Annotated in this window: 96 protein-coding genes (2 of these 96 only partly in view); 54 read left to right on the top strand and 42 right to left on the bottom strand. The window is 63.7% G+C overall.

The features are described from left to right. Positions 1-1,527, top strand: the 3' portion of a protein-coding gene (gene purL, locus PCO31110_RS07135; protein ID WP_150690013.1) for a phosphoribosylformylglycinamidine synthase. It extends 2,505 nt beyond the left edge of the window; only the last 1,527 of its 4,032 coding nucleotides appear in the window; its start codon lies off the left edge, out of view; it ends in the stop codon at positions 1,525-1,527. Positions 1,528-1,637: 110 nt separating this feature from the next. Here purL and PCO31110_RS07130 read toward each other — a convergent pair whose 3' ends face one another. The 6 genes from PCO31110_RS07130 to PCO31110_RS07105 all read right to left on the bottom strand — a co-directional run bounded on the left by PCO31110_RS07130 (position 1,638) and on the right by PCO31110_RS07105 (position 6,141). Continuing rightward, positions 1,638-2,432: a peptidylprolyl isomerase gene (locus tag PCO31110_RS07130; RefSeq protein ID WP_010808082.1), complete on the bottom strand. Its 795-nt coding sequence runs from the start codon at positions 2,430-2,432 to the stop codon at positions 1,638-1,640. 62 nt (positions 2,433-2,494) lie between these two features. Continuing rightward, positions 2,495-2,758 carry a BolA family protein gene (locus PCO31110_RS07125; protein ID WP_010808081.1) on the bottom strand — a complete coding sequence of 88 codons (264 nt, stop codon included), beginning with the start codon at positions 2,756-2,758 and terminating at the stop codon, positions 2,495-2,497. Positions 2,759-2,780: 22 nt separating this feature from the next. After that, positions 2,781-3,314 carry a septation protein A gene (locus tag PCO31110_RS07120; RefSeq protein ID WP_010808080.1) on the bottom strand — a complete coding sequence of 178 codons (534 nt, stop codon included), beginning with the start codon at positions 3,312-3,314 and terminating at the stop codon, positions 2,781-2,783. Between the two features lie 165 nt (positions 3,315-3,479). Next, positions 3,480-3,899, bottom strand: a complete 420-nt coding sequence (locus PCO31110_RS07115; RefSeq protein WP_010808079.1) for a YgiW/YdeI family stress tolerance OB fold protein — start codon at positions 3,897-3,899, stop codon at positions 3,480-3,482. A gap of 158 nt (positions 3,900-4,057) precedes the next feature. Further along, positions 4,058-4,480 carry a peptide-methionine (R)-S-oxide reductase MsrB gene (gene msrB, locus PCO31110_RS07110; RefSeq protein WP_010808078.1) on the bottom strand — a complete coding sequence of 141 codons (423 nt, stop codon included), beginning with the start codon at positions 4,478-4,480 and terminating at the stop codon, positions 4,058-4,060. Positions 4,481-4,617: 137 nt separating this feature from the next. Beyond that, positions 4,618-6,141 (bottom strand): protein adenylyltransferase SelO, encoded by a 1,524-nt coding sequence (locus PCO31110_RS07105; RefSeq protein ID WP_150690012.1) that lies wholly within the window; start codon positions 6,139-6,141, stop codon positions 4,618-4,620. A 285-nt stretch (positions 6,142-6,426) separates the two neighbouring features. Between PCO31110_RS07105 and PCO31110_RS07100 the strand changes: the two genes are divergently transcribed. The 9 genes from PCO31110_RS07100 (at position 6,427) to PCO31110_RS07060 (ending at position 16,621) form a co-directional block, all read left to right on the top strand. Further along, entirely contained in the window at positions 6,427-8,055 is a 1,629-nt protein-coding gene (locus tag PCO31110_RS07100) for a 3-(methylthio)propionyl-CoA ligase (RefSeq protein ID WP_010808076.1), read from the top strand. Positions 8,056-8,275: 220 nt separating this feature from the next. Beyond that, positions 8,276-9,259, top strand: coding sequence for a branched-chain amino acid ABC transporter permease (locus PCO31110_RS07095; RefSeq protein WP_150690011.1), 984 nt, complete (start codon positions 8,276-8,278; stop codon positions 9,257-9,259). Continuing rightward, entirely contained in the window at positions 9,259-10,542 is a 1,284-nt protein-coding gene (locus PCO31110_RS07090) for a branched-chain amino acid ABC transporter permease (protein ID WP_150690010.1), read from the top strand. Before PCO31110_RS07095 ends, PCO31110_RS07090 begins: the two co-directional genes overlap by 1 nt. Then, a complete protein-coding gene (locus PCO31110_RS07085; protein WP_010808073.1) occupies positions 10,535-11,353 on the top strand; it encodes an ABC transporter ATP-binding protein in 819 nt (272 codons plus the stop codon). The genes PCO31110_RS07090 and PCO31110_RS07085 overlap by 8 nt, the downstream gene beginning before the upstream one ends. Continuing rightward, a complete protein-coding gene (locus tag PCO31110_RS07080) occupies positions 11,346-12,068 on the top strand; it encodes an ABC transporter ATP-binding protein (RefSeq protein ID WP_150690009.1) in 723 nt (240 codons plus the stop codon). Before PCO31110_RS07085 ends, PCO31110_RS07080 begins: the two co-directional genes overlap by 8 nt. Before the next feature lie 90 nt (positions 12,069-12,158). After that, a complete protein-coding gene (locus tag PCO31110_RS07075) occupies positions 12,159-14,255 on the top strand; it encodes a 3-hydroxyacyl-CoA dehydrogenase NAD-binding domain-containing protein (RefSeq protein WP_010808071.1) in 2,097 nt (698 codons plus the stop codon). 90 nt (positions 14,256-14,345) lie between these two features. Beyond that, positions 14,346-14,951, top strand: a complete 606-nt coding sequence (pncA, locus tag PCO31110_RS07070; protein WP_010808070.1) for a bifunctional nicotinamidase/pyrazinamidase — start codon at positions 14,346-14,348, stop codon at positions 14,949-14,951. A gap of 112 nt (positions 14,952-15,063) precedes the next feature. After that, positions 15,064-15,504, top strand: a complete 441-nt coding sequence (locus PCO31110_RS07065) for a PaaI family thioesterase (RefSeq protein WP_150585512.1) — start codon at positions 15,064-15,066, stop codon at positions 15,502-15,504. Positions 15,505-15,625: 121 nt separating this feature from the next. Further along, positions 15,626-16,621, top strand: a complete 996-nt coding sequence (locus tag PCO31110_RS07060) for an NADP-dependent oxidoreductase (protein WP_150690008.1) — start codon at positions 15,626-15,628, stop codon at positions 16,619-16,621. A gap of 83 nt (positions 16,622-16,704) precedes the next feature. Here the strand turns inward: PCO31110_RS07060 and PCO31110_RS07055 are convergent. The 4 genes from PCO31110_RS07055 to ygfZ all read right to left on the bottom strand — a co-directional run bounded on the left by PCO31110_RS07055 (position 16,705) and on the right by ygfZ (position 19,829). After that, a protein-coding gene (locus tag PCO31110_RS07055; RefSeq protein ID WP_150690007.1) for an IS5 family transposase occupies positions 16,705-17,507 on the bottom strand; the annotation gives its coding sequence in 2 pieces (ribosomal slippage) (positions 16,705-17,180 and positions 17,180-17,507; 804 coding nt in all). Positions 17,508-17,561: 54 nt separating this feature from the next. Further along, positions 17,562-18,395: an NRDE family protein gene (locus tag PCO31110_RS07050; protein WP_150690006.1), complete on the bottom strand. Its 834-nt coding sequence runs from the start codon at positions 18,393-18,395 to the stop codon at positions 17,562-17,564. Next, positions 18,386-18,691 carry a DUF4936 family protein gene (locus PCO31110_RS07045; protein WP_010808048.1) on the bottom strand — a complete coding sequence of 102 codons (306 nt, stop codon included), beginning with the start codon at positions 18,689-18,691 and terminating at the stop codon, positions 18,386-18,388. The genes PCO31110_RS07050 and PCO31110_RS07045 overlap by 10 nt, the downstream gene beginning before the upstream one ends. Positions 18,692-18,713: 22 nt before the next feature. Beyond that, complete coding sequence (gene ygfZ / locus PCO31110_RS07040) at positions 18,714-19,829, bottom strand: CAF17-like 4Fe-4S cluster assembly/insertion protein YgfZ (RefSeq protein WP_150690005.1); 1,116 nt, start codon at positions 19,827-19,829, stop codon at positions 18,714-18,716. A 187-nt stretch (positions 19,830-20,016) separates the two neighbouring features. Here ygfZ and mltG point away from each other — a divergent pair, with 187 nt between their 5' ends. The 5 genes from mltG (at position 20,017) to PCO31110_RS07015 (ending at position 24,426) form a co-directional block, all read left to right on the top strand. After that, a complete protein-coding gene (gene mltG / locus PCO31110_RS07035; RefSeq protein WP_150690004.1) occupies positions 20,017-21,012 on the top strand; it encodes an endolytic transglycosylase MltG in 996 nt (331 codons plus the stop codon). Beyond that, a complete protein-coding gene (gene tmk / locus PCO31110_RS07030; RefSeq protein WP_010808045.1) occupies positions 21,009-21,671 on the top strand; it encodes a dTMP kinase in 663 nt (220 codons plus the stop codon). Before mltG ends, tmk begins: the two co-directional genes overlap by 4 nt. A 161-nt stretch (positions 21,672-21,832) precedes the next feature. After that, positions 21,833-22,873, top strand: a complete 1,041-nt coding sequence (gene holB / locus PCO31110_RS07025; RefSeq protein ID WP_150690003.1) for a DNA polymerase III subunit delta' — start codon at positions 21,833-21,835, stop codon at positions 22,871-22,873. A 28-nt stretch (positions 22,874-22,901) separates the two neighbouring features. Then, the gene (locus tag PCO31110_RS07020; protein WP_150690002.1) at positions 22,902-23,684 is read left to right on the top strand and encodes a TatD family hydrolase; all 783 of its coding nucleotides are present in this window, start codon (positions 22,902-22,904) and stop codon (positions 23,682-23,684) included. Positions 23,685-23,751: 67 nt separating this feature from the next. Next, positions 23,752-24,426: an ankyrin repeat domain-containing protein gene (locus PCO31110_RS07015; RefSeq protein WP_010808042.1), complete on the top strand. Its 675-nt coding sequence runs from the start codon at positions 23,752-23,754 to the stop codon at positions 24,424-24,426. A gap of 33 nt (positions 24,427-24,459) precedes the next feature. Here the strand turns inward: PCO31110_RS07015 and PCO31110_RS07010 are convergent, their stop codons facing one another. The 3 genes from PCO31110_RS07010 to otsB are packed head-to-tail and all read right to left on the bottom strand — an operon-like array spanning position 24,460 to position 27,490. Further along, positions 24,460-25,269, bottom strand: a complete 810-nt coding sequence (locus tag PCO31110_RS07010) for a crotonase/enoyl-CoA hydratase family protein (RefSeq protein ID WP_150690001.1) — start codon at positions 25,267-25,269, stop codon at positions 24,460-24,462. Positions 25,270-25,304: 35 nt separating this feature from the next. Beyond that, positions 25,305-26,726: an alpha,alpha-trehalose-phosphate synthase (UDP-forming) gene (gene otsA / locus PCO31110_RS07005; protein ID WP_010808040.1), complete on the bottom strand. Its 1,422-nt coding sequence runs from the start codon at positions 26,724-26,726 to the stop codon at positions 25,305-25,307. Next, the gene (gene otsB / locus PCO31110_RS07000; RefSeq protein ID WP_246189797.1) at positions 26,723-27,490 is read right to left on the bottom strand and encodes a trehalose-phosphatase; all 768 of its coding nucleotides are present in this window, start codon (positions 27,488-27,490) and stop codon (positions 26,723-26,725) included. The genes otsA and otsB overlap by 4 nt, the downstream gene beginning before the upstream one ends. 411 nt (positions 27,491-27,901) lie before the next feature. On the opposite strand from otsB, the gene PCO31110_RS06995 reads away from it, so the two are divergent. Then, positions 27,902-30,490, top strand: a complete 2,589-nt coding sequence (locus tag PCO31110_RS06995; protein WP_150689999.1) for a PepSY domain-containing protein — start codon at positions 27,902-27,904, stop codon at positions 30,488-30,490. A 99-nt stretch (positions 30,491-30,589) separates the two neighbouring features. After that, positions 30,590-30,874: an acylphosphatase gene (locus tag PCO31110_RS06990; protein ID WP_010808037.1), complete on the top strand. Its 285-nt coding sequence runs from the start codon at positions 30,590-30,592 to the stop codon at positions 30,872-30,874. Positions 30,875-31,026: 152 nt separating this feature from the next. Here the strand turns inward: PCO31110_RS06990 and PCO31110_RS06985 are convergent, their stop codons facing one another. Then, positions 31,027-32,670 (bottom strand): methyl-accepting chemotaxis protein, encoded by a 1,644-nt coding sequence (locus PCO31110_RS06985; protein WP_150689998.1) that lies wholly within the window; start codon positions 32,668-32,670, stop codon positions 31,027-31,029. A 385-nt stretch (positions 32,671-33,055) separates the two neighbouring features. Here PCO31110_RS06985 and PCO31110_RS06980 point away from each other — a divergent pair, with 385 nt between their 5' ends. Beyond that, positions 33,056-34,582: an ATP-binding protein gene (locus PCO31110_RS06980; protein WP_150689997.1), complete on the top strand. Its 1,527-nt coding sequence runs from the start codon at positions 33,056-33,058 to the stop codon at positions 34,580-34,582. Here the strand turns inward: PCO31110_RS06980 and trhA are convergent. The 3 genes from trhA to PCO31110_RS06965 all read right to left on the bottom strand — a co-directional run bounded on the left by trhA (position 34,573) and on the right by PCO31110_RS06965 (position 36,474). After that, positions 34,573-35,217, bottom strand: a complete 645-nt coding sequence (trhA, locus tag PCO31110_RS06975; RefSeq protein ID WP_036662451.1) for a PAQR family membrane homeostasis protein TrhA — start codon at positions 35,215-35,217, stop codon at positions 34,573-34,575. The two genes, PCO31110_RS06980 and trhA, sit on opposite strands and share 10 nt — an antisense overlap. A 28-nt stretch (positions 35,218-35,245) precedes the next feature. Next, a complete protein-coding gene (locus PCO31110_RS06970; protein ID WP_150689996.1) occupies positions 35,246-35,803 on the bottom strand; it encodes a peroxiredoxin in 558 nt (185 codons plus the stop codon). Positions 35,804-35,961: 158 nt separating this feature from the next. Continuing rightward, complete coding sequence (locus tag PCO31110_RS06965; RefSeq protein ID WP_010808032.1) at positions 35,962-36,474, bottom strand: Lrp/AsnC family transcriptional regulator; 513 nt, start codon at positions 36,472-36,474, stop codon at positions 35,962-35,964. Positions 36,475-36,646: 172 nt separating this feature from the next. Between PCO31110_RS06965 and ilvB the strand changes: the two genes are divergently transcribed. The 6 genes from ilvB (at position 36,647) to astA (ending at position 43,748) form a co-directional block, all read left to right on the top strand. Next, the gene (gene ilvB / locus PCO31110_RS06960) at positions 36,647-38,467 is read left to right on the top strand and encodes a biosynthetic-type acetolactate synthase large subunit (RefSeq protein WP_150689995.1); all 1,821 of its coding nucleotides are present in this window, start codon (positions 36,647-36,649) and stop codon (positions 38,465-38,467) included. Positions 38,468-38,662: 195 nt separating this feature from the next. After that, positions 38,663-39,442 (top strand): basic amino acid ABC transporter substrate-binding protein, encoded by a 780-nt coding sequence (locus PCO31110_RS06955; RefSeq protein ID WP_217427268.1) that lies wholly within the window; start codon positions 38,663-38,665, stop codon positions 39,440-39,442. 150 nt (positions 39,443-39,592) lie between these two features. Continuing rightward, positions 39,593-40,345, top strand: a complete 753-nt coding sequence (locus PCO31110_RS06950) for an amino acid ABC transporter permease (protein ID WP_010808029.1) — start codon at positions 39,593-39,595, stop codon at positions 40,343-40,345. Then, complete coding sequence (locus PCO31110_RS06945; RefSeq protein WP_010808028.1) at positions 40,329-41,051, top strand: amino acid ABC transporter ATP-binding protein; 723 nt, start codon at positions 40,329-40,331, stop codon at positions 41,049-41,051. Before PCO31110_RS06950 ends, PCO31110_RS06945 begins: the two co-directional genes overlap by 17 nt. Positions 41,052-41,252: 201 nt before the next feature. Then, complete coding sequence (locus PCO31110_RS06940; RefSeq protein WP_150689994.1) at positions 41,253-42,494, top strand: aspartate aminotransferase family protein; 1,242 nt, start codon at positions 41,253-41,255, stop codon at positions 42,492-42,494. Between the two features lie 189 nt (positions 42,495-42,683). After that, positions 42,684-43,748: an arginine N-succinyltransferase gene (gene astA / locus PCO31110_RS06935; protein ID WP_174979479.1), complete on the top strand. Its 1,065-nt coding sequence runs from the start codon at positions 42,684-42,686 to the stop codon at positions 43,746-43,748. 35 nt (positions 43,749-43,783) lie between these two features. On the opposite strand, the gene PCO31110_RS06930 is transcribed toward astA, so the two are convergent. From PCO31110_RS06930 to PCO31110_RS06915, 4 genes are read right to left on the bottom strand one after another with little or no spacing between them, the layout of a single operon-like run. Continuing rightward, positions 43,784-44,761 carry a Csu type fimbrial protein gene (locus PCO31110_RS06930; RefSeq protein WP_150689992.1) on the bottom strand — a complete coding sequence of 326 codons (978 nt, stop codon included), beginning with the start codon at positions 44,759-44,761 and terminating at the stop codon, positions 43,784-43,786. Next, complete coding sequence (locus PCO31110_RS06925; protein ID WP_174979392.1) at positions 44,758-47,361, bottom strand: fimbria/pilus outer membrane usher protein; 2,604 nt, start codon at positions 47,359-47,361, stop codon at positions 44,758-44,760. The genes PCO31110_RS06930 and PCO31110_RS06925 overlap by 4 nt, the downstream gene beginning before the upstream one ends. Next, positions 47,348-48,106, bottom strand: coding sequence for a fimbrial biogenesis chaperone (locus PCO31110_RS06920; protein ID WP_150689990.1), 759 nt, complete (start codon positions 48,104-48,106; stop codon positions 47,348-47,350). The genes PCO31110_RS06925 and PCO31110_RS06920 overlap by 14 nt, the downstream gene beginning before the upstream one ends. A 15-nt stretch (positions 48,107-48,121) precedes the next feature. Then, the gene (locus tag PCO31110_RS06915) at positions 48,122-48,649 is read right to left on the bottom strand and encodes a Csu type fimbrial protein (protein ID WP_150689989.1); all 528 of its coding nucleotides are present in this window, start codon (positions 48,647-48,649) and stop codon (positions 48,122-48,124) included. A gap of 544 nt (positions 48,650-49,193) precedes the next feature. Between PCO31110_RS06915 and PCO31110_RS06910 the strand changes: the two genes are divergently transcribed. The 9 genes from PCO31110_RS06910 to PCO31110_RS06870 all read left to right on the top strand — a co-directional run bounded on the left by PCO31110_RS06910 (position 49,194) and on the right by PCO31110_RS06870 (position 62,202). Continuing rightward, on the top strand, positions 49,194-49,766 hold the full coding sequence (locus PCO31110_RS06910) for an HdeD family acid-resistance protein (protein ID WP_150689988.1): 573 nt from the start codon (positions 49,194-49,196) through the stop codon (positions 49,764-49,766). 117 nt (positions 49,767-49,883) lie between these two features. Beyond that, positions 49,884-50,369, top strand: coding sequence for a DNA starvation/stationary phase protection protein Dps (dps, locus tag PCO31110_RS06905; RefSeq protein ID WP_010808020.1), 486 nt, complete (start codon positions 49,884-49,886; stop codon positions 50,367-50,369). A gap of 140 nt (positions 50,370-50,509) precedes the next feature. Next, a complete protein-coding gene (locus PCO31110_RS06900) occupies positions 50,510-53,215 on the top strand; it encodes a bifunctional acetate--CoA ligase family protein/GNAT family N-acetyltransferase (protein ID WP_150689987.1) in 2,706 nt (901 codons plus the stop codon). 75 nt (positions 53,216-53,290) lie between these two features. Then, entirely contained in the window at positions 53,291-54,268 is a 978-nt protein-coding gene (gene corA / locus PCO31110_RS06895; protein WP_010808018.1) for a magnesium/cobalt transporter CorA, read from the top strand. Between the two features lie 250 nt (positions 54,269-54,518). Then, the gene (locus PCO31110_RS06890; RefSeq protein ID WP_150689986.1) at positions 54,519-55,826 is read left to right on the top strand and encodes a CaiB/BaiF CoA transferase family protein; all 1,308 of its coding nucleotides are present in this window, start codon (positions 54,519-54,521) and stop codon (positions 55,824-55,826) included. A 240-nt stretch (positions 55,827-56,066) separates the two neighbouring features. Continuing rightward, positions 56,067-56,912 (top strand): sulfite exporter TauE/SafE family protein, encoded by an 846-nt coding sequence (locus tag PCO31110_RS06885; protein ID WP_010808016.1) that lies wholly within the window; start codon positions 56,067-56,069, stop codon positions 56,910-56,912. A 533-nt stretch (positions 56,913-57,445) separates the two neighbouring features. Beyond that, the gene (locus PCO31110_RS06880; protein ID WP_150689985.1) at positions 57,446-57,895 is read left to right on the top strand and encodes a hypothetical protein; all 450 of its coding nucleotides are present in this window, start codon (positions 57,446-57,448) and stop codon (positions 57,893-57,895) included. Positions 57,896-58,117: 222 nt separating this feature from the next. Then, positions 58,118-58,792, top strand: coding sequence for a response regulator (locus tag PCO31110_RS06875; RefSeq protein ID WP_010808014.1), 675 nt, complete (start codon positions 58,118-58,120; stop codon positions 58,790-58,792). Positions 58,793-58,836: 44 nt separating this feature from the next. Beyond that, positions 58,837-62,202 carry an ATP-binding protein gene (locus tag PCO31110_RS06870; RefSeq protein ID WP_036662447.1) on the top strand — a complete coding sequence of 1,122 codons (3,366 nt, stop codon included), beginning with the start codon at positions 58,837-58,839 and terminating at the stop codon, positions 62,200-62,202. A gap of 25 nt (positions 62,203-62,227) precedes the next feature. Here the strand turns inward: PCO31110_RS06870 and PCO31110_RS06865 are convergent, their stop codons facing one another. Beyond that, positions 62,228-63,133 (bottom strand): LysR family transcriptional regulator, encoded by a 906-nt coding sequence (locus tag PCO31110_RS06865; protein WP_010808012.1) that lies wholly within the window; start codon positions 63,131-63,133, stop codon positions 62,228-62,230. A gap of 113 nt (positions 63,134-63,246) precedes the next feature. Between PCO31110_RS06865 and hmgA the strand changes: the two genes are divergently transcribed. Together hmgA and fahA are read left to right on the top strand one after the other, a co-directional pair. Further along, positions 63,247-64,566, top strand: a complete 1,320-nt coding sequence (hmgA, locus tag PCO31110_RS06860; protein WP_150689984.1) for a homogentisate 1,2-dioxygenase — start codon at positions 63,247-63,249, stop codon at positions 64,564-64,566. Between the two features lie 101 nt (positions 64,567-64,667). Next, positions 64,668-65,942, top strand: coding sequence for a fumarylacetoacetase (fahA, locus tag PCO31110_RS06855; protein ID WP_010808010.1), 1,275 nt, complete (start codon positions 64,668-64,670; stop codon positions 65,940-65,942). Positions 65,943-65,987: 45 nt separating this feature from the next. Here fahA and PCO31110_RS06850 read toward each other — a convergent pair whose 3' ends face one another. From PCO31110_RS06850 to astE, 4 genes are all read right to left on the bottom strand, one after another. Beyond that, complete coding sequence (locus tag PCO31110_RS06850; RefSeq protein ID WP_150689983.1) at positions 65,988-66,284, bottom strand: hypothetical protein; 297 nt, start codon at positions 66,282-66,284, stop codon at positions 65,988-65,990. A 127-nt stretch (positions 66,285-66,411) separates the two neighbouring features. Beyond that, positions 66,412-67,581 carry an AI-2E family transporter YdiK gene (gene ydiK, locus PCO31110_RS06845; protein WP_246189764.1) on the bottom strand — a complete coding sequence of 390 codons (1,170 nt, stop codon included), beginning with the start codon at positions 67,579-67,581 and terminating at the stop codon, positions 66,412-66,414. A gap of 137 nt (positions 67,582-67,718) precedes the next feature. Then, positions 67,719-69,545, bottom strand: a complete 1,827-nt coding sequence (locus PCO31110_RS06840) for a hypothetical protein (RefSeq protein ID WP_150689982.1) — start codon at positions 69,543-69,545, stop codon at positions 67,719-67,721. 313 nt (positions 69,546-69,858) lie between these two features. Next, on the bottom strand, positions 69,859-70,911 hold the full coding sequence (gene astE / locus PCO31110_RS06835; RefSeq protein ID WP_010808007.1) for a succinylglutamate desuccinylase: 1,053 nt from the start codon (positions 70,909-70,911) through the stop codon (positions 69,859-69,861). 209 nt (positions 70,912-71,120) lie between these two features. On the opposite strand from astE, the gene astD reads away from it, so the two are divergent. From astD to PCO31110_RS06805, 6 genes are all read left to right on the top strand, one after another. Further along, entirely contained in the window at positions 71,121-72,602 is a 1,482-nt protein-coding gene (astD, locus tag PCO31110_RS06830; protein WP_150689981.1) for a succinylglutamate-semialdehyde dehydrogenase, read from the top strand. 45 nt (positions 72,603-72,647) lie between these two features. Beyond that, on the top strand, positions 72,648-74,009 hold the full coding sequence (astB, locus tag PCO31110_RS06825; protein WP_150689980.1) for an N-succinylarginine dihydrolase: 1,362 nt from the start codon (positions 72,648-72,650) through the stop codon (positions 74,007-74,009). Between the two features lie 78 nt (positions 74,010-74,087). Then, a complete protein-coding gene (locus tag PCO31110_RS06820; RefSeq protein WP_010808004.1) occupies positions 74,088-74,657 on the top strand; it encodes an NADPH-dependent FMN reductase in 570 nt (189 codons plus the stop codon). Positions 74,658-74,856: 199 nt separating this feature from the next. Beyond that, positions 74,857-75,159, top strand: a complete 303-nt coding sequence (locus tag PCO31110_RS06815) for a DUF1488 family protein (protein ID WP_051126231.1) — start codon at positions 74,857-74,859, stop codon at positions 75,157-75,159. 176 nt (positions 75,160-75,335) lie between these two features. Further along, positions 75,336-75,545 carry a DUF2964 family protein gene (locus tag PCO31110_RS06810; protein ID WP_010808002.1) on the top strand — a complete coding sequence of 70 codons (210 nt, stop codon included), beginning with the start codon at positions 75,336-75,338 and terminating at the stop codon, positions 75,543-75,545. A gap of 163 nt (positions 75,546-75,708) precedes the next feature. Continuing rightward, a complete protein-coding gene (locus PCO31110_RS06805) occupies positions 75,709-75,900 on the top strand; it encodes a DUF2964 family protein (RefSeq protein ID WP_150585457.1) in 192 nt (63 codons plus the stop codon). Positions 75,901-75,941: 41 nt separating this feature from the next. Here PCO31110_RS06805 and PCO31110_RS06800 read toward each other — a convergent pair whose 3' ends face one another. Further along, the gene (locus PCO31110_RS06800) at positions 75,942-76,691 is read right to left on the bottom strand and encodes a class I SAM-dependent methyltransferase (RefSeq protein WP_150689979.1); all 750 of its coding nucleotides are present in this window, start codon (positions 76,689-76,691) and stop codon (positions 75,942-75,944) included. A 294-nt stretch (positions 76,692-76,985) separates the two neighbouring features. Between PCO31110_RS06800 and PCO31110_RS06795 the strand changes: the two genes are divergently transcribed. Beyond that, positions 76,986-78,275, top strand: a complete 1,290-nt coding sequence (locus tag PCO31110_RS06795; protein WP_281350613.1) for a TIGR03862 family flavoprotein — start codon at positions 76,986-76,988, stop codon at positions 78,273-78,275. Positions 78,276-78,347: 72 nt separating this feature from the next. Here the strand turns inward: PCO31110_RS06795 and PCO31110_RS06790 are convergent, their stop codons facing one another. From PCO31110_RS06790 to PCO31110_RS06775, 4 genes are all read right to left on the bottom strand, one after another. Further along, on the bottom strand, positions 78,348-79,511 hold the full coding sequence (locus PCO31110_RS06790; protein WP_150689978.1) for a methyltransferase: 1,164 nt from the start codon (positions 79,509-79,511) through the stop codon (positions 78,348-78,350). A gap of 239 nt (positions 79,512-79,750) precedes the next feature. Further along, entirely contained in the window at positions 79,751-81,676 is a 1,926-nt protein-coding gene (locus PCO31110_RS06785) for an FUSC family protein (protein ID WP_010807997.1), read from the bottom strand. 22 nt (positions 81,677-81,698) lie between these two features. Further along, entirely contained in the window at positions 81,699-82,349 is a 651-nt protein-coding gene (locus tag PCO31110_RS06780; RefSeq protein WP_010807996.1) for an HAD-IB family hydrolase, read from the bottom strand. 6 nt (positions 82,350-82,355) lie between these two features. Then, positions 82,356-82,622 carry a hypothetical protein gene (locus PCO31110_RS06775; RefSeq protein ID WP_010807995.1) on the bottom strand — a complete coding sequence of 89 codons (267 nt, stop codon included), beginning with the start codon at positions 82,620-82,622 and terminating at the stop codon, positions 82,356-82,358. Positions 82,623-82,917: 295 nt separating this feature from the next. On the opposite strand from PCO31110_RS06775, the gene bcsB reads away from it, so the two are divergent. From bcsB to PCO31110_RS06735, 8 genes are all read left to right on the top strand, one after another. After that, the gene (gene bcsB, locus PCO31110_RS06770) at positions 82,918-85,278 is read left to right on the top strand and encodes a cellulose biosynthesis cyclic di-GMP-binding regulatory protein BcsB (RefSeq protein ID WP_150689977.1); all 2,361 of its coding nucleotides are present in this window, start codon (positions 82,918-82,920) and stop codon (positions 85,276-85,278) included. Next, the gene (gene bcsZ / locus PCO31110_RS06765) at positions 85,279-86,502 is read left to right on the top strand and encodes a cellulose synthase complex periplasmic endoglucanase BcsZ (protein WP_174979389.1); all 1,224 of its coding nucleotides are present in this window, start codon (positions 85,279-85,281) and stop codon (positions 86,500-86,502) included. Next, positions 86,487-90,344, top strand: coding sequence for a cellulose synthase subunit BcsC-related outer membrane protein (locus PCO31110_RS06760; RefSeq protein WP_168162891.1), 3,858 nt, complete (start codon positions 86,487-86,489; stop codon positions 90,342-90,344). The genes bcsZ and PCO31110_RS06760 overlap by 16 nt, the downstream gene beginning before the upstream one ends. Positions 90,345-90,421: 77 nt before the next feature. Continuing rightward, the gene (locus PCO31110_RS06755) at positions 90,422-91,195 is read left to right on the top strand and encodes a cellulose synthase operon protein YhjQ/BcsQ (protein WP_150689976.1); all 774 of its coding nucleotides are present in this window, start codon (positions 90,422-90,424) and stop codon (positions 91,193-91,195) included. Beyond that, complete coding sequence (bcsA, locus tag PCO31110_RS06750) at positions 91,192-93,849, top strand: UDP-forming cellulose synthase catalytic subunit (RefSeq protein ID WP_150689975.1); 2,658 nt, start codon at positions 91,192-91,194, stop codon at positions 93,847-93,849. The genes PCO31110_RS06755 and bcsA overlap by 4 nt, the downstream gene beginning before the upstream one ends. Before the next feature lie 94 nt (positions 93,850-93,943). After that, positions 93,944-95,587 carry a cellulose biosynthesis protein BcsG gene (gene bcsG / locus PCO31110_RS06745; RefSeq protein WP_150689974.1) on the top strand — a complete coding sequence of 548 codons (1,644 nt, stop codon included), beginning with the start codon at positions 93,944-93,946 and terminating at the stop codon, positions 95,585-95,587. A 118-nt stretch (positions 95,588-95,705) separates the two neighbouring features. Then, a complete protein-coding gene (locus tag PCO31110_RS06740) occupies positions 95,706-96,704 on the top strand; it encodes an aldo/keto reductase (protein ID WP_150689973.1) in 999 nt (332 codons plus the stop codon). Between the two features lie 47 nt (positions 96,705-96,751). After that, a complete protein-coding gene (locus tag PCO31110_RS06735) occupies positions 96,752-97,687 on the top strand; it encodes a universal stress protein (protein ID WP_010807987.1) in 936 nt (311 codons plus the stop codon). A 71-nt stretch (positions 97,688-97,758) separates the two neighbouring features. Here the strand turns inward: PCO31110_RS06735 and PCO31110_RS06730 are convergent, their stop codons facing one another. The 7 genes from PCO31110_RS06730 to PCO31110_RS06700 form a co-directional block, all read right to left on the bottom strand. Then, the gene (locus tag PCO31110_RS06730; protein WP_010807986.1) at positions 97,759-99,018 is read right to left on the bottom strand and encodes an NAD(P)/FAD-dependent oxidoreductase; all 1,260 of its coding nucleotides are present in this window, start codon (positions 99,016-99,018) and stop codon (positions 97,759-97,761) included. A gap of 92 nt (positions 99,019-99,110) precedes the next feature. Then, positions 99,111-99,938 (bottom strand): ABC transporter permease, encoded by an 828-nt coding sequence (locus PCO31110_RS06725; protein ID WP_150689972.1) that lies wholly within the window; start codon positions 99,936-99,938, stop codon positions 99,111-99,113. A gap of 26 nt (positions 99,939-99,964) precedes the next feature. Next, positions 99,965-101,215, bottom strand: a complete 1,251-nt coding sequence (locus PCO31110_RS06720; RefSeq protein WP_150689971.1) for an ABC transporter permease — start codon at positions 101,213-101,215, stop codon at positions 99,965-99,967. 25 nt (positions 101,216-101,240) lie between these two features. Then, positions 101,241-102,287 (bottom strand): ABC transporter substrate-binding protein, encoded by a 1,047-nt coding sequence (locus PCO31110_RS06715; RefSeq protein ID WP_150689970.1) that lies wholly within the window; start codon positions 102,285-102,287, stop codon positions 101,241-101,243. Position 102,288: 1 nt separating this feature from the next. Continuing rightward, positions 102,289-103,473: an ABC transporter ATP-binding protein gene (locus PCO31110_RS06710; RefSeq protein WP_010807982.1), complete on the bottom strand. Its 1,185-nt coding sequence runs from the start codon at positions 103,471-103,473 to the stop codon at positions 102,289-102,291. Positions 103,474-103,498: 25 nt separating this feature from the next. Continuing rightward, the gene (locus tag PCO31110_RS06705) at positions 103,499-104,647 is read right to left on the bottom strand and encodes an aromatic ring-hydroxylating oxygenase subunit alpha (protein WP_010807981.1); all 1,149 of its coding nucleotides are present in this window, start codon (positions 104,645-104,647) and stop codon (positions 103,499-103,501) included. Between the two features lie 171 nt (positions 104,648-104,818). Beyond that, positions 104,819-105,748 carry a LysR family transcriptional regulator gene (locus PCO31110_RS06700; protein WP_010807980.1) on the bottom strand — a complete coding sequence of 310 codons (930 nt, stop codon included), beginning with the start codon at positions 105,746-105,748 and terminating at the stop codon, positions 104,819-104,821. Positions 105,749-105,937: 189 nt separating this feature from the next. Here PCO31110_RS06700 and PCO31110_RS06695 point away from each other — a divergent pair, with 189 nt between their 5' ends. Genes PCO31110_RS06695 through argE form a run of 4 tightly spaced genes read left to right on the top strand, consistent with a single transcriptional unit; the run spans position 105,938 to position 109,495 of the window. After that, positions 105,938-107,218 (top strand): flavin-containing monooxygenase, encoded by a 1,281-nt coding sequence (locus PCO31110_RS06695; protein WP_010807979.1) that lies wholly within the window; start codon positions 105,938-105,940, stop codon positions 107,216-107,218. Continuing rightward, the gene (locus tag PCO31110_RS06690; RefSeq protein WP_010807978.1) at positions 107,215-107,652 is read left to right on the top strand and encodes a RidA family protein; all 438 of its coding nucleotides are present in this window, start codon (positions 107,215-107,217) and stop codon (positions 107,650-107,652) included. The genes PCO31110_RS06695 and PCO31110_RS06690 overlap by 4 nt, the downstream gene beginning before the upstream one ends. A 9-nt stretch (positions 107,653-107,661) precedes the next feature. Next, complete coding sequence (locus PCO31110_RS06685) at positions 107,662-108,339, top strand: DUF1028 domain-containing protein (RefSeq protein WP_010807977.1); 678 nt, start codon at positions 107,662-107,664, stop codon at positions 108,337-108,339. Next, positions 108,332-109,495, top strand: coding sequence for an acetylornithine deacetylase (gene argE, locus PCO31110_RS06680; RefSeq protein ID WP_010807976.1), 1,164 nt, complete (start codon positions 108,332-108,334; stop codon positions 109,493-109,495). The genes PCO31110_RS06685 and argE overlap by 8 nt, the downstream gene beginning before the upstream one ends. 30 nt (positions 109,496-109,525) lie before the next feature. On the opposite strand, the gene PCO31110_RS06675 is transcribed toward argE, so the two are convergent. The 4 genes in view from PCO31110_RS06675 to PCO31110_RS06660 are tightly spaced (each overlapping or abutting the next) and all read right to left on the bottom strand, a layout consistent with a single transcriptional unit that may run on beyond the window. Continuing rightward, positions 109,526-110,176: a TetR/AcrR family transcriptional regulator gene (locus PCO31110_RS06675; protein WP_010807975.1), complete on the bottom strand. Its 651-nt coding sequence runs from the start codon at positions 110,174-110,176 to the stop codon at positions 109,526-109,528. Then, entirely contained in the window at positions 110,173-111,726 is a 1,554-nt protein-coding gene (locus PCO31110_RS06670; protein WP_150689969.1) for an efflux transporter outer membrane subunit, read from the bottom strand. The genes PCO31110_RS06675 and PCO31110_RS06670 overlap by 4 nt, the downstream gene beginning before the upstream one ends. Continuing rightward, positions 111,723-114,914, bottom strand: coding sequence for an efflux RND transporter permease subunit (locus tag PCO31110_RS06665; protein WP_246189763.1), 3,192 nt, complete (start codon positions 114,912-114,914; stop codon positions 111,723-111,725). Before PCO31110_RS06665 ends, PCO31110_RS06670 begins: the two co-directional genes overlap by 4 nt. Then, positions 114,911-115,343 carry the end of an efflux RND transporter periplasmic adaptor subunit gene (locus tag PCO31110_RS06660; protein ID WP_051126227.1) on the bottom strand. Its footprint extends 767 nt past the window's final position, so only the last 433 of its 1,200 coding nucleotides appear in the window; the start codon falls outside the window, past its right edge — the gene reads right to left on this strand; its stop codon occupies positions 114,911-114,913. The genes PCO31110_RS06665 and PCO31110_RS06660 overlap by 4 nt, the downstream gene beginning before the upstream one ends.

The raw sequence follows: 115,343 nt of genomic DNA, 5'->3' as shown, positions 1-115,343 counted from the left end.
GTGCGTGGCCATCTCACGCCGCAACTGCGCTCGGTCGCGGAAGTGGGTGAGACGGTGCTCATTGCCATCGATCTGGGTCATAACAAGAACCGTTTGGGCGGCAGTATCCTCGCGCAGGTCACGCAGCAGATCGGCGACGTGACACCGGATGTGGACGATCCGGCCGACCTCCAGCGCTTCTTCGACGCCATCCAGAAGCTCAATCGCGACGGCAAGCTCCTCGCGTATCACGACCGTTCGGACGGTGGCCTGTTCGCCACGGTGGCGGAAATGGCTTTCGCCGGCCACGTCGGCGTGTCGCTCAATGTCGACATGCTCACGCTCGATGAAGGCTTCGAATCCGATTACGGCGACGCCAAGGATTGGGCCAAGCAAACGGTCGGCCGTCGAGAGGACAAGACACTGCGAGCGCTCTTCTCCGAAGAACTCGGTGGCGTGATCCAGGTGCGTGCCTCCGAGCGCGATGCGGTGCTGCAGGCGCTGCGCGACGCCGGTCTGTCGAACTGCACGAACGTGATCGGCAAGCCGAACACGAACGACGTCATCGAGATTTATCGCGATGCCAAGAAGGTGTTCGGCGCGCCGCGTGCGGAACTGCAACGCGTGTGGTCGGAAGTGAGCTGGCGCATTGCGCGTCTGCGCGACAACCCGGCCGCCGCCGATGCCGAATACGAAATGCTGAACGACACGAGCGATCCGGGTCTTTCGCCAAAGGTGACGTTCGACGCGAGCGAGGACATCGCCGCGCCGTTCATCGCCACGGGCGCGCGTCCGAAGATCGCTGTCCTGCGCGAGCAGGGCGTGAACTCGCATCTGGAGATGGCCTACGTATTGGACAAGGCCGGCTTCGAGGCTTACGACGTCCACATGAGCGACCTGCTCGCAGGCCGTCATACGCTGGAAGCATTCAAGGGCTTCATCGCCTGCGGCGGCTTCTCGTATGGCGACACATTGGGTGCGGGTGAGGGCTGGGCGAAGACGATTCTGTTCAACCCGGCGCTGGCCGAGCAGTTCGCCGGTTTCTTCAACCGTGCCGATACGTTCGCATTGGGCGTGTGCAACGGTTGCCAGATGATGAGCAACCTGTCGAACCTGATTCCGGGCGCTGCCGCGTGGCCGAAGTTCACGTACAACCAGTCGAAGTACGAGGCGCGTCTCACGCAAGTGGAAGTGCTCGACTCGCCGTCGTTGTTCTTCAAGGACATGGGCGGTTCGCAACTGCCGATCGTGATTGCGCACGGTGAAGGCTTCGCAAATTTCGGTCAGCAGGGCAACATCGATCAGGCCATCGCCGCGATGCGTTTCGTCGACCATCGTGGTCAACCGACCGAACAGTATCCGTTCAACCCAAATGGCTCACCGTGCGGCCTGACCGCAGTGACAACGGGCGACGGCCGCTTCACGGTGATGATGCCGCACCCGGAGCGAGTGTTCCGCACGGTGCAGATGAGCTGGGCGCCGGCCCAGTGGGGCGAAGATAGCCCGTGGATGCGCATGTTCCGTAACGCTCGCCGTTGGGTGGCTTGATGGCTTAACGGTGATATTCCGCACGGGTGTTCCGTGCGGCGTATGCCGAAGGGCATAAAAAAATCCCGCCGAAAGGCGGGATTTTTGTTTCAGTGCGATGCAGGCAAGGCTTACTGAATCTTGGCTTTCTTCTCGAGGCCCTCGATGAAGCCTTGCAGCTTTTCTTCCCGCATTTGCTGCACGAGTTGCGGCTTGACGTCGGACAACGGCGGGATCTGCGCGTCGCGCGAGTCGTCCAGCTCGATCACGTGATAGCCGAACTGCGTCTTGACCGGCGTCTGCGAGTACTGGCCCTTCTGGAGCTTTTGCAGGGCGTCGGCAAACTCGGGCACGTAGGCGTTGGCCGGCGACCAGTCGAGGTCCCCCCCGTTCTGTGCCGAACCCGGGTCCTTCGAGTACTGCTTGGCGAGGTCGGCGAACTTCGCGCCGCCCTTGAGCTTCGCGATGATTTCCTTGGCCGTATCTTCGCTCGGCACCAGAATGTGACGGGCGTGATATTCCTTGTCGCCGAACTGCTTCTTCAGTTGATCGTAACGCGCCTGAACTTCCGCGTCGGTCACGGGCGAGGTCTTCTCGAAGTCGGCGATGAGAGCGCGGATCAACACGCCTTGTTCGGCCAGCTTGAGCTGCGCCTTGACGTCCGGCTGCGTCGCGATTCCCTTGCTGACGGCTGCCTGCGCGAGGATTTCGCGCTTGACCAGCTCTTCGCGCACTTGTTGTTGTAGTTGCGGCGAGTTCGGCTGACCCTGACGGACCATTTCGCGCACCATGGCGTTGGCACGTGCCACAGGCACCGGCGTGCCGTTGACGACGGCGACATTCTGGGCGAGGGCGGGGAGGGAGAGCGCGGTCAGCGACACGGCGGCGCCGAGCGCCAGAGCCGTGCGGGCGAGTTTCAATGCCATGCTGTTTTTCCTAACGAATGACGAAGGCAAGGTTAATCGACGGGGGACGCGTCGCATGCAAATTACGCTTCCCCAGGGGCGAGCGCAACGATGGCGAGGGCGTGAATGCCGTTTTGCATCAAATCGGCTAGCGCATCATACACCAGGCGGTGGCGCGCGACGCGGTTACGGCCGGTAAACGCGGCAGATACGATCCTGAGGTTGTAATGACCGCCCGACGCGGCGCCGGCGTGACCGGCGTGGCGGGCGCTGTCGTTTTCGAGCGCGAATTCCAGGGGGGCGAGCGCCGCCGTGAGCCGCGCTTCGATTTGCTGTTCCATGGTCATGGCAATGCCTTCCTGACGGATGTCATTCGTCCTGTTTGATGTACTTCGCGAGCCACAGGCTCTGTACGACGATGAACACGACCATGAGGCCCATACCGCCGAAGAGCTTGAAGTCGACCCAGGTATCGGTCGAGAAATGGTAGGCAATGACCAGATTGAGCCCGCCCATGGCGAGGAAGAACAGGGCCCAACTGAAATTCACGGCACGCCACAGGGTGTCGGGCAGCGCCATCTGCTTTTCCATCATGGCGCGGATCAGGTTCTTGTCGAAGACGAGTTCGGCGACGAACAGCGTGATCCCGAAGAGCCAGTACAGCGCCGTGGGCTTCCATTTGATGAAGGTTTCGTCGTGCAGAAGCATGGTTGCGCCACCGAACACCACGATGATCGCCAGACTCACCCATTGCATGGGCTCGACCTTGCGGTGACGCAGCCACATCCAGATGACTTGCACGATCGTCGTCGCAATCGCGATACCGGTGGCGACGTAGATGCCCGCGAACTTGAAGGCGACAAAAAACAGGATGACCGGTAACAGGTCGAAAAGGAATTTCATGAAGTCTCGACTTGGGGGCTTCGGGGGTGATACGCCTTGTGCATAGGGCACCGGGCGAGCAAACGCCCATTATATTTCAAAGGCCCGTCGAAGGCCGCAGCGAATATCCGAATACGCGGCGCTTCCGTGCCACGCCGCCAAGCCCGTGCCAGTGGGCACGTTGCCTTACTGCAGGATCTCAATGCGCTTCACGTCGATATCGCTCGGACGAAAGCGATGGCGGTCGACTTCGCCGGTAATGCGCACACGTGTCTTGTCGGTGATTTGCCGGCCGGGCGGCAGGTACTTGTCGTCGAGTTCGATTTCGATGGTCTTGCCGGTGTCGTCACGGAACGTGTAGTGCTCGTGCTTGAGCCGGTTGACGATGTAGCCCTCGATCACGGCCACGGCGTCGTCGGGGGCGGCCAGGGCATGTTCGACGGTCGAGACATTGGATGTCACCGACGGCACGACCACGCTTCCAGTGGTTGCCGCGCTGGCCGCCGGGCCCGTGTATTGCGCAATGGCAGGTGCCGCGCTTAGTACGCCGAAAAATGCCGCTGCCACGCTGAGATGCGGTTTGAAGCGATGGATTTTGCCTAGCATGAGCGACGTTTCCTGAATCTTGTTAAGGAGAGGTCAGCTTAGCAGACGTCTGATCGGTATCCGAACACATGAGCAGAAGGGAGTTTCCCGAAATGTTCGCAATACACGGTAAAACAAGGGGGCATACCCACCGGCGGCGCGCCGGTGGGGTGGGGGTCTCAGCCTTCGACGGGTTTGTCGGACTTGCCTTCCTTGTCCTCGAAGTTGAGCGAGGCCGAATTGATGCAATAACGCAGACCGGTCGGCTGCGGGCCATCTTCGAATACATGTCCCAGGTGGGCGTCGCAGTTGTGACAACGCACTTCCACGCGCACCATGCCATGGCTGTAGTCCATGACCTCGTCAACGCCGGCCTTGTCGAGGGGCGCCGAGTAGCTGGGCCAGCCGCAGCCCGCATCGAACTTCTCGGTCGATTCGAACAGTGGCGCACCGCAGCAGATACAGCGGTAGGTGCCGTCTTTCCAGTGATCCCAGTAACGGCCAGTGAACGCGCGCTCGGTGGCCGCATGGCGCGTGACTTCATATTCCACGTCGTCGAGTTGGGCACGCCAGTCGGCGTCGTTCTTTTCCACTTTGCTCATGAGAGTCTCCAGAGGGGCAGCGGCCCCGGAGTTGCCGCTGCGCGTCGAATATTCGTCAGACCTCGTTCAGATGGGGGCGGCGCGTCGTTTTGCAATGCGCGGCAACGCGCTGCCATTCACCGATGTCACGCCCTCGATCAGGACGAGCAACTGACTTCGAGTTGGCCGGCCCAGTCGGGCGGCAGCTCGGCGTAACGCTCGAATTCGGGTTGTTCGTCGTAAGGCCGCGAGAGCACACGCAGCAGCGTGTCGACTTCCGAGAAGTCCTTCTCACCGGCACGCCGGATCGCAATTTCGGCCAGATGATTGCGCAGGATGTACTTCGGGTTGACGAGCCGCATGGCGACCGCGCGCTTGACGTCGGTGCTCGCCTCGTGGCGCAGCCGGGCACGGTAATCCACAGCCCAGGCATCGAACCCCGCACGGTCGATGAACATGTCGCGTAGCGGGGCGTCTGCGGCGGGGTTCTCGAGTTCGAGCCCTGCGAGCGTGCGAAACAGGTGCGTGAAGTCGACGCGCCCTTCGTGCATCAGCTTGAACAGACGGTTGATGAGCGTTTCGTCGTCGGCGTGCGACTCGCGCAACCCAAGCTTGGCGCGCATGCGCAGATCGATTTCCTCGGCGAACCGCGTCTTGAACACAGGCAATACCGACTGCGCCTGTTCAATGGCCGCCTCGCCCTCGCCGAACAACGGCAGTAAGGCTTGCGCGAGGCAGAACAGGTTCCAGTACGCGACGTTTGGCTGCGCCTGATAGGCGTACCGTCCCTGTGTGTCGGAGTGGTTGCAGATGTGATGCGCGTTGAAGCCGTCGAGAAAGCCGAACGGGCCGTAATCGATGGTCAGCCCGAGAATCGACATATTGTCGGTGTTCATCACCCCGTGACAGAAGCCCACAGCCTGCCAATGCGCGACCATTTCGGCCGTGGCGTCGCATACGGCGCTGAGCAGTGCGAGGTACGGATTGGCTTCGTTGCGGCAGTGCGGGTAGTGATGATCGATGGTGAAGTCTGCGAGTTGACGCAGCGCTTCGTACTGATCGTTGGCCCAGAAGTGCTCGAAATGACCGAAACGGATGAAGCTCGGCGACAGGCGGGTGACGACGGCTGCCGTCTCGATGGTTTCGCGGCGTACGGGGGCGTCCGAGCCAATGACGCACAGCGCGCGCGTCGTCGGCACGCCGAGATGGAACATGGCTTCCGATCCGAGGAATTCCCGAATCGACGAGCGCAGCACGGCGCGTCCGTCGCCCATGCGCGAGTAGGGCGTAAGCCCACCCCCCTTGAGCTGTATTTCCCAGCGTCCGCCGGGTCCATCCGATTCGCCGAGCAGCAACGCCCGGCCGTCACCCAGTTGACCGGCCCATACGCCGAACTGGTGGCCCGAATAGACACTGGCGAGCGGGTCGCCGCCAGGCAACGGCGCATTGCCGGCAAAGGTGGCGAGAAACTCCGGATCGCGCGCCGCGTCTGGCGACCACCCGAGCAGGCGGGCGGCGTCGGCCGAAAAGCCGACCAGATAGGGCGCGGGCAGCGGCTGAGGCGCGAGGCGCGTATAGAAGCTGTCGCCGAGCGACGCAAACCGGTTCGCCAAAGGCAGCGGTCCATAGGGCTTGAGCGAAGCGGAAACTGATGCGAGGGCGGGACGGTCGGTTGCCGACATTGGGGGACGTTCCTGATGGTGAATAAACATTCTACTTGAGGTGTCCATCGCGCGCTGCCGGGTTGCGTACGCTGGCGCGGCCGCCTGTCTGCTGCGCTGCACAAGCGATGGGCGTTGACCCGGCGAGCGTGCGCGTCAAGAATAAATCTCTGAGGCGTCTATGAACATACGCATCAGACGTGCCAACGCCCGTCGCGCGACATCTCGACCACCCAAACGCCAGAACGCTATTTTCGACGTATCCCCGTAATTCCGGTTTTCCCGATTTTTCTGGAGATTCGACGCATGGCAACACCGCTCCTTGGCCAGATGATGGCCGCGCCGCTCCTGATTTCTTCGTTGCTCACGCATGCCGCGCGTCACCACGGTGACACCGAGATCGTGTCGCGTCGCGTCGAAGGCGACATTCACCGCTACACCTGGCGCGACGCCGAGCAGCGCGCTCGCCAACTCGCGCAGGCGTTACGCCGCCTGGGCGTGCGCGATGGCGAGCGCGTAGGCACGCTGGCATGGAACGGCTACCGGCATCTTGAGCTGTACTACGCTGTCTCGGGCATGGGCAGTGTGGTTCACACCGTTAACCCGCGGCTGTTTCCCGAGCAGATCGCCTATATCGTCAATCACGCCGAAGATCGCTTCGTGGCGTTCGACATCAACTTCCTGCCGCTGATCGAGACGATTGCGCCAATGTGCCCAGGCGTTCAGGGCTGGATCGCGATGACAGATCGCGCGCATCTGCCCGCTTCCGGCGTGCCGTTGCTGTGCTATGAGGATTTGGTCACCGCTGAGGACGGCAGTTTCGCATGGCCGTCGATGGACGAATCCACGGCGTCCGGCCTTTGCTACACGTCGGGTACGACGGGGAATCCGAAAGGGGTGCTGTACAGCCATCGCTCCACGGTGCTGCATGCCTTCGGCGCCTCGCTGCCGGATGCGATGGCGATGTCGGCACGCGACGCCGTGCTGCCCGTGGTGCCGATGTTCCATGTGAACGCGTGGGGCCTGCCATATTCCAGCGCGCTCGTCGGCGCGAAGCTCGTGTTCCCAGGCAAGGATCTCGACGGCAAGTCGTTGTACGAACTGTTCGAGGCTGAGGGCGTCACGTTCTCCGCCGGGGTGCCTACGGTCTGGCTGGGGCTGCTGACCTATGTGAAATCCATCGGTGCGCGTTTCTCGACGTTGGAACGCACGGTGATCGGCGGGTCGGCCTGCCCGCCGGCCATGCTCCAGACCTTCGAGAAAGATTATGGGGTGCGTGTCATCCACGCATGGGGTATGACCGAGATGTCGCCACTCGGCACGCTATGCCATCTGCGCAAACATCATCGCGATTTGCCGGCCGACGCGCAGCAGCACATTCTGGAGAAACAAGGGGCGGCGATCTATGGCGTCGACCTGAAAATTGTCGGCCCCGAGGGTGAAGAGCTGCCTTGGGACGGCAAGGCGTTCGGCGATTTGCACGCGCGCGGGCCGTGGGTGCTGGAGCGCTATTTCGGCTCGGATGAGTCGCCGCTGGTCGACGGCTGGTTTCCGACCGGGGACGTGGCCACGATCGATGCCGAAGGTTATGTGCAGATCACCGACCGCAGCAAGGATGTCATCAAATCGGGCGGCGAGTGGATCAGCTCCATTGATGTGGAGAACGTCGCCATGGCACATCCGGAGATTCACGAGGCGGCCTGCATTGCCATTCGCCACCCGAAGTGGGAAGAGCGGCCATTGCTGGTTGTGGTTCGCAAGCCGGGCTCGACGCTGACCCGCGAGGACGTGCTGGCGTTCTATGAAGGGCGCGTCGTGAAATGGTGGATCCCCGATGACGTGGTGTTCGTCGACGAGATTCCCCATACGGCGACCGGAAAGATGCTCAAGCTCAAACTGCGCGAGAAGTTCCGTAGCTATCAGCCGGCGTCGTAGATTCCTGGCCGTGGCGCCCGTCAGGGCTGCGGCATCCACGGGGAACCCGCTCGGACACGTCTGAGCGAGTGTGCGGATGTCGCCGGAAATCCAGCAGTGACGCCGCTTTTCGGGCGCTCCCGGGGCATTTCGGCCCCACGTCCCCTCTATAATGTGAGCCTGAATTTCCTCCGGCGCGGCAGTCTCTGCCGCGTCTTCATTGGCTTTCGAAGGAGACGGCGTGCATCTGCTGAGTGCCACTGCGGGCCTCGTGCTTGTGAATGGCGTGAGCTACGGCTTGCTGCTGTTCATGCTGTCTAGCGGCCTCACGTTGATCTTCAGCATGCTGGGCGTGCTGAATTTTGCGCACGCCAGCTTCTACATGCTGGGGGCGTATTTTGCGTATGCGTTGTCGGCGGCAGTGGGTTTCTGGCCGGCGTTGGTTGCGGCACCGCTGATCGTTGGCGTGATCGGCGCGGCTTTCGAGCGGGGCGTGTTGCGGCGATTGCGCACGCGCGGTGCGCTGGCGGAACTGCTCGCCACGTTCGGGCTCGCCTACATCGTGGTGGAACTGGTGCAACTCGCCTGGGGACGCGGGCCAGTCGATTACGGCGTGCCTGTGGCCTTTGAAGGCGTGCTGGTTCACGTGGCGGGCATCGCGGTGCCTGCGTACCGGTTGTTTCTGATGGGGCTGGCGTGTGCGATCGCCCTGCTGGTGTGGGTGGCGTTTCGCGCCACGCGGGCCGGACTGATCTTACAGGCGGCATTGTCGCAACCTGCAATGACACAGGCCCTTGGTTATGACGTGCCCGCGCTTTACACGGGGGTGTTTGCGTGCGGCGCGGCGCTGGCGGCGCTCGCCGGGGCGGCCGGGGGCAATGTGCTGGTGACTGAGCCGGGCATGGCGGCGACGGTCGGCAGCGTAGTGTTTGTGGTGGTGGTTGTCGGGGGACTCGGTTCGCTGGGCGGTGCATTCGTCGCGTCGTTGCTTATCGGGCTGTTACAGACATGGGCCGTCACGAGCGATGCCAGCCTGGCGCAATGGTGGCCTCAAAGTGCCGCGGGAGCGGAGAACGCACGGGGCGCATTGAACGCGTTCCGGGCCGCCGTCGCGCCGATGTCGCATCTGACCGTAGCGCAGCTCGCGCCTGCGGTGCCATATTTGCTTATGGTTGCGGTTCTGCTTTGGCGTCCGCGTGGACTCTTCGGCGTTCGGGAGGGGTAATGGACAACGTTATCGCCAGTTCGCCAGCGGCCGTGCCGGCGTCGTGGCGTCGCCGGGCAATCGTGTGGTTGGTCTTTGCGGCCATTCTTGGTCTGGCCCCCTGGTGTTTTCCCTCTGACACGGCGCTCACCTTGATGACGCAGATGGGGACTGCGGCCATTCTCGCTTTGTCATTCAATCTTCTGCTCGGCTCGACGGGCTTGTTGAGTTTTTGCCATGCGACGTACGCGGGCATCGGGGCCTACGCGGGCGTGTGGTGCATGAATCGTATCGGCGTTCAGGGACTGCCTGTGTCGATGGCCCTTGTCCCGGTTGCCGGTGCGGTCGCGGGGGGCATGGCCGGTGCCACGCTGGGGTATGTCACCACGCGTCGCGCAGGCATGACATTCGCCATGATTACGCTCGGTGTGGCGGAGCTTGTCTGGGTGATGGCCGCGATGATGCCCGAATGGTTCGGCGGCGAACGCGGCATTCCGACCGACCGGACACTCGGCGCCGCATGGTTCGGGGTGACATTCGCGACACAGCGCGAGGTCTACGCGCTGGTAGCGGTGTGGTTGTTCGTTTGTGCGGCGCTGATGTACGGCGTCACGCGCACGCCGTTGGGATTTCTGGCTCGCGCGGTACGCGATAACCCTGTGCGTGTTGCCTTCCTTGGGCAATCCCCAGCGGCAGTGCGATATCGCATGCAGATCATCGCCGCGGCTTTCGCCGGGGTGGCGGGCGCGTTGGGCGCATTGAATTTCGAACTGGTCAGTGCCAACACCTTCAGCCTGGAACGCTCCGGCATTGTGCTCGTCTTCACCGTGCTTGGCGGTACGGCGTATTTCGCGGGGCCGATGCTGGGGGCTGTTGTCGGCGTGTTCGCAACGGTCGTGCTGGCAACGCTGACGCGGGCTTGGCAGCTTTACCTTGGGTTGGGGTTTCTGGCGGTCGTGATATTCGCGCCGGGGGGTGTCGCGGGGTTGATCTCGGTTCATGTGCACGCCTGGCGCGCCGGCATGGCGCGTGCATTGTGGCAGCCCTACGCGGCGGTCTGCGTTGGCTTGGCACTGGTCGTCGGCGGGCTGATCGGCATCGTGGAAATGACCTACGGTGCGCGTCTTGCGAGCGACGCGGCGCGGGCCGTGACGCAAGGGGGGAGCGCACATGCCGGCGCGGTGGCATGGGGTGCGGCGGCCGCGGTTGTCATCGGTGGCCTCGTCATCGTGACGTTCGCGGGACGTCATTTGCGGTGCAAGGAGGCGAGCGCGGGCGTTCGCGTGGGGAACGGCGATGAGTGAAGCCGACAAGTGTGCCCGCCCGTCCAGTCAGGCGCTCAGCGTGAGAGGCGTGCACAAATCGTTCGGTCGCACGCAGGTGCTGTGCGGTGTCGATTTGACGCTTGCGCCGGGTGAGCGGCTTGCGATCATCGGACCCAATGGCGCGGGCAAAAGCACGTTGTTCGATGTCATGACAGGCAGAACGCGGCCCGACAACGGGCGTGTCCTGCTGCACGCGCGAGACGTCACGGGCCGCGCGCCGCATGTCATCAGTCGGCTTGGCCTGTCTCGCAGTTTCCAGACGTCTCAGTTGTTCTTGCAGATGAGCGTTATCGACCATCTGCGCTGTGCCGGGCTTTGGCCGGACGGTCATCGCTATACGTTCTGGCGCCGAATGCGCGGATTGGACGACGTTACCCGGCGAAGCGAGCTTTGGCTCAAGCGCCTTGGTCTGGAGGCGCGACGCGATGTTCCGGCGGGCGCACTGAGCTACGCGGAGCAACGCGTACTCGAAGTCGGCTTGTGCGCGGCGTCGGCGGGCAGCGTTATGTTGCTGGACGAGCCCACGGCGGGCATGAGTCAGTCGGAGTCTGCTCACATGGTGGCGCTTATCGCAGAACTCAGTCGGGGACGCTCGCTGCTGATGATCGAGCACGACATGCAAGTTGTTTTTTCATTGGCTGACCGGATTGCGGTGCTGGCGCGCGGCGCGATCATTGCGTGCGATACGCCTGCACGAATTCGCGCGCACCCTGACGTGCGTACGGCGTATCTCGGGGATTATGCAGACGCTTTTGCGGGGTCATACCTCAAGGAGGCGCGCGATGCTTGAACTGATCGATGTCAGGGCCGGTTACGGCGGGAGCCGCGTACTGCATGGTGTAACGATGCGCGTCGCACCAGGCGAGATCGTGGCTGTCCTCGGGCGTAACGGCGCCGGGCGCTCTACGCTCGCTCGCGCGATCATGGGGCAGTTGCCTCGCGAGGGAGAAATTCGCTGGCAGGGCCAATCGCTGGCCTCGCTTGCGCCGCATCAGATTGCCCGGCTGGGCGTCGGCTACGTGCCGGAAACGCGAGATGTCTTCGGACCGTTGACGGTCGCGCAGAATCTGCTGCTGGGGCAGCGTGAGCGTAAAAAACGTGGGGGGCGGAGTGCCGCCGGGATTGACCGGACGCTTACGCTCGCCGAAGCGTTCGAGCGATTTGAGGAACTGGCGCCACGTCGTGATGCGCCCGCCGCTTCGTTGTCCGGTGGCGAACAGCAATTGCTTTCGCTGTGCCGGGCGATGATGGCAGGGCCCGACTTGCTGATCGTCGATGAGCCGACCGAGGGACTGGCGCCCAGGGTGGTGGCCCGCATCGGCCGGATTCTGACCGATTTGCGGGCGGCGGGCGTGGCTATCCTGCTGATCGAGCAGAAGCTGTCGCTCGCGCTCAGTTGCGCGCAGCGCGTCGCGGTAATGGGGCAGGGCACACTCGTCTTCGAGGGGCCGCCCGACGCGCTGGCGGCCGCGCCAGCGATTCGCGGCGAATGGCTTGAGGTGTAGCGCTGCGCTAGAATCGCACGATCGTCTTGCCGCAGCCGGCGCGCTCGCGGCGCCCCCAACGACGCACACAATACAAGGAACGAGACAACGATGAGCACGGCTTATGAGGTTCGTGACGGCGTGGCCGTCATCACACTGGAAAATCCCCCGGTGAATGGCCTGGGACATGCCACGCGCTCAGGCATCGCCGAGGGCATCGCGAAAGCCCAGGCCGACACTCAGGTGCGTGCTGTGGTGCTGATCGGGGGAGGCAAAGCCTTTTCCGGTGGTGCCGATATTCGTGAGTTCAATACGCCGAAGGCGACGCAAAGCCCGTTGCTGGTCGATGTCATTGCCGCGCTCGACGCCTGCGTCAAGCCTGTTGTCGCGGCGGTCCACGCCGTTGCGATGGGCGGTGGTCTCGAATTGGCGCTCGCTTGCCACTATCGTGTGGCATTGACGGGGGCGCAGATTGCATTGCCTGAGGTGAAGCTGGGCCTGCTGCCCGGTGCAGGCGGTACACAACGTCTGCCGCGCGCCATCGGTGTGGCGCGGGCACTCGATATGGTGGTTTCTGGCCGTATCGTGAAGTCCGAAACGCTCGTCGGCACGCTCTTCTCGACGTTGATCGAGGGCAACCATGACGATCTTTTGGCAGGAGCCATCGCGTTCGCCAACGAGATCGCCTCGCAAGGAGGCAAGTTGCCGCGTCTGCGCGACATCGCCATTGAGGATGCCGACGGTGCGGGCCAGGCTGCCATCGACGCCGCACGAGAGAAGGTGCAACGCGAGCAACCCCATTTCCCCGCGCCGCACAAATGTGTGGCGGCAGTCGAAGCGGCGTTGCAACGTCCGTTCGACGACGGGGTGAAGTTCGAGCGCGAGTGTTTTGTGGCGTTGGTCAGTTCGCCGGAGTCGAAGGCGTTGCGTCACGCGTTTCTTGGCGAGCGCGCGGCGGCCAAAATTGCCGATGTGCCCGACGATACGCCGGTGCGCAACATCGAGCGAGTGGCTGTCATCGGTGCCGGTACGATGGGCGGCGGCATCGCAATGACCTTTGCCAATGCCGGGATTCCCGTCACGCTGGTCGACACGACGGAGGCGGCATTGACGCGCGGCGTCGAGTCGATGCACGGCAATTACGCGCGCGCCGTCAACCGGGGCAAGCTCACTGCCGATGAGGCAGAGAAGCGTCTGGCTCGCATTCACGGCAGTACCGATTTCGCGTCGGTGGCGGACGCCGATCTGATTGTCGAAGCGGTGTTCGAAGACATGGCCATCAAGCAAGTGGTGTTCCGCGAACTCGATAAAGTGGCCAAGCAAGGTGCCATTCTGGCGTCGAACACGTCGACACTCGATCTCGACGCGCTGGCCGTAACCACGTCGCGGGCGCAGGACGTCATCGGCATGCATTTCTTCAGCCCGGCCAACGTCATGCGTTTGCTTGAGGTGGTGCGCGGCGAGCACACGGGGAAGGACGTGCTCGCCACGGTCATGAAACTGGCCAAGCGAATCGGCAAGCTCGCTGTCGTCGCGCGTGTGTGCGATGGCTTCATTGGCAATCGCATGCTCGAGCCGTATTTCAAGCAGTCGCAATGGATGGTCGAACAGGGCGCGACGCCCGCACAGGTCGATGCCGCCATCGAGCGCTTCGGTTTCGCGATGGGGCCGTTCCGCACGAGCGATCTGGCCGGCAACGACGTCAGTTGGGCGATCCGCAAGCGTCGTCATGCAGAACATCCCGGCATCGTGTATCCCAAGATTGCCGATGTCGTGTGCGAAGCAGGGCGCTATGGCCAGAAATCGCGCGCTGGCTGGTATGACTATGCCGAGGGCGATCGCACGCCACGCGAGTCGGCCAAAATCGCGCAAATGCTCGACGACTATCGCAAGGCGAACGGCATTGCACCGCGGGCGTTCTCGGACGACGAGATCGTCGAGCGCCTCGTCTATGCGCTGGTGAACGAAGGGGCGAAGGTATTGGCCGATGGGACGGCAGCGCGCGCGTCCGATATCGACATGGTGTATCTGAACGGCTACGGCTTCCCGCTGTGGCGCGGCGGGCCGATGCTCTATGCCGACACGGTCGGGCTCGACAAGGTGCTCGCGCGCGTGCGTGCGTTCGAGCAGGGCGAGCACGGTGAGGATTGGAAGCCGGCCGCGCGGCTTGTCGAATTGGCGCAAGCCGGCAAGCGTTTCAACGGGTGAGCGATCCGAATGCGATAGGGATCTTGCCGGGACACTGGCGCCACAGCGACGTGTGCTGACGCACCCGCTGGAAAAGTTGAGGGCAGTGAAATGAAACCGATGGACGAAGTGTTGCTCGTGATCGATGTGCAAAACGATTTCATGCCCGGTGGCGCGTTGGCCGTGCCCCACGGCGACGAGGTGGTTCCGGCGATCAATGCGCTCTCGGGGAAATTTGCTCATGTGGTGTTGACACAGGATTGGCATCCGGCCGGACATGTGTCATTTGCCGAAAATCACGAGGGGCGTCGACCATTCGAGCGCATTGCACTGTCGTATGGCGAGCAGGTCCTGTGGCCGGCGCACTGCGTGCAGGACACGCCCGGTGCCGCGCTGCATGCGAATCTGCACGTTCCCCATGCGCAGGCCGTGGTGCGCAAGGGGTACCAGGCCAATGTCGATAGTTATTCGGCGTTTCTCGAAGCGGATCGCAAGACACCGACCGGGCTGGCGGGTTACTTGCGGGACAAGGGCGTGAGACGCGTGCACTGCGTTGGACTGGCGACGGATTTTTGCGTAGCGTGGAGCGCGCTCGATGCCAAGGCGGCGGGCTTCGACGTTTGCGTGATCGAGCACGCGTGCCGTGCCATCGATCTGGATGGTTCGCTCGCCAGGGCGTGGGCGTCGCTGGCAGCCGCAAGCGTGTCGCGTGAGTAGAGGGCAGGTGCTGTTTGAATTCCAGACGCAGCGCATGACGCGTTGCGTCGCCAGGTGAAGAAATGACGATGGACAAGTTTTACCGTAATGGCCAATGTGGCTGGAGTCTGCGATGAGTGCGCTCTCGATCCGTTCGGGTTTTATCGATCTTCTCGGCATCGAACTGCTGAGTGCCGAAGGGGGCGAGTCTGAGCTGCGGCTCTCACTGGCGTCTCAACATCTCAATAGCTGGGAGGTGATGCACGGGGGCGTGACGATGGCGATGCTGGATGTCGCGCTGAGCACCGCTTGCCGGAGCGTGGCGCCGGAAGGTTCCGGTGTGGTGACCATCGAGATGAAGACGAGCTTCATGCAGCCGGGCACCGGCGAGATGCGAGCCTTTGGCCGTCTGCTGCATCGCTCTACGACGATGGCCTACTGTGAGGGTGAGGTGCGTGACGCGAACGACAAGCTCGTGGCCAAGGCGATGGGCACGTTCAAGTATTTGCGCCGTCTTGCGGTCGGACGCGATGTCCGTGAGCAGCGACGTCCCGACGACCCGCGCGGCGACTGACACCTGTCAGGAGGGCGTGTCGCGGTCGACGACGCCGTCGCCGAGCAACGCGAATATAACGGGTAGCGAATACCGCTGCCGCAACCAATGCAGCTAATGCCGCGAATGCGGAGGGAATGCCATGACGATCAATCGCCAGATTCTGCTGGTCTCGCGCCCCAAGGGCGAACCCACGCTGGACAACTTTCACCTGGCCGCACCGGAGTTGCCGGCGATTGGCGAAGGGCAGGTATTGGTGCGTAACTTCTACCTTTCACTCGACCCGTACATGCGCGGCCGGATGAGCGATACCAAGTCGTATGCCCCGCCGCAGCCGCTTGACACGGTCATGATCGGTGCGACCGTCGGCGAGGTGATCGAATCGCGTCATCCCGACTGGCAGCCGGGCGATGCCGTCACGGCCATGTTCGGCTGGCAGGAGTACGGCATTTCGGACGGCAGCAACCTGCGTCGTCTCCACGACGCGCGCGTGCCGATGAGTGCCTATCTGGGGGCGGCTGGCATGCCGGGCGTGACGGCGTGGTATGGCCTGAACCGCATCATCGCGCCGAAAGCGGGGGAGACGGTGGCGGTGAGCGCTGCGTCCGGTGCGGTGGGCGGCGTGGTCGGTCAACTGGCCAAACGTTCCGGGTGCCGTGTGATCGGGATTGCCGGCGGTGACCAGAAGTGCGCCTATGTCGTTGAGGCGTTGGGCTTCGATGCATGCGTCGATTACAAGGCGGGAAATCTGGACGATGCGTTGCACGCAGCGGCGCCGGATGGGATCGACGGCTACTTCGAGAACGTCGGTGGTGACGTATTGGACGCCGTCATGCGCAATCTCAACCCGCATTCGCGCATCGCACTGTGCGGCATGATTTCCGGCTACAACGGCAAACCCATTCCGATGAAGCATCCGGCGCTGCTGCTGACGAACCGGGTGCGGCTCGAAGGTTTCATCGTGAGCGAGCACATGGATGTCTGGCCGCAGGCGCTCAAGGAGTTGACCGATGCGGTCGCCACCGGCGAGTTGCGTTATCGCGAGACGATAGCGCAAGGCATCGAGAACGCACCCGCCGCGCTCCTTGGCTTGCTCAAGGGCGAGAACTTCGGGAAGCAGCTCGTGCGGCTGGTATAGCACGGGATTCTTCCAAAATTTACCAAGTATCCCTGAATTTCAGGAGTATTGCGCTTCGTGTCATTTCCATGGACTAAGAGTCGCTAACAAAACCGGTCAACGAGCCGAGCGCAGATAACGGCGCATGCCAGGGAAAGCAAAGCGAGGTGGGTTTGAAGAGATCGTTCGAAGCGGATGCGCAACTTGCCGAAGCCGGCAAGCCAGGCATGCGTGCGCTCAACCACCCATCGGTGTTTGCCGAGGCGGTCGTTCTTCTCGATGCCTTGACGAGCAATCGGGGCAATGATGCCCCGCTTGTGCAAGTGCTGCCGACAACGTGCAAAGTCGTAGCCCTTGTCGGCGTGCAGTTTATCGGGACGGCATCTGGGTCGGCCACAGAGGCCAGACACGCTCGGAATAACGTCGACGAGCGCCTCGAACACTATCGAATCGTGGCGATTCGCCTCCGTGACAGTCAGCGCCAGGGGCACGCCTCTGCGGTCGACAATCAGATGACGCTTGCTGCCGAGTTTGCCCCTATCTGTAGGGTTCGGCCCGGTCCGTTCGCCCCCCGGGGGCTCGATACGGATGCGCCATCAATGCTGGCCCGGTTCCAATCGATCTGGTCGTGTTCACGCAGGCGCTTGAGCAGGGCCAGGTGCAATCGCTCCCAGAGGCCATCGGGTTGCCAGTCTCTCAATCGGCGCCAACACGTCATACCGCTGCCAAAGCCCAGCTCTTGCGGCAAATCTTCCCACGGAATTCCCGTGTGCAGGACAAATAAAATGCCGTTTAGGGCGGCGCGATCGTCCACACGAGGACGCCCTCCTTTCGCCGAAGGCGCTGCAACCGGCCATAGCGGTTCAAGCGCCATCCACAGTTCATTGCTAATTTTTCTTCGTGCCATGCCATTTCTAACGCTCATCAGGCGAATTTCGATGACATGGTTTTGTTAGCGACTCTAAGTGCGCGGGGGGGGGGCGGCGACGAAAGAGAAATCGCGGCGATCGGACAAAACATTGGGCAACTGGCCCGGTGTCACGGTCACTTCCACCATGTCGATGCGGCCGCTGCGATGGTAACGAAGCAGTGTCGTGCATCGGGTTCCGTAGGCTGGCGACGCGATGAACGTCGCCGACAGCGAGCGTTCCCATTCTCGCGAGACGCCCGTCTCGGGCAACGCGTCATCCGGTGCTTGCACCGTGTCGCGCATGATCTGCAACAGCGTAGCGTCGTCGGCATTTTGCGAGAGCGCGCTGGCAAGCGCGTCGCGGCGGCTGATCAGTTTCGGCCAGGGCGTATCCAGCACGGCGTTGGACAGGCCGTGGATGCCCGGCGCGATAGCGTGAGCGATGGGGGCCGCGTGCGGCACGCACACATGGCCGCCGACGTGATCGGCCCGATTCCCCAACCAGAACAAATTGCCCGCCGGCAAATCTCCCGCGAGCAGATTGAAGCCTGCGTACTCGTGAGCATGTCGTTCGATGCGCGACAGATCGTCGCCGAACGATGTGGCGTCGAGCATGGCCGAGACCAGCAGGCCGCGTGACGGGGCGTCCTTCGGCGCCATCGGGGCGTGACCGTCCCGGAAGTTCGTGAGTGCAGCAAAACGTCCTGTGCAATTGACGCCCATCCACGTGCCCCCACCGCGTAAGTCGCGGCCCGCGAGCACGTCCGGGCGGTCGTGCCACCAGTGCATCGGTTCGGCAGGACGCTCGAAGAATTCATCGCGATTGGCGAGCAGCACCAGCGGCGTGTCGCTGTCGGGTTGCCACGAGAAGACGATCAGACACATGGGGGTTGCGCGTCGACGAAACACTCGGTATGACGGTCGCCCTCGATCAGCGTCGTCAGCCCCGACTCGACCGCCAGTGGTGCTAGCGACGCGACAAAGGCGGGGCTCACGTCGTCGTAACGCTCCATCCAGGTCGTGGTGCCTGCGGTGGTGTCGTTGGCGGAGGCGTCGGCACGCCATTGCAGGCGTCCCGATACACCGAAGCGCGCTGCTGTCAGCGCGAAGAGTTGCGCAACGGCCTGACGCGCGGCGGCGGCGTTGTGAGACGAGACGCGGTAGTAGACGTAGCAGTCCATGGGCTGTCGCGGGGCAGCCGGATCAGGAGGCCGTCGCAGACGACGCGGGCGTTTCCGTCGGATCGATGATCTCGTACGGCAATTCGGCGAACACGAGGGCAAGGCCATCGGCACTGCCAAGCCGTACGTCGTTGGTCTCGCGCGCGGCCAGCTTTACTTCGACGAGCGCGTCGTAGCCGCCATCCGGGGCCGGTGCGGCTTGTACCACCATGCCGCACGGCTGGTCGGGATCGCTCGTCTCAACCAGTTCCTGCCCCGGCGCTGGCTGTGCGCCGTCCACGTGCGCGAGATGCAGGCGCCGCTTGATGGCGCCGCGATACTGACTGCGCGCGACCACTTCCTGTCCTGGGTAGCAGCCTTTGCGGAAGTTTACGCCACCCACGACCTCCCAGTTCACCATCTGCGGGACGAACTGTTCCTGCGTCGCTGTCGTGACACGCGCCACGCCACTGTGCACGTCGAGCCATGCCGCAAGGGCAGGGGCAACGACAGTGAGGCCCGGGGCCTGCGTCAACGCCGCCCACACCTCGGCAGCCCGCGTCACCGGCACGCTCCACAGGAAGCGCGAGAGCGAGCGCGCCGTGCCGGCGTCCGGCAGGCGAATCAGGCTGGTCGAGGCATCGCCAAGCGTTGCGTGTGCGGCCCCCAGCGCTACGGCGGGCAACGACGGGAAGGTGTTCGCCAATACGGCCTCGGCGACAGGGCCGCCGACCTGAAGAAGTACGTGGGTTGCGGTGCCATCAGTCAGCTTGGCCTTTGCGCGCAGGACGAACATCGAGAGGCGCTTCTGCACGGCCGTTTGCACGTCGACGTCGCACGCCAGATAGATCGTGGCGTCGGCCGACGTGTCGCGCCACATCAGGAATGTGGCAAGCAATCGTCCTTTGGCCGAACAATAGCCAGCCAGACGCGCCTGCGCGGAGGCAAGACGCTCGACGTCGTTGGTCAATTGGCCATGCAGGAAGGTTGCCGCATCGGCGCCGTTCACGGCGATGAGGCCGGTATCGCTGGCGAGCGAGACGAAACTGCCGGTTTGCAGCGCCTCGAACTGTGCGGCGCGAGCGCTCGCGTCGGCCGGCACGTCGGAGGAAGAAGCGGCTGCCGGTTGGGGCAGAAGATCACGCCATTGGGAGGTCATAAACGGGAGAGCCTGTCAATCTGTGAGGGTTCGGCAAGTCAAAGTATTATATTGGGTCTTCCGGCAGAACGTGCGAGCCCGGTTCGACACGCGATACGCGCCCGTCGACACCGTCGTTGCCACGCACATCCGGCTGACCGAGTCCCCCGAACCCGCTGCTGTCGTCACACGGCTTACCCTGCAATTCATGTCTTTCATCAAACGCCTGTTGGTCCTGTTGATTGTCGCCGCGCTGGCGGCGGGCGGCGCTTTCTATTATTGGGCGCAGACCCCCCTGCAACTGGGCAAGCCGACGCTCGACGTCACGATCAAGCCGTACAGCTCGGTGCGCAGCGTGGCCGCGCAATTGCGCGGCGGCGGTGTGCCGGTCCACCCGCTGCTGTTCAATTTGCTTGCCCGCGTCATGGATGTGGGAACGAAGCTCAAGTCGGGCAACTACGAGTTCGCGACCGGTGTCACGCCCATCGAGGTGGTGGAGAAGCTCGCGCGCGGTGACGTCAACCAGTACGTGGTGACGATCATCGAAGGCTGGACCTTCAAGAAAATGCGCTCGGAGATCGATGCCAACCCGGCATTGCGTCACGATACCGCCGGATTGCCCGATGCCGACGTCATGCAACTGGTGGGCGCCGAACGGGCCGAAGCCGAGGGCATGTTCTTCCCGGACACCTACCTTTTTCCGAAAGGCACGAGCGACGTCGATGTGTACAAGCGGGCCTACCGTCTGATGCAGAAGCGTCTGGACGAGGCGTGGGCCGCCCGGGCACCGGGGCTGCCGTACACGACACCCTACGAAGCGCTTATCATGGCATCGCTCGTCGAGAAGGAGACGGGCCAGGCCGTCGAGCGCTCGCAGGTCGCGGCGGTATTCATCAATCGGCTGCGCAAGCGCATGCTGCTGCAAACCGATCCGACGGTGATTTACGGCATGGGCGATCTGTACACCGGGCGTCTGCGCAAGCGCGACCTGCAAACGGATACCCCTTACAACACATACACACGCGCCGGTCTGCCGCCGACGCCTATCGCGCTGCCGGGCGTGGCGTCGCTGGCAGCGTCGCTGAACCCTGCACCGACCGATGCGCTGTACTTTGTGGCGCGCGGCGACGGCACCAGCCATTTCTCGACGAATCTCCAGGAGCACAACCGCGCCGTGGACAAATATCAGCGAGGTGAACAATGACGCAATCCTCCGTGTCCCCGGCAGCGGTGCCGGGCAAGTTCGTGACTTTCGAGGGCATTGACGGTGCGGGCAAGAGCACGCACGTCAACGCCTTTGTCGACACGCTGCGTCAGGGCCTCGCCAGCGTGGGACGCAACGTCGTCGCCACGCGTGAACCCGGCGGCACACCGCTGGGCGAGGCACTGCGCAAACTCGTGCTCGATGAGCCGATGGATATCGAGACGGAGGCGCTGCTGATGTTCGCCGGACGCCGGGAACATCTGGTCAAGGTGATCGAACCGGCGCTCGCACGCGGCGACTGGGTCGTCTCCGACCGTTTCACCGATGCGACGTTTGCGTATCAGGGTGGCGGGCGCGGTCTGTCGATCGACAAGCTGACGACGCTCGAGCGGTGGGTGCAGGGCACGCGCCAACCGGATCTGACGATCCTGTTCGATCTCGATCCGGCGATTGCCGCCGCGCGGCTGGCTGGCGCCAGAGCACCCGACAAATTCGAACGCGAATCGGCGGCGTTCTTCACGCGCGTGCGTGAAGAGTACCTGCGCCGTGCCGGGGAAGCGGGTGGCCGGTTTGTCGTGATCGACGCGGCGCAGAGCATCGAGGCGATTGCCGGTCAGCTCGCGGGCGTGTTCGCCCGTCTGGGGTTACCCGGGCACTGATCGCGCCGACGCGCGATAATCCGCTTATTCCATCGACGAGCAGGACACCAGTGGGGCATCGTGACATCGTCAGCCCGCAAAGGGCAACGCTGCATCACGATCTACCCACGATTTAGGCGCGGTGTTCCGCCCGAGACGCCGCTTCCGGCCAAGGAGCCTACATGCTGTATCCGTGGCAGTCACAGGACTGGACACGCCTTAACGATCTGCGCGCCCAGATGCCGCACGCGCTGCTGTTGCAAGCGGTGCCGGGCATTGGCGAGGTCGAGCTTGCCCGCACGTTCGCGCAGGCACTGCTGTGCGAATCGCCGCGCGACGATCATTTGCCGTGCGGCACCTGCGGTGCGTGCCAGTGGCTCGCCAGCGGCAATCACCCGGACTTTCGCGCCGTCTGCCCTGAGGTGCTGGCGGATACCCTGCCGGGGGCCGAGGCTCGCGCCGAAGCGGATGGCGACAAGAAGACGAAGACACCGAGCAAGGAAATCAAGATCGAGCAGGTGCGCGAGGTGATCGATTTCGCGAGCATCGGATCGCACCGTCAGGGGCTGCGCGTCGTGCTGCTGTATCCGGCCGAGGCGCTCAACGTACACGCGGCCAACGCGTTGCTCAAGACGCTCGAGGAGCCGCCGGAAGGGGTCATCTTCCTGCTGGTGACAACCCAGCCCGACCGTCTGTTGCCGACCATCCTGTCGCGCTGCCGCCGTCTGGTGCTCACGCGCCCGGACGGCGCTCAGGCCTCGCAATGGCTCATGGCCGAAACCGGCCTCGACGTGGCCAAGGCCGCCGCCGTGCTTGCCGAAGCCGGTGGAGCGCCGCTTGCGGCGCGGGCGCTGGCTGAGCCGGAGGAGCGCGGCTGGCGCGACTGGCTGCTCGGTCAGCTTGCGCAGGGCGCGGCGATCGACGCCTTCGCCTGCGCCGAACAACTGCACAAGGGCAGCCTGCCGGGCATTCTGGAGACGTTGCAGCGCTGGTGCTTCGATGTACTGGCCGAACGCATGGCCGGCACCGTCCGCTTTTTCCCGGGGCACGCGCAGGCTTTGCGCCGTTGTGGCGACATGACGGACGACGTTCACCTGCTGGGTTTCCTGCGTGAGCTCGCGCAGCAGCGTCAGGTGCAGAACCACCCGCTCAATACGCGCGTGCTGCTCGAGGCGCTCTTCCTGCAATACAAACAGTTGTTTGGCGGACCGGCATCGCTCTGATGCAGGCCACCGGCACCGATCGCACATCATGTTCATCGATTCGCACTGTCATATCAATTTCCCGGAACTGGCCGAGCAGATGCCGGACCTGCTCGCGCGTATGCGCGAGAACAAGGTGAGCCACGCCCTGTGCGTCTCGGTCGATCTGCCGACACTTCCGCAGGTGCTCGAGATCGCGGCGCAGCACGAGAACGTATACGCCTCGGTGGGGGTTCATCCCGATTACGAAGACACGCCGGAGCCGAGCGTCGACGATCTCGTGCGTCTCGCCGCCACGCCGAAGGTGGTCGCTATCGGCGAGACCGGGCTCGACTACTATCGGCTCGAAGGCAGGAGCATCGAGGAGATGGAGTGGCAGCGCGAGCGCTTCCGCACGCATATTCGCGCGGCGCGCGTCACGGGCAAACCGCTCATCATTCACACACGCTCGGCCGCTGACGACACGTTGCGCATCATGCGCGAAGAGCAGGCCGGCGAGCCCGCAGGGGTGATGCACTGCTTCACCGAGAGCTGGGATGTTGCACAGGGCGCACTCGATCAGAATTTCTATATCTCGTTCTCGGGCATCGTCACGTTCAAAAGCGCGCGCGATTTGCAGGACGTGGCGCGACGCGTGCCGCTTGAGCGCATGCTGATCGAGACGGATTCGCCATATCTCGCCCCCGTACCTTATCGCGGTAAGCTCAATCAACCCGGCTACGTGCGCCATGTGGCCGAGTTCATCGCCGACTTGCGCGGCGAGCCCCTGCAGAAGATTGCCGATGCGACGACGGAGAACTTTTTCCGCCTGTTCGCGACCGCAAAGCACTGACCCGCATCATCCGATTGACCGAATTTCCCCTAACGTTATTCAACGGACTACCGACAGGAGCCCCCCGATGCGCAAATTTTCGATGATCCGAGCCTGGATGTTACTCAGTGTGCTTTGGCTGACCGCGTGTGCCACGGCCGCCACGTCCAACTCCGCATTGGTCAAGGCGGTCGTCTTCAACGATACGAAGGCTGTCGCGCAGGCACTGAAGGCGGGCGTCGATCCGAACTCGACGGACGAGAAGGGCAATCCGCTGCTGGTGATCGCGATGCGCGAGAAGTCGGTCGATGTTGCTCGCCTGCTGATCGAAGACAAACGCACGGATCTCGACGCCAGCAACGCGGCAGGCGAGAACGCCATGATGATCGCCTCGCTGCAAGGCCTCGCGCCGATGGTCAAGTTGCTGATCGACAAGGATGCGGAGGTCAACAAGAAGGGCTGGGCTCCGCTGCATTACGCGGCGACCAATGGGCATGACGACATCGTGAAGATCCTGCTCGATGCCTCGGCTTACGTCGATGCGGAGTCGCCCAATGGCACCACGCCGCTCATGATGGCAGCGCGCGGCGGGCACATCACGACATGCAAGGTGCTGCTCGATGGCGGCGCGGATGTGCGCTTGAAGAACCAGATCGGGTTGTCGGCCATCGACTTTGCCACGCAGGCGAATCAGAAGGAAATCGCGGACGGTCTGCGCAAGCGCCTTGAACAGGTGCAGCAGTCGCGTCCGGCAGGTAAGTAAGACGACCGGGCGTCGCCGCGACGGCACAGCCGGTTACGGCTTGTCGCGCGGCGCACCGTGGCGGCCAACGCCGCCGAGAAACTCGCGGGCACCGGCGATGCCCTCAGAGAACACCACCGCATGTCCGGCAGCGCCTTCCTGGCGCAGCGCCGCTTCCAGCGACATATCCCATTGCGCGTAAGCCGCCCGGCGGTCGGCGCGCAGCGCACCTTGCGGCAGCGCGGCGAGTTGTTGCGCCAGCGCGAGCGCGCCCTGGCGTGCCATGCCTTCCGGCACCAGCCGGTTCACCAGTCCGATCTCGTAGGCTTCCTGTGCGCCGACAGCGCGTCCCGTGAGGATCATGTCGAGCGCACGGCTCATGCCGATCAGTCTGGGCAGACGCACCGTGCCGCCGTCGATGAGTGGCACGCCGAAGCGCCGGCAGAAGACGCCGAACGTTGCCGAGTCGTCTGCCACCCGCAGGTCGCACCACAGTGCCAGTTCCAATCCACCAGCCACGGCGTGACCGCTGACGGCCGCAACCACGGGCTTGTCCAGATGCCGGCGTGTGAGTCCCATCGGGCCGTCGCCGCTGCCATCGGGCGTGACCTCGTTGCGGCGTTCGGGGTCGTCGAACGCCGAGAGGTCGGCACCCGAACAGAACGACGCACCCTTGCCGCACAGCACGGCGACGCTGGCGCTGTCGTCTTGCTCGAAGGTCAGCAAGGCGTCACGCAGCGCGGCGGCCACGTGGCGGTCAACCGCATTGCGCCGTGCCGCACGCGCGAGCGTGATGATAGTCACCGGCCCTTCGGTCTCGACTTCGACGCACGGGGGGCTCGGCGAGGGGGCGTGTTGGCTCATGGCATGGCTCCTTGCGGCGGGGGCTGCCCCCTTCGTCATGCCGCAGCCGGTTGCGGTCGGCGCAACAGGGCTGGCTTGACGGTGCCTTTCGGTGCACGAAGGTCGGCGATGAAGCGGTCGCGCCACGTCGACAGATTATGCTCGCGCAACGTCAGCATCATGGTGGCGTGGCGCGCTTGCCGCTCGGACAGCGACATGTTCAGCGCCGTGCGCAGCGCTTCGGCCATTCCGTCGATATCGTACGGATTCACGATCAATGCACCGTCGAGTTCCTGTGCAGCGCCCGCGAAGCACGACAGCACCAGCACGCCGGGGTCCGCAGGGTCTTGCGAAGCAACGTACTCCTTCGCCACGAGATTCATGCCGTCGCGCAGCGGCGTGACGTAGCCCACTTGCGATGCGCGGAAAAACGACATCAACACCTCGTGATCGTAACGTTTGTTGATGTAGCGAAGCGGTGTCCAGGCCAGATCGGAGAAGCGGCCGTTGATATGGCCCGCCTCGGTTTCCAACTGACGCCGGATCTCGCCATATCCCGCCACGTCCGAGCGGCTCGGCGGCGCGACCTGTACGAAGCTCACCGTCCCTTGCTGGTTAGGCCACAGTTCCAGCAAGCGCTCGAAGGCACGGAATCGTTCCAGCATCCCCTTCGAGTAGTCCAGACGATCCACACTCATGATGAGCTTGCGTTCCTGCAACCCTTGCTTCAGATCGAGGATGTGTTTGACCGTGGCGCGGGCGGTCGCCTGCTGTTGAATCTCGTCGGGATACACGCCGATCGGATAGACGCCCGTGAGCAGGGTCCGGTCGTAGACGGTGACCGTGCCACCGTCGTGCAGCGTGCCCCCGGCATGCCGAACCAGGTAGTCGGTAAAGGCCGTGCGGTCGGTTTCGGTCTGGAAGCCGACGAGATCGTATTCGCACATCGCGCGTACCAGGGCGTCGTGCGGCGGCACGGTCATGAGCACTTGCGGCGACGGGAACGGGATATGCAGGAAGAAGCCGAGCCGCTGCTTTAGCCCGATGTGACGGCAGACTTGCGCGAACGGTAGCAAATGGTAATCGTGAACCCAGATCAGATCGTCATGCTTGAGCAGTGGTGCGAGCAACCCGGCGAAACGTGCGTTGACATGGCGGTAGCCGTTGTAGTCGTCACGCTGATAGCGCGCGAGGTCGTCGCGATAGTGAAACGTCGGCCACAGGGTAGCGTTCGAAAAGCCGCGGTAGTACGTGTTGTAGTCGCGGCGCGTGAGCGGCACGGTAGCGAAGGTGACGTTGTTGCGACGGGCGATCTCGGGCGCGCTCGCCGGTTCGGCGTTGATTTCTCCGTTCCAGCCGAACCACATGCCTCCGGTGTCCTTGAGTGCGTCGAACACGCCGATGGCAAGACCGCCGGCGGTAGGTTTGCCTTCGGTGATCGGGGCAACCCGGTTCGACACGATGACTAAGCGACTCATACTCCATTCTCCTGTGAGGGTTGGGGCGGGGAGGTATGGCGCAATGTCAGCAGCCAAGCCGTAAGCGCTTCCGGCGACGGTAACCGGTGATGGGCGCAAGTCTCTCCCTGACCGATCTTGATCGTGATGCCACCCAGCGCATTCACGTCTGCAAATCCGGCCTCGTCGGTCAGATCGTCGCCGGCGAACAGTGGCGTTCGCCCGGCGAATGGAACCTCCTTCAGTAGCGTGGTGATAGCGCGGCCCTTGCTGACGTGGCGCGGCCGCAATTCGAAGACAAACTTGCCGGGTTGCAGCACGAAGCGCTCGGCATGCAGATTGGCCAGCGCGCGCATCGCGTCGTGTGCCAAGCCCGCCAACTCGGGCGCACTGCGGTAATGCAGCGCGAGCGCGCTGCCCTTGTTTTCCAGCAGCAGGCCGGGATGCAGGGCGACAAGCGCATGCAGCGGCGAGACCATCGCCGCGATCAGGACCGTGTCGATAGCGTGACCCTCGGCCCGGATCAGTTCCCCGTCGGCATGACGGATTTCGGCACCGTGCAGACCGGCAGCGGCCACGCGCAGCGGGGCGAGCAGGCCGTCGATCTCGTCGATGGCACGCCCCGAGACGACCGCGATGGCGCCGTTCGTACGCTCGAGCAGGCGGGCCAGCACGCTGGCGGTGTCGCGCGGCAGCCGGACCGCGTCGGGACGGGGGGCTAGCGGCGCTAGCGTGCCGTCGAGATCGAAGAAGAATGCCACCGTGGCAACGTCGGCATCGCACATGTCGGCCGGTGTCGTCGTCGGCGAGGCGTAAAGCGAAGACGCTAAGGGTTGCATGGCACTCCGTCTCGCTGTCGTGCCGCAGGTCGGGAAGTCGTATCCGGGGCCGTGCGGCGGGCGCAGCGGGACGGTGGACGAGATGTGACTTGCGGCGGTTCGGTGGGCGGGAGCGCGGACATCCGCGCCGATAAATTCATCCTAATCGTTCAAAAAGCGACGGGGGGTCGTCTTTTCTATGAAATTCCTGTCGGATGGGGCCTACAAGGGAGGGAAGGATAAGTAGGTATTGAATATGAGAATCGTTTGCAATAACATTCCGTAATTGCCGCAAAGTGGTCCATCGGGGATTGCGGCACGGCACACCTGCCACGCACGCGCCACCGCCGGCGCACGGACGTGCGTTGGACGACAACAATGACGAAAAGACTGTGGTTTCAGTTGCACTGGTGCTTCGGCATTACCGCCGGACTGGTGCTCGCAGTGGTCGGTTTCACCGGCGCGCTGCTTTCTTATTATGAAGAGCTTACCCGGGCTTTCAGTCCGGGGGTAATGACCGTGGCGGTGCGCGACACGCCACCGCTGCCCGTTCCCGAGCTGATCTCGCGGGTGCGCGCTGCGGCGCCCGACCGTCGCATTCTGCTCGTGACAGTGACGCGCGCGCCGGAAGACGCTGTTGGCGTACGGCTGTCGATTGGCGATGGGACACGCGGCGAGACGTACTTCGTCGACCCTTATACCGGGCAGATGCTTGGCCGCTCGCGGGCCGATATCGTCTTCCGCTTCATCATGGATGTTCACCGCTTCCTGACCGTGGACGGAATCGGCAAGCAGATCACGGCAGCGGCCACGCTGCTGCTGTTCCTGTTGGCCCTGAGCGGGTTGTATTTGCGCTGGCCGCGCCGGGTCGGCAACTGGCGCGCCTGGCTCCATATCGACTTCAAGAAGCGCGGGCGGCCGTTTCTCTGGAATCTGCACGCGGTGATCGGCACGGTGGTGCTAGTGCCGTATCTGCTGTCGGCCACGACCGGCCTCTACTGGTCGTACGACTGGTGGCGCGGCATGCTGTTCTCGATAGCCGGCGTGCCGCAGCCCGTACGCAACAAGCCGGCTGCCGAGCCGAAGAAGGCCAGGAAGGGCGAGGGTACGAAGGCGGCGTTGCCTGATCTGGCTTCGACGTCGGCAGACGGCATAGACACGGTGTGGCGCAGTTTTACCGCCCGCGTGCCGGATTTTACGAAGGTTTATCTGCGCCCGGCGCAAAAGCCCGGCGGATCGTTTCAGGTGACGTGGCTGGAGAAGTCGGTGCCGCATGAGCGGGCGTTCAGCCGCATGGATGTGGACGCGGCGTCCGGCGAGATTCGCAACGAAGACCGCTACGAGGACAAAACGACGGGCGGCCAGTTGATGACAAGCATCTATGCGTTGCATCGCGGCAGCTTCTTCGGGCAGGCCGGCATCATCGTGATGATGTTTTCGAGCCTGATGATGCCGGTGTTCTTTGTCACCGGCTGGATGCTCTATCTCGACCGCCGCAAGAAGAAGCGTGCATTGGCGGCGTCGCGCCCGGTCGAGGTGAAACACGGCCCGCGGGCACCGGTGGGCGCGTCGCTTGCCGAAGAGGGGGTGCTGATCGGCTACGCAAGCCAAAGCGGCGTGGCCGAGGGCCTCGCCTGGCAGACGGCAGGCATGTTGCAGGGGGCAGGCGTGCCGGCGCAGATTCAGCCGCTCGCCCGTATCGGTCAGGCACAACTGGGCACGGCCAAGCGGGCGTTGTTCATCGTCAGCACGTTTGGCGACGGCGAGCCACCCGACAGCGCGCGCCAGTTTGCGCAGCAACTGATGAATCAGGCGATGACGCTGCCGACGTTGCGTTTCGCAATGCTCTCGCTGGGTGACAGCCATTACGACCGATTCTGCGGATTCGGTCGCAAGCTCGATGGCTGGCTGCGGGCACAGGGCGGGGTGGCGGCATTCGAGCCCATCGAAGTCGACCGGGGCGATCCGGGGGCATGGGCACGCTGGCAGGAACGGCTTGGCGAATGGCTGGGCCGTCCGCTGGTGTCGCCGATGACCGGCGATGGGCCGCGCTTTGCGTCGTGGCCGCTGGCCGAGCGAGAACTGCTCAATCCGGGCAGCGCCGGTTTGCCGGCCTATCATCTGGCCTTCACGCCGCCGCCGGGTGCCAAATGGGTGGCGGGCGATCTGGTCGAGGTGCTGCCGCGTCATACCGCCGCGCGCATCGAGCATTTTCTTGCTGGCAGCGTCTGGACGTCCGACGTACGGGTACGTGCCGCCGGCCGCGACGCAACACTGGGCGAAGCGCTGCGCGAGCGCGTGATCCCCGATGCCGTCCCGCCGGCGGGGATCGATCTGCAGGACTGGCTGGATCGTCTGGCGCCGCTGCCTGAGCGTGAATACTCGATTGCGTCGACACCGGACGAAGGCCGGCTGATGTTGCTCGTGCGCCAGACGCGTCACTCCGAGGGGGCGCTGGGGCTGGGCTCCGGCTGGCTCACCGATGGCGTGGCGTTGGGCGAAAGCGTGACGATGCGTGTGCGCTCGAACCCCGGTTTTCATGGCCCGGCAGACGCGCGCGGCATGATCCTGATCGGCAATGGCACGGGGCTGGCGGGACTGCGCGCGCACCTTGCCGAGCGAATCGCCCAAGGGCACGTGCGCAACTGGCTTATCTTTGGCGAGCGTCAGGCGGCACATGACGGTTTCCACGAGACGACCTTGCGCGAGTGGCATGCGCAGGGCGGCATTGCACGCCTCGACCAGGTGTATTCGCGCGATCAGGCGCAGCGCATTTATGTGCAGGACCGGGTTCGCGAGGCGGCGCAAGACATTGCGGCCTGGGTGGCAAACGGCGCATCGATCTACGTGTGCGGCAGCCTCGCCGGCATGGCCCCCGCGGTGGATGCCGCGCTGGCCGACGCGATTGGCGCAGACGTCCTGCTCGACTTGTCGGCGCAGGGGCGGTATCGCCGCGACATCTACTAGACGTGACTCGGTGGTGTGCTAACGTAATGACAGGGCTCGATGTCGATCGAGCCCTCTTTCATGGTCTCGCACATCCATCGATCGCAGCGGGAGGGGGCAATGACGGCAACGTGGCAGGTCGTAGTGCACGGGCGGGTGCAGGGAATCGGCTATCGCGCGGCGTGCGTGGCCGAGGCGCGCAGGATCGGACTCAGCGGGTGGGTGCGCAACCGTCGCGATGGCTCGGTCGAGGCCATCGCACATGGCGAAGCCGCTCAGTTGCTGGCGTTGTGCGAGTGGATGCGCCAGGGGCCGCCGGGGGCGCAGGTGTCGTCCTGCGACATTGATAAGGCGTGGGTGGCGGAGTTGCCGCTCAAGGACTTCGAGCAACGCGCGAGCATTTGAAGCAACGCGGCGGTGCTGGCGTTGCACCGCATGCCGGGAGGGCTTCCGGCACACGGGACGCCCGTCGTGTCGACGGGGCGGCGTCGGAGGATGCCTGAGGCCGCAACCGCGAAGTCCCGCCCCCCGGTCGGCCGGCGATGGCGGCTTCGCGATCAGGCGGCCAGTGCCAACGTGCCCGGTGCTGGGTTGAGCGTCGCGTTTGCGGTACTGCCTGCGTGGGAATGAGCGGCTTCGTGAGCCGACAGACGGAACAGGGCCACCGACTCGCGCAGGCGGGCCGCCTGTGTCTCGAGTGCTGCCGCTGCGGCAGACGCTTCTTCCACGAGCGCGGCATTCTGCTGCGTCATCTCATCCATTTGCGTCACGGCCCGGTTGACCTGCTCGATGCCGCTCGACTGCTCCACGCTGGCAGCCGAGATCTCTCCCATGATGTCGGTGACGCGTTTGACCGACTGCACGACTTCCACCATTGTGGCGCCAGCGCGCTCGACCAGACGGGTGCCGGTCTCGACGCGGTTGCCCGAAGCCTCGATCAAGCCCTTGATTTCCTTGGCGGCCGATGCGCTGCGCTGTGCCAACGTGCGCACTTCGCCCGCGACCACGGCGAAGCCGCGGCCCTGTTCGCCAGCGCGTGCGGCTTCGACGGCGGCATTGAGCGCCAGAATGTTCGTCTGGAAAGCGATGCCGTCGATGACCGTCAGGATATCGGTGACCTTCTGCGAGGCTTGTGCGATATCGCGCATCGTTGTCACGACTTCCTGTACGACGTCACCACCGCGTGCGGCAGTATCCGACGCCGTGACGGCCAACTGGCTGGCGGCACGGGCATTTTCGGCGTTTTGTTTGACGACGGCCGTCAGTTCTTCCATGCTCGCCGCCGTTTGCTCCAGCGACGACGCCTGCGATTCGGTACGTTGCGAGAGGTTGGCGTTACCGTCGGCAATCTCGCGTGCGCTGGTGTGAATGGCTTCCGTGCTTTCGCGCACGGTGCCGACCGTGCTCGCGAGCCCATCGCGCATCCGGCCGAGGGCGCCGAAGAGTTGGCCCATCTCGTTACGCGTGTGCTGTTCGACTCGCTGACTCAGATCGCCTGCGGCGATGCGCTCGAAATGGGAGATGACTTCGCGGATCGGCCGCAGCACGGCGCGCGCGAGCATCGCCCGGCCCCACAGTGCGAGGAGCAGGGCAATGACCAGCGTGGCCCCCATCGCAATGCGCATGACGTTGTAGCGCTGCTGAGCCGCGTCGAATCGGGCCTTCTGGCGGGCGACCTGAATGTCTTGCAGCTCACGCAGGGCCGAATCCAGGGCGGCGTACGCCGACGGCGCAATGCGCGCCTGAATCTGGTGGAACCCGGCCACGTCACCTTGCTTTAGCGCGTTGAGCGCCGGTGTCACGACTTTATCGAAAAAGGTTCGGCGCTTGTCGTCGGCCGTCTTGGCCAACTCCGCTTCGTGCGCATCTTCTTTGGGACGTTTCAGATAATCGTTCCAGAGCGCGTGCGAAGCGGCGATGTACTGAGTGCCCCGGTTAAGCACTTTTTCCGACTCTTCCTGATTTGCTCCGAGGCTGACATACGAAGCGTAGGTCGCCATCGACAGACGGGTCCGCAGAATTTGCTCGCCAGTGCCCTTGAGTTCGGCCAGGGCGGGGGTATCTTCCGTGGCCATCTTGCTCAGGGATTCGTTGCTGGAACTGAGTGCCTGAAGGCCCAGAACGCTGACGAGGACGAGTAGTGCACCAAGCAAACCTAGGACCAGTGTCAGGCTGGTCCGAATCGTAATGTTCTTATACATATGGATTGATGGATTGAATGCCCTGGGCGCGATGTGAGAGCGTGCGGCCTCCCCGCCAGTCGGAAAGTGCAAGACGGGTCATAGGCATTATCGGCAGATGAGAGTCGGAACTTGAGTTATTCGGCTCGGGCGATTCCGAATGTGTGGCGTCCGCAAAAGAAGATCGGAATTTGCGCAGTCGCAAGCGCCTTGCAAAAGGCCAGACTTAACGACTCCTGCAGTTCTTCAGTACGCCGAAGCGCGTGATTCGTGACGAGGCGTCAACGACGCGATGAATTTCAATAAATTCGATTCCCGATGCAGTAGCGCCGATCCCGGACGGTATGAATCCGATGGGGTGCACGGCTATGTAAGAGACGACCGACAGGACGTCAGCATTTTTCGAATGGCGCTGGTGCATGAGTTGCGGGCCCCGCTACAAGTGTTGCAGGGGCATCTGGACGCGCTTTGCAGCGGTGTCGATGGCGGCATGGAGGCCAAAGCCGGGGCGATCGCCCCCAGCGAACGGCTTGGCGCCATGCGCAGCATGCTCGGCGTGGTGGCGGGCGCCGTGGACGATGTGTTGCAGCTGGGGCAGGGCGAGGCCACGCATCTGCCGCTGCATGAGCGCGTTTTCGAAGTGCGCGCGAGCCTCGACGAGGAGGTCGATGCGTTTGCGGGCGCCGCGCATGCCAAAGGGCTCGTGCTGGGGTGCCACATCGCCGACGACGTGCCCGTCATGATGTGGGGCGATGCCGCTCGTCTGCGCCAGATGTTGCGAACGCTGCTCGACAATGCGCTGAAATACACCGTTTGCGGTGGGGTTGCGGTCAGCGTCTCGTGGGATGCCGCGCCGGCGCATGCGGCAATTCGGCGCGATTCTGCCGAGATCGGGCAGCGCGGAGGCGAGCGTTCGGGGCAATTGACGATTGTCGTCAACGACTCGGGGCCCGGTATTCCTGCTGGCAAGGAAAATGCGGTTTTCGCGGCGTTTGCGCGCGCGGATCGCTCGGTGCCGGGGACGGGGTTGGGGCTGTGGATCGCACAACAATGGGCGCAGCGCATGGGGGGCTCGTTGTGCGTTGAACCGTCGACATCGGGGGCGCGGTTTCGGCTGACCGTGCCATTGGCGAAGCCGTGCTCGATGCCCGTAGTTGACGCGGACGATGCTGTCGCGCCATCGCCATCTGCGCCGCCATCGATTCGAGACGTGCCTGTCGCCCATGTGGACGTGCGCGCTGGACTGCGCGCGCTGGTGGTCGACGATCACGTCATGAATCGCGCCATCCTCGCGGATCAATTGATGTCGCTCGGGTGCGTCGTCGAGCGCGCGGAAGATATCACCGAGGCGCTGCTGCAATGGATTTCACATGATATCGACGTGGTGCTCACCGACGTGCAACTCGGCGGCGCGTGCGGTCTGACACTGGCGAAAACGCTCCGGGCACTGGCCCCGGTGCTTCGCCGCCGGGCCCCCGTAGTATTTGCGGTGACCGGGTCGGTGGTTGGGGCACGTGCCGCCCGAGAGGCCGGCATCGACGATGTTCTGACGAAGCCGGTGTCGCGGCAGCGGCTCTCTCGGACGCTGGCGGCGCGGTGGCCATGCCCCGGTATTGGCGGGAAGGAGGGTGTGGAGGGCGTGGAGGCGACTGCGCCGGGCGGTACGGCTGAGCCCCCGAAAGCGACACGGCCGTCGTTGGTGGACGACCCCTACGCGCGACGCATGATGCGCGAGGAAATGGCCAAGGATCTTGCGCGCTTTCGCCGGTTGATCGCCACGCATCGCCCCGCCGATCTCGATGCGGCACAAGCGTTGCTGCATCGCATGCGCGGGGCGTGCCGGATGTTCGGGGATCCGGCGTTGACGGCGCGATGCGACCGGCTATCCGAGAAGCTGGCGGATTGCCGGATCGCGCCCGGCGATCACAGATAGCGGCAGACGGCGAGATAGTGGCAGGCAGTGCCGCCAACGGCGAACAGATGCCAGACGAGGTGCCCGAACTTGATGTGGCCGTCGAGTGAATAGAAGATGGCGCCGACGGTGTAGGCAACACCGCCTGCGTAGAGCCATCCCGCACCGGGGCCAGGAATGGCGGCGAGCACCGGGCCGGCGACCAGCACGGCCATCCAGCCAAGACTGATGTAGATCAGGGTGGAGACGAGCGGCCGGTCGAGCAGGCCGAGCGTCTTTGCGATCAGTCCGGCAATGGCCATTACCCATACGCCGGTCAGCAGTGGCCAGCCCCACGGGTCGTGGAGGATTTTGATCGTGAAGGGGGTGTACGTCCCGGCAATGAAAAGAAAGATGGCGCAATGATCGACCCGCATGAACAACTGCTTCGCGCGACCGTCGGGCAGCCCGTGATACAGCGCGGAGGCCAGATAGACGACCACCATCGTGACTGCGAACACGCCAATGCCGATCTGCTGCACCGTGCTTGACATGGGGGGGCGGACTGCCGTGAAGAGGAAAGGAATCGCTGCGAGAGCCGCCAGGCACGCAACGCCGTGACTGGCGCTATTGGCGAGTTCTTCACTTCGGGTTTGTGCTCGTGTCAGGGCTTTCATGCTGCGTCATCCTGTGATTCGACTGCGATCATGCAGGGTGCGCGGCACGCCACTTGCGGACGGCTTCCATCGTGTTGGCGACGTGCTTGTCCGGATCGAGGCTCACGTAGCTGTAGATCACTTTGCCGTCGGGGGCAATGACATACGAGACGCGATTGGCGTAATCGGGTTTGAGCGAAAGCACTGCGTCATAGGCGCGCATGATGTGCTGGTCGGTATCGGCCGCCACGGCAAATTTGCTGCGGCACTCGGACACGGAGAACTTGTTGAGTGTGTCGATGTTGTCGTGCGAGACGCCGATGACCGTCGCGCCCATCGCCTTGAACTTGTCGGTCGCCTCGGCAAAGTCGTGGGCTTCGATCGTGCAACCTTGGGTGAACGCCGCAGGATAGAAGTACAGCACGACGGGGCCGGTCTTGAGCGTGTCGGCCAGCGAGAAGGTGAATACCTTGCCGCCGAGCGACGCCTGAGCGGAGAAATCCGGCGCTTGAGTGCCGTTTTTCAGAGCGGCATGCGCGGGGATGAAGCACCAGGCCGTCACACCGATAATGGCGGCTGCGGCAGTGAATCCGAACCAACGTTTCATGCATGGCTCCCGAAGTGGATGTTTAAGGATAGAGGCTTGCGAGGGCGCTGTCCAACGTGCATCGTCGTTTCCGACAATGCCGGTAGCGCGGCGTCCCTGTCCGTCGAGCGGCCGTCAGTCTACTGACTGCTTCGTGACATGCCGTTGTCAGTCTGACGTTATGGAGTGCCGGAGGAAGCGCCGGCAATCCCGCCAATATGCGCAGGGGTGTCACCGATCGGCAGGACGGTCGTCGACTTGATCTGTGAGAGCGCGATCATCGAGTTGACCTCCTGGACCATCGGTAATTGTGAAAGCCGCTCGAAGAAAAATCGCTCGTAAGCCTCGACATCGCGCGTGACGATACGCAGCAGAAAGTCGACGTTGCCCATCAGCACATGGCATTCGAGAACTTCGGGGAATTCCTGGATCGCCTTCGAGAACTCCGGCAGCGCATTGCGGTTGTGGCCCGCGAGCTTCACATGCGCGAAGAGCATCACGTTCAGCCCGACCTTCTTGCGGTCGACCAGCGCGACACGCCGCTCGATGACACCCTCGGCATCAAGCCGATCGATGCGGCGCCAACACTGGGATTGAGACAGGCCGATGCGCTCACCGATTTGGGCGGCCGAGAGCGATGCGTCCACCTGAAGGATTGCGAGAATTTTCTCGTCGAATTCGTCAAGTTGCATGATTGATTCCTAAATCGTTTTTTATATGAATGAATCATGTGAAAACAACGGGATTTTGTCAACGATACGCGAAGCATTTACCGGCTGATCGCCGTATGCTTGAGGCTTATTAGGCACATTTGCCGCAACAATCCGCCCTCGTTCGACGGAATCCGCAGGAAATCACGTACCCATGAAACTCGATCTGACGTTGCCCGCTGCCGAAACTGCGACCGGTGCTGTCGCCCAGCCCGTTGCCCCGTTGTCTGCCAAAGGCGCAGACCTCATTGCGCGCACGCTGGTCGAGATTGGCGTCGACACGGTGTTCTGCTATCCGGGCGGAGCCAACCTCGAGATGCTCGACGCGCTTTCGCGCGTGGCGATCGCCCTGGTACGCACCGAGCACGAACAGGGCTCGGTCTTCGGTGCGCAAGGCTATGCGCGCGCCACCGGCAAGCTGGGTGTTTGTCTGGCGACCTCGGGGCCCGGCGCCACGAATCTGGTGACCGGGATTGCCGATGCCGCAAGCGATTCCGTGCCGGTCCTCGCCATCACCGGGAATGTCGCCACGCACTGGCTCGGCAAGAATGCGTTTCAGGAAGTGGACATTGTCGCCATCACCAAGCCCGTGACCAAGCTCGCCCGGCAGGTGCGCGAGCCGCGCGACATCCCCGCCGCGCTACGTGAAGCGGCGGCGTGCGCGCTGGCAGGCCGTCCCGGCCCCGTTCTGCTCGATTTCCCGAAAGACATTCAACAGGCGCGGCCCGACCAGCCGACCGATAAGCGTTTCACGGCGCCGGTGCCGGCCGGAATGAGCGAAGAGACCGCTCAACGGATCGCCGCCTTGCTGGCGAAAAGCGAGCGCCCGGTGATCTATGCCGGAGGCGGTGTGATCGCCTCGGGCACCGGGGCGCGGCTTGTCGCGTTGGCCGAAGCGCTCGATTGCCCGGTGGCCCTCACCATGATGGGCCTCGGCGCCATGCCGGACGACCACCCGCTGCTGCTCGGTCCGCTGGGCATGCATGGGGCCTACGCGGCCAACGTTGCGGTGAACGAAGCAGATCTCGTGCTGGCGCTCGGTGTGCGCTTTGACGATCGCGTGATCGGCGATCCATCGTCGTTCGCCCGCCACGCAAAGATCGTCCATGTCGATGTCGACGCCGCCGAAATCGGCAAGAACAAGCCCGTCACGCTTGGCGTGCATGCGGATCTGCGCGACGCATTTACCGGCCTGCTGGCCCATGCGAAGCGTCTCGGCGTGCCGGACTGGCACGCCTACCTGCACGAGCGCCGCGAGGCGCATCCGTTACGCACGGCCCAGCCGGCCGCGGCCGGCGAGGCGATTGTCCTGACCGGCGTCGACGTCATCACGGCGCTGGCGGCGCTGCTGCCGCCGGAGGCAGTCGTGACCACAGGGGTTGGGCAGCATCAGATGTGGGCAATGCAACACCTGCGGCTTCGTCAGCCGCGCACCTTCCTGTCGAGCGCGGGCTTTGGCACGATGGGCTTCGGTCTGCCGGCAGCCATCGGTGCGAAGGTGGCGTTGCCTGACGTGCCGGTGGTCGACATTGACGGTGACGGCAGCCTCAATATGTCGGTGAACGAGTTGTCGACATGCCGCCGGTACGGGTTGGGCGTCAAGGTGCTGGTCATCAATAACCAGTGGCTGGGCATGGTCCGGCAATGGCAGGACATGATCTACGCGCGCAATCGTGTGGCGTCGTCGCTGGTTGACCCGAACGCGCCTGAGGGGGCTAACGACGGACGGCCGTATCCGGACTTCGTCACCATCGCCGCCGGTTACGGCGTGGCGGGGGCGCGCGTCACCCGCGCGGAGGAATTGCGCGCCGCGCTCGTGCGTATGCTGGAAGACCCGAGCGAGCCCTACCTGCTGGATGTCCTCGTCGCTCGCGAAGACGACGTCTACCCGATGATTCCTGCAGGCAAAACCTATCGCGACGTGGTTTTCGGTCCCGGACAAGCCGCCGGACCCATCGCGGCAGGGGCGTTCTGACACCCCCGTCAACGGGGCCGGACAACGGTAGAAATACGGCGTTGCTCCGGACTGGTTTCATTCTCGCCGCATGAGAATTGCGCGACGCGTCGCGAGATCGCAACGACACCACCCGCTTCGGCGGGTTTTTTTCGCTTCGAGAGCGTCGAGGAGTATCATTGCGCTCTTTCAAGAATTCTCGCTAAGGAAATCAACATGTTGACGAAGCGCCTCGTGCTGGCTGCCGCCTGTTTTCTGACGACATTCGCCGCGGTGCCGGCAGCGCAGGCCGCCGATCCCACGTACACCGTGGGTGCCGGCGGCACGTATCGCCCGTTCGAGTTCGAAACGCCGCAAAAGGAACTGGTCGGCTTCGACATCGACATCATCAAGGCGATCGGCAAGGCAGGCGGATTCAACGTGAAGCTGGTCAGCACGCCGTGGGAAGGCATCTTCGCCACGCTGGATCAGGGCGATCGCGACATCATCGTTTCCGGCATCACCATTACCGACAAGCGTCGTGAAATGGTTGACTTCTCGGTCCCGTACTTCCCTGCGGATCAGGTCATCATCACCTCGCCGAACGCCAAGGTCGCCGGTCTGGCCGATCTGAAGAAGCTGCAAGTGGGCGTGGTCAACTCAAGCACGGGCGATATCTCCGTCTCGGAGGAGCTGGGCAAGGCCAGCACGGCAATCCGCCGCTTCGACAACACCCCGCTGATGCTCGAAGAGCTGTATCGCGGCGGCGTGGACGCCGCAGTGGGCGACGTCGGCGTGATCAAGTTCTACATCAAGAGCCACCCGGAAAAGCCGTTCAAGCTGGTCTACGACAGCAAGTTCAAGCGCCAGTACTTCGGCATTGCCGTGAAGAAGGGCAACAAGGTGGCGCTCGACAAGATCAACACCGGTCTGAAGAAGATCGTGGCTGATGGCACCTACGCCAAGATCTACAAGCAGTGGTTCGACGCCGACGTGCCGACGCTGCCACAACAATAAGCAGCGCGTGTAAGATTCGCGCCACGCGCGCCAGACATCTGGCCACTCGCGGCCCGTGAGCTGATCGTCGACTCCCGACGTCAACCCCCGGGCCGCGAGCGTTTTTCTGCCGGGCAGCCGGCTCGTTTCATTTTGTGAGAAAGGTGCTTCATGGGTGGGTTCCAGTGGAACATCATCAGCGAATACATGCCCCTGTTCGTCGAGGGCACGCTGATGACGCTCAAGTGCACGGTGATCTGTGTGATCGCCGGCACGTTACTTGGGCTCGTGCTTGGCGTTGGCCGTCTGGCCGAAGCGCGTCACGGCTTCTACAAGTATTTCCTGCGCTACGCGGTGCAATATCCGGTTCGCTTCTACGTCAGCTTCTTCCGGGGCACGCCGCTGTTCGTGCAGATCCTGCTGATCCACTTCGCACTTATGCCGCTGCTGATCAATCCGTCGGGCGGTGTGCTCGTGAGTGGCGACCTGGCGCGTGAAATCCGTTCGCAATATGGCGCGTTCATGTCGGCGGTGTTGGCCATTTCGCTGAATGCCGGGGCATACGTTTCCGAAATTTTCCGCGCGGGCATTCAGTCGATCGATCGCGGGCAGGCCGAAGCTGCCCGCTCGCTGGGCATGACCTACATGCAGACGCTGCGCCGCGTCGTGCTGCCGCAAGCCTTCCGCCGCATGCTGCCGCCGCTGGGCAACAACGCCATCGCGATCGTGAAGGACTCGTCGCTGGCATCGGCCATCGGTCTGGCAGAGCTGGCCTACGCGGCACGCACCGTGTCCGGTGCGTACGCCCGCTACTGGGAGCCGTATCTGACGATTTCGCTCATCTACTGGGTGATCACGCTGGTGCTGTCGGCATTTGTTCAACATCTGGAAGTGAGGTACGGCAAAGGTGATCGTCGTCAATAACCTGCAGAAGCAGTACGGCGATGCGCACGTGCTGCGCGGCATTTCATGCCGCATCCAAGAAAGCGAAGTCGTTTGTGTGATCGGGCCGTCGGGTTCGGGCAAGAGCACGTTCCTGCGCTGCCTGAACGGTCTGGAAGACGTGAGCGGCGGCGAAGTGCTCGTCAACGGCTTTCATGTGGAAGATCCGAAGACGAACATGAATGCCATGCGCGCCAGTGTAGGCATGGTGTTTCAGCGCTTCAATCTGTTCCCCCATATGTCGGTGCTCGAGAATCTGATTCTCGCGCCGATGCAGGTGAACGGCATCAAGCGCGCCGAGGCCGTGACCATTGCCGAGCAACTGCTGCGCAAGGTGGGCCTGATCGACAAGATCGACGCGTTCCCGAACCAGCTCTCCGGCGGTCAGCAACAGCGTGTGGCCATTGCGCGTGCGCTCGCCATGCAGCCCAAGGTCATGCTCTTCGACGAGCCGACGTCGGCACTCGACCCGGAACTCGTGGGGGAAGTGCTCGAAGTCATGAAGTCGCTTGCCGATGAAGGCATGACGATGGTGGTGGTGACCCATGAGATGGGTTTCGCGCGCGAAGTCTCCGACCGTGTTCTCTTCATCGATCAGGGCGTGATCATGGAAGAAGGCAAGCCGGAACAGATCTTCTCGGCCCCGAAGCACGAGCGTACGCGCGAATTCTTGCGCAAAGTCCTGTAATTCTCACGATTGCGACGCGCGCAGAGGTATATCCGCGCGTCGCATCTGATTACAATGCGGGGGTACGCGCGCCGAGTGCTGTTGTGAAACCTGTTCGCAGGCGGCGCGCCGCAGGCACCCTGAGCCCCCAGCCAGGTTTTTTCACAGGGCAGTGACCTTTGTCCGGGCCTGCCCCGCAATCGAAGATTTCACGAGGTAGTCATGAGCCAGCCAATCGCTGTGACCCGCCAGACGTTCGACGACGTGATGGTGCCCAATTACGCTCCTGCCCAGATGGTGCCCGTGCGCGGCGAAGGCTCGCGCATGTGGGACCAGCAGGGTCGTGAGTATGTCGATTTCACCGGCGGGATCGCGGTCAACGCGCTCGGCCATGCCAATCCGGAACTGGTGAAGGTCATCGAAGCGCAGGCACGCAAGGTCTGGCACATCGGCAACGGTTATACCAACGAACCCGTGCTGCGTCTGGCCAAGGCGCTCACCGAAGCGACGTTTGCCGATAAGGCGTTCTTCTGCAATTCGGGCCTCGAAGCCAACGAAGCTGCGCTCAAGCTGGCGCGACGCTATGCCTACGATCACGCCACCGAGCGCGGCGGCAAGGAAAAGAGCGAGATCATCTCGTTCTACAACTCGTTCCACGGCCGTTCGCTCTTTACGGTCAGCGTGGGCGGTCAGGCAAAGTACACCGAAGGTTTCGGCCCGGTTCCCGCCGGCATCATGCATTTGCCGTACAACGATCTGGAGACCGTGGAGGCGACGATTTCCGACGCGACGGCCGCCGTCATCGTCGAGCCGGTGCAAGGTGAGGGCGGTGTGCTGCCGGCCGATCCCGCATTCCTGAGGGGACTGCGTGCCCTGTGCGACGAGCACGGCGCGCTGCTGATTTTCGACGAGGTGCAAACGGGCGTTGGCCGTACCGGCACTCTGTACGCATACGAACAATATGGCGTGACGCCGGACATTCTGACCACCGCCAAGGCGCTGGGCAACGGCTATCCGATTGGCGGCATGCTCACCACGAGCAAGATCGCAGCGAGCTTCTCGCCGGGCACGCATGGCTGCACGTACGGCGGCAACCCGCTTGCCACGGCCATCGCCGGGCGCGTGCTCGAACTGATCAACACGGCCGAGACGCTGAACGGCGTGAAGGCGCGTCACGACTATTTCATCAAGGGCATCGAGGCCATCAACGCGCGTCATGGCGTGTTCGAACAAGTGCGTGGCATGGGGCTGCTGATCGGTGCGGTGCTCAAGCAGACCTACGCGGGCCGCGCGAAGGACATCGTGGTGGAAGCCGAGAAGAACGGTCTGATGCTGCTGGTGGCCGGGGGGGACGTGGTGCGTTTCGCCCCGTCGCTGAACATCCCGTTCGCCGACATCGACGCCGGCCTCGCGTCGCTGGAAAAGGCGGTGGCAACGGTCGCTGCGACGGCGAAGGCGGCCTGACGGCACCTGACTCACCTCGAAACTGAGCCATAGCGCGCAGAACCTCGGGCCGGACCGGCGGATGACGTCGCTCCGGCCCTTGTTTTACCTACTTCGCCGGATGTGCCCATGACCCGTCAATCGAAAATGGCGACTGCCCCCCACGCTCCGGCCCCGACGGACTTGCCGGACGACGGCACGGCGACGTCGTTGCGCGTGGTTCGTCTGGCGCAGCCCGGCGATCTCCCCGCCTTGCTGAAGCTGGCCGCACTGGCCGGGCCGGGCATGACGTCGTTCAAACCCGATCAGGCGGCGCTCGAAGCGCGTCTGGCCCGCGTTGCCGCGACGGTGCAAGGGCATGCGCCCACGGGCGAGCAAGGCTATCTGTTCGTGATGGAAGATGCGCAGACCGGCGAGATTGCGGGGGTGTGCGGGCTGGAAGCCGCAGTCGGGCTGGAGCAACCGTTTTATACGTATCGCAAGGATACGATCGTGCATGCGAGCCGCGAACTGAATGTCTGGTCGCGGATGTTGACGCTATCGCTCTCGAACGACCTCACCGGCTACAGCGAACTGTGCTCGCTGTTGCTCGATCCGTCCTGGCGCGGGTCTGGCAACGGCGCGCTGCTGTCGAAAGCGCGTTTCCTTTTCATGGCGCAGTTCCCCGAGCGCTTCGGCCCGCACGTATGCGCCGAGTTGCGCGGCTATTTCGACGACGAAGGGCAGAGCCCGTTCTGGCAGTCGCTGGGCCATCGTTTCTTCAAGATCGATTTCGATCAGGCGGACTACCTCACGTCCATCGGCAAGAAGTCGTTCGTCGCCGAACTGATGCCGAAGTATCCGATCTACGTCGATTTTCTTTCTGCGCAGGCGCAAGCCGCCATCGGCGTGACACATCGCGATACGCTCCCGGCGCGCCGTTTGCTGGAACAGGAGGGCATGCGTTCCGGCGCCCACGTCGATATTTTCGATAGCGGCCCCGTGCTCGAAGCGCGTGTCGCCGACTTGCGCGCTGCACGCGACAGCCGGTATCTCAGCGTGAACATCGCGCCGAACGACGGCGAAGAAAGCAGTCCTGCGCCGGCGGTACTGAACGCAGAGCCGTATCTCGTTGCCCGCCTCGCCCTGGACGGGTTCCGCGCCACGCTGGTCACGGGGCGTCCCGAGCGGCGCGCGTTCACCCTCAGCCCGCTCGCAGCGCAAGCGCTTGGCGTCAAGCAGGGCGATCGCATCCAGGTGTTGCCGCTCAGGCCGCCGCGTGCCGAAGCGGTGTGAGCCTCTTCGGCACCCTTCCGGCGCTTGCCGCGTCGTCAGAACTGAAGCGTTGCCGTCACGGTGTCTGTGTAGACGCCGGCAGCCGGTGTCGATTGCGACGGCACGCGCGCGTAAATCGGGATGAACTGCACCAGCCCATTGCCCACGCCGGTCAGTTGTGATGTGCCCGAGGTGCCGTCCCCCCAGATGGTGGCGTAGCCGCCGTCCAGATAGAGTTGGTAGCTGACGCTGCCGCCCGTCGGGCCGGTCATGCTGCGTGACGTGACGGTGCCCAGCAGCCCGCCGGACAGGCTGACGCGATACGCGTCGTTGTTCGTGCATTGCACCGTGAGCTGGCCGGTGCCGGTGACGGGGCTGGTCAGCGCCGATTGCGTCGCGAAGGTGATGTTGGCGGCGGCGATGGTGCAATTGTTGATGACCGTCACGTTCGCGTTGAACGGCGTGCCCGGCACCGCAGTCATGGCACTGCCGCAAGCGGGGGCGGGCGAGAGGGCGGCGTACGACGCATATTGCAGACTCATGTCCCCCGGTGCGAAAGCGTGCGTATAGACAGTGTTGCTGCTGCCGGACGTCGGCACGGTCGTTTGTGCCGCTGCAATCCTTCCGTAGACATTGACGTTCTGCGTCAACGTGCCGCCGAGGAGCGGGCGAGCCATGGTCAGGGAGATGGCGTTGCCGGTGGCGCTTCCCCACGTGTTCGAGAACGATGGATCGGTGAAAAGTCCGAAATTGATAGCATTGCCTGCGTTGGTGAGCGTGAGCGGCTGACTCGCATTGAGCGCGAGACAGAGTTTGACGTTGGGATCGCCGCCAAGCACCGGCCACGTACATGAGACGGGGACCGTGCCGGTTGCCGAAATGGCGGCACCGGAGATCGGACTGAACGCCGCGAACGCGAGCGTCGGCGTGCCGAGCGTACAGGTCTGCGCTTGCGCACCCACACTCAGGAGCACGAGGCCGGTAGCCGCTGCGCAGCGCTGCGAGATCCGTAAAATCCACGTCGCCCATGTCATGAGTGATCCTCCTGTGCCGAAGGCGTGGGTGAAGCGGGCTCATCCGGCGGGGGCTGCGCGGGACGCTCGTCGGCGAGCGTCCCGAAAGCTACGCACTCCAGCGGCCCCACGCGGCCAATCCGGCCCTCGGGTGGCGCGGTCCAGTCGAACGAAACCCGGCACCGCTGGTGTGCGTCACGAGATTCGAGGGTATTGCGCGGTCCGAGGGCGTCGATAAAGACTTCCCCGTCGTAGCCAACCACAGTCACGACACCGCTTTGCATGTGCTGCACCGAAGTGCCCGGACGCAACGGCCTGCCTGCGGTATCCACGAGCGTGACCAGTGCCGCCTGGTAGCGCCGCACGGGGAAATGCACGAGTACGCCGCTGCCGGCTTGGGGCGCGATGCGCCGCTCGGTCGTAGCGACTTCCAGATCGGCCGGCAGATGCATGGGGTCGATGTCGATCCGCGTCGTTTCGAAACCATTCAGATCCGGCACAAGGAAGTAGCCGCGCGAATCCGTGAGGCCGATGGGCACCGATTCGCGGAGTACCGGCACGTCGGCCTGGCCATCGGCACTCACCAGGGCGAAGGCGTCGTAAGTGCGCCGCAGGGCATGCACGCTGTTGTCCATGACGACGACCGCGCCGGTCATGCCGAGCGAGGCGCCTGTCTGGTGTCCGACTTGTTGAGCGAGCGCCGAGATCTGACCGTGGCGCCCGAGATACTGTAATTCGCCTTGCACGGTGCGCTGCGAGAAGGCATGCCCCCCGAGAACTTGCCAGCCCCAGCCGCCGCTGTAGTCCGGGGTACGGGTGGCCCCCACCCACGCTTGGGTCTGTCCGTCCTGCTGATTGAACGATGTGTTCCCTAGCGTGCCGCCGCCAAGCAAGACGCTGAGCATGGCAAATACGCCATGAGCGCGGCGGCGGGCGAAGTCGCGAAAGCCGCCGATGGAGAGCATGCCGCGTGTGCCAGCAGGCAATGACAGACTCGCCGACAATACGCGGGTCGCCGGCTGGCGAGGCGTGCGTTGGGCGAACCAGGCGAGCGAGGCGGTGCTGCTGCGCGCGAACGGTACGGAAACGCTTACACGATCGCTGGCATGAGGGGCGGGGACGCCGTCGAGCGATGCGATATCCCGGTAACGTCCTGCCGTCCGGATGATTTGGGCGTCGATGCCGAGGCGTCGTGACAGGTATTGATAGCCGGCACTCCACTGACTGCCTGTGCCTCGGCCACCCGACACGGCCGCCGACGCGCTGACGACACCTGCGCGGCCGAGCGCCATCAGGACACCGGCACCGCCCAGGGCGAGCCGCCGTCCGGCCTGCGCCTGCGTTTCCACTGTCAAGGTATCGGTCGCGCCGTAGCGTGCGGCAATCGACGCGACGGGGTCGCGGCGATAGGAGAACGAGCGCACGCCGTAATCGTCGCGCGGAAAGCCGGCTTCCACGGAGAAACTCGACAGTCCGCGTGCGAGCAGCCGGGGGTCGATATAGAGGGTAACGGTGGTGACCTGCTCGCGCCCGAGCGCATCGCGTGTCACAACGCTCGCCTGCAAGTCGCCGGTGAGCCCCGGCGTCTCCTGAATCACGAACGGCCCCGGTGGCACGCGGCCACCCATGCGTCGCACGCCGTCGAGGTACAGATCGACCGACGACGGGACAACGGCGCTGCCGCGCAACGCGGGAACGGGAAACGTGACGAGATCGGGACGCAGGCTGAAATTGCGCCGCCATTGCAGACCGGCGATGCGCAGGGAGCGTGTCCAGGAAAGGGAGCCGGTGATCAGGTCGCCCGCCGTCCAGCTTGTCAGACGGGCCGGATCGTCGTGTTGCCACCAGGTGTCGTAGCGACGGTATCCGCGCCGCCACGGGGCATGCTCGACGAGGCCAGTCTGGCGCACCGTGCCCCCTGGCCAGAAGCCACGGACTTCGCTCCAGACAGACGCCCGCGTGAACCGGTCGCGCTGCACATAGCCGTCGTAGTTGATGAGCACACCTGTACCGGACGTCGCGCTCAAGATGGCGGGAGGCGGACTGCCGAGTCGATACGGTGCGAGCCACGCATCGCTCACTTGCAGCGAGAGCGTCTGATGCATGGCGTCGTAGGCTGTGTCGATGCCGTCGAGCGCATCGAGGGCGACTTCCGTGCCGCCGGTCTTCGGCAGGCGGCCGGGTATCAACCCGAGCGCACGCAGATCGCCTGCGCGCACGAACCATCGACCCTGTCTGCGCTCGACGGGCACCAGTTGGTCCGTCGACTCGCCGTTCACAATCACTTCAAGGACATAGCGCCCGTCGAGCCGGGAGACGCCGCCGGGGCGGGGCGACGTGAGCGTGGCGGCGGCCGAGCGCATGGCGTCGTCGAACAGTGCGGTGCCTGCGACGTCTTGCCTCAGAGAGCTGCCGTCGCCTGAGGTCACGGCGGGAGACGCTGCGTGCACGTCGCCTGTCTTGCCCAGCGAAGCGACGGCGCATGTCATCGTGGTAGCGATCGCCGTGGCCACGGTAATCGACGCTGCCTTTGCCTGCCCCGGCAGCGCAGAGGGCCGGGCGCGGCGAGCGGGGGCGACATCGGGAGCACGGCGTACGCGGGCACGGCTAGCGCTCGTCATCCGACGCCGGGCCAGCGGCAAAGCGCATCGGTACCGCGTCGACGCGCGACTCCACCGTAAAGGGGGCGATGGGCCGGGTGCCGGCGGGCCAGCGCAGGGGGAAGCGCCGCGTTTGCCCGGCGAGGACATAGCCAAGCAAGCCTCGGGCCAATTCGACGCTACGCCCGGAGGTATCCAGCACACGCGTCGCGCCGAGCTGCGCATGGCGCTCGCCGTCGTTGCGCACCTCCACCTCGCCCTGTGCCATGCGCACGTCGAAATGCAACGAGGGTGCCTGCGCGTCGCGGGCTTGCACGAAGACCGGCAGCGAATACCGCAGACGGATCGAGACGCCATCGGTAACGGCAGCGTCGGCTGACGGCAGTTCGTCAACCAGCAGCCGGTAGCTCTGCTCGTGATGTTCGGGTTTTTGCGCCACATGCACGAGCCGGACGATCTGCCGCTCACCGGGCTCGATGCGCACGATCGGCGGGCTGGCAATCAGCGCCTCGGTGGGCGTCAGGACGTTATCGCCATTGCGTTGCGTCCACGCGTACAGGCGCAACTGGCCGTGAATCGGCAGATCGCCGGAGTTGCCCAGTGTGAGTGTGGTGGCCGGCTGCGTGGGCAGGATATTGACGATGACCGGCGAGACTTGCAGCGTCGCACCGTTACCGTCGGTCGCGCAGAAGGCGAGCAGGGCGACGAATGCGCCGCCGCAGGCGTAGGCCGTGGGACGGCGTACGACAGGTCTCGAAGGGGTCATGTTCGATCCCGCGTCTTAGAAGTACACGGTCGCCGTGACCGTCGACGAATAGACGTCCGGCGCGGGCATGGTGGCCGACAGCGTGGCCTGTCCGTAGACGGTATACGTCTTCAGCGTCCCCGTGCCCGAGTCGTTCAGGGTATTCGTGCCCTGCGTGTTGCCCCACGGCGTGCCGTAGCCGGAGTCTTGAAAGAGGCCAAACGGAATCGTGGTGGTATTGCCGGTGAGCGTGCCGGCGAGCAGGCGGTTCGTCTCCGTCGAACTGGGTACCGTGCCGGCGTTCAGGCCGATGTTGTAGCCCGTCGACGCCGTGCAAATCACCGTGAGCGACGATGTGCTCGCCACCGGGCCGGTCGCCGACCCTTGCACCGCGTTGAAGGTCATGGGCGTGGTGGCAATGGTGCAGCCGGGAAGGATCGTCAACTGCACCCGCATTTGCGCCGTTGCCGACCCATTCGAATAGACGGCGGCGCGCGCCGGTGCGGTTTGACTGAGTCCGTAGACAATCCAGGAAAAGGCCAGAAGGCGCAGCGAACGGTTCATTGTCGTTCTCCTTTGGAGTCCTACTTGAGGTTAGGGTGGTACGATGCGAGAACTACGTAAACGACGGCGATGCACGCGCCATCTGAAGACGTTTTTTACGTAGTTTATGAAGGCGTTTGGCCGAAATGCCTGAGGGTGCATGGCTTTCGGAATCTTCCTATTGATTTGCCGGGGTGCCGCCCGTCGAGTGTCGCTGACATACGCGCAAAGCGCATGCTTTGTGATCACGCAGTGCGCATGATGACGTGAATTGGCGGCGGTAATGCCGGACGTCGCACGTCGCATGCGACCGAGTGGTGTAGTCCCGGACGGTCAACCTGGCGCAGATTTCGATGAGAACGGCAGGAGAAACGCGAAGCGGTGTGATGTCAATCAAAGTGCGTGTCGATGGCACAAGCAATCGCACATATTTCACTTGATCTCGCAACAATGCAGTCTCTAGAATGGCTTCCAGAAGCGCACCGAGCGCCAGTCACGCCATTCGTGTGATAGGACGGTCGTCGCGCGTGTTCGCTACCTGCGGATATTTCACGAGAGGGATGTCATGCTCAGACTTCTGTCGAAATACTGGTGGTTGCTGGTGTTGCGCGGCGTGCTGGCCGTGATTTTCGGCATCGCGGCGTTTGCGCTGCCCGGCGTGACGATTGCGGTGCTAGTGCTGTGTTTCGGTGCGTTTTCATTCGTCGACGGTATTTTCTCGCTCGGTGGCGCATGGGGTGCGCGCAAGGAGCATGCCGACTGGTGGCTCCCGCTGTTGCAAGGCATTGCGGGCATCGTCATCGGTGTCCTCACTTATCTCAACCCGGCGTTGACCGCCGTTGCGTTGCTTATCTATATCGTGGCCTGGAGTTTTGTTACCGGCGTGTTGCAGGTGGCCGCCGGCATCGCGTTGCGTCGCGAGGTTGAGGGCGAACTGTGGGTCATTCTCTCCGGTGTGTTCAGCATCCTGTTTGCCATCTTCATCATGTGGCAACCGGGCGCGGGGGCGCTCGCGCTCATCTGGGCCATCGGGTCGTGGGCCATCATCTGGGGCGTCTTGCTTGTGGTGGCAGGTTTCAAGTTGCGGGGCGTCACGCACGGCGCATCGCAGGCACCCTCGGGACATCTGCGGTCGTAGTCTGGCCGCGGTGCCGAGTCTTGCTCGTTTCCCTTCGTCCGCGCGGGCGTGTGTCACGCCCGGTGCCGACGGCTTTTCCCCGGCAGCCTGCGGGTTGCCAGACGTCAGGAGTATCAAATGGCTCTGAACCATACGCGTAACACCCTCGGTGAGAAGATCCGCATCGAATCGGTCAACCTGCTCAATCGCGGATTGGTCAACGGCATCGACGTTCAACGTCAGGCCAAGCAGGCGCACTGGAACGTCCATGGCCCGAGCTTCATCGCGCTGCACCTGTTGTTCGACGAGGTCTACGACGCCGCCATCGAGTGGACCGATCTTTGTGCAGAACGTCTCGTGGCGCTGGGCGGTGTGGCCGACGGTCGCGTGCAGACCGTGGCCAAGAAGACCGAGCTGGCCCCCTATGAGAATGAGTTCAAACGCGGTCTCGACCACGTCGCCGCACTCGCCTCGGCACTCGCGGCGTACGGCGAAATCATTCGTGGCCTGATCGACGCATCGGCCAAGGTCGAGGACCCGACCACGTCGGATCTCTTCACGGAAATCTCGCGCGGCGTCGACCTGTATCTTTGGAAGGTCGAAGCCCACCTGCGAGGCGAATGATCGAGATATCTGCGGGCGCCCGTCCGGGTGCCCGCTCGCCTTGCCGCTAGTACGATCCACCTGGCGACAATGAACGCGCGCGCCTGCCATGTCCGGTGCGCGCGTTTGCGCGCCTTCCTCTCGCCCCTGCCGGAGTCGCCATGACCACCCGTAATCTGAGCCAGATGTTTCTGCCGAAATCGGTCGCCGTGATCGGCGCGTCCAATCGCGAGCGACGCGTGGGTACGACTGTGCTGCAAAACGTCATCGACGGGGGCTTCAAGGGCGATATTTATCCGGTCAATCCGAAATACTCGACGCTCGCGAATCTCCGCTGCTATCGCGACATCGCCTCGCTACCGCAAGCCCCCGATCTTGCCGTGATCTGCACGCCACCGGCGACGGTGCCCGATCTCATCAGCGAACTCGGCGAGCGTGGCACGCGCGCCGTGGTGGTGCTGACCTCCGGGCTCGCGCGTGAGCGCGATCGTCAGGGCGTGACGTTGCAGGAGCGCATGCTCAAGAATGCCAAGCCTTACGTGCTTCGGATTCTCGGCCCGAATTGTATCGGACTGCTGAGTCCCTGTATCGGATTGAATGCCAGCTTCGCGCACATGGGCGCGCGCGCGGGCAAGCTCGCGTTCGTATCACAATCGGGCGCACTCACCACGGCCGTGCTCGACTGGGCCGACGCCCGTGAGATCGGCTTCTCGCATTTCGTTTCTCTGGGCGACAGTGCGGACGTGGACTTCGGCGACATGCTCGACTATCTGGCGAGCGATCCCGGCACGGACGCCATCCTGATGTACATGGAATCGATTCGCGACGCGCGTAAATTCATGTCCGCCGCACGCTCGGCGGCGCGCAACAAGCCCGTGGTCGTCATCAAGTCCGGGCGTGTGCCTGAGGGGGCGCAGGCGGCGGCCTCGCACACGGGGGCGCTGGCCGGTTCGGACGACGTCTATGACGCGGCAATTCGTCGTGCTGGCATGTTGCGCGTGGATACGACGGATGAGTTGTTTGCCGCGGTCGAGACGCTCGCACGGCTACGCCCGTTCTTCGGCGACAAGCTGTCGATCATGACCAACGGCGGCGGTGCCGGGGTGATGGCGACCGACGCGCTCGTGCTCGATGGCGGCAAGCTCGCCCATCTGAGCGAGCACACGCGAGACGCCCTCGATGCCGTGTTGCCCAAGACGCTCGGCCGCGTCAACCCGGTGGACATCGGTGGCGATGCGGATCTCGAACGTTACACGGCCACGCTGGCGGCGTTGTGCGAAGACCCTGAGACGGCGGCCGTGCTGTTCATTCAGGCTCCCACGGCGGTCATGCCGAGCCTGGACGTGGCGAACGCCCTTGCCGCGCTGCCCAAGCCGTCGAAGAACGTATTCACCTGCTGGCTGGGCGGCGAGACGGCCGAGCGCGCACGCCGCATCTGCCGGGAGGCTGGGCTACCGACGTACGACACGCCGGAGAATGCCGCGCGGGCGTTTCTCGAGGCCGTCAACTATCGTCGCAACCAGTCGCTGCTGATGGAAACGCCGCCGTCTATTCCGCCGGGTTTTGCGCCTGACGTGGCGCGTGTGCGCGCCATCATCGAGAGTGCGATGCGCGAGGGGAGGGCGTTGCTCTCCGAGCCCGAGGCAAAGGGCGTGCTGGCGGCGTATGGCATTCCGGTGGTCGAGACGCTCGTCGCGCAAACGCCGGAGCAGGCGGGGGAGTTGGCGCAAGGCATAGGCTTCCCGGTCGCCGTCAAACTGATTTCACCGGACATCACGCATAAGTCGGACGTCGGCGGCGTGGTGCTCAATATTGAAACGGCCGAGCAGGCGCGCGAGGCGGCGTGCCAGATTCACAAACGCGCACTGGCAGCGAGACCGGATGCGCGCGTGACCGGTTATTCGGTGCAGCGCATGGCCAATGGGGCCGAGGCGTTCGAGTTGATCGTGGGTGTGGCGACCGATAGCGTGTTCGGCCCGATACTGTTGTTCGGTCAGGGCGGGACCGCCGTCGAAGTCATCGCCGATCGCACCATCGGTCTGCCGCCGCTGAACCTGAACCTTGCGCGCGATATGGTGGCGCGTGCGCGCGTGTCGAAGTTGCTCGCGGGCTATCGCAACCGGCCGGCTGCCGATCACGAGGCGATCTACCTCACGCTCGTCAAACTCTCGCAACTCGTGTGCGACGTGCCCGAGATCGCCGAACTGGACATCAATCCATTGTTCGCCGACGCCCAAGGGGTACTCGCGCTCGACGCCCGCATCGTGGCGCGGGCACCCGCATTGCCGGGGCATGGGCGTCTGGCGATCCGCCCGTATCCGCAGGAACTCGAAAGCACGGTCGATGCCGGGGGCAAGCCGGTACGCGTGCGTCCGATCCGGCCGGAGGACGAACCTGCGTACAACGCGTTCTTCCACACCCTCACGCCGCAGGACGTGCAGTTCCGCTATTTCGGTCTGATCAAGGACCTGTCACATTCGCAGATGGCGCGCGTCACGCAGATCGACTATGACCGCGCGATGACGTTCGTCGCCACGGAAAAGGACGAAGCGGGCAATACGCGCCTGCTCGGCGTGGTGCAGGCGCTGGCAGATCCCGACAATACGCTGGCCGAATTTTCGGTGACGGTCAGCCCGGCAGCGCAGGGGCGCGGTCTCGGACGGGCGCTCATGGAACACATCATCGACTACAGCCGCAAGCGCGGAACCGGGGAACTCATCGGCTATGTGCTCACGGCAAATGCGCGTATGCTGACACTCGCTCGTCATCTCGGATTTGTCGAAGACAAGGAAATGGAGGCGGGCGTTCTTCATATCCGGCTGCCGCTGCAACAGACGGCGCAGGCGCAGGAGGCGCGCAGGGGGTGACGGTACTTGGCCGGCACGTCCCGACCCTCGTGCTCGCGCCCGAGGGCAGGGCGGCCGCCTCGAACAGGAAGACGAATGCTAGTGAATTGCGTGGCCTATGAGGATGGCCGCAAGATTGCCGACCTGAACCCCGATGAAATCTCGGATTATCTCGAACGCCCCCGTTGCTTCGTCTGGGTGGCGCTCAAGGACCCCGGTCCAGGCGAACTCGCGCAGATGCAGCATGAATTCGGCCTGCACGATCTCGCCGTCGAAGATGCGCAGCACGGCCACCAGCGTCCGAAAATCGAGCAGTACGGCGACTCGCTTTTCGCCGTGTTGCATGTGCTGAACAAGGACGCCGAAGGCGATTTCTCGATCGGCGAAGTGGCGATTTTCGCGGGGCACAATTACGTGCTGTCGGTGCGCTCGAACGCCACGCAAGGGCTTGGTATCGTGCGGGCGCGTGCAGAAAGGGAGCCGCTGCTGTTGCGTCAGGGCCCGATCTTCGTGCTCTATGCGCTCATGGACGCCATCGTCGACAGCTACTTCCCTGTGCTCGACGACCTCGAAGCACAACTCGAATCGATCGAAGCGCAAATCTTCAAGCCGAACGAACCCTCGAAGGGACGGGCGATCATCGAGGATCTCTATCAGCTCAAGCGCCGGCTCATCACACTACAGCACGCTTGCGTGCCGCTGATGGAGGCCGTGAGCAAGCTGTTCGGTGCGATGGCCCCCAAGCTGTGCGGTGGCATGCAGGAGTACTTCCGCGATGTGTTCGACCACCTTCAGCGCATTACGAAGAACATCGATTTGTTGCGCGAAATGGTCACGACCGCGCTGTCGGTCAATCTGGGGATGATCTCGCTCTCGGAGAACGAGACGACCAAGCGGCTCGGGTCGTTCGCCGCACTCTTCGCCGTGCCAACGATGATCGCCGGGATCTACGGCATGAACTTTGCCGATATCCCCGAGCTGAAATTCCAATATGGCTACCCGGTGTGCGTTGCGGTGATGATCCTCATCGATTCGCTGCTGTTCCTGAAATTCCGCAAGGCCGGCTGGTTATGACGTACAGCGCGATGTAAGGTCTGTGGGAAGACGTTTCATCGCGCTGAAGCCCAGTTTCTCTATCGGGTGCATGTCCTGAGGGCGCCGTCCGAAGGCCTGTTGTCCGGTGGCAACGGGGGGGCGGGCCGAACTGCCATTTTTCGCAGTGACCGGCGTCGAATGATTGCTCTAGAATGCCCCAATACCGCGCCAGACGGTTGCCAAAGCTTGAAGAATTACAACAAATGCCAGGCACATTAGGGGTCAGACATTGAACGCACCACTCTCGGGGATCCGCGTCATTGAATTCTGTCGTGGCGCGGCAGGTGCCTATTGCGGCTTGTTGCTGGCTGACATGGGCGCGGACGTCATTCTGGTCGACGACCCTGTCGACGACATCGTCAACGATAGCGCCAGCACGCCGGGAGAGCCGGCGCGGTTGGGCTTGCGGCGCAATAAGCGCTCCGTTGCACTCGATTTGCTCACCCTTGAAGGCCGTAGCCTCGCCCATACGCTGGTGCGCGGGGCGGACGTCGTCATCGAATGTCTGCCATCAGGCATGCTCGCGCGCGCGGGGCTGGGATACGACGCGTTGGCGGACGTGCAGCCCCATCTGGTCTACGTATCGATCTCTGCATTCGGTCAGGACGGGCCGCGCGCTTCGGCGCAGCCTGGTGTGCCGGCACTTGAAGCCTTGCGGGGCATGCTGGGCGTTGCGCCGAGTGGTCTCGAGCCGCCACGCGACTTGCCTGTGGCCGATCTGGCTGCGGGGCTCTACGCGGCGTTTTCCGTGTCGGCAGCGCTGGTCGCTGCCAAGCGGCAGGGCCGCGGGGTGCATATCGACGTGCCGATGCTCGGCGCAACACTCGCCATTGCCGCACTGCGTGCGGGAGACGAAGGCGCTCAGGCTGCGCACCGGGCCGGTTTGGTGCCTGCGGCGGGTTTGGCGATGGATACGGAGCCGGATACGGAGCCGAGGCTGACGGACGGACTTTCCCGGCACGGTCCGGCGCAGGCCGCAGGGCATGGCATGTTGTCGCCACTTGCGTCAGGCGACGATGGGGCGCGCTTCGGCGGATCCGTAGCACCGTGGCCGACGTTCCGGGCCAGAGACAGCTATTTCGGCATGGATCTGGACGGGCAGGCCCATTGGCGTGCCATCTGTGCGCTGGTGCATCGCGTCGATTTGCTCGACGATCCGAGATTTACTAACGCTCGCGAGCGAGCCCGGCATCAGGCTGCGCTGCGCGATGTGCTTGAGGCGGTGTTCGTGCTCGAAGATCGCGGGGTCTGGCTTGCCCGGCTAGTCGCCGTCGGCGTGCCGTGTACGGCGATCAGCACCTATTCCCGTGTGCTTGCCGACCCGCAGGTGGCCCATATGGGCTGGGTGCGGCCAATGGTGCTGCCTGGCGGTCTGGCGACACACACGATTGTCTCTCCCGTCCGGCTCAATGGCCAAAGTCCGGTCACGCACGTGGACCCGCCAGCGCCGGGGGCGCATACGGGCGATATTCTTGCCGAACTCTATGCTGGCGGCGCACCAGACGTTCCGGGTGCGAAGCCGGCGAAAAGTCGCTGATTCCCCCCGTTCCCCGATAATTTCATTGGCGGCGGCATTGTTCTGGCGTCGCTCCCTGTTGCCCGGCACTCTGGTGCCGGCCTCGTTGCTTTGTCGCGCTGCCCAACGCTCGCCTTTGCGCCCGATGGCCCCGCCGGGCGGGGCTTCTCTGTTATTTGTAATTTCTATATAATCCAGCGTCATAAGCATATGACTAATAGTGATTTGGATGACAAGTCACTTTCTGCCGGATTCCTGCCCATGTTTGCCGAACTCTCGAGTGCTTCGCCGATGGCCGCTTTGCTGGGCGCAGCGGTCGGTCTCGTATTGGGATTGACAGGCGCGGGTGGCGGGATTTTCGCTGTGCCCGCACTCGTCTTCGGCCTTGGATGGGGGGTGCCGCAAGCTGGACCGGTCGCCTTGCTCGCTGTAGGCGCAAGCGCTGCCGTCGGCAGTGCTCATGGCTTGCGTGCCGGACTCGTGCGCTACCGTGCCGCGATGCTGATGGCCGGCGTCGGCGTATGTGTTGCACCGCTCGGCACATGGATGGCGCACCGGTTGCCCGAGCGTTGGCTTGTGGGGCTCTTCGCTGTCGCCATGCTCATCGTTGCCGCACGTATGTATCGTGCGTCGCGCGGTGGGGGGGCAGGTAGGGCTGCCGGCAACGGAGAATCGGGCAACTGTCCGCCGTTGCCGCCGTGTCGCCTGAATCCCGCGACGGGGAGGTTGCACTGGACGCGGCGAGTCGCAGGCACGCTTGGCACGATCGGTGCGGTGTCGGGGTTCGCGTCCGGGCTGTTGGGTGTGGGCGGCGGATTCGTGATCGTCCCCGCGTTGCGGCGCTTCACCGATATCACGGTGCACGGCGTCGTGGCGACATCGCTTTTCGTCATCGCACTGATTTCTGCGGGAACCGTCGCCAACGCGTGGTGGAACGGCATGCACCCAGGTGCCCAGGGATGGATGTTCGTGGCAGGCGCCATCGTCGGCATGCTGCTCGGACGTGCTCTCGCACCGCGTCTTGCTGCATCGAAACTGCAGCAGCTTTTCTCAATGCTCATGGCTGCCGTCGCGCTCGGCATGTTTGCAAAAGCCTTTGGCGCCTGAAGTCTTGCGATAGCACCGGGACCGTCCCTGGGGCACTTACAGCGCTCTCAAGAATCTCCACGTCATCCGAGTGACGATCTGCATCCCGTGAATTTACGCGCCTTCTCGTGTATTGATGGCGGTTGACACGCGCGCGGCGTATTGAATGAATCTTTTGGTCATTCGTCTGTCCATTTAAACGTGGCATATGCGTGAGCAGTACGTAATTCGGGTTGTTCCCGCATAAAACCGCCGCATCTTGCGGGTGTCATGTGAGATGCACCAGGTAATCCGCCTAATTTGATCTAGGATATTTCCTATAAGCAGATCCAAAACGGCTGGATTTTGTAGATTTATCCTATATTCCTGCTGGTCGCAAAACGACGCGTGACGGAGATGTGTCACGCAGCGAGGCGAGTGACTTTGCATTGATGATCACGACACACGTTGACTCTCTTCCGTCTTTCTTATGCCGTTGCCTGAGCGTCAGGCAAGTCACGGGGCGGCGTGCCGGCGTCACTCTGGCAAACCTGAGCGGTGCTGTTGCAATCGCCTTGCTCACGGGGTGTAGCGAGTACAAGGCGACGGTGGCGGCATCGGGTGTGGCGAACGCGTCGGAAAATACCGGTGCGTCGCTCGCCGAGGCTGCACAAACGGTGACGCCGCCGCGTGAAGTCGAAGTGCGTATGCGGCCGGTGGCGGCGGCGGTCGCGATGAGCGGCACGCCGCAAGTCGGCCGCGTAGTCAGTGGGACGTATCGATGGATGGCGGATTGGCCCGAGACCGGTACGGTGCATCTTTGGGAAGCGGCGTCCGGGCCGACACGCATTCGTGTTGTTGGACGAGCCCGCGAAATGATGCCGTCGGCAGGGTTGCGCGGTGTGCGTATTCGTTACTGCGTCAAACCGGTCATCGGCGAGGGAACCTCGCGACTCACGGGACATAAGACGTGCTCTGCGTGGACGACGGTAGACAACCCAAGAGCGGCTGAGGTCGCGGGGTAACGATCGGCGCCGGTGGATCGACCCGGAGCGCGTGGTGCAGACGGCGATGTGTCGGATCGTCAGGTCCTGCAAAGGTCGCACAGTAACAAACGAGGTCACGCTTTCTTGACCAACGCGTGTGTCGACTCGACGCACATTCCTCTTTTGGGAAGCCATGACGCGTAGACACGGCGAAGGATCGCGCGCGCCCACGGCTGACTTCTTTTAAAAGGATTCTGCAAAATGATGGTAAAAATTCTTATCGCGGATGATCACCCGATCATCGCCTCCACGCTGCGTGAAATGCTCTCGCCGGACCCCGGCTTTCACGTGCTGCCCCCCGTTACCAACTCGACGGAACTCTTCAAGGCACTGGAGACCAATTCGGTCGATGTGCTGATTACCGACTACTGCATGCCTGGCGGCACCTTCGGTGACGGTCTGGTCATGATCAACCGCGTGCGCCGCAAATATCCGGACGTAAAGATCATCGTGTTCACGTCGATCGAACAACCGGCCATCATCCACGCGCTCGACAGTTGTGGCGTGCTGGGGGTGATGACCAAGTCCGACGATCTGCGCGAAATCACCGTGTGCGTGGAGCGTTGCCGACGCGGCATGAGCTATCGCGGCGGGCGGGCCGAACAGATTCTCGAAGAGCAGATGCGCCGCAAACCGACGGCGCGCCGTCCGCTGTCTCCGAAGGAAATGGAAGTATTGCGTATGTATCTGGACGGCCTGAACGTGTCGCAGATTGCCGACGCACTCAAGCGTTCCGCCAAGACCATCAATAATCAGAAGCGGATGGCGATGAGCAAGCTCGGTTGCCGCACCGACATGGAGTTGTTCAAACTCCACGTATCGAGCCCCGTACAGTTTTCGCGCGACGGCGAAGTCGAAGCGCCGAGTGCTGCCTGAATTCATCTCGATACCGGACGCCGGAGCCTATGACCGACAGAACGATGACGCGTGACATCGCGATTGCCGGCCGCCTGCTCCGTAGCGGCGGCCTGTTGGCATTGCTTTTCGGCTTGTCTGTCTGGGCTGCGGCAGTTTCCTACGGGTTGTTCGGCATGGTCTGGCAAGGTGCCCAGAAGACGTCGGCCTTTTTTTCGACCGTTGGCCATGAGGTTCGCGACGTCGAGATTTTCAACGAGCAGGCCAGCACCATGGCGCAAGCCACGCTGGCGAGTTCGGTTCGCCCCGGTGGCGTTACGGAATCGCTCACCGATCGAATTCTGAAGCCGCTCCTCGCGATGCCTGTCGGCACCGCAAAGCGTGTTTCCGGCGCAGGATGGGACGACGAATTCCAGATCGTCAAATTGGCGAATATCCCACCCGAGCGTGCCGAGGTATTGGCGCGACTCTCGCTCCGGCTCATGAATCTCGACGCCAATTTCTGGAGCGCACTCGGCGGCCAGGACGAAACCTTCATCCTCTCTGCGGACGGCGCTTTTGCCGCGTATCGGACGGCCACCGACATGCCGTCCATCAGCGCTGAAGGTCTCGCGCAAGACGCGCAGACGATGCTCTCCGAGATCAACAAGGTCGAGCGTTACGCGGCGCGCGTGCACGCCGGCAATGAGGGGCCGTTCTGGACCTACAACTACGAAAATCTCATCACGCACTCGACAGTCGTTTCGAGCTTCGTGCCGATCCGCGATCTCGATGGACATCTCATGCTCTATGTCGGCACCAGCATGGCGCCCGACAGGATCATCCCCCCTCGCCTGCGAACGTTGGAGCACACGGGCGAAGCACTCCAACTGGTGTCGCCCGACGGTTTCGTCGTGGCGAGCGCCGGTGCGCCGCTCTCACCATTGGGGCATCTGCGTACCCTCGTGACATTGCCGATGTTTGGCGATGCGCAAATGGTCTTGCGCTACGACGGCGAGCGCGTGGTCTTCGAGCGCCATCTCGCTTCGTCCCCGTGGTACGTGCGCTATGCCGTACGGCCGATCGACCTGCTGCAGCAAAGTGCCTCGCTATTGATCGGCGCCACGTTGCTGCTGCTTCTCTATGCGGCCGGGATCTTCGCGGGAATGCGCTACATGCGTCAGCGCATTATCGAACCTGCAAGTCGGCGTACGACGGCAATTCTTGAGCGGGACGCCTTCACGCAAACGCTGATCGAGACGGCGCCCGTCGGCATGGCGATCATCGATCCGTTCGAGCCGGCCGTGGTCATGAGCAATCCGGCGTACGCCGGCACTGTCGATCTGCTACGGCAATTGGGCGACGGCGAGTTGGCACGTATGTACCGGCAATTGCACAGCGGCGTGGTTGTGCGTCCGGTGCGGCGCTTGCTGAGTGCGCTCGATGACGCCGGCGAGCGCCACTATGCGGTGAGCCTCGTTGATACGGTCTTTCGCGAGCAGCCGGTGCTGATCTGCACGCTGTCCGATGTCACCGAGCAACGGCGCTTTGAGCTTGAGCAACGCAAGGCGCGCCTTGCTGCCGAGAATGCCAACCGTGCCAAGGATGTCTTCCTGACGACGGTAAGCCACGAAATGCGTACGCCGCTGTATGGAACTCTGGCGTCGATCGAACTGTTGAGCGCCCAGAATCTGGGCGACGAACATCGCTATTACGTTGATGTGATGGAAAGCTCGACGCGTAATCTGCTCGATCTCATCAACGATCTGCTCGACTATTCGCGGATTCAGGTGGGTCGTTTCGAGTTGAATTCCCGCGATTGCTCACTCCTCAAGGAACTTGAAGCGGTTGGCCTGTCGTTCACGGGGCGTGCGCGATTGCAGGGACTCACGCTCGACTGGATGATCGACCCGCAACTCGCTCGTGCAGTGCATACCGACGCCCTGCGACTGGGGCAAGTTGTGACGAATCTCGTCGGCAACGCCATCAAGTTCACTGAGAAAGGCCACGTTGCCTTCAGTGCGATGGTCACGCACGTTGACACGCAGGGCTGCGACGTGGTCTTTACGGTGAGCGATAGCGGTGTGGGGATTGCGGCGGCCGACCTGGCCGACTTGTTCCGGCCATTCGGCAAGAGCACCAATGAGACAGGCATGCAGCATGGCACCGGGCTGGGACTGGCGATTTCGCACCAGTTCGTCGGTATGCTCGGCGGGGTATTGCAGGTCGAGAGTCAGGCGGGGGCGGGCACCACGATGCGCTTCTCGCTTCATCTGCCCTGGACACCGGAAAGCGAGTCAACGTTGGCTTTCCCGACGGGAGAGACGTTCGCCTATGTCAGCGCGCTGGCTCGCCGTCATTGGTACCTCGACGCGCTGATCCGCCGGGCCGGCTACGAGCCTGTCAGGTATGACGACGCCGTGGCATGGTCCTCCGGTAGCGGTCGCGTGCAGGATGCTGGCTTGCTCATGTTCGCCGATGAGTGGCCGGTACGCGGCATGGCGGGGGCAGAGGTCTATCTGCTGCGTGCGACCCCCGTCGATCGCTTGGCCGGCAGCACGTCCGCCTGGCCCCGCGACATTGCATTGTTCCAGCAGGCGGAACTTTGGGACGCCCTTGGTACAGTGCCGTCGGCGGGGCATGGTGAGAGCGAACTTCCGGCAACGGCGAGTGCGCGTACGCGTGTCAAACCGCTGGCGGGTTGGTACGTGCTCGTGGCGGACGATCATCCGATCAGCGGTATGTTGCTGTCGCGCCAGTTGGAAGGGCTCGGGGCGATGGTCGATTGTTACCACGATCCGCGTGAGGCGTTGGAGGCGTTCGACGCGGAATCGCACATGCTGGTAATCACCGACGCCAACATGCCGCATCTCTCCGGGCATGCGCTGGCGACGGAAATCAAGGCACATGCCCCTCATGTGCCGGTGGTGGTGGCGACGGCCGATGTCACGTTGCGTCACGACCGCGAGGCGAATTCCCCGTTCGATGCCGTCGTCTACAAGCCTGTCGATGCGCGTTCGCTGTTGCGTGTCATTGAACTGGTCCGAACCCGATATCCGTCGCTTTGCATCGAAATCGCGCCGCTACCTGCGTCATCGCATCTGATTGAAGGCGCGTCCAAGGCATTGCCCGAAACGGCGTCGACGAAGGACTGGCATTTACCGCTTCCGGAGATGTTCGATACGTTCGTCAAGATTGCAGATCAGGACATCGCGAATTGCCGGGCTGCGCTTGCCGAACAGTCGCGCGAGACGTTGCGTCACTCGGCGCATCGATTGCGCGGCGGGTTCATGGCATTCGGCCTGAGTCCGCTGGCATCGCTCGCGGCGCAGGTGGAGCATCTGGCGCCCCAGGCATCTGCGGGACAGATGGAAGCCGCGTTCGACGCGCTCGACGCTGCGTGGAATGACTGGCTGCGCTCCCAAGGGCAGGCCATCGTTAGCGACGCCTGATCGCGGGGGCAGCCGCTTCCCCTCGCTACTCGACGAAATGTTCCGATATCAACTGGCGCAGCCATTGGTTCCCGGCGTCCTGGTGATAGCGCCGGTGCCAGAACACATTCGTTTGCAGCGCGGGGAGGCGAAGCGGCGGGGTGACGAACCGCAGCCCGAACGGTGCGGCCGCGCGTTCGGCAAACTTCTGCGGCACGGTGACCACCAGATCATTGGCGCTCACGATATACGGCACAGCGATGAAGTGGGGGACCCAGAAGTTCGCGTCAGCGCCGAAGCCCGCCTGCGCGAGCAGTTGATTGACGCGCGCATATGGGTTGTCGCCGGTGGCAACAAACAGGTGGCGTGCCGCCTGAAACTCGGCCAGTCCGGCATGGGGCATGTCGAGCGCATGTCCGATGCGGAACATGCTCACATATTGCTGATTGAACAGCCGGCGCTGAAAGAATGGCCCAGTGAGATCGTCGAAAGCCCCCACCGCAAGGTCAATGCGTCCCGCTGCCATCGCCTCCTTCAGGTCGGGTAGCGTTGCGCGCACCGTGTTGAGACGTACACCGGGGGCCAGCCGCGTGCAAAGATCGACGAGCACGGGCATGAAGTACACCTCCCCGACATCCGTCATGGCCAACGTAAATTCGCGCTGACTGCTTGCAGGATCGAACGCCTCGCGGTGATTGATTGCCCGGGAAATGCCGGCAAGGGCAGCAGACACCGGCTCTGCAAGCGCCTCGGCAAAGGGTGTAGGTTGCATCCCCGTGCCGGTGCGCGTGAATAGTTCGTCTTCGAACGTTTGCCGCAGGCGGGCCAATCCGTTACTCACGGCAGGTTGGGACAAGCCCAACTCCCGCGCCGCTTGAGAAATGCTCCGATGCGTGAGCACAGCATGAAAGACGACCAGCAGGTTCAAATCGACGTCGCGTAAGGAAATCATGAGGCGGCGGTATTATTTGTATTGTGAATATAGTAGATTTGTCTATTTATATCGCAAAATGTGGTCGCTTGTCGGACAATGATTCCATTCGAAATCAGGAGACGAGGCCATTCATGCGCCAAGCAGACCAAATTCAGGGGGAATTGGGCTATCTGTCCGGTTTTGCCAACGAGTTCGCGACCGAGGCGTTGCCCGGCGCGCTGCCTATCGGGCAGAACTCGCCGCAACGTGCGCCGTACGGCCTCTATGCGGAACAACTCTCGGGTACGGCGTTCACGGCACCGCGCGGGCATAACCGCCGCTCGTGGGTGTATCGCATTCGTCCCGCCGCCATGCACAAGCCGTTTACCGCCGTCGAGCAGTCGCGTTGGCTGAGCCGTTTCGACGACGTGCCCACGCCGCCGAACCAGATGCGTTGGGACCCGCTGCCGATGCCGGATGTGCCAACGGATTTCGTCGACGGGATGGTCACGATGGCGGGCAACGGCAGCCCGGACGCCGCGCGTGGTTGCGGCATTCATCTGTACGCAGCCAACAAGTCGATGGAAGGCCGCTTTTTCTACGACGCCGACGGCGAACTGCTGATCGTGCCTCAGGAAGGGCGTTTGCGCATCGCGACGGAATTCGGCGTGCTTGACGTTGAGCCCTATGAAATCGTCGTGCTGCCGCGTGGCGTGCGCTTCCGTGTCACGCTGCTCGATGGTTGCGCGCGTGGCTACGTCTGCGAGAACTATGGCGCGTTGTTCCGTCTGCCGGATCTGGGCCCTATTGGCTCGAACGGCCTTGCGAATCCGCGCGACTTCCTCACACCGGTTGCGGCCTATGAGGATGTCGAAGGCGATTTTGAACTGGTGGCGAAATTCGCTGGTGCGTTGTGGCGCGCCGATATCGGTCACTCGCCTCTGGACATCGTGGCGTGGCACGGCAACTACGCGCCGTACAAGTACGATCTGCGCCGCTTCAACACGATCGGATCGATCAGTTACGACCATCCGGATCCGTCGATCTTCCTGGTGTTGCAATCGCAGAGCAATGCGCCGGGCGTGGACGACATTGACTTCGTGATCTTCCCGCCGCGTTGGCTGGCGATGGAAAATTCGTTCCGTCCGCCATGGTTCCACCGCAATATCGCCAGTGAGTTCATGGGCCTCATTCACGGCGTGTACGACGCCAAGGCCGAGGGTTTCGTGCCGGGCGGCGCGAGTCTGCACAACTGCATGTCGGGGCATGGTCCCGATGCGGACACGTTCGAGAAAGCCTCTGCGGCCGACACGAGCAAGCCGCATAAGGTCGACGCGACGATGGCCTTCATGTTCGAGACGCCTGCGGTCATTCGTCCGACGCGCTTCGCGCTGGAGACCAAGCAATTGCAGGACAACTACTACACTTGCTGGCAAGGTCTGAAGAAGCACTTCAATCCGAACCGGAAGTAAGCGGCCATCGCGCCACGATTTCACTGATTTCCGAAACGGCCGGCCCCGCGCACCCGATGCGCAGGGCCGGCCGACGCGTTACCTCGAACAAGGAATTCCACATGTCTGCACTCCCGCAAAGCTGGGTCGCGTCCGCCAACACCGGTGTGACGGACTTCCCGTTGCAAAACCTGCCATATGGCGTGTTCAGCACCGCGTCGAAACCTGCACCGCGCGTTGGTGTCGCCATTGGCGACCAGGTGCTCGATCTGGCGGCGCTCGAAGCCGCCGGTGTGCTCAAGGCCGCCGAGACGCCTGTCTTTGCTCAGCCCTCCATCAACGCGTTCGTGTCGCTGGGGAGTGCTGCCTGGCGTGCCACGCGTGCTCGACTGACGTCACTTCTTGCGGCGGATGGCGACGGCGCACTGCGCGATAACGCTTCGCTGCGTGCTCAAGCGCTCGTGCCGCTGGCGGATGCCACGCTGCACTTGCCCGTGCAGGTGCCGGGTTACACCGATTTCTATTCGTCGAAAGAACACGCGACCAACGTGGGCTCGATGTTTCGTGATCCGGCCAACGCGCTTCTGCCGAACTGGCTGGAAATCCCCATCGGCTATAACGGCCGCGCCAGCTCGGTGGTGGTGAGCGGCACGCCGATTCATCGTCCTAACGGACAGATCAAGTTGCCCGACCAGCCGCGTCCGATTTTCGACGGCTGCCGCAAGCTCGACTTCGAACTTGAAACCGGCTTCATCGTCGGTCGCGACACATCGCTGGGCGAGTCCCTGAGCGTGGATGCCGCCGAAGCGGCCATCTTCGGGATGGTGGTGCTCAACGACTGGTCGGCCCGCGATCTGCAGCAGTGGGAATACGTGCCGCTCGGTCCGTTCAACGCGAAGACGTTCGGCACGTCCATCTCACCGTGGATCGTGACGATGGAAGCCCTCGAGCCGTTCCGCGTTGCCGGTCCGGAGCAAGACCCGCAACCGCTGTCGTACCTGCAACAGCAAGGCAAGCACGCCTTCGACATCCAACTGGAAGTCTTTCTGCAAGCCGATGGCGACGCGCAGCCGACGTCCATCTGCCGTACCAATTTCCGCCACATGTACTGGAGCATGGCCCAGCAACTCGCTCACCATACGGTCTCGGGCTGCAATGTGCGCGTTGGCGACCTGATGGGCTCCGGCACGATCAGCGGCCCGACGCCGGACTCGTTTGGCAGCCTGCTTGAGCTGACCTGGAACGGCAAGAACCCGATCACGCTCTCCAGCGGGGCGAAACGTACGTTCATCGAGGATGGCGACACCGTCTCGATGGCGGGCTGGTGTCAGGGCGACGGCTACCGTGTCGGTTTCGGTGAAGTCTCGGGCAAGATTCTGCCGGCGAAGGCGCGATAAGCGCCGGTCGGCGCGGTGTCCCGGCTTACGCTGGGAAGCACCGACTCAAGCGCGCACAACGCGTCGCGCCGGTTCCCCGGCCGGCGCGTTTGTCATTTGCGGGTCCGGCATTGTCTCGTGCTTGCCATGGTCGCTCGGGCACGATGACGGAAAGCGCTGCCACCAGGGATCGGTGCGGCGGACCATCAGGCTGGCGGTAACGCGGCAGCGCGTGGGGGTGTAGGCGAGTTCATTGCCGACCCGGCGTAACAGGGGCGGATCGCCAAGACGGGCGCGGCGCGGCACGCGCAGCGAGCGCCGTGCGGGGGCCAGGGGCGGATGGGCGGATGCGGCGTGTGGCATTTGATATCTCCCGGAATCGCGTGGTTACGGGAGATATTTAGCCATGCGGCGGCGGCGAGCGACAGGTGAAGCCGTCCGAAAAATGTGTCCGGTTTGCGTGACAGCGCCGTGTCACGCAACGCGGGGATCAAGCCCGTTTGTCCTCAGGCGTTGCCGATACCTTCACCGGGGAATCGACGGGCGGTGGCGCATCCGGCGCGGCGGGCGCTGCCGATGGGGCCCCGTTGGGTGCCATCGGGGGACGACTCAGCCCTTCATTGATCCATGCGCTCAGCAACGTGTAGGTCACTGCAAGAATCACAGGGCCGACAAACAGGCCGACGATGCCGAACGTCAGCATCCCGCCGAGCACACCCGCGAGAATCAACGTCATCGGCAAATCAGCGCCACGGCGGATGAGTATCGGACGCATCACGTTATCCAGCATGCCAATGAATACCGACAGCACCAGCAGCAGCGTGGCGAGTGTCGGGCTGTCCTGCCAGTAAAGCCATGCAACGCTCGAGAGCAGCACGGGGAACGGGCCAATCTGCGCAATACACAGCACCAGCATCAGGGCCGTCAGGAAGCCCGATAACGGCACGCCCGTCAGCCAGAGTCCCAGGCCGCCGAGCAGCGACTGCGTCACCGCCGTGACCACAATGCCGAGCGCCACCGCACGAATCGACATGCCCGCAAGCCGTACCGATTCCTCTCCGCGATCGCCGCCGAGGCGTCTTGCTATGCGAATCAGCGCCCGCGCCGCGCGCTCGCCTTGCATGAAGAGAATGCCGGAGATGATCAGCGTGAGCGCGAGGTGAACCACGAGCAGACCGACGGAGCCCAGCTTCGAGAATCCCCAGGAAGCGGCCTTGACGGCATAGGGCTGAATCTTGGCGACGAGACCGCCGGGACCGGCGGCCGCCAGTGCCTGCCACTCGTCGCTGGCGCGTTGACCGATCACCGGGATGCGGGAGAGCCAGTCGGGCGGCATCGGCAGGCCGCGTTGCCCGAACGAATGCACCTGATTGCTAATGTCGGATGCGTGTCCGATCAGCGTGCCGATGGCGGCAGACAACGGGGCGACAACGATCACCAGCATGCCGAGGATCATGACCGTGGTGGCAAGCCATCGTTTGCCCCACAGACGCCGTTGCAGGCCGACAAGCAATGGCCAGGTGGAGGCGACGATCGTGACTGCCCAGATAAATGCCGGCAGAAAGGGGAGCAGCACCCATAGCGTACCGATCATCAGCGCACTGAGGACGAGGATGATCAGCAGGTTACGGGCGAGTTCGCTCGGGGTCGTGGAAAGCATGGGTGCTCCGGCAGACAGAGGGGGCAGACGCGTGTCGCCACGCGTCCGGCAGTACATGTCCGCACACGGTGGGTGTGCGAGGGAAACACGATGCCATGCCGTGGCGGGCACGGCAAGTGCGTCGCGCCGCCGGTACCTTACAGCGGCGTCGATTGCTCTGTGTCGTCGTCGGCCCGATCCGGCGGGAGGCTACGCCACCATGGGAGGTCCCTCGGCCGGCAAAGCGCATCGGGTACCGTCGTCGTGCCGTGCCGCCGGGCACCGGTCGGCCGGGAGGGGGAGCGCGGCGCATCGTCGGCACGGCGACCGGAGGCCGCCAGCGCGGCGGCGCCTGCCGAACGCGTTTCGGGAAAGGTGAACGACGTTCCCATCGTCGTGTTGTTGTTCACCTCGTCAGTGCCCGGGCTGCCTGGACTGTCGAGGTGCGATGGGGACGAATTTCCCGACGATACGCCCGAGTCGGCAACGGTGATGACCGTGCTGGTACTGATCTTCTGTTGCGGTGCGCGCCGTTCGTGCGCAGTGCGAATGTCTTCGCGTTGTGCGGCAGTCTGGCTTATCGAGAATATGAGGCCGATGACACCGTACAGGACGTCAAGGACCGCGAAAACATGGGCTTCCTCTGCCGCCGTCGGGGAGTGAGGGGCGGATGTGGGTAGCGTCACATTGCGAGCGTCGTAGTCGTCGGCAAACGGCGCGTCGTCGGCGTTGCCGTGGGCGTGAGCCGCATAATCGCCCATCCACGCGAGATAGTAGAACGTAAGCGTCAGCGCAAACCAGATGAGTCTGGGCGGGGTGGATTGAAGCATGGCGGAGAAATCGCAAAAGAACGCGCTGACGCTCGTTCGCCGACCGACGGGAGCAGGCTCGCGTCCCACGGCTTCGATCAGTTCCGCGAAGTTGTTTTGCGTGAGGACTTGCAGGCCCGCACTGTGCCGCGTCATCCCCAACTGATGGATGACGGGGAGCAGCAGGAGGCCCGGAATCGGTGCCAGCGGAACCTCAAGGGCCGCGTGCAGCGTGTCGCCGAAGCGCCGCGTGAAAATGCCCGGTGCGAAGCGGGACACGACACGTTCGATGCCGTAGCGGGCCCCATTGCGCAGAACCCCGTAGCACAAGACAAAACCGAGCACCTGCGCAAAAGCCGCGCGGTAGGGCGTGGCGAGGATCGCGCTCAAGCCTTCCAGTCCCGGCGCCGGCGTCGTGCGTACGATCTGGTTCTGGTGCCGCACTTGAGTGGCGTTGAAGCCGGCCATGCCCAGCAAGTTGATCAGAACGACGCCCAGCGCGGCCAATGGCGGCCATAGCCACGCCTGCGAGCGGGTGGGGTCCGTCGATTCCGCGAGAAGCGAGACGAGGGTGGAGCCGACGGCGAAGGGCATGGCATCGCGCAGCGTGCCGATATGGAACGAGCGCCACGAGAAGCCGGGCCGTTGTTCGCGCAACAGCGCCTCGAGGCGATCGGTCACGTCCGCCACGTCGAATCCGTGATGCGCCAGCATCCGGGCATGTCTGTGCAGGTGTGTGTGCAATGTGTCATGCCACGAGTGCGCCGCTGAATTGACGGGGGCTTGCAGGGTGTCGTCAGTCCATCCCTGTCTGAGCTGTTCAAGGGCGTCTTGCCATCGGTCCGATGCGGGTGCCGTTCCCATGGCACGCAGCGCCGGTACGGCGACGTCCTGCCAAAGCGCATCGAAAATGCGCCGCGCGCGATCGGCGCCGTAGCCCGTGAACATATCGATGGCGAAGACAGGGGGTTCGACCGTCGAGGTCCGCGAAGACGGAGCGGCGGGGGCGGATGATCGGCGACCGGCGAATACCGGCGCAAGTGCCGCTGGCTCCCGGAGCGCACCGCCGCCGCGAGCCTGCGCCTGTGCCGATAGCCATGGCAACGCGTTAGCCGTCACACTGGCCTGAGCCGCCGCTTGCTGAGCGCGGGCGAAGTCCTCGGCAAGTGGCGTCACGGGTTCATGTCGCTCCGATTCGTGTGCTGAAGGGGTAACGCTGGTGGGGTTACGGGAGGGCAAGCAAGGGAAGCATCCGTAGGGCATGGCGTCGATAGCGGGACTCGGCCGACAGCGAGGTGCCGGGCCGCGGTCGTGAAAAGGCGAAATGAAGCGGGCGATGCTACGCGCATCCGTTCGCTGCGACCACGCTTGGACAGCCGTTTGAAGTCGTTAATTCGCGATGCTGCGTAGTGGCGCCGCGCCTGCCGCCACCGATTCAGCGGATACCCAACGTCCTGCACGTTGGGCATTGCGCATCGTGTGTCACCGATCAGGCGTCGGGCACCACCATCACCCCGGCACGCAAGCCGTTCTCGACGTTGGGGTTGGGAAACACAATGCGCTCTTCGGGGTGCGACACCGTGTAAGTGTTCTCACCGTCACGTGCCAACACGGTGCCTGCGGCGTAGGGTGTGAAATTTGGCGTATCGGCAGGAACGTCGAGAACGAAAGCGTCCGTGCGGCGCACGATTTCGGCAGCCACGCGAAAGCGTTGCGCATGCAGGACCTTGCCATCCTCGCGCAGCCCCATCTCGCCGCCGCAGAGCCAGCGTCGCAGCGCGGCGTCGATGCCCGCGAAGTCCGCCAGACGGTTCTGCCCGAACGGCGCCACCTTGCCGAGTTCGAGCGTGCAGCTCTCGGCGCCAAATCGTGCACATGTGTAATACGAAAACGTGACGGACGGCTGTTCGGTGCGCATCACTGCCTCGATGTCGGCGGCGGCGAGCGTATCGATCCAGTCGTCGCTCGGTGGGTGCTGCGGGGTGCCGGGTACGACCGCAAAGCGCGAAAAGAGCGATGCGCGAATCGCGGTGTGCATATCGACATGCCGGCGCTTGCGGCGCACGCCGTCCACCCCCGCGAAGAACTGCGCCACGATCACTTCGAGTTCGCGGGCGCGCTGCACTGCGGGGGACTCGGCACGTTTCGCGTGGGCGCCCTGGAACAGACGATTCAGGTCGTATTCGAGGTATCGCTTGCCGGCACGCACGGCGTCCGGGTTGCCGAGAATCACGAGCACCCGCTCGCGCAACGTCAGGCGAGCGTCGGCGATGTCACGCAGAATGCCGTCGACGATTTCGATGGGGGCGGTTTCGTCGCCGTGAATGCCACAGGACAGGACGGCGTCGAAGCGGCCGCCTTGTGACGTCCCAGCCTTGTCGGTGGTGTCGTTCGCGTCGGCCGGCGTGAGTTCGAGCACGCCTTCAGCGTGCCGTTGCCAGCGGACACCGCACGGATCGATGCCTTCGTCGTGGTGAGTGTCGCGCGATTCGCGCACATCGCTTAGCCAGTGGCGCAGGGCCGAACGATTGGCGTCGGTCATGATGAGAGATCTCCAAAAACGCAGATTCGTATTTTATGCGTGTCGTTCGTGTGACCGTCACATGGCTTCGCCAATGCCCTGCAACGCCCTGTTTACGCGGGTCTGCCGCGGCGTTGGACGCAAGCGCATTGTTCCGTCTGCCGAATCCGTGTCATCATGATCCGCATCGCACGCCATTCCATCGGGCGTGGCCTCCGGGATTGCCGTTCATGACTGATCTGTACATCGAAGGTGTCTGGCGCACCGCTAAAGGTGCAGAATTCCGCTCGCTCGATCCCATGTCGGGCGAGATTGTGTGGAAGGGCGGCGCGGCTGACGCGACCGATGTCGACGCCGCAGTACAGGCTGCCCGTCGCGCGCAGCGGGATTGGGCGCGGCGAAGTGTCGATGAGCGTCTGGCAGTGTTGCAGCGGTTCGCGGCCATCGTGACCGAGAAAACCGAAACGCTCGCCGACGCTATTGGCAGGGAGACCGGCAAGCCCTTGTGGGAAGCGCGTACCGAAGTGGCGACGATGTCCGCCAAGGTCGCGAATTCAGCCAAAGCGTATCTGGAGCGCACCGGCGAGCGGCGCAACGCGATGGCGGACGGGCAAAACGTCGTTCGCCACCGGGCGCACGGCGTGATGGCTGTCTTCGGGCCCTACAACTTCCCTGGTCATTTGCCCAATGGGCATATCGTTCCCGCTTTGCTCGCAGGCAATACCGTTGTTTTCAAACCGAGCGAACTTGCGCCCGGGGTAGCCGAGCGCACCCTTCAATGCTGGATCGAAGCGGGCCTGCCGCCGGGCGTGCTGAATCTCGTGCAGGGCGGGCGCGACACCGGGGCGGTGCTCGCAGCGCACGACGATATCGACGGGTTGTGCTTTACCGGCAGCTCCGCCACTGGCCGTGTGCTGCATCAGCAGTTCGCCGGGCGGCCGGGCAAGATCCTCGCGCTGGAGATGGGCGGCAACAATCCGCTGATTGTCGATGCCCCCGCCGACATCGATGCCGCCGTGCATGTGACGATCCAGTCCGCCTTTCTTTCGGCGGGGCAGCGATGCACCTGTGCGCGGCGCTTGCTAGTGCCGCGCGGGCCGCAAGGCGATGCCTTCATCGACCGGTTGACGTTCGTGACGCAACGCATCAGCGTGGGACGTTACGACGCCGAGCCGCAGCCGTTCATGGGCGCGGTCGTGTCGTTGCAGGCGGCGCGCCGCATGACCGCCGCGCAAGCCGATCTCATGGCGCTCGGTGCCCGCGTCATCCTGCCGCTTACTCAACCGGACGGCCGGTCCGCGTTGCTGACGCCAGGGCTGCTCGACGTGACGGCGATTGCCGCGCGCGACGCACTGCCTGACGACGAGTATTTCGGCCCGTTGCTGCAAGTGCTGCGCTACGACACTTTCGACGAGGCCATCGCGCTCGCCAATCGTACGCGCTACGGACTGGCCGCCGGGTTGCTCTGCGACGATCCGGCGCGCTACGAGCAGTTTCTTGCCCAGATCCGTGCGGGCGTCGTTAATTGGAACCGGCCGACGACGGGGGCCGCGGGCGCAGCGCCGTTCGGCGGTATCGGTGAGTCCGGCAATCACCGGCCTAGCGCGTGGTATGCGGCGGATTACTGTGCGTACCCGATCGCGTCGATGGAAAGCGAGCGTGTGGCAATGCCCGAACACCTCAGCCCCGGACTGGACTTTGGCGCGCCCTGACGGTGGTATCGACCGGATTTGTATTCTGCTTTCTCAGGAACTGACATGACGCGTTTTGCCTTGGAAGCCAACTTTGACGGATTGGTCGGCCCCACTCACAACTATGCGGGTTTGTCGTTCGGCAACGTTGCCTCGGCGAACAACGCCAATCGCGTATCAAACCCTCGCGAGGCTGCGCTCCAGGGCCTTGCGAAGATGAAGGCGCTGGCCGATCTCGGCTACGCACAGGGCGTTTTGCCCCCGCAAGAGCGTCCGTCGGTCGCGTTGCTGCGCACGCTTGGGTTTTCCGGCAACGACCACGCGGTCATCCGCGAGGCGGCCCGCACCGCGCCGGCAGTGCTCGGTGCGGCCTGTTCGGCGGCGAGCATGTGGACGGCCAACGCTGCCACTGTCAGCCCGTCGGCAGATACCGCTGACGGCCGGGTGCATTTCACGGCAGCGAATCTGTGCAGCAAGTTGCACCGCGCTATCGAGCACGACACCACGTCGCGCGTGCTGCGTGCCGCATTCCCCGATGAGGCGCAGTTCGCGCATCACAACGCGTTGCCGGGCTGGCCGTCCTTGGGGGACGAGGGCGCGGCAAATCACACGCGGTTTTGCGGCGCATACGGTGAGCGGGGCGTCGAGTTCTTCGTCTACGGACGGGACGACCTTGCGAGCAGCGTGGCGCCGCGCCGGTTTCCTGCCCGTCAGACGTTGCAGGCGAGTCAGGCGATTGCCCGTCTGCACGGACTGGCCGACGATGACGTGGTGTTTGCCCAGCAGCATCCCGACGCGATCGATGCAGGCGTTTTCCATAACGACGTGATCGCCGTGGGCAATGGCAACGTGCTGTTTTGCCACGCACTGGCGTTTGTCGATCAGGCGGCCGTGCTGGCAACGCTGCGCGATCGTCTGGCCGCCAGAGGCACTCAACTGGAGGTGATCGAGGTGTCTGCTGCGGACGTCTCGATCGAGGACACCGTCGGCAGCTACCTTTTCAATAGCCAGTTGCTTGCCCGAACCGCGGAGTCGGGCGGTGGCATGCGTCTGGTGGTCCCGCAGGAGTGTCGCGAACGTCCTGCGGTATGGCGTTACCTCGAATCGCTGGTGGCTGACGGCGGACCGATTTGTGAGCTACAGGTGTTCGATCTGCGCGAGAGCATGCGCAATGGCGGCGGCCCCGCGTGTCTGCGGCTGCGGGTGGTGCTGACCGAAGCGGAGCGCAAGGCCACGCATGCCGGGCTGTGGATCGACGATGCGCGTTATGCGGCGCTCACCGGCTGGGTGACGCGCCATTATCGTGACCGGCTGTCGGTGAGCGATCTGGCCGATCCGGCATTGCTCGACGAATGCCGTACCGCCCTCGACGAACTCACACAGTTACTTGACCTGGGTAGCCTTTACCCGTTCCAGCGCGACGTTTGAGCGCAACCCGCCAGCGGGCGCCGGGCAACGGCGCTGTGTGGCGGTCATTTTCTATCCGTAACGAAAGGAGTCGATTCGATGACGACGATCATTGGTTTGTCCGGCAGCCTGCGCAAGGGCTCGTACAACACGGCATTGCTGGTTGCAGCGAAGGCGGTGGCGCCTGCAGGCGTGACGCTCGACGTGCGCACATTGCATGGCATTCCGCTTTACGACGGCGACGTCGAAGCGAGTGAGGGCATTCCGGACGCGGTCGCCGCCCTGAAAGACGCCATCGCAAACGCGGATGGTTTGTTGCTGGCAACGCCCGAGTACAACAACGGCATGCCCGGCGTGTTCAAGAACGCGCTCGATTGGCTATCGCGGCCGCCTGCCGATAGTGCGCGAGTGTTCCAGAATAAGCCGGTCGCCATCATGGGCGCGTCGCCCGGTGGTTTCGGCACGATTCTCAGTCAGAACGCCTGGTTGCCCGTACTGCGCACGCTACAGACCACCCCTTGGTGGCAAGGCCGTCTGATGGTGTCGCACGCGAATAAGGCCATCGATACCGACGGTAATCTTCAGGACGACGCCGTGCGCCAGCAACTGGCCGCGTTTGTCGCCGGGTTCGTGACGTTTTTGAATGAAAGAAAAAGTGATGTCCGATAATATTCTTTTTTAATCAGTAAATTACGATTTTTTGTTGATGTAATTTATTTGATGGTTTGCGATGCTGAACCTTCGCCAATCGCGAATGACGAACCGATAAGCGACGCGATTCACGAATTGTCCTGCGATGCACTATGCTGGATGGAACGTGTCGGCCGACACGTCGATCGCGTCCTTTCGTAACCCCGGGGGTGTCGCCATGCAAATTGAGTTTCCGGATCACCGTCCCGTGTTCAACTACGAAGATCTGACGATCGAATTCGCGGTTGTCGTCAATGGCCGGCCGTTCGATTGCGCAGTGTCGGCTGAAGCGCTGGAGGATCACTTCGGCGCCCACTCTGCCCGCGCAGACGATCTGTTGCACGCCTTCGAACATGGGCGCAGTCATATCCATGCGCTCACGCGTGAATACCTGGCAATGGGGCTCGCGGGCCCCGTCCTGCTGCGCAGCGGGCACTTCCGCTGGGTGCGGGAGACCCGGCGTCAGGCGTCGCGTCGTTAGTCCGCTCATTCTCATCGGGGTAATACTTTCGCGTGCTGGACTTGATGGGCGTCAAATTTCGGACTGTTTAGGCATACGACTCAATAGGCGAGCCGTAGGGATCGGCGTAGACTAGCGTTGCCGCAAAAGAAGTTACACAACAGCGGCACCATTGCCGAAAACTAGAAGGAGTCGCCATGGGCTCGGAATTTCGCGTTGTCATCGCCTCGATCGCGGCCTTCATGACGTTGGCCGGGGCGTTTGCCACCATCCACGGCTTGCTTTATGACAAGACCTACGTCATGCACTGGGGAGTGGCTACTGTGCTGTTTGGCATTCTCTTCATCGTCGTGATGCTCACGCCGTGGCCGCGAGACGAAGAGGGCGAGACCAAGTCAAAGTCCTGAGTCGCGCCAACCGTTTGGTGTGCGGCGTCCTACACTGAGAATTGAGGGACGCCGCCGAAGTCACCCGAGAGTCACGCGGCCCCGGCTGGAAAAGCCGCCGGCCCCGTCGATTTCCCTGCCTGAATCGCTTCGCAACGTGCGTGACCTCGTTGTGAGGTGACGTATGTGCTCCGATATCCGCGTCTTCATTGCCTCCATCGCCGCGTTCGTGACGCTGGGAGGCATTTTCGCCACGATCCACGGTCTGCTGTTCAACCTGCCGGAGGTCTCCCGCTACGGCGTGGCAGCCGTGCTGATCGGTGCGACATGCACGGCTACCATGCTGATTCCGTGGGGCGAGCGTGAGAAGTCGTGACACGTCGATAAGCGTGTCGATGAGGGCATCGGCCGGCCGCTTCAGCGTGCCGGTGGGGCGAGGCGTGCCCGCACGCACATGAAGGCAGGCGCTTGCGACAATTCGTCGTACAGCCGGCGGTCGACGGCCTTCATCTCCGGCAACGGCAGCGGTTCGACCATGCGTTCGATCTGCCAGCCTGCCTCGGCGGCGGCATTCAGAATGCCCGCCAGCGGGCGCCGGTAGGACTCCACATACGGCTTCGGCTCCCCGAAGCCGCTCCAGTACATGCCGAAACGCGTGGTCTCGAAGTAGGTGCTGTTGCGCCGCGTACGCTCGTCCATCCAGTCGCGCATCGGATGCCCCATCGACCAGACCAGCGTCGCGCCGGGTTTGGCGACCCGCGCGAATTCGAGAAATGTCGGCCCAAGGTCTTCAACGTAGTCGAGCGCGAGGGCGCTGACGATGGCGTCGAAGCGATTGTCGGTCAGTGTCGCGAAGGTTTCACCGAGGTCTTGCACGTCGAACCTCGCAGCTAGCCCTTCGCAGCGTTTGCGGGCCAGCACGATCATTTCGGGGGTGACATCGATGCCGTGCACCGTCGCCCCTTGTCCGGCGAGCCAGGCGCTGTTGATGCCGGGGCCGCAGCCGGCGTCTAGGACTTGCAGGTCGGCGGTGTCGCCAAGCAGGGCGCGCGTGGCGGGGCGTTCGTACAGGGCGTTGTGCGGCTTGGTGACGGCAATCTCGGCGTAGCGTTCGGCGAAACTTGCGTAAGCGGTGCGTCCTATCGACGCTGGATCGGATGACGGCATGCGCGGCTCCAGGGTGACGGCCCCGTACGGCGCACGATGACGCGAATGCGCAAAGGTGACCGGGCGGCAGGGTGAAATAAAAATGCGGGGAGCGATTGTAACGCCAAAGCGGCAAATATCTGCCATGCCCGGCATACCTCCTGTTGCGATTTACAGGGATGTCGGGACGGAATCGAGCCTCCTCCGAGTGTCCGTGCGAGACCGATGTGGGACAATAACGGCCTTCGCCGCCGCGTCTGCCTTCGATGACGGGCGTTGTGCGACAGCCGTTATGGCGCAACAACATTCCCAAGCATGCCCCCATCCAGTCTTTCTCCCTCACCGTCCGACGCCTCGACCTTTGGTGCGGCCGAGACCATCGATGTCGCCGTGATCGGAGCGGGTCCCGCCGGTCTGATGGCGGCAGAAGTGTTGTCGGCGGCAGGATGGCGTGTCGATGTGTACGATGCCATGCCGTCGGTCGGTCGCAAGTTTCTGATGGCGGGCAAGGGCGGTATGAATCTCACGCACAGCGAGCCCGCAGCGCCATTCGTGGCCCGCTACGGCAAACGAGCGGACGTCGTCGCCCGATGGCTGCGCCGTTTCAGCGCGGACGACGTGCGCTCGTGGGCGCATCGGCTGGGCATCGATACGTTCGTTGGCACATCAGGACGTGTTTTCCCCGTCGACATGAAAGCGGCGCCACTGTTGCGTGCCTGGCTCACGCGGTTACGTGCGGCCGGTGTCAGGCTGCATGTCCGTCATCGCTGGCTGGGCTGGGAGGCACAGGCGGCTGCCGGTCCGGACGACCTGCGGTTCGCAACGCCGGGCGGTGAGCGCAGGGTACGGGCAAAGGCGGTGGTACTCACGTTGGGCGGTGCCAGTTGGCCGCAGTTGGGGTCGGACGCCGCCTGGGTACCCTGGTTGCAGGATCACGGGGTCGGCGTCGCGCCGCTTCTGCCTGCCAACGCGGGCTTCGAGACGGACTGGACGCCGCATCTGCGCGAGCGTTTCGCGGGGCACCCGGTGAAGTCCGTGACGATGACGCTGCCTGACGGCACGACGCGGCAAGGCGAGTTCGTGATTTCGACGCATGGCATCGAGGGCAGTCTGGTGTACGCGCTGTGTGCACCGATTCGCGATGCGATCCGCGCCAATGGCAGCACGCAAATCTATCTGGATCTTTTGCCGGATTGGCGTGAGCAGCGCGTGGCCGAGGAGGTAGCGCGCCCGCGCGGATCACGCTCGATGGCGAGCCATCTGCAAAGCCGTCTGGGAATCGCGGGGGTTAAGGCAGCGCTACTGCGCGAGTGCCTGCCGCGCGAGACGTTCAACGATCCGGCGGCGCTTGCGGCCGGGATCAAGCGGTTGCCGTTGACGCTGCTACGCACACGGCCGATTGCCGAGGTTATCAGCTCCGCCGGCGGCGTCGCGCTCGACGCACTGGACGCGCATTTGATGGTGAAGGCACTGCCGGGGGTGTTCTGCGCAGGAGAGATGCTGGATTGGGAAGCGCCAACCGGCGGGTATCTGCTTACCGCATGCTTCGCCAGCGCCTGCGCGGCGGGAGATGGCGCGGCAGCCTACCTTCGGGCCCTGCGCTGACGGCGCGCCCCGACGGCTGTGCCGCCGCCGGGTATCGCTCGTCTTCTCGGTCTGGTGTCGGCGTCAGCGGGGTCAGGCCGGGCGAACGCCCAGACGCCACAGCGAGGTGACTTCGGCACGTCTTGCAGCATGCAGCGGGTCGTTGGCATCGCCCGCCTTCGGATGATGCGGCCGCACGTCGTGACGCGCGAGCACGACCAGACCCGCCCCGTGGATCCACGACAACAACGTCTCTCGGGTGCGCAAACCCAGATGTTCCGCGAGATCCGACAGAATCAGCCAGCCTTCGCCGCCCGGACTCAGATGGGCCACCAAGCCGTTCAGGAAACCCTTGAGCATCTGGCTCTCCGGATCGTAAATGGCATGCTCGATGGGCGCATTCGCCTTGGCCGGCAACCACGGCGGGTTGCAGACGATCAACGGCGCCTTGCCCTCAGGGAACAAATCGGCATCCACGATCTTCACCGAACGCTCGTAGCCTAGTCGCGAGATATTCTCGCGCGCACACGCCAATGCTCGCGGATCGCGATCCGTCCCGACAACCTGCTGCACCCCACGACGTGCCAGCAACGCCGCGACGACACCCGTTCCCGTGCCAACGTCAAACGCCAACGACGTGGACGGCAACGGCGCCTGCTCGATCAACTGCAAATACTCGCCGCGAACCGGCGAAAATACGCCATACCACGGGTGAATCGATGCACCCAACGCCGGAATCGTCACCCCCTTCTTGCGCCACTCGTGCGCACCGACCAATCCCAGAATCTCTCGCAACGATGCCACCGACGGTGCACCGTCCGGTACCCCCCAGACTTCCGTGCACGCCTCTCGAACGTCCGGCGCTCGACGCAACGGAATGCCGTAGTCAGCATCCAGCGGAATGAGCACCATCCCCAAGATTCTCGCCCGCTGGGCCTGCGCCATGCGGTGCTTGTGAAAGGCTTCAGCCGGATTGACGCCGGTCTGCGTATCCTTCACCGCCGCTTTGCGACGTGGACGATGCGGCGGACGGTCAGCCCGACGCGCCATCGCCTGCATCAATTGCCGTGCATTCTGATAGTCGCCGCGATATAGCAACGCCGTTCCACCACACGCCAGATGGTACGCATCGTCAGCCGTGATCGTATCGTCGACAACTTCGACGCGGCGCGGTGGGGTAACTCCCGCTTCTGAACGCCAACGGGCAGTGACGGGGCGGCCGTCTTCGGTCCAGTCGAGCGTCGGGGTATTGTTCATGCTATGTCTTTTAATGGCGTGGCGGCGCTGTGAAGCTCTGACGGGATGCCTTCCCCAGACGGACCGGGGGCCCCTTTCCGCCTCTCAAACATAAACCCAACTCGCTGCAGAAAGGGGCCCCCGGTCCGTCTTCTTCGCTTCCTTCTGGATGCGCCGGAAGCCCGCATTATGCCTGCGTTAATACCCCTCCCGCCGGAAATGGCCCGTTTTTCACCGCTTTCGTTCGCGCTTTCGTTCGTTTAAGTTGTGCCTTCCGGAGCAGAGAACAATACGCCGATTGCCTCCCTTATCGCGCCATCCAACGCCGGGTCGATGCCCGGGATCGGCGCCGGCTGCATCTCAGGTGCCGGTCCGCCATGCCTCAACGCCGCCGCCATATGCGTGAGAATCGCCGCCCCAGGATGTAACGCCGCCCCGTGAGCGTCTCCACGCGGAACCGTGTCCGTGATCGTATTCGCCACCCGCTCCAACCCCACCAACGCAGGCCACCAACGCGCCGCCCGACGACTCACCAGTGGCGGCTCCGATAACGCTCGCTGCAATGCAATACGGGTGTCGTCCAGCGCCTTGTACGCCGCGCGCCGTGCCGCGAAAGCCGCATCGATGTCGCCCGCGTGGGCAAGCGCCGCATAGCGGCCCAGCGCGTCAAGCACTCCGGCAACACGCTCGTCAAGCTGACGCCGCTCCCACTTCGCCCACGGCAAATACCCCACCAACAACACGATGGCACACGCCGCCACTGCGTCGATGAAACGCGCGACGGCAATGTTCTGACTGCCCGGCTGCAACGCACCCATCACCAACATCAGGATCGGTAACAACAACGCACTGAATAATCCGTAGTTGCGCCGCAGCGCCCAAGGCAAACACGCAGCAAGCGGAATTAGCGTCGCCAGACTGACCAGACCGTTACGGTCGACCGCAACTACCGCCGCTGAGACTGCCACACCGACGATGCTGCCCACGCCACTCTGTAACGCACGGGCAAATACGGAGCCGTAGTTCGGCTTGAAAATCACCACGACGATCAACGGTACCCAATACGAACGCGGCAACGCTGTGATCGCTATGAAGATCTGCGCGACGAGCACGCACAGGCCAATGCGCACCAGATACCGCCATACATCCGGCCAAGGCCACTTCGGCATCCAGCGTGGATGCACCGTAGCCCGCGCCTGATGCCGTGCCAAAGCAATCAATGGCGCCTCGGCAGCATGCACGGTACCCGTGAGCAACGGCTCGGCTCGATGCAACGCCGACGCCAATGTCGGCGACCAATTGGCTTTCGCAACGGCGACGACGGCATCAACGTCGACCGGGCGATCTCTCGCAATGCTGCGGGCAACGCCGTACAAGGCGCGCCCAAGCGGCGCAGGTAAGGGCCTGCCTCCTTGCACAAGACCGATGACCGCAGACGTGATGGGCTCGGCAGCCAATATCTGCGCGGCGCGGCGCTCGAGGACATCCCAGCCGCTAACCGTGCTTGCGCGTGCCGTCAGCAATGTGTCGTAAGCCGCAGCAATCGCATTTTCGAGCGATCGGCGTGCGAGCCTTACGCGCGGTGTGCCGCTCGCTTCGAGCACGTTGGCCAACTGCTGATAGATGGCGGCGACAGCGTCACGCTCGGCCGCGCCCGGATGCCGTAGCCAATGCACGGCCATGAGCATTACGCTGAAAACGCCCCCCGCCGCCAGCAGCAGTGGCGCACGCCATTCGGGCGGCGGCAGCGCAAGGCCCCAGCCGACGATGAGGTAGATGACACCCTGCAACGTCGCGGCTGAGGCCACGTTGCCGAACGTTCCGACGAAGCTGAACAGCAGAATGGCCACTTGCAGCAGCACATGCGCGAGCCACGGGTTGAAGGCGTCGATATCGTGGATCAGCATACCGGCATAAAAACCCACGACGCCGGTGGCAATGGTCAGCAGGATGGAGCGTGCCCGTGCGCGATAGGGGCCGGTCCGGTCGCCCGTGATGGCCGGCAGCGCGCCGAGGGCGATGAGCGACGCATCGGCGCCATGACCGATGGCGGCGCCGATGGCCGTAGGCACCGCGACGGAGAGGGCGGCATGGACGGCGTCCCAGCGCGAGAACGCCACGGGTTCGAGCCGCGCCAGACGCGACATCCACGCGACGCGGTGGCCGGGTTCAGGCGTTGTGGGCATGGGGAGGGCTGCCGCTCCGTCGTCAGGACGCGCGCTCTGGCGTGTCGGTATCCATCAGCGGCATGAGCTTGCCTTGGCCGCGAATCCAGGCGTGATCGGCGCGCTCGGCCATCTCTTTGTCGCCCCGGCTGTCGCCGTAAGCGAAAAGCACGCGCGGCGGATAAGTCGTCCACCACGCTTCGAGGCGTCGCAATTTTTCGGGGCCCCAGCAGTTCGGCTGCGCGAATTGCCCGGAGAAGCGCGCCTGATCGTCGAACGCGAGTTCGGTGCTTAGCACGGCATCGAACCCGACGGAGGCGGCCCAGGGGCGAAGGTACAAGCCCGGCGAGGCACTGACCAGCACGACGCGGTGCCCCATCGCCCGGTGCTGCCGCAGGCGCGCAAGCATCTCGGGGCGCAGCAGATCGGGCAGACGCTGAGTGATGAACCGTTGGGCATCGTCTTCGAGCTGTGCCCGGGTACGCGTACCGAGCGACGCCCGTAGGAACGCCGCCTTGGCGGTACCTCGGTCAACGAGACGCAATGCAGCGCCGATCAGCCATGGCGACGCGAGCACGGCGCCTGCCACGAAACGCGGTGTACCGACGGTGTCACGCACAAACACACGCAGGCTGTCGGTGGTGGAAATGGTCCCGTCGAAGTCGAAGGCGGCGATGATGGACGCGTCTTGCATGCAGCGTCAGCGCTTGTCCGGCATGGGCGATGATGCCGGCGTTGCGCTGCGCGAGTCGGCGACGGCCACGAGATGCGGCCAGCGTTCACTCGCCTGCCGACCGGCAACAATCGCCTGTTCGTCGCGATAGAACGGCAGCACACCGGTGCCGACGGTTTCACGCAAACGGTCGATGTCCGATGGATACCGATGCTCGATCATCGCGTCAGCCGCTTCCGGCGCGGACGTGCTGGTCGCCACGGTGTTGGGGGACGAAGGTTCGTTCAGGCTCATGCCGGGCATTCTATACGGTGCGGCTTGCCCACCGCAATTCAATTGCCATGCTGACCGGACGGCCACTGTACCTGTCTTGCGACACATGGGTGCTAATGCTTGCTTGATTACTTGTACTCAAGCAAGCTAGCATGGCAGAACGTGCCATTTCGAGATTTTATGGGCTGAGTTGTGCTGCCGGACCCTGGCGATCTTAGGATTGCGTGATAACGACGTGGTGAAACGTCGGGCCGATCAGGCAAGGCTCGTGTGGAGATGGTGATAATGCAGCACAAGAACAGATGAGGCATCGCATATGCAGCTTCAAGCGTCTTGGTCGCGTTACACGAAAGTCACAGCTATCGGCCTGCTGGTGATTGCAACGATGGCCCCTGGTGTCAGGCTTGCGGGAGCGGCACCAGCGGGAGGCAGAACGGGCAAGGCTTCGGGGCCATCGGCCGCCGCTGCCGTGCCGGACAAGACGTCCGGTGCCACCGCCTCGCCAGAGACGGGCGGCAATACCGTTGCGCTCACGTCACCACCGCCCGGCACCAGTCAGCGTACGGTCACGTTTGCTCAACTAGGGCAGACGAACGGCCTGCGTCTGCGTGGCACGGAAGGGGCGGGCGATGTCAATTTCGGAATCCGACTCGATCAGACCGTCGCCTCGGCGTTGCTGCGGCTGCGCTACACCTATTCGCCCGCTCTGATACCCAATCTCTCGCAACTCAAGGTGTATCTGAACGAGGAACTGATCGCTGCGTTGCCGTTCAGCAAGCAGGACGGCGGCAAGAATCTGGTGCAAGAGATTCCGCTCGATCCGCGCCTGCTCTCGGGCTTCAACCGGGTTCGTCTCGTATTCATCGGCCATTACACCATGGAGTGCGAGGACCCGATGCACTCCAGCCTGTGGATGGATGTCAGTCCGCAGAGCGAGATCGTCACGAGTACTCAGCAGCTCTCACTGCGCAACGATCTGGCCACGCTGCCTACACCGTTCTTCGATCGGCACGATAACCGCGATCAGTCGGTGCCCTTTGTCTTCGGCGCGCCGCCGTCGCCTGCGGTGGTGCACGCGGCCGGGGTGGTGGCGACGTGGGCGGGGGCTATCGGCGACTATCGCCGTACGCGTTTCCCGGTCAGCGTAAACACGCTGCCGTCGAAACACGCCATTGTGTTCGCCACGAACGACACGTTGCCGCAGGGGCTCAATCTCGCGAAGGTCGACGCGCCGACGCTGCGCATGATGTCGAACCCGAACGATTCGTCGCTCAAGCTGCTGGTCGTTCAGGGGCGCGACGCCAAGGATCTGGAGACGGCGGTCCTGGCGCTTGTCTCGGGCCGCGCTGCGCTATCGGGGGAAACGACACGCATCGATGCGCTTGAGCCGTTGCCCCCGCGCCCGGCGTACGACGCGCCGCGCTGGGTGCGCACCGATCGGCCCGTCACGTTCGGCGAACTGGTCGACAATCCGAGCGATCTCCAGGTGAACGGCTATATGCCGTGGCCGATTCGCATTCAGCTCAATTTGCCGGCGGACTTGCTTACGTGGCAGAACACCGGCGTGCCGATGGATCTGAAGTACCGCTACACGCCGCCGGTCAAAACTGACGATTCGTCGATGAGCGTGGCGATCAACGATCAGTTCGTGCGTGCGTATCGTCTGCGCCCGGCAGGGGCGAGTGCCGACAAGAGTCACATGCTTGTGGAGTTGCTCGCCGACGGCACAACGGCCGACCGCAGGGAGGTGCGCATCCCCGCCTTCCAGGTGGCGGCGCGCAATGCGCTGTCGTTCCAGTTCGCGATGGAGCCGCACAAGGAAGGGATGTGCAGCCAGACGATCACGAACGCCGCACACTCGGCCATCGACGCAGACTCGACCATCGACTTCAGCGATTTGCCGCACTACGCCGAGATGCCGAATCTGAGCTTCTTCGCCGGCAGCGGCTTCCCGTTCACGAAGTACGCCGATCTTGCGCAGACTGCGATTGTCATGTCTAAGACACCCGACACGGCGGAACTCGAAACGGTGTTTTCGGCGCTCGGCCAGTTCGGCCGCTCGACCGGCACGTATGCCGACCGCTTCGACGTGCTCGACACGACGCAAACGGACCGCTTCAAGGACCGCGACCTGCTGGTGATCGGCAGGAAGGATGCCGCCGACCTTCTGGTCAAGTGGGGCAAGAATCTGCCGCTGATCATCGACAAGACCCGCCGCGTGCTGACGACGCAGCCGCAAGGCTATCGGGGGGATGGCGCGATGGGCTCGGCATTCACGGCAAGCCGCGTCGGTCCGGCTCGCATGGACGTACTGTCGCAAGGTCCGCTCGCGGCACTCGTCGGCTTCGAATCGCCCGTAAGCCCCTCGCGCTCGGTGGTCGCGATCAACGCGTCGAGCGACGATACCCTGCTCAGCGTGGTCGATGCCATTGACGACAGCACCCGGCGCGAAGCGATTCACGGCGATCTGGCGGTGGTCAATGGCGAGCGAGTCGAATCGTACCGGCTGGGGCGGACGTACTTTGTCGGCGACGTGAGCTGGTGGACCCGCATTCGTTATCACCTCTCAAGCCACCCGATTCTGGTCGGGCTGGTTGCGTTGCTCGCGGCCTTCGCGATTGCGCTCAAGTGCTTTGGCTGGTTGCAGCGTCGCGCGTCGCGTCGTCTGGAGCAGTGAATGGAACGCGCCGATGCTTATGGCCGGCGCCGTCGTGCCATGTTGCGCGCGCTCGCCGCGTGCAGCACGATGCCGATGCTCGTCAGTGTGACGCAACGGGTACATGGCGCACCGGCGAAGCCTGCGCCCCTTCGCGCAGCGGGCGGTCGTACGTGCGCGCCTGTCGACTGGCCCGACTGGACGCGTTTCAAGGCGGGTTTCCTGAGTGACGACGGACGCGTGGTCGATCACAGCACGAACGATCAGCGCACGGTGTCCGAAGGCCAGGCCTACGCGTTGACCTTTGCACTGATTGCCAACGATCGGGCCACGTTCGACAAAGTGCTCGACTGGACGATCAGTAATCTGGCGCAGGGCGATCTGACCGCCCATCTCCCGGCATGGCTCTGGGGCAAGAAGGACGACGCACAGTGGGGCGTACTCGACGGCAACCCGGCAAGCGACGCCGATATGTGGATCGCTTACGCGCTGGGTGAGGCGGGACGGTTATGGACGGAGCGGCGCTACACCGCGCTTGGCGCGCTCGTTGCACGACGCATCGCGTCGGAGGAGACAGATTTTGTCCCGGGACTTGGCCGCACGTTACTCCCGGCCCCGGTCGGTTTTCATCCGGCCAAGGATCTGTGGCGGCTCAACCCCAGTTACGTGCCGATGCAAGTGGTGCGGCGCCTGGCGGGCCTCTTCCCGGAGAGCGGCTGGGGACAACTCATCGCGTCGTCGCTCAAGCAGATCACGCTGACGGCGCCGCCGCTTGGGTTCGCCCCCGAGTGGGCAATGTACCGCGCAGGCCGTGGGTTCGAGATCGATCCCGAGACGCAGGGTGAGGGCAGTTACAACGCGATTCGTGTGTACCTCTGGGCGGGCATGCTCGCCCCCGGCAGCGAGGACTTTCGCGCGCTCAGACACACTTTCGACGGCATGTTGAAGTACGTGGCGACCCACGGCGCGCCGCCTGAGCGGGTCAATACGCGTGACGGCACTGCCAGGCAGGACGGCGGTTCGGGATTTTCAGCGGCGCTGGTCCCGCTGCTTCAGGCCGTGGGGGATACGACGCTGGCGCAAGCGCAAGTCGCGCGTGCCCGTTCTCTCGACGCGCAATCGGCGCCGGTCTACTACAACTCGGTACTCTCGCTATTCGGTCTGGGCTGGCAGGACGGGCACTTCCGTTTTGCCGCTGACGGCACGTTACAAGTGCCATGGGAGGCGGCTTGCGCCACACGCTGATTCGCTCCGCCTGTGTGACTTGCCTGCTCATGGCCGCAGGCGGTGAACATGTGCGTGCGGCCCCCGCGCCGAACGCCGGTGACAACAAGGCCGACGCCGTGGCGCCTAATCGAGACGTGCGCAATCTGCTCTCGAGCGCCACCCTCTGGCATGCGCGTTATCGCAACGATCTCGCCCGCGCCGCGCTGGAAAAGGCGTTGCTTGTGCAGCCGGATCAGCCCGACGCGCTCTCGCTGCTCGGTCAGATCGAGATTGAGGAGAATCATCCGCAGCAGGCGAACAAGGCATTGCAGACGCTGCGCACGCGCTATCCGAACGCCCTGGCGACGAGAGCGCTGGCCGACGTGATCCGTATCAATACCGTCGACAAGTCCCGCATCGCGCGCGCTCGTCTGCTTCAACGCAGCGGGCAGGCCGATGCCGCCTTCGCCGAATACAAGGCACTGTTTCCCGATGGTCCGCCCAGTGGCGATCTCGGCGTCGAGTACTTCCGGGCGCAGGCGAATGCCACCAACGGCTGGCCGGCTGCGCAACAAGGGCTGGCGAATCTGGCGAAGGCGTCGCCGGAAAATACTCGCGCTTCACAATCCTTGGCCGAACTGATGATCGACCGGCCGTCGAGCCGCCTTGCGGGCACACGCATGGTGGCAGAACTCGCGGCGCGTCCTGATGCGGACATGAACGCGTTGCTGTCGCTGTGGCAGAAGGGGCTGTCCAAGGCGGACGGCAATCTGGCGTGGTTACCCCTGTATCAACGCTACCTCGCGCTCGCGCCGAACGACGCCGAGATCCGCTCGGCCTATGACAAGCTGAATGCACAGCAAACTGCCCATACGCGCATGCTCGACGACCCCACGTACCAGGCGAAACAGGCCGGTATTCGGGCGCTCGATAAGGGGCGGCTGACCGATGCCGAGAAGTCGCTCGACGCAGCACGCGCCAAGCGACCTAACGACGGCGAACTGGCGGGCTCGCTGGGACTTGTGAAGATGCGCCAAGGCGATCACAAGGGCGCACAGGAACTGTTCGCGCAGGCCTTGCGCAAAGACCCGGGCAACGCCGGTAAGTGGCGCAGTCTGCTGCGGACATCGCAGTTCTGGGGCGCGATGTCCGAGGCGCGCGCCGCCCGCGACGCGGGCCGTCTGGATGAGGCTGACAGGCTCGTGCGAAGCGCCCTGGCGAGCGATCCGCGCAATCCGGACGGGCTGGCGCTGCTGGGCACCATTGCGCTTGACGACAAGCGCGACGGCGACGCCGAGCGGCTCTTCCAGCAAGCGCTCAAGGTCGAGCCGGATAACGATACGGCGCTGCGCGGCATGATGACCCTGTACTCGCGCCAGCAGCGCCGCACGGAGCTGGCGAGCTTGCTCGGCGACCTGCGCCGGCGCTTCCCGCAAGACAAGGCGCGCTTCGATAAGGCCGAGGCTGCCGCGTTGTCAGGCGACGCCGAGCGCGAGATGGCCGAAGGCCACAATGGTCCGGCGCTCGCGGCGCTCGAGCGTGCCGTCGCGCTCGATCCGGGTAATGCGTGGACACGCTATTCGCTCGCGGGTCTCTACCGGAAGCTGCGACTGCCGCAGATCGGCCGCGACGTGATGGCCGATGGCCTGCGCCAGCCACTCGAGCCCGACGACCGCGCGCAGATGCTGTACGCCCAGGCCATTTACCTGAACGTGATTGACGATGAGGCCGGGGCGCGAGCTTCGCTCGCACAGATTCCGGCGGCCAATGTCACACCGTCGATCCAGCGCATGCGAACGACGCTTGCGATTCGCGACACGGCCCGTCTGGCGCGTGAAGCGCATGCCGCGGGTGACGACGCGCTGAGCGAACAACGCTATCGTGAAGCGTTGACGATGGCGGGCGACGATCCGGAACTGATCGGTGAGGTGGCGCGTGCGCGCGTGTCGGCGGGGCAGCCGGAGCAGGGGCTTGCGCTCATGCGCGACTGGCTCGCCGCGCATCGAGACAAGCCGCAGCCCGATGCGCAATTGCGCTACGCGGAACTGCTCAATACGACCGAGCGCGATGCCGAACTCGGAACGTTCCTCGCGGGCATCGATCCGGCGACGCTCGGCGCGGATCAGCGCGACGAATGGCGGGATTTGCAAGATCGGCTGGCGTTGCGTCAAGCCGACCGGGCGCGGGCGCTGGGTGACTTCAAGACGGCACGCGACAAGCTTGATCCGTTGCTCTCGCGTCAACCGCCTGACAAGCGCGCGCTGTCGACGCTGGGCGATATTTATTTCGACGAACGCCGTTACGACGACGCGCGCAAGATCGCCGAAGCACAAATCCGTCAGGATCCGAACGATCAGGATGCACGCCTGTCGCTCGTGCGCGTGCTCTACGAGATGCAAGACGACGAGGCCGCCAACCGCGAGCTCGATCGCGCGTTGGCCGAGGCTGCGCCGGATGACGTCTGGACGCAACTTGCGGCCGTGCGACGGCTCACCGCGATGGATCGCTTCGACGAAGCCATCGCCCTGAACGACAAGCTGCGCGCCCAGTTTCCCGATACCCCGGCGGTAACGGTGCAGCGCGGCCGCATTGCGCAGTCCCAGCGTCACTACAACGAGGCGAAGGGATGGTACGACCAGGCGCGCAAGGAAGAGATCGTGCAAGGCGCACTGCCGGGCTATGACGGCATGACGTCGGCCGAGTCGGCCATCGACTCCTTGATGTCGCGTCGCAACAGCTATGTGGCGGCGGGATACGAAATCGATCAGAAGAAGGGGGACGGCGGCATCTCGATGTTCAACGCGCGCGCCGTGCCCGTATACGGCCAATACGCGATCGGTTACGACGGTCATGTGTTCGCGCAGACGGATTATGTCAACGCCGACTCCGGGGACTTGCCGCTGAACGGCACGTCGGAGTTTGGCACGCTGCCATTGCTCAATGTGCCGGCGTTCCGGACGGCCAATCCCGGTGTGTTGGGCGACTACGGCACGAAGCGCCAGAAGGCGCACGGACAGGCGCTCATGCTCGGGTATGAGAACGACTGGATTCGGGCGGATATCGGCCATACGCCCATCGGCTTCCCCATCTCCTACGTGACCGGTGGCGTGCGCCTGTTCGGCAACCTTGGACGCTACAACTACTGGGTCGACGCATCACGTCGGCCGATGATCGGCAGCATGGTGTCTTACGCCGGGGCGTATCTGCCGTTACCCGAGATATTCGGCGACGGCAAATGGGGCGGTGTGCGGCGCGACGCCATTACGTTCCACGCGTCACGCGACTTTGCGAAGTGGGGTGTGTTCGCACAAGCCAGTGTGGCGCGGCTCACGGGCGAGAATGTCCTGAACAACTCCGAGGTGTCGGCGCGCGCCGGTGTCGATCTGCCGCTCATCTACAAGCGTGACATGCGCCTGAACACGGGCCTCACGCTGTTCTTCGACAGCTTTGCGCAGAACGAGCGCTTTTACACGTACGGACACGGCGGGTACTACAGCCCGCAGACCTATGTCTCGCTGACGCTGCCACTGGAATGGTACGGACGCTTGCAACGCTGGTCGTACTATCTGCGCGGCTCCGTGTCGTTCTCGCAGAGTCAGGAGAAGTCGATGCCGTACTTCCCGACGGACGGGGCGCTGCAAGCGGCCAGCGGAAACCTGACGTACGGTTCGGGCGGCGGCTTCGGGGTCGGTTTCTCGGTGGTTGGACGCGCGGAATACTGGGTCGACCGCCAGTGGGTCATCGGTGCGCAGGTGCAGTTCGAGCGCTCTGACTACTACGCGCCGAATCGCTATCTCGTCTACATGCGTTATCACTTCGACGCGCGTCGCGGTGAGGTACCGATGCCGCCTTCGCCGGTACGCCCGATCTGGAGCTACTGACCCATGAGCGCTCGCCTCGATTCCGTTCTGACCATCGCCGTTTCACGCGTGTCCCAGGACGCTGCCTGGGAGGGCACATGCTGACGCTCATCGCCGTTGTCTCCAGTGCCGGTGGTGCTGGCCGCAGCACCGTCACGGCCCATCTGGCGGCGCAACTTGCGCACGCCTCGCATCCGGTCGTGGTGCTCGAACTCGACGCCCAGAACAGCATCGGCTCGGTACTCGGGCTGCGCGAGGCATGTGGCAAAGGTGTGATGTCGCCGAGCGTTGCGCCGGACAGTTGGCACAGCGTGTTGTGCGAGACGCCCGCCGGTGTGCCGTTGCTGCCCGCAGGCCGCACCGACGCGACAACGCTCGCCGCGCTCGGCCAGTGGTTGCAGCAAGACACCGGAGGCTTGCGTCGCCAGCTTGATGCACTCGGGTTGGCGCCGGGCACACGGGTGCTCATCGACACGCAACGCTTGCCCGACATGGCGGCGCAAGCGGCGGTGGCGGCTGCCGATCTGATACTGGGTATCGTGCCTGTGACAACTACAGGCTATGTCACACAACCGGATCTGATGGCGGCTTGTGCGGACCGCGTGCAGATGGTGCCGAATCTGGCCGCTGCCAATTCCTCGTTCAACAATGATCTTCTGCACCTGATGCAGGCGCGTGGGGGCGAGGCCGTCGTGCCGCTGCGTATTCATCGCGATGAGGCGATCAGCACGATGGCGGCGAACGGGAAGACACTGGCAAACGCCGGGTTCGGCTCGCAGGCAGCGCTCGATTTCGCGCGTTTGGCCGCGTGGCTGGTGCGCGCCACCACCCCGGACGAGGTGTTGGACCGGTCAAGAAGGGGCGAAAAATGATCCGCGACGCGTTGCGCTCTCTTCACCGGCTGGGTCGCGAGATGCTGGTCGTGCGTTTCGAAGTGCCGCTTAGACCGGGCGGGCGCTACCCAGGCGTGCTGCAGTGGGTGCTCGCCGCGACGGTGCGTTCGCCGCAGCATCGACTATGGATTTCGCGAATGGGCGACCGTGCTGTAGTGCTCTTGGCAGCGCGGCTCGACGTCCGTCAACTCGACCAATGGCGCGACTGGTGGCTACGCCTTGTGTTTCAACCTGCACGCCCGGGACGGCCCGACTATCCGGGACGTGCGCTGGCGTGGATCAACGAACGCGCTACGCATCGGATCGACGCCCCGGCCGATGCGAGTTTCGGGCAAATCGTGAGTGCGCTGGCGTGGCGCCGGGCCGACCGTCGCCCCGCGTTCCCGCCTTACACGGCATGGCTGGCGTTTCGGAAGTACTACGACCGTGTGCGGTCGTGGATGGTGCTGACACTCTTTGGCATCCCGCCCGGCACACCTGTACAACTCGCCCACCGATTCGACATGCACCTTGAGCGCGCGGTGCAGTGGCGTGTGACATCGGCGATCATCGCGCTGCTCGGGCTGATCGGCGTGTTCTGGATCGTGACGACACCGTTTGATCCCTTCGAGCAATTGCTGTTCTCGATTTGCACGCTCACGCTGGCGCTGGTGTTCCGGCGCCTCGACAGCCAATATTCCGTGCTCGTGCTGATCGGCTTGTCGCTGATTTCGACGATCCGTTATGTGTGGTGGCGTCTCACTCAGTCGCTGGGGTTTGACACCATGGCCGAAGCGACGGCCGGTTATACGCTTATCGCGGCCGAAGTCTACACATGGCTGATTCTGCTGCTCGGGTATGTTCAGACGGTTTGGCCGTTGCGCCGGCCCATCACGCCGCTGCCGCCGGATACGAGCCAATGGCCGACCGTCGATATCTATATTCCGACATTCAACGAGGCGCTCGAAGTGGTGCGGCCATCGGTCTACGCCGCTAGCGGAATCGACTGGCCATCCGACAAGCTCAACATTTACTTGCTCGACGACGGGCGTCGCGACTTCATGCGCGAATTTGCCGAGCTAGCGGGGGTGCACTACATGACCCGCCCCGACAACCGGCATGCCAAGGCGGGCAACATCAACCATGCGCTGGGCAAGACGCAGGGCGAGTTCATTGCCATTTTCGACTGCGACCACATCCCCGTGCGCTCGTTTCTGCAAACCACGATGGGAGCATTCTTAAAGGACGAGCGCTGCTCGCTCGTGCAAACGCCGCATCACTTCTTTTCCGACGATCCGTTCGAGCGTAACCTTGCCACGCGTGGGGCAGTACCTAATGAAGGGCGCCTGTTCTACGGAATCGTGCAGGACGGCAATGACCTGTGGAACGCCGCATTTTTCTGCGGATCGTGTGCGGTGCTGCGTCGCACGGCGCTCGAGGAAGTCGGTGGCGTCGCAATCGAAACGGTGACGGAAGACGCGCACACCGCGCTGAAGATGCACCGCCGGGGTTGGAACAGCGTGTACCTGAAAGTGGTGCAGGCAGCCGGTCTGGCCACCGAGTCGCTCTCCGGCCATGTGGGGCAACGCATTCGCTGGGCGCGCGGCATGACACAGATATTCCGTGTCGACAACCCGATCTTTGGCCGAGGTCTGAGCCTCGGTCAGCGCATTTGCTACGCCAGTGCCATGCTTCACTTTCTCTACGGCATTCCGCGCATTATTTTCCTGCTCGCGCCGATGTGCTACCTCTTTTTCGGGTTACACATCGTGCAGGCGGCCGCACTCAGTATCTGCGCTTATGTGTTGCCGCATATCGCGCACGCGAACATCGCCAACTCACGCATCCAGGGGAAATACCGGCATTCGTTCTGGTCGGATGTGTATGAGGCTGTGCTCGCGTGGTATGTGGCGCTACCTACGACGCTGGCGTTTATCAACCCGCGTTACGGCAAGTTCAATGTGACGACCAAGGGCGGCCTGATCGAGCAGAGCTTCTTCGACTGGAGCATTTCGAAGCCGTATCTCGTATTGCTCAGCGTCAATTTTCTGGGGTTCGTGGCGGGCGTATTGCGCTATTTCTACGGCCCGGTCCATGAGATGGGAGCGTTGATCTTCAATTTGGGATGGACGACGTTCAACCTTGCGGTTCTGGGAGCTGCCGTGGCCGTGGCGACCGAGGTGAAGCAGGTGCGCCGCACTCACCGGGTGTTGATGCGCATGCCCGCCACGCTATATCTGCCGGACGGACGCACGATGGCGTGCCACACGCGCGACTTCTCGGGCGGCGGCCTGGCGCTGCGAATGCCCGTGCCTATCGATCTGACCGTGGGCACCGAAGCGCAGGTGGCGCTGGCACGTGGCGTGAACGAATACGGCTTTCCGGTGAGCGTGGTCGGCGGGCGAGGACAAGACCTGTTTCTCTCGTTCCTGCCGCTCACCGAAGAGCAGGACAAACATCTCGTGCAATTCACGTTCGGCCGCGCCGACGCGTGGCGCGACTGGGATGCCGAGCGCGCACGGGACGAGCCGATCAAGGCGCTCTTCGAAATGCTGGCGATGGGCGTGCGTGGTTATCAGGTGCTGGCGAACTACCTGCTGAACAATCTCGTGACGCGTTGGCAGAATCGTTTGCGGGGTGTGCGTCAGCCGTAAGGCAGCCCGGACGGCATGCGGCGACGCAGGAAAGTAGTGACTCGGAAACGGACGAAACGTGAGCCGGACGACACCGGCGCCAAGGAACCATACGATGGGTATCTGGAACCTCTATTTCATTCTGAAGCTGTTGCTGCTGTGGGCAGGCATCATCGGCTTTCACGTGCTGCCGAACTTCGTTTTCGCGCTGTTGCTCACGATTCGGCTGCGTCCACGCTGGGCGCGCATCACGCGGCAGGTGATCGCCGTCCCGGCGGGGGCGGCATTGCTTTACTACGATTCGAACCTGCCGCCATTCGCCCGCTTCGTCGAACAGTTGCCCGCGCTGCTGCAATTCCGCGTCTCGTACATCACCGAACTGCTCGGACGCTTTGTCTCCGCGAGCGACTGGTTGTTGCTGGCGATCATGGTGCTCGCATACTGGATCGTGAACCGTTGGGTGCGCGTGACGACCTTCGTGCTGCTCGCGCTCCTGATCGTGCCGGGCGTATTGCGTGTCGGGACATGGGTGTCGGTCTCGCCGGTGGTGGCTGCACAGGGCGATAAGACGGCCGTCACGGCGGGTGCGGCATCGGGCGCCGCCGGTGGGGGAAGTGCGGCAGCGGGTGCCGGCGAATTCGTGGCGGGTAACGCAGAGGTGCCGCTGGGCGCAAATCCGGATGCGGCACTCAACAGCTTCTACGCGCGCGAACTGACGCGCTCCGTCTCGCTACCGGCACAGGCCGGGGCTGGCCCTGACTTCGACATCATCTTCCTGCATATCTGCTCGCTCTCGCAGGACGACCTCGATGTCGACGATCTCGCCAACCAGCCGTTGCTCTCGCGCTTCGACTTCGTCTTCAAGAATTTCAACTCGGCGGCGAGCTACAGCGGCCCGGCAGCCATTCGCGTGCTGCGCGCCGACTGTGGTCAGCCAACGCACAAGGCGCTGTACGATCCCGCCGGTTCGCAGTGCTATGTGATGAGTAATCTGAAGACGCTTGGCTTTACGCCGGCGCTCGCAATGAACCACGACGGGCATTTCGACAACTTCATGCGGGAAGTGCAGCAAAACTACAACGTCCAGGGCATTACGCCGTTTGACAATACGCAAGCGCGTGTTGTCATGCGCTCATTCGACGAAACCCCGGTCCGCTCGGATGGCGACGTGCTGCAATCGTGGTGGAAGCAGCGCACCACCATGCCGGACAAGCGTGTGGCGCTCTACTACAACACGATCTCGCTGCACGACGGCAACCGTCTCGAAGGCTCGACGCTCACCAGCGCGCAAAGCTATCCGACACGCGCCAAAGCGTTGCTCGACGACTTCAACCAGTTCATCGACACCATTGCGAAGTCGGGCCGCAAGGCCGTCGTGGTGTTCGTACCGGAACATGGGGCCGCGCTGCGTGGCAGCAAGCTGCAAGTCTCCGGTATGCGTGAGATTCCACTGCCCGGGATCACGCACGTGCCGGTCGCGGTCAAGCTCGTGGGTTTCGGCAACGATGCGACGGCGGCTCGCAGTACGCCTGTCACGATTTCCACGCCCACGAGCTATCTGGCGTTGATGACGCTTGTCTCGCATCTTGTCGCGAACAACCCGTTCGCGGGGACACCGGATCTGGCGCAGTATGCAAACGATCTGCCGCAAACGGCCTTTGTGTCCGCGAACGAGCAGACAACCGTCATGAAGTACGACGGCAAGGTACTCATTCGCGGTGCGGACGGTGTCTGGCTGGATCTCAGATCGATGGAGTAACGCACGCTCACGTTTTTTCCCGGAATCGCGCATACTGTGTGTCTCGCCCGCGCACGCGGGCAGCGCAGTCTTGTATCGCCGTTTGATATTGCCTGATTCGAACATTCCGGGAGTTACCGTGCAATACACAAAATTCGGCCGCACCGGCCTGAGCGTTTCCCGCCTGTGCCTGGGTACCATGACATTCGGTCTCCAGACCGAAGAGGCCGCGAGCCACGCGATTCTCGACCGCACGTCGGACGCAGGCGTCAATTTCATCGATATTGCCGACGTCTATCCGCTCGGTGCCGATACCTCGCTCGCCGGGCGCACCGAAGAGATCGTTGGGCGCTGGCTCAAGGGGCGTCGCGACAAGTTCATCGTTGCCACCAAAGCGTGCGGCCAGATGGGGCCGTCGCCGTGGGACAAGGGCGCGTCGCGCAAACACCTGCTGTCGGCTATCGACGCCTCGCTGAGCCGCTTGGGTACTGACTACGTCGACCTCTATCAACTGCATTCCGACGACACCGACACGCCGATCGACGAGACACTCGAAGCGCTCGATACCATCGTGAAGTCGGGCAGGGCCCGCTATATCGGTGTGTCGAACTACCTCGCGTACCGCCTCGCCCGGGCGCTTGGCCGTGCCGACGTGCTGCGCCTGGCGCGTTTCGTGTCGGTGCAGCCGCGCTATAACCTCCTGTTCCGCCAGATCGAGCGCGAGCTGTTGCCGCTCGCCAACGAAGAAGGGCTGGCCGTCATCCCCTACAACCCGCTCGCTGGCGGATTGCTGACCGGCAAGTATCGGCACGACGCCGCACCGAGCGAAGGGCGCTTCACTACCGCGACGGTCGGCAAAGCCGGGGCGATGTACCAACAGCGCTATTGGCACGAGCGCGAGTTCGAGACCATCGAGACGCTCAAGGGCATTGCGAAGGACGCCGGCGAGTCGTTGACGCGCCTGTCGCTCGCATGGGTACTCGCGAATCCCGTCGTGACGTCGGCCATCATCGGCGCGAGCCGCGTCGAACAACTCACGGAGACGCTGGGGACTATCGATTACACGCTCGATCCGGACCTCAAGGCGAAGCTCGATGAAGCGTCGCATGCCTATCGCTGGGGTGACGCGGCCCGATAGGCGCCGCACGCCCAGTTGTTCTTTCGACTCATCAAACGAGGCGGATCATGACAAAACGCATTCTGGTGGCAACCGACGGTAGCGAATCTTCGCGCCGTGCGCTGCGAGAGACCGCGGCCTTCGCGCGCAACGGCGACGCGATCCGCGTTATTCATACGGTGGAAGACCCCGTCAATCTGTTGACGTCGGCCTTCGGCAAGTTCATCGATCTGGAGCAAGTGCGCCGCGACATGCAGCGCGAGGGGGAGGAGGATCTCGCGAGGGCGGTGCTGTATCTGCGTGACGAGGGGTTCGACGCACAGGCGCATCTGCTCGATTTGCGCACCACCGGGGAGACGGTTCCCGAGGCCATGACGCGCGAGGCCAACGAGTGGGGGGCGGACATCATCATCGTTGGCACGCATGGCCGTAGCGGCGTGCGTCGCGTCATGCTGGGCAGCATTGCCGAGCAGATTCTGCGCAGTGCAGAGGTGCCGGTGATGCTGGTGGCAGGTGAGGCGCGACCGCATATGCCCTTGCGCTCGGGCGGGCACTACGAGCGGATACTTGTCGCGCTGGACGATAGTGAAACGTCGCACCGTGCGTTCGAATATGCGCTGTCGCTTGCCCGCACGCACGGGGCGTCGTTACGCGTTGTGCATGTCCTGGATCTGCCGGGGCCGTTTCTCGCTGACTTCGACCCCAAGCCGTTGCTCGATGCGGTGCGTGCTGTGGGGGAACAAGTGCGAAGCTGGGCAAAGCAGCGATTGCAGGAGGCCGGGGTGCCGGGGGAGATCGAAATGCGGGAGATTCAACCGGTGGGCGAGGGCGTTGCCGATCAGATCATCGCCGCCGGTAAGGATGCCGACGTCGATGTCATCGTGCTCGGCACACACGGGCGGCGTGGCTTCCGTCGCTTCACGCTGGGCAGCGTGGCGGAAGATACGGCGCGTCACGCAGGCCGTCCGGTGTTGCTGCTGCCTGCGCATGCGCCGGTGGAGTGAGCGCGGCTGCCAGCGGCGCACGTTGGGCAAGCACGCCCGCCGTGCGCCATGTCAGATGAGCGTGTGCGCCCTCAGACCGCCGGGCCGAGTTCGGCGAGCAATGTCTTGAGTGGCGTGGCGGCGTCGGCCAGACGGGCCGGATCGATCACCGCGCGGCGGCCGACGAGTTCGCGCGCGGCAAGAAACTCCTGCGCACGGTTGATGCTCGCAGCCGCCACGACGGCGCCTTCACGCAGATAGAACAGCATGAAGACCGCCGCCCCTTGTGCGTCGGGCAACCGGCGCTCCACCACGGCGTCGTGGCCTTCGGTCATGCCGACCATCTGCAGTTTCGCGTTGAACTGATCGGACCAGAACCACGGTGCGGTCGCGACCGCCTTCGGCGTGTCGCCATGCACCACGCTCGCGGCCACCTTGGCCATTTCGCTGGCGCTCGGCACCGACTCCAGACGGATACGGCGGCCCAGTGCGGGGTGTTCGTGATGCGCGCAATCGCCCACCGCCAGAATGGCCGGATCGCTCGTGCGTGCGAATTCGTCCACGACGATGCCGTTCTCGACCGCCAGACCGGCTGCCTGAGCAAGTTCGGCGTTCGGGATCAGGCCGATGCCGACCACCACGACGTCTGCCGGCAGACGTTTGTCACCGGCCACGACGGCGACAACCTGACCGGTGGCGTCCTGCTCCAGCGCTGTCACACCGACACCGACCTGCACGTCCACACCGTTTTCGCGGTGCAGCGTCGCAAAGAACCCGGCGAGATCGGCTTCCGCCACGCGCGCCAGCAGGCGCGGCGCCGCTTCGAGCACCGTCACGCTGGTGCCCGCCTTGACGGCGCTTGCCGCCACTTCCAGACCGATATAGCCGCCGCCGACCACGACCACACGCTTCCCCGGTGTGAGGGCTTCGCGCAGACGCTGTGCGTCGGCAATGTTGCGCAGGTAATAGACGTTCGGTGCATCGCCGCCCGGGATGGGCAGCGGGCGCACACGGCCGCCGAGGGCCAGCACCAGATGGTCGTAGCCCAGCGTCTGGCCGTCGTCGAACGTGACAGTGCGTGCCGCGCGATCGATGGCCGTGGCCGTCACCCCGAGGCGCACGTCGACTTCGGCCTTCTCCCAGGCATCGGCCGGACGGATCAGCAGGCTGGCTTCATCGGCCTGACCGGCCAGAAACGCCTTCGAGAGCGGCGGGCGGCGATAGGGCAGATGCGTTTCGCTGCCGGCGAGCACGATGCGGCCGGTGTAACCGAGTTGACGCAGTGCGAGGGCGGTTTCGCCGCCGGCCTGACCTGCGCCAAGGATGACAGTGGTGGAAGTGGCTTCGGACATGAGGATGAAAGCGAGAGAATTTGGCCGTCAGTGTAATGCATCAGCGCACGTGTGGCGCTCACGCTGTGGCTGACATCGGCCAGGCCATCGCATCAGCTCATCGCATGACTCGCCGCAGTGGCCCGTCCTCGCAGCCAGTTGATGCTCGCGAATAGCAGCACCGCGAACACGATCAACATGGTGGCGACGGCGAGGATCGACGGATCGATGGCGTCACGGATACCGCTCCACATCTGGCGCGGCACGGTCTTCTGGTCTGGCCCGCCGATGAAGAGGATCACGATGACCTCGTCGAACGACGTGGCGAATGCGAACACGCTGCCGGTGGCGACTGCGGGTGTGATGAGCGGCAACGTCACGCGCCGGAACGTGGTCCATGGCGTGGCGCCGAGGCCCGAGGCCGCGCGCAGAAGGCTCTGGTCGAACGACAGCAGCGAGGCCGTCACGGTGATGACGACGAATGGCGTGCCCAACGCCGCATGGGCAAGAATCACGCCGGGGTACGAATTCACGAGTCCGAGCGGCGCGAAGATCAGATAGAAGCCCGCCGCCACGACCACGATGGGCACGATCATCGGTGAGATGATGATCGGCATGATGACCGAGCGCAACGGGAACTGCGAACGGCTCAGGCCAAGCGCCGCGAGCGTGCCCAGACACGTCGCAATCAAGGTCGACGCCGCGCCGATGCCGAGGCTGTTGAGCAGGGCTCGCTGCCAGTCGGGGCTGGTCAGCGCCTGCTGGTACCAGCGCATTGAAAAGCCGGTCAACGGATAAGAGAAATAAGAACCGGCGTTGAACGAGAGCGGCACGATTGCGAGAATCGGCGCAATCAGGAAGAACAGCGTGAGCGCGGTATGCAGGCGCACCCAGCGCGACGCCACACGTTCCGTCAGTACGGTATTGCGTTTGTCCGGCATGGCTTGTCTCCTATGTCGCGAGCAAATCAACCGAAGCGCAGCCGGTCGATGCCGACGATACGGTTGAAGATTAAGTAGAAGACCGCCGTGAAGATCACGAGATACGCCGAGAGCGCGCCCGCGAGTCCCCAGTTGAGTTGCGTATTGGTCTGCATGGCGATGAGCTGGCTGATCATCTCGTCGCCCGCGCCACCGAGCAGCGAGGGCGTGATGTAGTAACCCAGCGCAAGCACGAAGACGAGAAAGCACCCGGCACCTACCCCCGGCAGGGTCTGCGGAATGTACACGCGCACGAACGCCGTGAACGGATGCGCACCAAGCGATTTCGCCGCACGCATATAAACGGGTGGCACGCTCTTCATCACCGAATAGATCGCGAGAATCATGTAGGGCAGCAGCACGTGGGTCATGCCGATCAGCACGCCGGTACGGTTAAAGATCAGCGGCACGGGATGCGTGGTGATGCCCAGGCTCGACAACAGGCTGTTGATGACACCGCCGGGTTGCAGCAAGACGTACCACGCCGTTGTGCGAACCAGCAGCGATGTCCAGAACGGAACGATGACGAACAGCATCAGCCGATTGCTTTGCTTCTCGGGGAGATTCGCCAGCAGCCACGCGACCGGATAGCCGAAGACGAGGCACAGCAGTGTCACGGTGGCGCTGATGGAAATCGTGCGCACGAACGCCGCGCGATACACCGAGGCGTTCTCGGGCAGCGCGGCGATGACCCCTTGCGGTGTGACCTGCGCATCCATGCCGGCGAGCAGATAGTCCGGCGTGGGCGAGGCGGCGGCACGCTTGAGCAAGCGCCACGTTTCGGGCGAGCCCCAGCGCTCGTCGATCTCGATCAGCACGGGCTTCCATGCCGGCGGCGCATCGTTGCCGACGGCGCGTGCGGTGCGCATGAGCAGACTGCGAAACTCGGGTTGCGCGAAGTTCATGCGTCGGGCAATGGTGCCGAGCTGCCCGCTTTCGTGCGCTTGTTTCAGACCCGCGGCGAGCTGGGCAAACGTCGCCTCGCCCGGTACGCCGCTGCCGTCCCACGCGTCGAGCGCACGGGCGAGCTGCGGCATCCCGTCGGCGATTTCCTGATTCTGCACACTCCTGGCGAGCAGCAGCGCAATGGGCGCGATGAACGTCGAGAGCAGAAATACGATCAACGGCAACGCGAGCATCAGCGCCCGCATCGACGCGCGCCTTTGCACGCGCCGGTAAGCGGCGAGTCCTTCGGCGCTTGCCGGCGCGTGTGACGTGGCATGAATCGATGCGGGCATATCGGTCATCTCGCGCTGTTAGCCGTTACTGCGTCAGCCAGACCTGGAAACGCTTGTTGATGGCGTCGGCATTGTCGGCCCAGAAATTGGCGTTGATCTGCACGGCGCGCTTGAAGTTCTCCGGCGCGGTCGGCATATCGGCCAGACGCTGCTTGTCGACCAACGCCACGGCATCCTTGCGCGGCGGCGCATAGGCGATGTACTTCGACAGATCCGCCGACGCCTTCGGTTGCGACGCCGAGACGATGAACTTCGCGGCGGTGTCGGCATGTTTCGCGCCGGCCGGCACGCCCCACCATTCGAAGTCGTAGACCTGCGCATCCCACACGGCCTTGAAGGGCTTCTTGTCCTTCTTCGCGGCGTCGTCGATGCGGCCGTTATAGGCCTGCACCATCACAACCGCGCCGTCGGCGAGCAATTGCGGCGCCTGCGCGCCGGACTCCCACCACACGATGCTCTTCTTGATCGTGTCGAGCTTTTTGAACGCGCGGTCAACACCGGCGGGCGTGGCAAGTACCTTGTACACGTCCTTCGGATCGACACCATCGGCGATCAACGCCCACTCCATCGTGACCTTGGGCGACTTGCGCAGCCCGCGCTTGCCCGGGAATTTCTGCAAATCGAAGAAGTCGTTGACGGTGCTCGGTGCGGTTTTCAGCTTGCTGGTGTCGTACGCATAGATGGTAGACCACACCATGCTTGCGACCGCACACTCGCTGATCGAGCCGGGGATGAAGTCGCTGGTCTTGCCGAGCGACTTCTTGTCGAATTTCTTGAGCAACCCTTCGTCGCAGGCCGTGATTGCGTCGTTGGTTTCGAGGTCGATCAGATCCCACGTGGTGTTCTTCGCCTGTTCCATCGCCGAGAGCTTGGCCAGGCCGCCATCGTACGATTCCGTCGCGAATGTCACGCCGGTGGCTTGCGTGAACGGCTCGAACCAGGCCTTCTTCGCTGCCGCTTCGAAGGCGCCGCCGAAAGTCACTACACTGAGCGTTTCCGCAGCGTGCGATGTGACGGCCGCGAACGCGAGTACCGCGAAGGCGGCGCAATGAGTTTTGATGGGAGTGCGCATGTCAATTGGCTCCTGCAGGTGCGGTCAAGATGAGGGACGGGGAAGGCGCGTTGGGAGAGTGGATCGTTTGCGCCGTGCGCGGCGCGCAGGCGGCGAGAATCTTGCAGTCGTCATGACGCCAGGCGACGTCGATGGTGTCGCCGGCACCGGGCAGTGCATGACGCTGCGTGTTGGGGACTTTCACGACGATGGCGTCGTGCGAGCCGAGTGTGAGGTGCACGCGATGGTGATCGCCGCAATACACGATCTCGTCGACACGTGCCCGCACGACGTTGTTCTGTTGGTCGCCGTTCGGAAGGCCGTCTGCCCCAGGGATGTGGGCGCGTTCGGGGCGCAACGCGAGCATCGCATCGTCACCGGCGCTCAACCCTTGCTCGCAGCGGCCGCGAATCATGCTGCCGTCCGACAGCGCAAGCGTCGCCCAACCTTCGTGAACGCTCACGACATGGCCGGTCAATCCGTTGTTCTCGCCGACGAAATTCGCGACGAATGCGTTCTGCGCGTTCTCGTAGAGTTCGCTCGGCGGCGCCGCTTGCTGAATGCGTCCGTCGGAGAACACGGCCACGCGATCCGACATCGTTAGCGCTTCGGCCTGATCGTGGGTCACGTAGACGATGGTGAGCGACAGTTCCCGATGCAGCCGCATGATTTCGTATTGCATCGTTTCGCGAAGGCGCTTGTCGAGCGCGCCGAGCGGCTCGTCCATCAGCACGACGCTCGGCTCGAACACCAGCGCACGCGCGAGCGCCACGCGCTGTTGCTGCCCGCCGGAGAGTTGCGCGGGGCGCCGGTTGGCGAGGTGCGACAGCTCGATCATGTCCAGGGCGCGTTTGACGCGGACGTCCTGTTCGGCACGGCTCACGCGCCTGACGGAGAGCGGAAAGGCGACGTTCTGCGCAATCGTGAGATGCGGGAAAAGGGCGTAGTTCTGAAACACCATACCGATATCGCGGCGATGCGGCGGCTTGTCGTCCAGACGCTTGCCGTCCAGGCGAATCTCGCCGTGGGTGGGCGACTCGAAGCCCGCGAGCATCATGAGCGTGGTCGTCTTGCCCGAACCGGAAGGGCCGAGCAGCGACAAGAACTCTCCCTTGCGCACATCGAGGTTCAGGTCGTCGACGACGCATTGCACGCCGTCATACGACTTACTCACGCCCGAGAACGAAATGAAGGATGGATTCGACATCGTGATTGCGTCCTGTCTTCGAAACTTAGGGCTGTGCCAGCTTGGCAGCCAGATAGCGTGCGAAATCGTAGTTCGGGCGCTCCAGCCGGCTCAGATGGCCGGGCTTCGCGAGTGGTGCATGCACGCCTCGGAACACGGCCTCCACACCGCGCCGGTCTTCGGCGTTCACTTCGTCGAGCAGCGCTTTGAGCGTGACCATATGGGCGTTGGCTGCTTCGTCGGCAATGAACTCGGGCGAGAGGCCGCCGCCGAAGCGGATATGCACCCGGTCAACGCCTCGGGGCTGGAGCACGAGATACCAGAAGTACCCAGGGGTGAGCGTGACGAGGTGCGTCGGGTAGATGGCGAGCAGCGCCGTCGTCTTGCGCCAGTGGCCTTCGAGCCGCGTGTTATCCGGATGCGCGTTGCCGATAGGCAGCGTCGCTTCCTTGGTGATCCAGTGGTAGTTGAAAGCCGGGTGACCCGGCGGGCACTCCATTTCTTCGAGCTTCGAATGGGGGCCTACCGTGGCGCGGTGCAGCATCGGCAGGTGGTAGCTCTCCATGAAGTTTTCGGCAAGGATTTTCCAGTTGGTGTCCCAGACGTGTTCTTCATAGAAAGTTTCGATGTAGTCGGTCATGCCGTACGGCGCGATCAACTCGGTGAGCCCGGCGAGCTGTGTGCCGATGGGTGGCGCATCGTTATCGAGCGTCACGTAGATCCAGCCTTGCCATTGCTCGCAGCGAATCGCGGGCAGTTGATAGCGCTCTTTGCAGAAACCGGCTTGCTGATCCATCATCGGCGCGCCCTTGAGCTTGCCGTCGAGCGAATAATTCCAGGCGTGATAAGGACACACGATTCGTCTGACGTTGCCGCGCCCTTCGAGCAGCACTGACATGCGGTGCAGACAGACGTTGGACATGGCGCTTAGCTGCATCTGCTCGTCGCGCACCACCACGATGGGCTGATCGCCGATCTGCGCGCTCAGGTAGTCGCCGGGCGCGGCGAGGACGCTTGCGCGGCCGACGCATTGCCATTCGTGTGCAAAGATATCGCGCTGCTCCCTCGCGAGAAATTCAGGAGATGTGTACACACCGGGTGGCATGGCCCGTGCGTCGTCGAATGGGCGTTCGCCACCGGTACGCAGTGCGTCGATGAGCGATTGCCCTGCGGTCGTCCCAGTCTGGTCAGCCATGAAGCCCTCCGTTCATTCGCCGGAACGCTTCAGGCAACGTCGCAAGCCCTGGCGCACCGCATTCAACATGAACATCAATCTATCAAGCCAAATTGCCAGCCAAAATATTGTTTTTGGATACAGGGCAAAGGTTTTCCCTATGCAGTCTGTTTTGCACCGTTGCCCTGTGCGTCACTGCGACGACAGATGCAGGCGCCGGATGTCGTTCTCGCAAAAGGCCGCGAAGCGCTCCACGACCCGGCGCGGCTTCATCGTGCGCGATTGCGCGATGCCCAGCATGGTGGCGTTGACGTTGTCTTTGAAGCGCTTGATGACGAACTCCTCGCCGTCCACCGTGCGATTCGATTTGAGCGGGAAATTCAGCAGGCTGTAGCCCAGTCCGTTTGCCACCATGCCGCGCACCACTTCCGGTTGCGAGGATCGGAATGCGGGGACGGGGCGGTTGCCGACAGCGTCGAAGAGCGCGGCAAAATACTCGCGGCTGTGCGGCAGATCGAGCATGACATAGGGCTCCGGCAACAAGTCGGCCAGCGACACCTTGCGTGCGCGGGCGAGCCGGTGCGTGCGGGGCAGGATGGCGTAGGGCGGCAGCGAGAGCAGCGGCGTGAAGGCGATGTCCTCGCTCAGATCGAGGCTGTACGTGAGGACGATATCGAGCGATCCGTCGTGCAGGCCGCGCAGCAGCCCGTCTTGATGTGCTTCCACCGTACGAAAGGAGATGCCGGCGTGCTCTTCCGTAAAGCGGCTGATGAGACCCGGCATCAGCGGCGGCGCGAGCGAGGCAAGACAACCCAGCGCAATGGAGCCGGTCATGCCGCCGTCCATCTCCTTGGCGGCCATTTGCAGTTCTTCGGCGGTCTTGAGCAGGTTACGTGCCTGCCCCAGCAGATCGCGTCCCGCTTGCGTGAGCGATAAGCCGCTCGCGTGATGCCGGATGAACAACTGCACGCCGAACGACACCTCGAGATCCGCGAGCGCGGTGGAAATGGACGGCTGCGAAATATGCAGCCGCCGGGCTGCGGCAGTGAAGGACAGGACTTCCGCTGTGACCACGAAATAGCGCAGTTGGCGCAGCGAGTAGCGCAGGGGCTGATTGTCCATCGGCATCGCTCCATTGGGCAGCATGGTTCGAGGACATTGTGAAACCGAAAAAAAAGTCTGCATAGTCAAATCCGATGCCCTGCATTTTTTAAATATATTTTTCGGATTCTGTCGAGGCGCGTAGATTGCCGCGAATGACCCACCCCTACGGGTCGTTGGAATCAATCTGCCTTCGGAAGGACGCAAGCCATGACAGTGCATACAACGTCAATCGATACGCTCGTCGTCGGCGCCGGGCAGGCCGGCGTGGCGATGAGCGAGCATCTGAGCAAGCTCGCCGTGCCCCATCTCGTGCTGGAGCGCTCGCGTATCGCGGAGCGCTGGCGCACCGGACGTTGGGATTCGCTCGTAGCCAATGGCCCGGCGTGGCACGACCGGTTCCCCAACATGACGTTTACGGGCGTCGATCCCGATGGCTTCGCGCCGAAAGAGCAGGTGGCGGACTATTTCGTCGACTACGCCCGAAAGATCGAGGCGCCTATCCGCACGGGTGTCGAGGTAACCAAGGTCGTGCGCAACACGGGCCGGCCGGGATTCACCGTGGAGACCTCGGACGGCACGATCGAAGCGCAGCGTGTGGTGGTGGCGACCGGGCCGTTCCAGCGTCCCGTGATTCCGCCGATTGCGCCCAAGGACGCGCGCCTCACCCAGATCCACTCGGCCGACTACCGCAACCCGGAGCAACTGCCGCCGGGTCACGTGATCGTGGTGGGCGCCGGGTCGTCGGGCGTGCAGATTGCCGACGAACTGAACCGCGCCGGGCGGCAGGTTTATCTGTCGGTCGGCCCGCACGACCGGCCGCCGCGCGGCTATCGCGGACGCGACTTCTGCTGGTGGCTGGGGGTGCTCGGCGAGTGGGATGCCGAAGTCATGCGCCCCGGCAAAGAACACGTGACCATCGCGGTAAGCGGCGCGCGCGGGGGGCATACGGTGGATTTCCGGCGTCTGGCGCACGAGGGCGTCACGCTCACGGGCCTGACGCAATCGTTTGAGAACGGCGTCGCCCGGTTTCAGCCCGATCTCGCGGACAACATTGCCCGTGGGGACGAAAACTATCTGTCGTTGCTCGACGCGGCCGACGCCTATGTCGCGCGCAACGGCCTCGAACTGCCCGAAGAGCCGGAGGCACGCGTCATTCCCGCCGATCCGGCGTGCCTCACGCACCCGTTGCTCGAACTCGATATGGAAAAGGCGAACGTGACGTCGATCATCTGGGCCACCGGCTACGCCGTTGATTTCGGCTGGCTGCAGGTCGACGCCTTCGACGACAACGGAAAGCCCAAACATCAACGCGGTGTCTCGAAAGAGCCGGGCGTGTACTTCCTCGGGTTGCCGTGGCTGTCGCGCCGCGGCTCGTCTTTCATCTGGGGGGTGTGGCACGACGCAAGACATATTGCGGACCACATCGCCACCCAACGCAAGTATCTCGCCTACTACGACACGCCAACGAACGAAGGAGCCCATCCATGAGCCAGCCTACGCATACCCGTATCCGCATGTTCAACACCAAGGATACGTACCCGAATCAATCGCTCGATAACGACCTGTGTCAGGCCGTGCGCGCAGGCAACACGGTCTACGTGCGCGGTCAGATCGGTACCGATTTCGAAGGCAATCTGGTGGGGCTGGGCGATCCGCGCGCGCAGGCCGAGCAGGCAATGAAAAACGTCAAGCAGTTGCTCGAAGAGGCGGGCAGCGACCTGTCGCACGTGGTCAAGACCACGACTTACCTGACCGACGTGCGCTTTCGTGAGCCGGTCTATCGTGAAGTGGGCAAGTGGCTCAAGGGCGTGTTTCCGATCTCCACCGGACTCACGGTGGTCGCGCTGGGACAGCCCGAGTGGTTGATGGAAATCGACGTCATCGCGGTGATTCCCGAGGGATGGGCGCCGTCCGGTGCATAAGGAGCGCATATGACTTTCTCTATCGTTGGACGGTGCGCGCGCACCGGGCAGCTCGGCATCGCGATCAGTTCGTCGAGCATCGCCGTGGGCGCGCGGTGTCCGTGGCTGCGTGCGAACGTCGGTGCGGTCGCCACGCAAAACGTCACGCTGCCCGCGCTGGGGCCGCAAATTCTCGACTGCCTCGCACAGGGCAATATCGACCCGGCGACGGCGTTGAGCCGCACCCTGGCCGAGAGCGAGTGGAGCGAGTATCGGCAGGTCACGGTGATCGATGCGCAAGGTCGCACCGCGTTTTTCAGCGGCGATCAGGCGTTAGGCACCTATCATGCCGTAGCGGGGGCGCAATGCGTCGCGGCGGGCAACATGCTGACGAGCAGCGAGGTGATCGAAGCGATGGTGCCGGCGTTCGAGAATACGCCCGGCGCGCTGGCCGATCGATTGCTGGCCGCGATGCATGCCGCTATCGCCAGCGGTGGAGAGGCCGGGCCAGTGCACTCGGCAGCGTTGAAGATCGTGGGCGATCTGGTGTGGCCCATCGTCGATCTGCGGGTCGATTGGGCAGACGACGATCCTATCGGCAAGCTCGATGGCCTCTGGCAAGCCTATCGGCCACAAATGCAGGACTACATCACCCGTGCCCTGAATCCCACGGCCGCGCCTAGTTACGGAGTGCCGGGCGATGAATGACCTGTCGAGCCGCGCGCTGCTCGAACGGTTGATCGGATTCGCGACCGTGAGCCGCGATTCCAATCTGGCGCTGATCGAGTTCATTCGCGATTACCTCGCGCAACACGGGGTGCAAAGCGAGCTGTTCTATAACGACGAGCGTACCAAGGCCAATCTGTTCGCCACCATCGGCCCGCGAGATCGCGGCGGGATTGTGCTCTCGGGGCACACCGACGTTGTGCCGGTCGACGGTCAGGCGTGGAGCGTCGACCCATTTCGTCTCGTCGAGAAAGACGGACGGCTTTACGGCCGCGGCACGGCGGACATGAAAGGATTTCTGGCGTCGGTGCTCGCGGCGGTACCGAATTTTGTCGAATGCGAATTGCAGATGCCCGTGCATCTTGCTTTCTCATACGACGAGGAGATCGGGTGTCTCGGTGTGCGGCCCATGCTTGCCGAGATCGCGAAGCGCCCGCACAAACCGGTGCTGTGTCTGATCGGGGAGCCCACGGCGCTCAAGCCAGTGCTGGGCCACAAAGGCAAACTGGCGATGCGCTGCTGTGTGAAGGGCGCGCCGTGCCATTCCGCGTATGCCCCTTATGGCGTCAACGCGATCCAGTACGCCGCGCGGCTCATCAACTGTCTCGAGGACATTGGCGATGAACTTGCCGATCCCGAGTATCACGACACGCGCTTCGATCCGCCTTACTCCACGGTGCAAACGGGCGTTATCAAAGGCGGACGGGCGTTGAATATCGTGCCCGCCGAATGCGAGTTCGATTTCGAAGTGCGCGCATTACCGGGCTTCGATGCGAATCGCGTTGCCGAGGCCTTGCAACGCTACGCCGATGAGGACTTGCTGCCCAAGATGCAGGCGGTGAAGCCGGACACCGGCATCCGTCTCTTTCCGCTCTCGGCTTATCCGGGGCTGGCGACGCCGCCCGATAGCGACGCCGCACGTCTGCTGGCGATGTTGTGCGGATCGGACGAGTTCGGCACGGTCGCCTTCGGCACCGAGGGTGGCCTGTTCAACGAAGTGGGTATCCCGACGGTGGTTTGCGGCCCTGGGAGTATGGATCAGGGGCACAAGCCCGATGAGTTCGTGAGCATCGAACAACTCGAGGGCTGCGATGCGATGCTGCGTCGCCTCGCGCAGTACCTGACGACGGCGCGGTAATACGCCGCGCTGAGTACCCACGCCGGCGCGTCAGGGCTTCGCGTCCGGCGTCGCGAAAAACACCATCTCGACCTGCTTGAGAAGCGCCGGGCCGAACGCCTCACCACCCACTTCCGGGGCGATCAACTGCATCAGTACGGGCGAGCCGGGCGGCGGATGCAGCGCGTGCACGAGCAGACAGAAATACATCTCCGGATGCTCCGCGCGCACAACGCCTGCCTGCATGCCCTGAGTGATCAGCGGTTCCATGCACTCGTACACCGGCATGACCAGATGCCGGTGCAGGACCGCCCCACGCTCGCCGGTCTCGGACGCGTGTTGCGAGATGAACTGCTTGTGCTCCGGGTGATCGATGGCATGCACGGCGACGATCGAAATCGCTTCCTTGAGGCGGTCCGTCACGGGTCGCGACGTGTCGAGCGAGAGCGCACGCAAGCGTTCGCCGGGTTCCACAAGTGCGGCTTCGAGGGTGTCGACGCATGCCCGCCATAACTGCTCTTTCGAGCCGAAATGCACGCGTACGAGGCTGGCGTCGACCTTCGCTGTGCGAGCGATGCCGCGCAGGTTGGCGCCGTCGTAGCCGAACTGTGCGAAGGCGTGGATGGCAGCGCTGAGCAACGCGGCGCGGCCATCGGGCAGGTGTTTGGGGCGTCGGCCCCGGGTTATCGGTGTGGCTGTCATCTTCGGGCTGCATCCTGCGCGGGGCGTACCGCCGGCGCAGCCGCTTCGGACGCCTGCGCCAGTGTCGCCGGCGCCGGCGACGCGGGTTTGGCGGCATCCGCCGCCGGTTCCGGCGGCACCCCCATCGCGTAAAACAAGAGCGCAGTATCCGACAAACGCGCACCGGTTGCACGCACTGTCGTCATATAGGCGTTCCAGTACTGCTGCTCGCGCCCGCGCGCGGCCGAGACGGGCAGGGCGCCCAGACGTACGCGCGCCGCCGTGTCGCGATAGATTTGCTCGGCCGCCGCACTCGAATTGTCGGCATGCAGCAGCGACGTGTTATCCGCTTCGAGCGACGCCAGGGTATCGGCGACATTCCGGAACGCAGTGAGCACCGTCTGCTTGTACTGGTCGACGGCAGCCTCGTACGTGGCCTGCGCCGCACGACGCTGCGCCAGCAATGCGCCGCCATGGAAGATCGGTTGCGTGACCGATGCCGCCACACTCCATATCGACCCGGCGTTGGACATCACCGTGGCCCAGTTGAAGCCGCCTTTGCCGAGAGACGCGCTGAGCGACAGGCTCGGGAACATCTGTGCCGTCGCCACCCCCACTTCGGCCGATGCCGCCTTGAGCGCCATCTCGGCCGCTTGAATATCAGGACGCGATTGCAGCAGCGTCGATGGCACGACGACCGGCACCCGATCCGGCACCTTCAATTCCCCCAACGGCAGATCCTCGGGCGCCTGGTCTGGGGTGCGGCCGAGCAACACGGCCAACGCGTGACGGGTGGATTGATGCTGGGCGCGCAGACCCGGCAGCGATGCGGCGAGCGATTCGGCGTTCTGCGCGGAGGCCAGCGCGTCGGCACGCGAGACGGCGCCGAGCGTTTCACGTCGCGCCATATCGGTGGCATCGGCCTGTGCGAGTTCGACGAGCCGCCCGGTCGCCTTGACCTGCGCCCCGAGCACCGAAGCCCCAATGGCGCCGGAGACGATGTTCGCAGCGAGCGCCTGCCGTGCCGATTCGAGCTGGAACGCCTGTTGATCGACCTGAGCGGCCAGCGACGCATTGGCAAAGCGCGACGCGCCAAAGAAGTCGAACGTGTAGCGGGCCTGCACTTGCCCCACGAACATGTTGTACAGCGCGGTGGGCGGTCGGATATTCGGGATGCCTAGGTTGCGCTCACGTGCGGCTTCGCCGCCGATATCGACCGACGGGAAGAGCGACGAGCCGATCTGTGCCTTCAACTGCTCGCGGGCAGCCTGCAACGCGTGGTCGGCTGCCGATAGACTGGGGCTGTTGCGCAGCCCTTCATCGACCAACGCATCGAGTTTGTCCGAGCGGTAGGCGTGCCACCACGCGCGCACGGGCTGGGCACTGGCGTCGAACTGCTGCGATGCGCCTTGTGCCGTGACCGTGCGCGCCGGCACGGCGCTTGCCCCATAGTGGGCGGGCGAGGGCATGGCCGGCGGTTTGTCGCCGGGGGTGAACGCGCAGGCGCCGAGCCAGAGCGGCAGGATCGGCGCGAGCGGCGCGCACCAGCGCAGGGCGCGGCGCGGGGTCATGAGCGGTCTCCTTGCAAGCTGCCGGAGGGCGCGTTGGCGGCATGCGGCTCACGTTCGTCGTGGCGCACGCGGAACGCCGCAGCGTACAACGCCGGCAGGAAAAACACGGTCAGGATGGTGGCGCTGGTGATGCCTCCCATCAGCGCGGTGGCCATCGGGCCGAAGAAGTTGCTGCGCAGCAGGGGAATCAGGGCCAGCACGGCCGCCGCAGCGGTGAGCGTGATCGGCCGGAAGCGTCGCACCGTGGCGCTCACGATCGCGTCGAAGCGCGGGTGTCCGGCGGCGATGTCCTGCTCGATCTGATCGACCAGAATCACCGAGTTACGCATGATGATCCCGAACATGGCGATCACGCCGAGCATTGCCACGAAGCCGAAGGGCTTGCCGAACAATAGCAGCGTCGCCACCACGCCGATCATGCCGAGCGGCGCGGTGAGCACGACGAGCATGGTGCGCGCGAAGCTCTGGAGCTGGATCATCAGCAGCGTGAGCACCACAATGATCATGATCGGCATTTGCGCCATGATCGATGATTGTCCCTTGCCGGACTCTTCGACCGATCCGCCGATCTCGATGCGATACCCCACCGGCAGCGCGCGGCGAATGTCACCGAGTTGCTTGTAGACGGCCTCGGTCACGTCGATCCCTTGCTTGCCGGGACGCACGTCCGAGCGCACGGTGAGGGTCGGTTGACGGTCGCGCTCCCAGATCACGCCATATTCCAGATCGTTGACCACGGACCCAAGTGTGGCCAGCGGTACCGGGCCGTTCGGCGTGGGCATAGCAAGCGTGGCGAGCTTCGCGGGGTCGACGCGTTCGGCTTTCGGCGCGCGCAACGTGATCGAGATCAGCTTGTCGCGCTCACGATATTGGCTGATGTCGTAGCCCGTGAGCGTCATGGCGATAAAGTTCGAGATGTCCGTCGAACTCACGCCCAGCGCGCGGGCCTTCTGCTGATCGACCTCGAAGCGTACGGAGCGCTGCGACGGCTCGTCCCAGTCGAATTGCACGTCCACGGTGTCGCCGTTCGCCCGCATGACGTCCGCGACTTGCTCGGAAATCTTGCGCACCGTGCCGATGTCGTCGCCGCTCACGCGGAACTGCACCGGAAAGCCGACCGGCGGCCCATTTTCCAGTCGCGACAGACGCGTGCGTACGCCGGGCATGGCGTCGCGCAACGTCGGCTCGAGCCACTGCGCGAGCGCCTCGCGTTCTTCCACGGACTTGGCGGTGATGACCAGTTGCGCGAAGTTCGGTGTGGGCAATTGCTGGTCGAGCGGCAGGTAAAAGCGGGGGGCGCCTGTGCCGACGAAACTCACCGTGTGGTCGATCTCCTTGCGGCCCTGAAGCAGTTTTTCCAGACGCTCCGTCTCACGAAGCGTCGCCTGATACGAGGCGCCTTCCTGCAAGCGAAGATCCACCATCAGTTCCGGCCGGTCGGAGCTTGGGAAGAACTGTTGGGGCACGAGCGAGAAGCCGGCCATGGAAATCAGGAACAGCACCACGGTAATGACGAGGACGACGATCTTGCGCTCGATACACCATGTCAGCCAGCCGCGCAGGCGGTTGTAGAACTTCGTGTCGTAGACCTCGTGTTCGTGGTCGTCGCCATGATGCGCCTCACGCGGGCGCTCGGGCAACAGCTTGTAGCCGAGCAACGGAATGAGCACGACGGCGGCCAGCCACGACGCGAGCAGGGCAATGGCCGACACTTCGAAGATCGAGCGCGTGTATTCGCCCGTGCTCGACTTCGCGAGGGCGATGGGCAGGAAGCCCGAGACGGTCACCAGGGTGCCCGTGAGCATCGGGAACGCCGTGCTGGTGTAGGCAAAGGCGGCAGCGCGTTTGCGATTCCAGCCCTGCGCCAGCTTTACCGCCATCATTTCGACGGCGATGATCGCATCGTCCACCAGCAAGCCGAGCGCCAGGATCAGCGTGCCGAGCGACACCTTGTGCAAACCGATGTCGAAGATGAACATGAACAGCGAGGTGACGGCGAGTACGACCGGAATCGAAATCGCCACGACCATGCCGGTGCGAAATCCCAGCGAGACGAGACTCACGACCAGCACAATGGCCACCGCTTCGGCCACGGCTTCCAGGAAGTCGTCGACCGAATGCGAGACGGACTGCGACATGCTCGCGACTTCGGTTAGCGTGAGACCGGCGGGCAACTGGGCACGCAGATCGCCCATCGTGCCGGCCAGTGCCTTCCCGAGGTGAACGACGTCATGCCCCTTCTGCATGGTGATGCCGATGCCGAGGACGGGCTTGCCGCCGAAACGCATCTCAGACACGGGCGGGTCGACATAGCCACGTTTGATCGTGGCAATGTCGCCCAGGCGGAAGGTGCGGTTGTTCACGCGAATGAGCGTGTCGGCGAGTTCGTCGACATTGCGGAACTGGCCGCCAGGTCGCACGACTAGACGGTCGTTGGGCGTGTCGATGGTGCCCGCCGGGGAGACCGCGTTCTGGCTGTCCACCGCCTGTGCGATCTGGCTTGGCGAAATGCCGAGACGTGTCAACTGCGTGTTGTTGATCTCGACGTAGATGCGCTGGTCCTGATCGCCGAAGTAGTCGACCTTCGCCACGCCCGGCACCCGCAGAAGCACGGTGCGCAGGGCGTCGGCGTAGTCGCGCAACTGGGCGGGGCCGAAGCCGTCGCCTTGCAGCGTGAAGATGTGCGTGTAGACGTCGCCGAACTCGTCGTTGAAAAACGGTCCTTGTACACCTTGCGGCAACGTGTACGCGATATCGCCGACTTTCTTGCGTACCTGGTACCACTCCTCGGGCACTTCGCTCGCCGGTGCCGAATCCTTCATCGCGAAGAACAGCAGCGACTCACCAGGGCGCGAATAGCTGCGCTGGAAGTCGATAGCCGGCATCTCCTGGAGCTTGCGCGCGATCCGGTCGGTTACCTGTTCCTGCACTTGTTTGGCGCTCGCCCCCGGCCAGAACGTGCGGATCACCATCACGCGGAACGTGAAAGGCGGGTCTTCCGATTGGGCGAGACGCGAGTAGGCGAGAATGCCGAAAATCGTCGCCATCGCGATCAGGAAGACCACGAGCGAGCGATGGCGCAGCGCCCAGGCCGAGAGGTTGAAGCTGCCCTCTTCGTGGCGGAAGTTCTGCGGTTCGGCGTCGGGGGAATTCTGGGGCACGGGCGGCTTCCCGTCCTGCGTGCTCATGACGCGAAGTCCTCAGCGTGCAGTGGCGGGATCACGCGGACCTTTTCACCGGCCGTGACCGTGTGAACGCCTTGCCAGACAATGCGCTCACCGGGCTGAATGCCGCCTGCGACGGTCACGGTGCGCTCGCCGTAACGCGCGACCTTCACGCGGCGCAAGACCAGCGTGTCGTCTTGCTTGACGACCCACACGGCGGGTTGATTGCCATCGTGGAAGAGTGCGGTCGACGGCAGCGTGATGGGCTGAGCGTCGGCGACGGTCGTCGAGGCCGCCGCACCGGACGCCGCAGCAGGGGCGCCGGTGGTGGCCGTCGCTGGCGAGGCCAAAGGTTGCGCGAAGGCGACGTTGGCCGTCATGCCGAGTTTGACATCGGGGCCGGGGGAAAGCAGCGAGAGCTTGGCGCGATAGGTGCGGCTCATCGGATCGGCC

It is taken from the genome of Pandoraea communis (assembly GCF_902459745.1).
Lineage (GTDB): Bacteria > Pseudomonadota > Gammaproteobacteria > Burkholderiales > Burkholderiaceae > Pandoraea > Pandoraea communis.
The sequence above is the reverse complement of the archived record's forward strand: the minus strand, read 5'-3'. Positions and strand labels throughout refer to the sequence as shown.

What these genes read in the sequence shown, in the direction of transcription:
- PCO31110_RS07130 (WP_010808082.1), bottom strand. Translation starts at nt 2,432, where the DNA reads ATGGCATTGAAACTCGCCCGCACGGCTCTGGCGCTCGGCGCCGCCGTG.
- PCO31110_RS07125 (WP_010808081.1), bottom strand. Translation starts at nt 2,758, where the DNA reads ATGACCATGGAACAGCAAATCGAAGCGCGGCTCACGGCGGCGCTCGCC.
- PCO31110_RS07120 (WP_010808080.1), bottom strand. Translation starts at nt 3,314, where the DNA reads ATGAAATTCCTTTTCGACCTGTTACCGGTCATCCTGTTTTTTGTCGCC.
- PCO31110_RS07115 (WP_010808079.1), bottom strand. Translation starts at nt 3,899, where the DNA reads ATGCTAGGCAAAATCCATCGCTTCAAACCGCATCTCAGCGTGGCAGCG.
- msrB (WP_010808078.1), bottom strand. Translation starts at nt 4,480, where the DNA reads ATGAGCAAAGTGGAAAAGAACGACGCCGACTGGCGTGCCCAACTCGAC.
- PCO31110_RS07105 (WP_150690012.1), bottom strand. Translation starts at nt 6,141, where the DNA reads ATGTCGGCAACCGACCGTCCCGCCCTCGCATCAGTTTCCGCTTCGCTC.
- PCO31110_RS07100 (WP_010808076.1), top strand. Translation starts at nt 6,427, where the DNA reads ATGGCAACACCGCTCCTTGGCCAGATGATGGCCGCGCCGCTCCTGATT.
- PCO31110_RS07090 (WP_150690010.1), top strand. Translation starts at nt 9,259, where the DNA reads ATGGACAACGTTATCGCCAGTTCGCCAGCGGCCGTGCCGGCGTCGTGG.
- PCO31110_RS07085 (WP_010808073.1), top strand. Translation starts at nt 10,535, where the DNA reads ATGAGTGAAGCCGACAAGTGTGCCCGCCCGTCCAGTCAGGCGCTCAGC.
- PCO31110_RS07080 (WP_150690009.1), top strand. Translation starts at nt 11,346, where the DNA reads ATGCTTGAACTGATCGATGTCAGGGCCGGTTACGGCGGGAGCCGCGTA.
- PCO31110_RS07075 (WP_010808071.1), top strand. Translation starts at nt 12,159, where the DNA reads ATGAGCACGGCTTATGAGGTTCGTGACGGCGTGGCCGTCATCACACTG.
- pncA (WP_010808070.1), top strand. Translation starts at nt 14,346, where the DNA reads ATGAAACCGATGGACGAAGTGTTGCTCGTGATCGATGTGCAAAACGAT.
- PCO31110_RS07065 (WP_150585512.1), top strand. Translation starts at nt 15,064, where the DNA reads ATGAGTGCGCTCTCGATCCGTTCGGGTTTTATCGATCTTCTCGGCATC.
- PCO31110_RS07060 (WP_150690008.1), top strand. Translation starts at nt 15,626, where the DNA reads ATGACGATCAATCGCCAGATTCTGCTGGTCTCGCGCCCCAAGGGCGAA.
- PCO31110_RS07050 (WP_150690006.1), bottom strand. Translation starts at nt 18,395, where the DNA reads ATGTGTCTGATCGTCTTCTCGTGGCAACCCGACAGCGACACGCCGCTG.
- PCO31110_RS07045 (WP_010808048.1), bottom strand. Translation starts at nt 18,691, where the DNA reads ATGGACTGCTACGTCTACTACCGCGTCTCGTCTCACAACGCCGCCGCC.
- ygfZ (WP_150690005.1), bottom strand. Translation starts at nt 19,829, where the DNA reads ATGACCTCCCAATGGCGTGATCTTCTGCCCCAACCGGCAGCCGCTTCT.
- mltG (WP_150690004.1), top strand. Translation starts at nt 20,017, where the DNA reads ATGTCTTTCATCAAACGCCTGTTGGTCCTGTTGATTGTCGCCGCGCTG.
- tmk (WP_010808045.1), top strand. Translation starts at nt 21,009, where the DNA reads ATGACGCAATCCTCCGTGTCCCCGGCAGCGGTGCCGGGCAAGTTCGTG.
- holB (WP_150690003.1), top strand. Translation starts at nt 21,833, where the DNA reads ATGCTGTATCCGTGGCAGTCACAGGACTGGACACGCCTTAACGATCTG.
- PCO31110_RS07020 (WP_150690002.1), top strand. Translation starts at nt 22,902, where the DNA reads ATGTTCATCGATTCGCACTGTCATATCAATTTCCCGGAACTGGCCGAG.
- PCO31110_RS07015 (WP_010808042.1), top strand. Translation starts at nt 23,752, where the DNA reads ATGCGCAAATTTTCGATGATCCGAGCCTGGATGTTACTCAGTGTGCTT.
- PCO31110_RS07010 (WP_150690001.1), bottom strand. Translation starts at nt 25,269, where the DNA reads ATGAGCCAACACGCCCCCTCGCCGAGCCCCCCGTGCGTCGAAGTCGAG.
- otsA (WP_010808040.1), bottom strand. Translation starts at nt 26,726, where the DNA reads ATGAGTCGCTTAGTCATCGTGTCGAACCGGGTTGCCCCGATCACCGAA.
- otsB (WP_246189797.1), bottom strand. Translation starts at nt 27,490, where the DNA reads ATGTGCGATGCCGACGTTGCCACGGTGGCATTCTTCTTCGATCTCGAC.
- PCO31110_RS06995 (WP_150689999.1), top strand. Translation starts at nt 27,902, where the DNA reads ATGACGAAAAGACTGTGGTTTCAGTTGCACTGGTGCTTCGGCATTACC.
- PCO31110_RS06990 (WP_010808037.1), top strand. Translation starts at nt 30,590, where the DNA reads ATGACGGCAACGTGGCAGGTCGTAGTGCACGGGCGGGTGCAGGGAATC.
- PCO31110_RS06985 (WP_150689998.1), bottom strand. Translation starts at nt 32,670, where the DNA reads ATGTATAAGAACATTACGATTCGGACCAGCCTGACACTGGTCCTAGGT.
- PCO31110_RS06980 (WP_150689997.1), top strand. Translation starts at nt 33,056, where the DNA reads ATGGCGCTGGTGCATGAGTTGCGGGCCCCGCTACAAGTGTTGCAGGGG.
- trhA (WP_036662451.1), bottom strand. Translation starts at nt 35,217, where the DNA reads ATGAAAGCCCTGACACGAGCACAAACCCGAAGTGAAGAACTCGCCAAT.
- PCO31110_RS06970 (WP_150689996.1), bottom strand. Translation starts at nt 35,803, where the DNA reads ATGAAACGTTGGTTCGGATTCACTGCCGCAGCCGCCATTATCGGTGTG.
- PCO31110_RS06965 (WP_010808032.1), bottom strand. Translation starts at nt 36,474, where the DNA reads ATGCAACTTGACGAATTCGACGAGAAAATTCTCGCAATCCTTCAGGTG.
- ilvB (WP_150689995.1), top strand. Translation starts at nt 36,647, where the DNA reads ATGAAACTCGATCTGACGTTGCCCGCTGCCGAAACTGCGACCGGTGCT.
- PCO31110_RS06955 (WP_217427268.1), top strand. Translation starts at nt 38,663, where the DNA reads ATGTTGACGAAGCGCCTCGTGCTGGCTGCCGCCTGTTTTCTGACGACA.
- PCO31110_RS06950 (WP_010808029.1), top strand. Translation starts at nt 39,593, where the DNA reads ATGGGTGGGTTCCAGTGGAACATCATCAGCGAATACATGCCCCTGTTC.
- PCO31110_RS06940 (WP_150689994.1), top strand. Translation starts at nt 41,253, where the DNA reads ATGAGCCAGCCAATCGCTGTGACCCGCCAGACGTTCGACGACGTGATG.
- PCO31110_RS06930 (WP_150689992.1), bottom strand. Translation starts at nt 44,761, where the DNA reads ATGACATGGGCGACGTGGATTTTACGGATCTCGCAGCGCTGCGCAGCG.
- PCO31110_RS06925 (WP_174979392.1), bottom strand. Translation starts at nt 47,361, where the DNA reads ATGACGAGCGCTAGCCGTGCCCGCGTACGCCGTGCTCCCGATGTCGCC.
- PCO31110_RS06920 (WP_150689990.1), bottom strand. Translation starts at nt 48,106, where the DNA reads ATGACCCCTTCGAGACCTGTCGTACGCCGTCCCACGGCCTACGCCTGC.
- PCO31110_RS06915 (WP_150689989.1), bottom strand. Translation starts at nt 48,649, where the DNA reads ATGAACCGTTCGCTGCGCCTTCTGGCCTTTTCCTGGATTGTCTACGGA.
- PCO31110_RS06910 (WP_150689988.1), top strand. Translation starts at nt 49,194, where the DNA reads ATGCTCAGACTTCTGTCGAAATACTGGTGGTTGCTGGTGTTGCGCGGC.
- dps (WP_010808020.1), top strand. Translation starts at nt 49,884, where the DNA reads ATGGCTCTGAACCATACGCGTAACACCCTCGGTGAGAAGATCCGCATC.
- PCO31110_RS06900 (WP_150689987.1), top strand. Translation starts at nt 50,510, where the DNA reads ATGACCACCCGTAATCTGAGCCAGATGTTTCTGCCGAAATCGGTCGCC.
- corA (WP_010808018.1), top strand. Translation starts at nt 53,291, where the DNA reads ATGCTAGTGAATTGCGTGGCCTATGAGGATGGCCGCAAGATTGCCGAC.
- PCO31110_RS06885 (WP_010808016.1), top strand. Translation starts at nt 56,067, where the DNA reads ATGTTTGCCGAACTCTCGAGTGCTTCGCCGATGGCCGCTTTGCTGGGC.
- PCO31110_RS06875 (WP_010808014.1), top strand. Translation starts at nt 58,118, where the DNA reads ATGATGGTAAAAATTCTTATCGCGGATGATCACCCGATCATCGCCTCC.
- PCO31110_RS06870 (WP_036662447.1), top strand. Translation starts at nt 58,837, where the DNA reads ATGACGCGTGACATCGCGATTGCCGGCCGCCTGCTCCGTAGCGGCGGC.
- PCO31110_RS06865 (WP_010808012.1), bottom strand. Translation starts at nt 63,133, where the DNA reads ATGATTTCCTTACGCGACGTCGATTTGAACCTGCTGGTCGTCTTTCAT.
- hmgA (WP_150689984.1), top strand. Translation starts at nt 63,247, where the DNA reads ATGCGCCAAGCAGACCAAATTCAGGGGGAATTGGGCTATCTGTCCGGT.
- fahA (WP_010808010.1), top strand. Translation starts at nt 64,668, where the DNA reads ATGTCTGCACTCCCGCAAAGCTGGGTCGCGTCCGCCAACACCGGTGTG.
- PCO31110_RS06850 (WP_150689983.1), bottom strand. Translation starts at nt 66,284, where the DNA reads ATGCCACACGCCGCATCCGCCCATCCGCCCCTGGCCCCCGCACGGCGC.
- ydiK (WP_246189764.1), bottom strand. Translation starts at nt 67,581, where the DNA reads ATGCTTTCCACGACCCCGAGCGAACTCGCCCGTAACCTGCTGATCATC.
- astE (WP_010808007.1), bottom strand. Translation starts at nt 70,911, where the DNA reads ATGACCGACGCCAATCGTTCGGCCCTGCGCCACTGGCTAAGCGATGTG.
- astD (WP_150689981.1), top strand. Translation starts at nt 71,121, where the DNA reads ATGACTGATCTGTACATCGAAGGTGTCTGGCGCACCGCTAAAGGTGCA.
- astB (WP_150689980.1), top strand. Translation starts at nt 72,648, where the DNA reads ATGACGCGTTTTGCCTTGGAAGCCAACTTTGACGGATTGGTCGGCCCC.
- PCO31110_RS06820 (WP_010808004.1), top strand. Translation starts at nt 74,088, where the DNA reads ATGACGACGATCATTGGTTTGTCCGGCAGCCTGCGCAAGGGCTCGTAC.
- PCO31110_RS06815 (WP_051126231.1), top strand. Translation starts at nt 74,857, where the DNA reads ATGCAAATTGAGTTTCCGGATCACCGTCCCGTGTTCAACTACGAAGAT.
- PCO31110_RS06810 (WP_010808002.1), top strand. Translation starts at nt 75,336, where the DNA reads ATGGGCTCGGAATTTCGCGTTGTCATCGCCTCGATCGCGGCCTTCATG.
- PCO31110_RS06805 (WP_150585457.1), top strand. Translation starts at nt 75,709, where the DNA reads ATGTGCTCCGATATCCGCGTCTTCATTGCCTCCATCGCCGCGTTCGTG.
- PCO31110_RS06800 (WP_150689979.1), bottom strand. Translation starts at nt 76,691, where the DNA reads ATGCCGTCATCCGATCCAGCGTCGATAGGACGCACCGCTTACGCAAGT.
- PCO31110_RS06795 (WP_281350613.1), top strand. Translation starts at nt 76,986, where the DNA reads ATGCCCCCATCCAGTCTTTCTCCCTCACCGTCCGACGCCTCGACCTTT.
- PCO31110_RS06790 (WP_150689978.1), bottom strand. Translation starts at nt 79,511, where the DNA reads ATGAACAATACCCCGACGCTCGACTGGACCGAAGACGGCCGCCCCGTC.
- PCO31110_RS06785 (WP_010807997.1), bottom strand. Translation starts at nt 81,676, where the DNA reads ATGCCCACAACGCCTGAACCCGGCCACCGCGTCGCGTGGATGTCGCGT.
- PCO31110_RS06780 (WP_010807996.1), bottom strand. Translation starts at nt 82,349, where the DNA reads ATGCAAGACGCGTCCATCATCGCCGCCTTCGACTTCGACGGGACCATT.
- PCO31110_RS06775 (WP_010807995.1), bottom strand. Translation starts at nt 82,622, where the DNA reads ATGAGCCTGAACGAACCTTCGTCCCCCAACACCGTGGCGACCAGCACG.
- bcsB (WP_150689977.1), top strand. Translation starts at nt 82,918, where the DNA reads ATGCAGCTTCAAGCGTCTTGGTCGCGTTACACGAAAGTCACAGCTATC.
- bcsZ (WP_174979389.1), top strand. Translation starts at nt 85,279, where the DNA reads ATGGAACGCGCCGATGCTTATGGCCGGCGCCGTCGTGCCATGTTGCGC.
- PCO31110_RS06755 (WP_150689976.1), top strand. Translation starts at nt 90,422, where the DNA reads ATGCTGACGCTCATCGCCGTTGTCTCCAGTGCCGGTGGTGCTGGCCGC.
- bcsA (WP_150689975.1), top strand. Translation starts at nt 91,192, where the DNA reads ATGATCCGCGACGCGTTGCGCTCTCTTCACCGGCTGGGTCGCGAGATG.
- bcsG (WP_150689974.1), top strand. Translation starts at nt 93,944, where the DNA reads ATGGGTATCTGGAACCTCTATTTCATTCTGAAGCTGTTGCTGCTGTGG.
- PCO31110_RS06735 (WP_010807987.1), top strand. Translation starts at nt 96,752, where the DNA reads ATGACAAAACGCATTCTGGTGGCAACCGACGGTAGCGAATCTTCGCGC.
- PCO31110_RS06730 (WP_010807986.1), bottom strand. Translation starts at nt 99,018, where the DNA reads ATGTCCGAAGCCACTTCCACCACTGTCATCCTTGGCGCAGGTCAGGCC.
- PCO31110_RS06725 (WP_150689972.1), bottom strand. Translation starts at nt 99,938, where the DNA reads ATGCCGGACAAACGCAATACCGTACTGACGGAACGTGTGGCGTCGCGC.
- PCO31110_RS06720 (WP_150689971.1), bottom strand. Translation starts at nt 101,215, where the DNA reads ATGCCCGCATCGATTCATGCCACGTCACACGCGCCGGCAAGCGCCGAA.
- PCO31110_RS06715 (WP_150689970.1), bottom strand. Translation starts at nt 102,287, where the DNA reads ATGCGCACTCCCATCAAAACTCATTGCGCCGCCTTCGCGGTACTCGCG.
- PCO31110_RS06710 (WP_010807982.1), bottom strand. Translation starts at nt 103,473, where the DNA reads ATGTCGAATCCATCCTTCATTTCGTTCTCGGGCGTGAGTAAGTCGTAT.
- PCO31110_RS06705 (WP_010807981.1), bottom strand. Translation starts at nt 104,647, where the DNA reads ATGGCTGACCAGACTGGGACGACCGCAGGGCAATCGCTCATCGACGCA.
- PCO31110_RS06700 (WP_010807980.1), bottom strand. Translation starts at nt 105,748, where the DNA reads ATGGACAATCAGCCCCTGCGCTACTCGCTGCGCCAACTGCGCTATTTC.
- PCO31110_RS06695 (WP_010807979.1), top strand. Translation starts at nt 105,938, where the DNA reads ATGACAGTGCATACAACGTCAATCGATACGCTCGTCGTCGGCGCCGGG.
- PCO31110_RS06690 (WP_010807978.1), top strand. Translation starts at nt 107,215, where the DNA reads ATGAGCCAGCCTACGCATACCCGTATCCGCATGTTCAACACCAAGGAT.
- PCO31110_RS06685 (WP_010807977.1), top strand. Translation starts at nt 107,662, where the DNA reads ATGACTTTCTCTATCGTTGGACGGTGCGCGCGCACCGGGCAGCTCGGC.
- argE (WP_010807976.1), top strand. Translation starts at nt 108,332, where the DNA reads ATGAATGACCTGTCGAGCCGCGCGCTGCTCGAACGGTTGATCGGATTC.
- PCO31110_RS06675 (WP_010807975.1), bottom strand. Translation starts at nt 110,176, where the DNA reads ATGACAGCCACACCGATAACCCGGGGCCGACGCCCCAAACACCTGCCC.
- PCO31110_RS06670 (WP_150689969.1), bottom strand. Translation starts at nt 111,726, where the DNA reads ATGACCCCGCGCCGCGCCCTGCGCTGGTGCGCGCCGCTCGCGCCGATC.
- PCO31110_RS06665 (WP_246189763.1), bottom strand. Translation starts at nt 114,914, where the DNA reads ATGAGCACGCAGGACGGGAAGCCGCCCGTGCCCCAGAATTCCCCCGAC.